General features: G+C 64.2%; 109 protein-coding genes, 3 tRNA genes and 5 pseudogenes (2 of these 117 cut by a window edge). 44 read left to right on the top strand and 73 right to left on the bottom strand.

Going from position 1 to position 115,343, the window contains the following annotated elements; translation table 11 throughout:
• Both E3T41_RS14965 and E3T41_RS14960 read right to left on the bottom strand, forming a co-directional pair.
• Positions 1–805, bottom strand: the 5' portion of a protein-coding gene (locus E3T41_RS14965) for a D-alanyl-D-alanine carboxypeptidase/D-alanyl-D-alanine-endopeptidase (RefSeq protein WP_233195457.1). The gene continues 671 nt to the left of window position 1, outside the view; the window shows 805 of its 1,476 coding nt (coding positions 1–805); it begins with the start codon at positions 803–805; the stop codon falls past the left edge of the window.
• Between the two features lie 33 nt (positions 806–838).
• Entirely contained in the window at positions 839–1,825 is a 987-nt protein-coding gene (locus E3T41_RS14960; protein ID WP_092448958.1) for a Gfo/Idh/MocA family protein, read from the bottom strand.
• A gap of 85 nt (positions 1,826–1,910) precedes the next feature.
• On the opposite strand from E3T41_RS14960, the gene E3T41_RS14955 reads away from it, so the two are divergent.
• Positions 1,911–2,180: a hypothetical protein gene (locus tag E3T41_RS14955; protein ID WP_092448959.1), complete on the top strand. Its 270-nt coding sequence runs from the start codon at positions 1,911–1,913 to the stop codon at positions 2,178–2,180.
• Here E3T41_RS14955 and arsA read toward each other — a convergent pair.
• Together arsA and arsD are read right to left on the bottom strand one after the other, a co-directional pair.
• The gene (gene arsA / locus E3T41_RS14950; RefSeq protein ID WP_104133340.1) at positions 2,177–3,931 is read right to left on the bottom strand and encodes an arsenical pump-driving ATPase; all 1,755 of its coding nucleotides are present in this window, start codon (positions 3,929–3,931) and stop codon (positions 2,177–2,179) included. The two genes, E3T41_RS14955 and arsA, sit on opposite strands and share 4 nt — an antisense overlap.
• 3 nt (positions 3,932–3,934) lie before the next feature.
• On the bottom strand, positions 3,935–4,324 hold the full coding sequence (arsD, locus tag E3T41_RS14945; protein ID WP_104133341.1) for an arsenite efflux transporter metallochaperone ArsD: 390 nt from the start codon (positions 4,322–4,324) through the stop codon (positions 3,935–3,937).
• 90 nt (positions 4,325–4,414) lie between these two features.
• On the opposite strand from arsD, the gene arsM reads away from it, so the two are divergent.
• Entirely contained in the window at positions 4,415–5,167 is a 753-nt protein-coding gene (gene arsM, locus E3T41_RS14940; RefSeq protein WP_092448960.1) for an arsenite methyltransferase, read from the top strand.
• A 3-nt stretch (positions 5,168–5,170) separates the two neighbouring features.
• On the opposite strand, the gene E3T41_RS14935 is transcribed toward arsM, so the two are convergent.
• Entirely contained in the window at positions 5,171–5,533 is a 363-nt protein-coding gene (locus E3T41_RS14935; RefSeq protein WP_104133400.1) for a MerR family transcriptional regulator, read from the bottom strand.
• A gap of 242 nt (positions 5,534–5,775) precedes the next feature.
• Here E3T41_RS14935 and E3T41_RS14930 point away from each other — a divergent pair, with 242 nt between their 5' ends.
• Positions 5,776–7,296, top strand: coding sequence for a SulP family inorganic anion transporter (locus tag E3T41_RS14930; protein WP_092448962.1), 1,521 nt, complete (start codon positions 5,776–5,778; stop codon positions 7,294–7,296).
• A 21-nt stretch (positions 7,297–7,317) separates the two neighbouring features.
• On the opposite strand, the gene E3T41_RS14925 is transcribed toward E3T41_RS14930, so the two are convergent.
• Both E3T41_RS14925 and E3T41_RS14920 read right to left on the bottom strand, forming a co-directional pair.
• Positions 7,318–7,827: an N-acetyltransferase gene (locus E3T41_RS14925; RefSeq protein ID WP_241991195.1), complete on the bottom strand. Its 510-nt coding sequence runs from the start codon at positions 7,825–7,827 to the stop codon at positions 7,318–7,320.
• Positions 7,828–8,130: 303 nt separating this feature from the next.
• Positions 8,131–9,354: pseudogene (locus tag E3T41_RS14920) on the bottom strand (integrase core domain-containing protein).
• Positions 9,355–9,665: 311 nt separating this feature from the next.
• Here E3T41_RS14920 and E3T41_RS14915 point away from each other — a divergent pair.
• Together E3T41_RS14915 and E3T41_RS14910 are read left to right on the top strand one after the other, a co-directional pair.
• Positions 9,666–10,295: an RNA polymerase sigma factor gene (locus E3T41_RS14915; RefSeq protein WP_198416435.1), complete on the top strand. Its 630-nt coding sequence runs from the start codon at positions 9,666–9,668 to the stop codon at positions 10,293–10,295.
• Positions 10,292–11,380 (top strand): CU044_5270 family protein, encoded by a 1,089-nt coding sequence (locus E3T41_RS14910; protein ID WP_134479268.1) that lies wholly within the window; start codon positions 10,292–10,294, stop codon positions 11,378–11,380. Before E3T41_RS14915 ends, E3T41_RS14910 begins: the two co-directional genes overlap by 4 nt.
• Before the next feature lie 239 nt (positions 11,381–11,619).
• Here the strand turns inward: E3T41_RS14910 and E3T41_RS14905 are convergent, their stop codons facing one another.
• The 3 genes and pseudogenes from E3T41_RS14905 to E3T41_RS14895 all read right to left on the bottom strand — a co-directional run.
• Positions 11,620–11,940, bottom strand: coding sequence for a type II toxin-antitoxin system RelE/ParE family toxin (locus E3T41_RS14905; protein WP_134479267.1), 321 nt, complete (start codon positions 11,938–11,940; stop codon positions 11,620–11,622).
• Positions 11,937–12,176 carry an addiction module protein gene (locus E3T41_RS14900; RefSeq protein ID WP_134468324.1) on the bottom strand — a complete coding sequence of 80 codons (240 nt, stop codon included), beginning with the start codon at positions 12,174–12,176 and terminating at the stop codon, positions 11,937–11,939. Before E3T41_RS14900 ends, E3T41_RS14905 begins: the two co-directional genes overlap by 4 nt.
• Before the next feature lie 249 nt (positions 12,177–12,425).
• Positions 12,426–12,737, bottom strand: a pseudogene (locus E3T41_RS14895) (integrase core domain-containing protein); the annotation flags it as partial.
• Between E3T41_RS14895 and E3T41_RS14890 the strand changes: the two are divergent.
• Positions 12,670–13,107 (top strand): integrase core domain-containing protein, encoded by a 438-nt coding sequence (locus E3T41_RS14890; protein WP_134479264.1) that lies wholly within the window; start codon positions 12,670–12,672, stop codon positions 13,105–13,107. The pseudogene E3T41_RS14895 and the gene E3T41_RS14890 sit on opposite strands and share 68 nt — an antisense overlap.
• 1,111 nt (positions 13,108–14,218) lie before the next feature.
• On the opposite strand, the gene E3T41_RS14885 is transcribed toward E3T41_RS14890, so the two are convergent.
• From E3T41_RS14885 to E3T41_RS14875, 3 genes are all read right to left on the bottom strand, one after another.
• Entirely contained in the window at positions 14,219–14,611 is a 393-nt protein-coding gene (locus E3T41_RS14885) for a hypothetical protein (protein ID WP_104082774.1), read from the bottom strand.
• Positions 14,608–16,530, bottom strand: coding sequence for an ATP-binding protein (locus E3T41_RS14880; RefSeq protein WP_158251184.1), 1,923 nt, complete (start codon positions 16,528–16,530; stop codon positions 14,608–14,610). The genes E3T41_RS14885 and E3T41_RS14880 overlap by 4 nt, the downstream gene beginning before the upstream one ends.
• Positions 16,531–17,098: 568 nt before the next feature.
• Positions 17,099–17,302: a hypothetical protein gene (locus E3T41_RS14875; RefSeq protein ID WP_233193068.1), complete on the bottom strand. Its 204-nt coding sequence runs from the start codon at positions 17,300–17,302 to the stop codon at positions 17,099–17,101.
• 616 nt (positions 17,303–17,918) lie between these two features.
• Between E3T41_RS14875 and E3T41_RS14870 the strand changes: the two genes are divergently transcribed.
• From E3T41_RS14870 to E3T41_RS14855, 4 genes are all read left to right on the top strand, one after another.
• Positions 17,919–18,704 carry a S8 family serine peptidase gene (locus E3T41_RS14870; protein ID WP_104082777.1) on the top strand — a complete coding sequence of 262 codons (786 nt, stop codon included), beginning with the start codon at positions 17,919–17,921 and terminating at the stop codon, positions 18,702–18,704.
• Positions 18,701–19,540 carry a hypothetical protein gene (locus E3T41_RS14865; protein WP_104082778.1) on the top strand — a complete coding sequence of 280 codons (840 nt, stop codon included), beginning with the start codon at positions 18,701–18,703 and terminating at the stop codon, positions 19,538–19,540. The genes E3T41_RS14870 and E3T41_RS14865 overlap by 4 nt, the downstream gene beginning before the upstream one ends.
• Positions 19,537–20,172, top strand: coding sequence for a hypothetical protein (locus tag E3T41_RS14860; RefSeq protein WP_134379357.1), 636 nt, complete (start codon positions 19,537–19,539; stop codon positions 20,170–20,172). Before E3T41_RS14865 ends, E3T41_RS14860 begins: the two co-directional genes overlap by 4 nt.
• A 524-nt stretch (positions 20,173–20,696) precedes the next feature.
• Positions 20,697–21,287, top strand: a complete 591-nt coding sequence (locus tag E3T41_RS14855; protein ID WP_134479263.1) for a recombinase family protein — start codon at positions 20,697–20,699, stop codon at positions 21,285–21,287.
• A 200-nt stretch (positions 21,288–21,487) separates the two neighbouring features.
• On the opposite strand, the gene E3T41_RS14850 is transcribed toward E3T41_RS14855, so the two are convergent.
• Complete coding sequence (locus E3T41_RS14850; protein WP_134479262.1) at positions 21,488–21,712, bottom strand: hypothetical protein; 225 nt, start codon at positions 21,710–21,712, stop codon at positions 21,488–21,490.
• A 188-nt stretch (positions 21,713–21,900) separates the two neighbouring features.
• On the opposite strand from E3T41_RS14850, the gene E3T41_RS14845 reads away from it, so the two are divergent.
• Complete coding sequence (locus E3T41_RS14845; protein WP_134479261.1) at positions 21,901–22,920, top strand: alpha/beta fold hydrolase; 1,020 nt, start codon at positions 21,901–21,903, stop codon at positions 22,918–22,920.
• 1,192 nt (positions 22,921–24,112) lie between these two features.
• On the opposite strand, the gene E3T41_RS14840 is transcribed toward E3T41_RS14845, so the two are convergent.
• From E3T41_RS14840 to E3T41_RS14820, 5 genes are all read right to left on the bottom strand, one after another.
• On the bottom strand, positions 24,113–24,727 hold the full coding sequence (locus E3T41_RS14840) for a recombinase family protein (protein ID WP_134479260.1): 615 nt from the start codon (positions 24,725–24,727) through the stop codon (positions 24,113–24,115).
• Positions 24,728–25,248: 521 nt separating this feature from the next.
• Positions 25,249–26,088: a tyrosine-protein phosphatase gene (locus tag E3T41_RS14835; protein ID WP_134479259.1), complete on the bottom strand. Its 840-nt coding sequence runs from the start codon at positions 26,086–26,088 to the stop codon at positions 25,249–25,251.
• Complete coding sequence (gene phnE, locus E3T41_RS14830; protein WP_198416434.1) at positions 26,085–26,942, bottom strand: phosphonate ABC transporter, permease protein PhnE; 858 nt, start codon at positions 26,940–26,942, stop codon at positions 26,085–26,087. The genes E3T41_RS14835 and phnE overlap by 4 nt, the downstream gene beginning before the upstream one ends.
• Positions 26,939–27,763 (bottom strand): phosphonate ABC transporter ATP-binding protein, encoded by an 825-nt coding sequence (gene phnC / locus E3T41_RS14825; RefSeq protein WP_134479258.1) that lies wholly within the window; start codon positions 27,761–27,763, stop codon positions 26,939–26,941. The genes phnE and phnC overlap by 4 nt, the downstream gene beginning before the upstream one ends.
• Complete coding sequence (locus E3T41_RS14820) at positions 27,760–28,641, bottom strand: phosphate/phosphite/phosphonate ABC transporter substrate-binding protein (RefSeq protein ID WP_134479257.1); 882 nt, start codon at positions 28,639–28,641, stop codon at positions 27,760–27,762. Before E3T41_RS14820 ends, phnC begins: the two co-directional genes overlap by 4 nt.
• A 212-nt stretch (positions 28,642–28,853) precedes the next feature.
• Between E3T41_RS14820 and E3T41_RS14815 the strand changes: the two genes are divergently transcribed.
• Positions 28,854–29,615, top strand: coding sequence for a GntR family transcriptional regulator (locus tag E3T41_RS14815; protein WP_134479256.1), 762 nt, complete (start codon positions 28,854–28,856; stop codon positions 29,613–29,615).
• A 404-nt stretch (positions 29,616–30,019) separates the two neighbouring features.
• Here E3T41_RS14815 and E3T41_RS14810 read toward each other — a convergent pair.
• The 13 genes and pseudogenes from E3T41_RS14810 to E3T41_RS14745 all read right to left on the bottom strand — a co-directional run.
• Positions 30,020–30,364, bottom strand: a pseudogene (locus E3T41_RS14810) (recombinase family protein); the annotation flags it as partial.
• A gap of 935 nt (positions 30,365–31,299) precedes the next feature.
• Complete coding sequence (locus tag E3T41_RS14805) at positions 31,300–31,713, bottom strand: type II toxin-antitoxin system death-on-curing family toxin (RefSeq protein ID WP_134479254.1); 414 nt, start codon at positions 31,711–31,713, stop codon at positions 31,300–31,302.
• Positions 31,713–31,949: a hypothetical protein gene (locus E3T41_RS14800; RefSeq protein ID WP_134479253.1), complete on the bottom strand. Its 237-nt coding sequence runs from the start codon at positions 31,947–31,949 to the stop codon at positions 31,713–31,715. The genes E3T41_RS14805 and E3T41_RS14800 overlap by 1 nt, the downstream gene beginning before the upstream one ends.
• A gap of 425 nt (positions 31,950–32,374) precedes the next feature.
• Positions 32,375–32,749 (bottom strand): hypothetical protein, encoded by a 375-nt coding sequence (locus E3T41_RS14795; RefSeq protein WP_134479252.1) that lies wholly within the window; start codon positions 32,747–32,749, stop codon positions 32,375–32,377.
• Between the two features lie 131 nt (positions 32,750–32,880).
• Complete coding sequence (locus tag E3T41_RS14790; RefSeq protein ID WP_134479251.1) at positions 32,881–33,543, bottom strand: hypothetical protein; 663 nt, start codon at positions 33,541–33,543, stop codon at positions 32,881–32,883.
• 416 nt (positions 33,544–33,959) lie between these two features.
• Positions 33,960–34,202 (bottom strand): glutaredoxin family protein, encoded by a 243-nt coding sequence (locus E3T41_RS14785; protein WP_104193227.1) that lies wholly within the window; start codon positions 34,200–34,202, stop codon positions 33,960–33,962.
• 256 nt (positions 34,203–34,458) lie between these two features.
• Positions 34,459–35,529, bottom strand: coding sequence for a hypothetical protein (locus E3T41_RS14780; protein ID WP_241991193.1), 1,071 nt, complete (start codon positions 35,527–35,529; stop codon positions 34,459–34,461).
• Between the two features lie 4 nt (positions 35,530–35,533).
• Positions 35,534–37,006: an ATP/GTP-binding protein gene (locus tag E3T41_RS14775; protein ID WP_134479250.1), complete on the bottom strand. Its 1,473-nt coding sequence runs from the start codon at positions 37,004–37,006 to the stop codon at positions 35,534–35,536.
• Entirely contained in the window at positions 37,003–38,673 is a 1,671-nt protein-coding gene (locus E3T41_RS14770; RefSeq protein WP_134479249.1) for a hypothetical protein, read from the bottom strand. Before E3T41_RS14770 ends, E3T41_RS14775 begins: the two co-directional genes overlap by 4 nt.
• Positions 38,670–40,118 carry a hypothetical protein gene (locus E3T41_RS18010; RefSeq protein ID WP_146066153.1) on the bottom strand — a complete coding sequence of 483 codons (1,449 nt, stop codon included), beginning with the start codon at positions 40,116–40,118 and terminating at the stop codon, positions 38,670–38,672. The genes E3T41_RS14770 and E3T41_RS18010 overlap by 4 nt, the downstream gene beginning before the upstream one ends.
• Positions 40,119–40,129: 11 nt before the next feature.
• Positions 40,130–40,825 carry a hypothetical protein gene (locus tag E3T41_RS14755; protein WP_104193230.1) on the bottom strand — a complete coding sequence of 232 codons (696 nt, stop codon included), beginning with the start codon at positions 40,823–40,825 and terminating at the stop codon, positions 40,130–40,132.
• Between the two features lie 8 nt (positions 40,826–40,833).
• The gene (locus tag E3T41_RS14750; RefSeq protein WP_233193175.1) at positions 40,834–41,163 is read right to left on the bottom strand and encodes a pilin; all 330 of its coding nucleotides are present in this window, start codon (positions 41,161–41,163) and stop codon (positions 40,834–40,836) included.
• 19 nt (positions 41,164–41,182) lie between these two features.
• Positions 41,183–42,310, bottom strand: coding sequence for a hypothetical protein (locus E3T41_RS14745; protein WP_104193231.1), 1,128 nt, complete (start codon positions 42,308–42,310; stop codon positions 41,183–41,185).
• A 674-nt stretch (positions 42,311–42,984) separates the two neighbouring features.
• Between E3T41_RS14745 and E3T41_RS14740 the strand changes: the two genes are divergently transcribed.
• Entirely contained in the window at positions 42,985–43,920 is a 936-nt protein-coding gene (locus tag E3T41_RS14740) for a DNA-processing protein DprA (protein ID WP_104193232.1), read from the top strand.
• Between the two features lie 27 nt (positions 43,921–43,947).
• On the opposite strand, the gene E3T41_RS14735 is transcribed toward E3T41_RS14740, so the two are convergent.
• The 3 genes from E3T41_RS14735 to E3T41_RS18005 all read right to left on the bottom strand — a co-directional run bounded on the left by E3T41_RS14735 (position 43,948) and on the right by E3T41_RS18005 (position 47,039).
• Positions 43,948–45,861, bottom strand: coding sequence for a hypothetical protein (locus E3T41_RS14735; RefSeq protein ID WP_134479246.1), 1,914 nt, complete (start codon positions 45,859–45,861; stop codon positions 43,948–43,950).
• Entirely contained in the window at positions 45,858–46,598 is a 741-nt protein-coding gene (locus E3T41_RS14730; RefSeq protein WP_134479245.1) for a hypothetical protein, read from the bottom strand. The genes E3T41_RS14735 and E3T41_RS14730 overlap by 4 nt, the downstream gene beginning before the upstream one ends.
• 108 nt (positions 46,599–46,706) lie before the next feature.
• Positions 46,707–47,039: a hypothetical protein gene (locus E3T41_RS18005; protein ID WP_166790332.1), complete on the bottom strand. Its 333-nt coding sequence runs from the start codon at positions 47,037–47,039 to the stop codon at positions 46,707–46,709.
• A gap of 400 nt (positions 47,040–47,439) precedes the next feature.
• Here E3T41_RS18005 and E3T41_RS14725 point away from each other — a divergent pair, with 400 nt between their 5' ends.
• Positions 47,440–47,868: a hypothetical protein gene (locus tag E3T41_RS14725; protein ID WP_104193236.1), complete on the top strand. Its 429-nt coding sequence runs from the start codon at positions 47,440–47,442 to the stop codon at positions 47,866–47,868.
• Between the two features lie 110 nt (positions 47,869–47,978).
• Here the strand turns inward: E3T41_RS14725 and E3T41_RS14720 are convergent, their stop codons facing one another.
• The 4 genes from E3T41_RS14720 to E3T41_RS14705 all read right to left on the bottom strand — a co-directional run bounded on the left by E3T41_RS14720 (position 47,979) and on the right by E3T41_RS14705 (position 50,000).
• Positions 47,979–48,341 carry a hypothetical protein gene (locus E3T41_RS14720; RefSeq protein ID WP_104193237.1) on the bottom strand — a complete coding sequence of 121 codons (363 nt, stop codon included), beginning with the start codon at positions 48,339–48,341 and terminating at the stop codon, positions 47,979–47,981.
• A gap of 60 nt (positions 48,342–48,401) precedes the next feature.
• A complete protein-coding gene (locus E3T41_RS14715) occupies positions 48,402–48,764 on the bottom strand; it encodes a single-stranded DNA-binding protein (protein ID WP_104193238.1) in 363 nt (120 codons plus the stop codon).
• A 434-nt stretch (positions 48,765–49,198) separates the two neighbouring features.
• A complete protein-coding gene (locus E3T41_RS14710; RefSeq protein ID WP_166791582.1) occupies positions 49,199–49,528 on the bottom strand; it encodes a hypothetical protein in 330 nt (109 codons plus the stop codon).
• Between the two features lie 262 nt (positions 49,529–49,790).
• Positions 49,791–50,000 (bottom strand): AlpA family transcriptional regulator, encoded by a 210-nt coding sequence (locus tag E3T41_RS14705; protein ID WP_104193240.1) that lies wholly within the window; start codon positions 49,998–50,000, stop codon positions 49,791–49,793.
• 104 nt (positions 50,001–50,104) lie between these two features.
• Between E3T41_RS14705 and E3T41_RS14700 the strand changes: the two genes are divergently transcribed.
• From E3T41_RS14700 to E3T41_RS14685, 5 genes are all read left to right on the top strand, one after another.
• Positions 50,105–50,704, top strand: coding sequence for a helix-turn-helix domain-containing protein (locus E3T41_RS14700; RefSeq protein ID WP_134479243.1), 600 nt, complete (start codon positions 50,105–50,107; stop codon positions 50,702–50,704).
• 78 nt (positions 50,705–50,782) lie between these two features.
• Positions 50,783–51,067, top strand: coding sequence for a helix-turn-helix transcriptional regulator (locus E3T41_RS18000; protein ID WP_166790331.1), 285 nt, complete (start codon positions 50,783–50,785; stop codon positions 51,065–51,067).
• A gap of 1 nt (position 51,068) precedes the next feature.
• Positions 51,069–51,200, top strand: a complete 132-nt coding sequence (locus E3T41_RS18790; protein WP_255455293.1) for a hypothetical protein — start codon at positions 51,069–51,071, stop codon at positions 51,198–51,200.
• The gene (locus tag E3T41_RS14690; RefSeq protein WP_134479241.1) at positions 51,172–51,366 is read left to right on the top strand and encodes a hypothetical protein; all 195 of its coding nucleotides are present in this window, start codon (positions 51,172–51,174) and stop codon (positions 51,364–51,366) included. The genes E3T41_RS18790 and E3T41_RS14690 overlap by 29 nt, the downstream gene beginning before the upstream one ends.
• Positions 51,367–51,467: 101 nt before the next feature.
• A complete protein-coding gene (locus E3T41_RS14685) occupies positions 51,468–52,640 on the top strand; it encodes a tyrosine-type recombinase/integrase (protein WP_134479240.1) in 1,173 nt (390 codons plus the stop codon).
• On the opposite strand, the gene E3T41_RS14680 is transcribed toward E3T41_RS14685, so the two are convergent.
• From E3T41_RS14680 to E3T41_RS14665, 4 genes are all read right to left on the bottom strand, one after another.
• A tRNA-Thr gene (locus E3T41_RS14680) sits at positions 52,641–52,716 on the bottom strand.
• 46 nt (positions 52,717–52,762) lie between these two features.
• Positions 52,763–53,401 (bottom strand): TetR/AcrR family transcriptional regulator, encoded by a 639-nt coding sequence (locus E3T41_RS14675; protein WP_134479239.1) that lies wholly within the window; start codon positions 53,399–53,401, stop codon positions 52,763–52,765.
• A gap of 39 nt (positions 53,402–53,440) precedes the next feature.
• Complete coding sequence (locus tag E3T41_RS14670; RefSeq protein ID WP_134479238.1) at positions 53,441–54,976, bottom strand: alpha/beta hydrolase; 1,536 nt, start codon at positions 54,974–54,976, stop codon at positions 53,441–53,443.
• 142 nt (positions 54,977–55,118) lie between these two features.
• A complete protein-coding gene (locus tag E3T41_RS14665; protein ID WP_134479237.1) occupies positions 55,119–56,294 on the bottom strand; it encodes a DNA polymerase III subunit delta' in 1,176 nt (391 codons plus the stop codon).
• Positions 56,295–56,492: 198 nt separating this feature from the next.
• Here E3T41_RS14665 and E3T41_RS14660 point away from each other — a divergent pair, with 198 nt between their 5' ends.
• The 3 genes from E3T41_RS14660 to E3T41_RS14650 all read left to right on the top strand — a co-directional run bounded on the left by E3T41_RS14660 (position 56,493) and on the right by E3T41_RS14650 (position 58,757).
• Positions 56,493–56,948, top strand: a complete 456-nt coding sequence (locus tag E3T41_RS14660; protein ID WP_134479236.1) for a hypothetical protein — start codon at positions 56,493–56,495, stop codon at positions 56,946–56,948.
• Entirely contained in the window at positions 56,935–58,149 is a 1,215-nt protein-coding gene (locus E3T41_RS14655) for a phosphotransferase family protein (protein ID WP_166791581.1), read from the top strand. Before E3T41_RS14660 ends, E3T41_RS14655 begins: the two co-directional genes overlap by 14 nt.
• A gap of 131 nt (positions 58,150–58,280) precedes the next feature.
• Positions 58,281–58,757 carry a hypothetical protein gene (locus tag E3T41_RS14650; RefSeq protein ID WP_092449758.1) on the top strand — a complete coding sequence of 159 codons (477 nt, stop codon included), beginning with the start codon at positions 58,281–58,283 and terminating at the stop codon, positions 58,755–58,757.
• Positions 58,758–58,839: 82 nt separating this feature from the next.
• On the opposite strand, the gene E3T41_RS14645 is transcribed toward E3T41_RS14650, so the two are convergent.
• From E3T41_RS14645 to topA, 4 genes are all read right to left on the bottom strand, one after another.
• Positions 58,840–59,496 (bottom strand): response regulator transcription factor, encoded by a 657-nt coding sequence (locus E3T41_RS14645; protein WP_092449756.1) that lies wholly within the window; start codon positions 59,494–59,496, stop codon positions 58,840–58,842.
• Positions 59,493–60,968 (bottom strand): cell wall metabolism sensor histidine kinase WalK, encoded by a 1,476-nt coding sequence (locus E3T41_RS14640; RefSeq protein WP_104133358.1) that lies wholly within the window; start codon positions 60,966–60,968, stop codon positions 59,493–59,495. The genes E3T41_RS14645 and E3T41_RS14640 overlap by 4 nt, the downstream gene beginning before the upstream one ends.
• A 104-nt stretch (positions 60,969–61,072) precedes the next feature.
• On the bottom strand, positions 61,073–61,690 hold the full coding sequence (tmk, locus tag E3T41_RS14635) for a dTMP kinase (RefSeq protein WP_104133359.1): 618 nt from the start codon (positions 61,688–61,690) through the stop codon (positions 61,073–61,075).
• Positions 61,687–64,692 carry a type I DNA topoisomerase gene (topA, locus tag E3T41_RS14630; protein ID WP_134479234.1) on the bottom strand — a complete coding sequence of 1,002 codons (3,006 nt, stop codon included), beginning with the start codon at positions 64,690–64,692 and terminating at the stop codon, positions 61,687–61,689. Before topA ends, tmk begins: the two co-directional genes overlap by 4 nt.
• A gap of 207 nt (positions 64,693–64,899) precedes the next feature.
• Here topA and E3T41_RS14625 point away from each other — a divergent pair, with 207 nt between their 5' ends.
• A complete protein-coding gene (locus E3T41_RS14625) occupies positions 64,900–65,133 on the top strand; it encodes a hypothetical protein (protein WP_092449748.1) in 234 nt (77 codons plus the stop codon).
• On the opposite strand, the gene E3T41_RS14620 is transcribed toward E3T41_RS14625, so the two are convergent.
• The 5 genes from E3T41_RS14620 to E3T41_RS14600 form a co-directional block, all read right to left on the bottom strand.
• Complete coding sequence (locus tag E3T41_RS14620) at positions 65,130–65,543, bottom strand: Rv3654c family TadE-like protein (protein WP_092449746.1); 414 nt, start codon at positions 65,541–65,543, stop codon at positions 65,130–65,132. The two genes, E3T41_RS14625 and E3T41_RS14620, sit on opposite strands and share 4 nt — an antisense overlap.
• A complete protein-coding gene (locus tag E3T41_RS14615; protein ID WP_092449744.1) occupies positions 65,540–65,875 on the bottom strand; it encodes a TadE family type IV pilus minor pilin in 336 nt (111 codons plus the stop codon). The genes E3T41_RS14620 and E3T41_RS14615 overlap by 4 nt, the downstream gene beginning before the upstream one ends.
• Positions 65,876–65,957: 82 nt before the next feature.
• Positions 65,958–66,140: a DUF4244 domain-containing protein gene (locus E3T41_RS14610; protein WP_092449807.1), complete on the bottom strand. Its 183-nt coding sequence runs from the start codon at positions 66,138–66,140 to the stop codon at positions 65,958–65,960.
• A 216-nt stretch (positions 66,141–66,356) separates the two neighbouring features.
• A complete protein-coding gene (locus tag E3T41_RS14605) occupies positions 66,357–67,355 on the bottom strand; it encodes a type II secretion system F family protein (protein ID WP_241991192.1) in 999 nt (332 codons plus the stop codon).
• Between the two features lie 69 nt (positions 67,356–67,424).
• On the bottom strand, positions 67,425–68,756 hold the full coding sequence (locus E3T41_RS14600; RefSeq protein WP_369828728.1) for a TadA family conjugal transfer-associated ATPase: 1,332 nt from the start codon (positions 68,754–68,756) through the stop codon (positions 67,425–67,427).
• A 400-nt stretch (positions 68,757–69,156) separates the two neighbouring features.
• Here E3T41_RS14600 and acs point away from each other — a divergent pair, with 400 nt between their 5' ends.
• Positions 69,157–71,130, top strand: a complete 1,974-nt coding sequence (gene acs / locus E3T41_RS14595; RefSeq protein ID WP_134479232.1) for an acetate--CoA ligase — start codon at positions 69,157–69,159, stop codon at positions 71,128–71,130.
• 214 nt (positions 71,131–71,344) lie between these two features.
• Here acs and E3T41_RS14590 read toward each other — a convergent pair whose 3' ends face one another.
• Complete coding sequence (locus E3T41_RS14590) at positions 71,345–71,815, bottom strand: RidA family protein (RefSeq protein ID WP_092449738.1); 471 nt, start codon at positions 71,813–71,815, stop codon at positions 71,345–71,347.
• 2 nt (positions 71,816–71,817) lie between these two features.
• Complete coding sequence (locus E3T41_RS14585; RefSeq protein WP_134441105.1) at positions 71,818–71,985, bottom strand: DUF4177 domain-containing protein; 168 nt, start codon at positions 71,983–71,985, stop codon at positions 71,818–71,820.
• A 71-nt stretch (positions 71,986–72,056) separates the two neighbouring features.
• Here E3T41_RS14585 and E3T41_RS14580 point away from each other — a divergent pair, with 71 nt between their 5' ends.
• The 4 genes from E3T41_RS14580 to E3T41_RS14565 all read left to right on the top strand — a co-directional run bounded on the left by E3T41_RS14580 (position 72,057) and on the right by E3T41_RS14565 (position 77,329).
• A complete protein-coding gene (locus E3T41_RS14580; RefSeq protein ID WP_241991191.1) occupies positions 72,057–74,633 on the top strand; it encodes a transglycosylase domain-containing protein in 2,577 nt (858 codons plus the stop codon).
• On the top strand, positions 74,630–75,622 hold the full coding sequence (locus tag E3T41_RS14575; RefSeq protein ID WP_092449735.1) for a metallophosphoesterase: 993 nt from the start codon (positions 74,630–74,632) through the stop codon (positions 75,620–75,622). The genes E3T41_RS14580 and E3T41_RS14575 overlap by 4 nt, the downstream gene beginning before the upstream one ends.
• Before the next feature lie 77 nt (positions 75,623–75,699).
• Positions 75,700–75,773: transfer RNA gene (locus tag E3T41_RS14570), tRNA-Pro, on the top strand.
• A 71-nt stretch (positions 75,774–75,844) separates the two neighbouring features.
• Positions 75,845–77,329: an MFS transporter gene (locus tag E3T41_RS14565; protein ID WP_233195461.1), complete on the top strand. Its 1,485-nt coding sequence runs from the start codon at positions 75,845–75,847 to the stop codon at positions 77,327–77,329.
• On the opposite strand, the gene E3T41_RS14560 is transcribed toward E3T41_RS14565, so the two are convergent.
• Entirely contained in the window at positions 77,326–77,709 is a 384-nt protein-coding gene (locus E3T41_RS14560) for a hypothetical protein (RefSeq protein ID WP_092449733.1), read from the bottom strand. The two genes, E3T41_RS14565 and E3T41_RS14560, sit on opposite strands and share 4 nt — an antisense overlap.
• Positions 77,710–77,977: 268 nt before the next feature.
• Between E3T41_RS14560 and E3T41_RS14555 the strand changes: the two genes are divergently transcribed.
• The 5 genes and pseudogenes from E3T41_RS14555 to E3T41_RS14540 all read left to right on the top strand — a co-directional run bounded on the left by E3T41_RS14555 (position 77,978) and on the right by E3T41_RS14540 (position 81,080).
• The gene (locus tag E3T41_RS14555) at positions 77,978–78,466 is read left to right on the top strand and encodes a VanZ family protein (RefSeq protein ID WP_092449731.1); all 489 of its coding nucleotides are present in this window, start codon (positions 77,978–77,980) and stop codon (positions 78,464–78,466) included.
• Between the two features lie 51 nt (positions 78,467–78,517).
• Positions 78,518–78,592: pseudogene (locus E3T41_RS19105) on the top strand (twin-arginine translocation signal domain-containing protein); the annotation flags it as partial.
• A gap of 57 nt (positions 78,593–78,649) precedes the next feature.
• Complete coding sequence (locus E3T41_RS14550) at positions 78,650–79,396, top strand: hypothetical protein (protein ID WP_092449729.1); 747 nt, start codon at positions 78,650–78,652, stop codon at positions 79,394–79,396.
• Positions 79,397–79,410: 14 nt separating this feature from the next.
• Complete coding sequence (locus tag E3T41_RS14545) at positions 79,411–80,520, top strand: acyltransferase family protein (RefSeq protein WP_092449727.1); 1,110 nt, start codon at positions 79,411–79,413, stop codon at positions 80,518–80,520.
• Complete coding sequence (locus E3T41_RS14540; protein ID WP_092449725.1) at positions 80,517–81,080, top strand: YdcF family protein; 564 nt, start codon at positions 80,517–80,519, stop codon at positions 81,078–81,080. The genes E3T41_RS14545 and E3T41_RS14540 overlap by 4 nt, the downstream gene beginning before the upstream one ends.
• 31 nt (positions 81,081–81,111) lie before the next feature.
• On the opposite strand, the gene E3T41_RS18850 is transcribed toward E3T41_RS14540, so the two are convergent.
• The gene (locus tag E3T41_RS18850; protein ID WP_277871249.1) at positions 81,112–81,630 is read right to left on the bottom strand and encodes a DapH/DapD/GlmU-related protein; all 519 of its coding nucleotides are present in this window, start codon (positions 81,628–81,630) and stop codon (positions 81,112–81,114) included.
• Between the two features lie 235 nt (positions 81,631–81,865).
• On the opposite strand from E3T41_RS18850, the gene E3T41_RS17990 reads away from it, so the two are divergent.
• The 8 genes from E3T41_RS17990 to E3T41_RS14495 all read left to right on the top strand — a co-directional run bounded on the left by E3T41_RS17990 (position 81,866) and on the right by E3T41_RS14495 (position 95,029).
• Positions 81,866–83,296, top strand: a complete 1,431-nt coding sequence (locus tag E3T41_RS17990) for an O-antigen ligase (RefSeq protein ID WP_166791580.1) — start codon at positions 81,866–81,868, stop codon at positions 83,294–83,296.
• Positions 83,297–83,426: 130 nt separating this feature from the next.
• Positions 83,427–84,425, top strand: coding sequence for a glycosyl transferase (locus E3T41_RS14525; RefSeq protein ID WP_198416433.1), 999 nt, complete (start codon positions 83,427–83,429; stop codon positions 84,423–84,425).
• 8 nt (positions 84,426–84,433) lie between these two features.
• Positions 84,434–87,367, top strand: a complete 2,934-nt coding sequence (locus E3T41_RS14520) for an oligosaccharide flippase family protein (protein ID WP_134479226.1) — start codon at positions 84,434–84,436, stop codon at positions 87,365–87,367.
• A complete protein-coding gene (locus E3T41_RS14515; RefSeq protein WP_092449716.1) occupies positions 87,364–88,626 on the top strand; it encodes a glycosyltransferase in 1,263 nt (420 codons plus the stop codon). The genes E3T41_RS14520 and E3T41_RS14515 overlap by 4 nt, the downstream gene beginning before the upstream one ends.
• Positions 88,623–89,672: a polysaccharide pyruvyl transferase family protein gene (locus E3T41_RS14510; protein WP_134479225.1), complete on the top strand. Its 1,050-nt coding sequence runs from the start codon at positions 88,623–88,625 to the stop codon at positions 89,670–89,672. Before E3T41_RS14515 ends, E3T41_RS14510 begins: the two co-directional genes overlap by 4 nt.
• Entirely contained in the window at positions 89,669–90,673 is a 1,005-nt protein-coding gene (locus tag E3T41_RS14505; RefSeq protein WP_166791579.1) for a glycosyltransferase, read from the top strand. Before E3T41_RS14510 ends, E3T41_RS14505 begins: the two co-directional genes overlap by 4 nt.
• Before the next feature lie 396 nt (positions 90,674–91,069).
• Positions 91,070–92,605: a right-handed parallel beta-helix repeat-containing protein gene (locus tag E3T41_RS14500; protein ID WP_134479223.1), complete on the top strand. Its 1,536-nt coding sequence runs from the start codon at positions 91,070–91,072 to the stop codon at positions 92,603–92,605.
• Between the two features lie 507 nt (positions 92,606–93,112).
• Positions 93,113–95,029, top strand: coding sequence for a right-handed parallel beta-helix repeat-containing protein (locus E3T41_RS14495; RefSeq protein ID WP_134479221.1), 1,917 nt, complete (start codon positions 93,113–93,115; stop codon positions 95,027–95,029).
• Here E3T41_RS14495 and E3T41_RS14490 read toward each other — a convergent pair.
• The 7 genes from E3T41_RS14490 to E3T41_RS14460 all read right to left on the bottom strand — a co-directional run bounded on the left by E3T41_RS14490 (position 94,983) and on the right by E3T41_RS14460 (position 103,016).
• Positions 94,983–96,179, bottom strand: coding sequence for a glycosyltransferase family 4 protein (locus E3T41_RS14490; protein ID WP_092449708.1), 1,197 nt, complete (start codon positions 96,177–96,179; stop codon positions 94,983–94,985). The two genes, E3T41_RS14495 and E3T41_RS14490, sit on opposite strands and share 47 nt — an antisense overlap.
• Positions 96,176–97,294 (bottom strand): polysaccharide pyruvyl transferase family protein, encoded by a 1,119-nt coding sequence (locus E3T41_RS14485; RefSeq protein ID WP_134479219.1) that lies wholly within the window; start codon positions 97,292–97,294, stop codon positions 96,176–96,178. The genes E3T41_RS14490 and E3T41_RS14485 overlap by 4 nt, the downstream gene beginning before the upstream one ends.
• Positions 97,291–98,277 carry a glycosyltransferase gene (locus tag E3T41_RS14480; protein WP_198416432.1) on the bottom strand — a complete coding sequence of 329 codons (987 nt, stop codon included), beginning with the start codon at positions 98,275–98,277 and terminating at the stop codon, positions 97,291–97,293. Before E3T41_RS14480 ends, E3T41_RS14485 begins: the two co-directional genes overlap by 4 nt.
• A gap of 128 nt (positions 98,278–98,405) precedes the next feature.
• Positions 98,406–99,896, bottom strand: a complete 1,491-nt coding sequence (locus E3T41_RS14475; RefSeq protein ID WP_092449704.1) for a polysaccharide biosynthesis tyrosine autokinase — start codon at positions 99,894–99,896, stop codon at positions 98,406–98,408.
• 105 nt (positions 99,897–100,001) lie between these two features.
• The gene (locus tag E3T41_RS14470; RefSeq protein WP_134479215.1) at positions 100,002–100,913 is read right to left on the bottom strand and encodes an alpha/beta hydrolase; all 912 of its coding nucleotides are present in this window, start codon (positions 100,911–100,913) and stop codon (positions 100,002–100,004) included.
• Positions 100,910–101,968, bottom strand: a complete 1,059-nt coding sequence (locus tag E3T41_RS14465) for an acyltransferase family protein (RefSeq protein WP_166791578.1) — start codon at positions 101,966–101,968, stop codon at positions 100,910–100,912. Before E3T41_RS14465 ends, E3T41_RS14470 begins: the two co-directional genes overlap by 4 nt.
• Before the next feature lie 280 nt (positions 101,969–102,248).
• Positions 102,249–103,016: an HAD-IIB family hydrolase gene (locus E3T41_RS14460; RefSeq protein WP_092449698.1), complete on the bottom strand. Its 768-nt coding sequence runs from the start codon at positions 103,014–103,016 to the stop codon at positions 102,249–102,251.
• 78 nt (positions 103,017–103,094) lie between these two features.
• Here E3T41_RS14460 and E3T41_RS14455 point away from each other — a divergent pair, with 78 nt between their 5' ends.
• Positions 103,095–103,718, top strand: coding sequence for a flavin reductase family protein (locus tag E3T41_RS14455; RefSeq protein WP_092449696.1), 624 nt, complete (start codon positions 103,095–103,097; stop codon positions 103,716–103,718).
• A gap of 161 nt (positions 103,719–103,879) precedes the next feature.
• On the opposite strand, the gene E3T41_RS14450 is transcribed toward E3T41_RS14455, so the two are convergent.
• Entirely contained in the window at positions 103,880–106,096 is a 2,217-nt protein-coding gene (locus E3T41_RS14450) for an acyltransferase family protein (protein ID WP_134479211.1), read from the bottom strand.
• Positions 106,097–106,534: 438 nt separating this feature from the next.
• Here E3T41_RS14450 and E3T41_RS14445 point away from each other — a divergent pair.
• A pseudogene (locus E3T41_RS14445) lies at positions 106,535–107,097 on the top strand (DeoR/GlpR family DNA-binding transcription regulator); the annotation flags it as partial.
• Positions 107,098–107,323: 226 nt separating this feature from the next.
• On the opposite strand, the gene E3T41_RS14440 reads toward E3T41_RS14445, so the two are convergent.
• The 7 genes from E3T41_RS14440 to E3T41_RS14410 form a co-directional block, all read right to left on the bottom strand.
• A complete protein-coding gene (locus E3T41_RS14440) occupies positions 107,324–108,373 on the bottom strand; it encodes a YeiH family protein (RefSeq protein ID WP_134479210.1) in 1,050 nt (349 codons plus the stop codon).
• Between the two features lie 281 nt (positions 108,374–108,654).
• Entirely contained in the window at positions 108,655–109,965 is a 1,311-nt protein-coding gene (locus E3T41_RS14435; protein ID WP_104133376.1) for a UDP-glucose/GDP-mannose dehydrogenase family protein, read from the bottom strand.
• A 125-nt stretch (positions 109,966–110,090) separates the two neighbouring features.
• A complete protein-coding gene (locus E3T41_RS14430) occupies positions 110,091–110,291 on the bottom strand; it encodes a hypothetical protein (protein WP_134479208.1) in 201 nt (66 codons plus the stop codon).
• A 133-nt stretch (positions 110,292–110,424) separates the two neighbouring features.
• Positions 110,425–111,312, bottom strand: coding sequence for an aminodeoxychorismate lyase (locus E3T41_RS14425; RefSeq protein ID WP_134479207.1), 888 nt, complete (start codon positions 111,310–111,312; stop codon positions 110,425–110,427).
• A 132-nt stretch (positions 111,313–111,444) separates the two neighbouring features.
• Positions 111,445–112,353: an anti-sigma factor gene (locus E3T41_RS14420; RefSeq protein WP_134479205.1), complete on the bottom strand. Its 909-nt coding sequence runs from the start codon at positions 112,351–112,353 to the stop codon at positions 111,445–111,447.
• Positions 112,350–112,934 (bottom strand): sigma-70 family RNA polymerase sigma factor, encoded by a 585-nt coding sequence (locus E3T41_RS14415; protein WP_241979004.1) that lies wholly within the window; start codon positions 112,932–112,934, stop codon positions 112,350–112,352. The genes E3T41_RS14420 and E3T41_RS14415 overlap by 4 nt, the downstream gene beginning before the upstream one ends.
• A gap of 391 nt (positions 112,935–113,325) precedes the next feature.
• Entirely contained in the window at positions 113,326–113,955 is a 630-nt protein-coding gene (locus tag E3T41_RS14410; RefSeq protein WP_092449680.1) for a DNA-directed RNA polymerase subunit beta, read from the bottom strand.
• Positions 113,956–114,050: 95 nt separating this feature from the next.
• On the opposite strand from E3T41_RS14410, the gene E3T41_RS14405 reads away from it, so the two are divergent.
• A tRNA-Lys gene (locus E3T41_RS14405) sits at positions 114,051–114,123 on the top strand.
• A 51-nt stretch (positions 114,124–114,174) separates the two neighbouring features.
• Here E3T41_RS14405 and xerC read toward each other — a convergent pair.
• Positions 114,175–115,284: a tyrosine recombinase XerC gene (gene xerC, locus E3T41_RS14400; protein WP_166791577.1), complete on the bottom strand. Its 1,110-nt coding sequence runs from the start codon at positions 115,282–115,284 to the stop codon at positions 114,175–114,177.
• A gap of 28 nt (positions 115,285–115,312) precedes the next feature.
• On the bottom strand, positions 115,313–115,343 hold the final stretch of the coding sequence (locus E3T41_RS14395; RefSeq protein WP_134479201.1) for a helix-turn-helix domain-containing protein. The gene runs 929 nt beyond the window's last position; 31 of the gene's 960 nt are visible here — the last part of the coding sequence; its start codon lies off the right edge, out of view — the gene reads right to left on this strand; its stop codon occupies positions 115,313–115,315.

Raw genomic sequence — 115,343 nt, 5'->3', positions numbered from 1 at the left:
TGCGGGCGGACGTGCTGCGGGTGGGGTCGTTCCGGTCGCCGTCGACCATCAGCGCCGTAATTTCGGGCATGTAGCCGAGGCCGAGTTCGGTTCGGGCCCAGCCTTCGTCCCAGTCCGGGCCGGAGAAATAGGAGGAATCGAGCACGAGTGAAGTGATCGGCGGGTTGGCCGGGTCGGCAGCCCAGGAAACCATGGTCTGGGTGGCAAGGTCATCGAGGTGCGCGGCGCCGGTGTAGAACGGTTCCTGGCCGGTCGGCAGCCGCGACAGGGTGAGGTCTCCCCCGCCAACGAGCACGACCTGGCCGGGTTCGGAGCCCCGGACGACGCGGGTCGTGGCGCGGTAGTCGCTGCCGAGAACGTTGAGCGCCGCGGCCGAGGTGAGCACCTTCATGACGCTGGCCGTGCGCGAGGAGGTCGTGCCGCCCCGATCGAACAGCACCTCGCCGGTGTTGGCGTTGACCACCTGCGCCTGAAAATCGGCGAGTCTCGTGTCGGCGGCGAGCCCGGCGACCGAGCAGGTGCGCAGTCGGCTGGCTGCAGTCGCCTCGGCGGGCACCGGCCGCGCCGGGTCGACGGTCGGCGTGGGACTCGGCGTCGCCGTGGGTGTTCCTACAACGGATGCCACCACCGGCTCATTCGCGCCGGTCTGCGTTCCCGCGAACACGGCGCCACTGCCGAGCAGCACGAAGACGAGGGTGCCGGCGGCGATCAGCCAGGCGCGGCGGCGATCAGCGCTGACAGCAGCGATCCCGCCACGCGGGGCGTCAACCGCGGGGGACGCGGGTGTCTGCACTGGTTCTTCCACCTCCGTATGGTAACCGACCCGCCTCCAGGCCAGCTATTCGCCCGGGTAGCGCAGCCCGATCTGGGCCCGAACCGCGTCAAGGGTCGTCATCACGGCGACCGATTCTTCGGCCGGCATGATGTCGCTCGAGATTTTGCCGGCCCGAATCAGCTCCTCAACCTCGACCGCTTCGAACTGCATACCGCGGCCGGTGAACTCGGCCCGGGCGAAGGCCTCGAGCACGGTGCCCCCGTTGTCGAGCACTCGAAAACTGGTCGGCGCGTACCAAACGCCATCGATGTCGATGCGCCCGTGCGTGCCGATGATCGACGCCGTGGTCGGGCCGAGGGTGTCGCTGGACGAAAATGTCGTGGCAATCTGGCCACCGGGGTAGCGAAAAATCGTCGCGACCTGGGCATCCGCTCCCGTCGCCTTAAATGAGGCGCTCGCCAAAATCGTGTCGGGCGACCCGAATACGGCGTGCGCGAAGTTCACCGGATACACCCCGAGGTCGAGCAGCGCGCCACCGCCGAGCTCGAGCGAGTTCAGGCGGTGCGCCGGGTCGTCGGGCAGGTCCTGGGTATGGTCGGCGATCAGGCTGCGCACCTCGCCGAGCGTGCCGGCGGCGAGGATCTCGCGGATGCGCACCAGGTGCGGCAGGAATCGGGTCCACAGGGCCTCCATCACGAGCAGATTCTTGCTCGCGGCGAGGTTGACGATCTGCCGGGCCTCGCCGGCGTTGATCGCGATCGGCTTCTCGATCAACACGTGCTTGCCGGCGTTCAACGCGAGGGCTGCGTGCTCGGCGTGAAACGGATGCGGCGTCGACACGTAGATGACGTCGACTTCGGGGTCATCGACGAGTTCGGCATAGCTGGCATGCGCGGTGGGGATGCCGAATTCGGCAGCAAACGCATCTGCCGAGGCCTGACTGCGCGACCCGACGGCCTGCACCTTGTGGCCGTTCTGCACCAGATCGCTCGTGAACGCGTGGGCGATGCCACCGGTGGCCAAGATTCCCCAGCGAATCGATTCCGTCATGCTTGCAGTTTATCCAGGGCCACCGACACGCGCCGACACGCGCCGACACGCGCCGACACGGCAACATATAGGTCAAACTAGATCAATGATCACCCTGCAGCAGGATGCCGATGGTTTCATCCGCATGAACCGGCACTTTCCCGACAACTCGCTCATCAGCATCAGCTTTACCGAGGGGGCTGCGGAGGAATTCACCGGCGCACAGCTCAACGTCATCTTCGACGATGCCCTGGCCGAGTTTCGCGGGCAGAACCGTCTCGAGGGGGCGAAGGGCTTCTCGCGCGCGCCCGCGAAAACCGTGCATCCGACCAAGAACATCACCTTCGTGAAGGTGCACCCCGGAATGGCCAGCTAAGAGACGGTCGCCAACGCGGTGAGCGCCGCAAGCCGATCGACCCCGATCGGTTCGTCGGCCAGCAGCGGCACGATCGCGACCCGGTCGGCGCGGGCGACCACGATATCGATCTGAGTGGCCTCGCTGGCGGCGCGCGCCTGCAAAAAGGGCGTCTCGGGGTGCGCTGCCGCGATGGAATTGTTGACCACCCAGCCCCAGGGCTGAATTCCGGCGCGCTGCAGATCCTGCTGCAGGCCCTCCGCTTCGAGCACCGGCGTGGTCTCGGCGAGCGTCACCAGCAAAACCTTGGTCAGGGCCGGATCCTGCAGCCGCATCAATGGCGTCACGAACGCCATTCCGTCCCCCATCTGGCGCGCGATTTCGCGATGGTACGACCCGGTGGCATCCAGCAGCAACAGGGTGTGGCCGGTCGGCGCGGTGTCGACGACGACGAATTCGTGCCGTGATTCGTGCACGGCCTGGGAGAACTGCCGAAACACCGCGACCTCGTCAGTGCACGGGGAGAGCAGGTCTTCGGCCAGGGCTGCCCGGCCATCGGCGTCGAGATTCTTGCCCTTGGTCGCCATCACGTGCTCGCGATAATCGCGAATCGCCTCGTCGGGGTCGATGCGGGAGACGCGCAGCCCTGGCAGGCTCCCGTGCAGGGTCTCGACCAGATGAGCTGCCGGGTCGGTCGTGGTCAGGTGAACGGCGTGACCGCGCTCGGCCAGAGCCACGGCCAGAGCCACAGCGATTGTGGTCTTGCCCACGCCGCCCTTGCCCATGCAGAGGATCAGACCGTGCCCGGTCTGCTCCAGCTCGTCGACGAATTGGCCGAGTGGGGCGTCCGGAACGTCGACCACAGCGTGCAATTGCCCGGGGCCGTCGCGGTCGGTGCGAAACAGGGTGCGCAGCGCGTCGATGCCCATCATGTTGCCGGCCTTGAGCTCCAGAATGTCCCTCGGCAGTGCAGCGATGGCCGCCGGAATACCCGTCAGCGCCGCCGATTCGCGATTGCGCACCGCTACGGCGATCGGCTCGGTTCCCGCGCTGGCTGGCAGCACTCCATTAATGACAACGTAGCTGCCGCGAATTCCGATCTGCGCCAACTCAGCGTGCGTGCGCTCGATCTCCGTCAAAGCGGATGCCTGCGCTCGCGCCACGAGCACCAGCCGCGTTCGCTCGGGGTCGGCCAGCGCGGCGACGGCCGCTGCGTACACCGCTTTGTGCTTGTCGAGCCCGGACAGCGGTCCGAGGCAGGACGGATCGCCCTTGCCGGCGTCGAGAAACTCGGTCCAGGAACCGGGAAGCTGCAGAAGCCTAATGGTGTGCCCGGTCGGCGCGGTGTCGAACACGATGTGGTCGTACGTCGTGAGCAGACCGTCATCGGTGAGCAGGTTCGTGAACTCGTCGAACGAGGCGACCTCGGTCGTGCACGATCCGGACAGGCCCTCGGCGATACTCGCGAGCTCGCGCTCCGGCAGGAGCCCCCGAACCGGGGCGATAATGCGTTCGCGATAGGCATCCGCTGCCTGCTCCGGGTCGATTTCGAGTGCGCTCAGGCCGGCAATGGCGCCAATCGGAGTGACCGTATTGCCGATCGTGAGCCCGAACACCTGCCCGATATTGGAGGCCGGATCGGTGCTCACCAGCAGCACCCGGCGACCCCGTTCGGCCAGTTCGATGGCCGAAGCGCAGGCAACGGATGTCTTCCCCACGCCGCCCTTACCGGTGAAAAAGAGAAACCGAGGCGGGTCTGCCAGGAACTTCATGTGTTAGCAGCAGCCGGTGGCGCCGCCGCAGCATCCGCTTGCCGATTTCTCGGTCAGGCCGAGCTGGGGCCGGTCGGTCGGCGCTACGGCAGCGAGGCCGGCGAAGGCGAGTAGCTGGGATTTCGATGGGTAGGCGCCGGTCGCCACGGTGACGCCGTCGACGACGGTGAGCGGCAGGCCGGTAGAGCCGACGACGTGCATGAAGGCGCGCACGGTCTCATCCGTGGTGAAGGCGAGAGGATCGGTGGCCAGGTTATGGCGCTGAATGTCGGCGCCAAGTTCCTGCAGGCTGCGCACGGTGGCGGTCACCTCGACCAGGGACTGATCGACGTCGACACCACAGACTCCGGTGTCGCAGCACAAGGCCGGTTCGTAGATTCGGATGGCAGTCATGTCGATCTCCCTAGTAACGTCTGCAGCTATATCGATAAGTATCAATGTAGCAGTAGGCTGGTGCCGCGACCTACAGGAAAGGATCAACTTATGGACAAGACATCTGAGATCACGGAGCGCGTGCGAGAGCGCTACGCCGCCGCCGCCCTCCAACTGACCGACGTCTCGAGCACGTCGTGCTGTGCCCCCACCGATCTGATAAACGGCGACGTGTTCGGATCCACCCTGTATACCGCCGAAGAAGGTTCGGAGATTCCCGAGGAAGCCTTTCTGGCCAGTCTCGGCTGCGGCAATCCAACCGCGGTCGCCGACCTCCGCCCGGGAGAAATCGTGCTCGACCTCGGATCCGGTGGCGGCATCGACGTGCTGCTCTCCGCGCGCCGCGTCGGGCCGACCGGGTTCGCCTACGGACTCGACATGACCGATGAAATGCTCGAACTCGCCCGCGCCAACGCCGCCAAAGCCGAGGCCACCAATGTGGAGTTCATCAAGGGCCAGATCGAGGCCATCCCCCTGGCCGATGACACCATCGACGTCATCATCTCCAACTGCGTCATCAATCTCTCGGCCGACAAGAACGCGGTCATCGCCGAGATGTTCCGAGTGCTCAAGCCCGGCGGGCGCCTCGGAATCTCCGACGTCGTCGCCGAAAACCAGCTGAGCGCAGAGGACCGCATCCGCCGAGGCAGCTACACCGGCTGCATCGCCGGAGCCCTGTCGCACCAGGAGTACCTCGATGCCCTGCACCAGGCCGGTTTCGCCGACCCGAGCGTTCTCTACACCCACGAGGTCGCCCCCGAAATGCACGGGGCCATCGTGAAGGCGGTCAAACCCGCCCGGTAGCCTCTACTGGACCCGCAGCAGCTCCAGAAACTCGTCAGCCATTCCCAGCTGATCCTGCAGTTTTTGCCGACGCTCGACCGCCTGGGCGATGAAGGTCTCGAGCTCGGCGCGTACCTCCGGAACGTCAGATCCGGTCAGCCCACCCTGCAGCGTGTCGATGACCTTCAGCAGGGCCATCATCTCGTCGAGCGTGAAGCCGAGCGGTTTCATGCGGCGAATGAGCATCAGCCGGGTGAAGTCATCGGGCGAGTAGAGCCGAAAACCACCATCGGTGCGAGCGGATGCCTTCAGCAGGCCGACCTCGTCATAGTGGCGGATCGTGCGCAGCGACAGCCCGGTCTTCTCGGCGAGTTCGCCGATGTGCATCGTGACCGCGGATCCAATCGCGCCTGACGTCACCGGATGCCTTCTTTCCCTGAAATTTACGATCAACCCTTACGTCAGGGTAGTGTTGCAGAAGTCGGCTGACATTCATCTGTGAGCCCACTCTCCCACCATTGTCCTCGATGGCCTTGTCCTCAACGACCGGTGGAGGTGCGCACCGCGGCGCCCACCCAACTCTTCTGCATCCACTTCGGCCGCACCCCGGCCCAGCTTCTGGAGGCCTCATGGCCATTGTTCAAAAATCCGCTTCAGCCAATCGATACCAAGCTGAGCCCTCGGTACTCACCGCGCTCCGCACGCCCCGCCTGCTCACCCGCGAGGTACTCGCCGGCCTGGTCGTGGCCATGGCCCTCATCCCTGAGGCGATCGCCTTCTCGATCATCGCCGGCGTCGACCCGCGCGTCGGCTTGTTCTCCTCCTTCGTCATGGCTGTGACCATCTCCTTCGTCGGTGGGCGCCCGGCCATGATCACCGCCGCCACCGGCGCGATCGCGCTTGTCATCGCCCCGGTCGCGCGGGAATATGGCATGGAGTATTTCATCGCCACCGTCATCCTCGCCGGGGTGCTCCAAATCGTGCTGAGTCTGGTCGGCGTCGCCAAACTCATGCGCTTCATTCCGCGAAGCGTCATGGTCGGCTTCGTCAACGCCCTCGCCATCCTCATTTTCGGTGCCCAACTCCCCCAGCTGCTCGGCGTGCCGTTCATGGTCTACCCGCTCGTCGCCGCCGGATTGATCATCATGATCGTCATGCCGCGCATCACCAAGGTGATCCCGGCACCGCTCGTAGCCATCGTCATGCTCACCGTCGCGACCGTGGTGACCGCCATCGCCGTCCCCACCATCGGCGACCAGGGCGAACTGCCCGAGAGCCTGCCCGAGCTCTTCCTCCCCAACATCCCGCTCAACTGGGACACGTTCACGATCATCGCCCCCTATGCCCTCGGCATGGCCCTGGTCGGAATTCTCGAATCTCTCATGACCGCGAAGTTCGTCGACGAGATCACCGACACCCACTCCAACAAAACCCGCGAGACCTGGGGCCAGGGCGTCGCCAACGTCATGAGCGGCCTGTTCGGCGGCATGGGCGGCTGCGCCATGATTGGCCAGACCATGATCAACGTGAAGGCCTCCGGCGCTCGCACCCGCATCTCCACCTTCCTCGCCGGCGTCTTCCTGCTCGTTCTCGTGCTCGGCCTCGGCGACGTGCTCGCCGTTGTGCCCATGGCTGCCCTGGTCGCGGTGATGATCATCGTGTCCTATCTCACATTCGACTGGCACAGCATCCGCTTGTCTACTCTTAAGCGGATGCCGAAGAGCGAGACCACCGTCATGGTCGCCACGGTCGTCGTCATCGTTCTCACCCACAACCTCGCGATCGGCGTCGTCGTCGGTGTCATCGTCGCAATGGTCGCGTTCGCGCGTCGCGTCGCCCACCTCGCCAGGGTGGAGCGCACCGTCGAGCTCGACCAGCCCGTGCCGACCGCCTACTATACGGTGACCGGGGCGCTGTTCTTTGCCTCGAGCAACGACCTGATGACCCAGTTCGAGTACGCCGACGACCCCGACCGCATCGTCATCGACCTGTCGGCCTCACACATCTGGGACGCCTCCACCGTCGCGACCCTCGACGCCATCTCCTACAAGTATGAGCGGCAGGATAAGTACGTCGTGATTGAGGGGCTCAACGAGGCCAGCCACGAGCTGCACAGCCGCTTGGCCGGGAACCTCGGCGGCGGCCACTAAATTGCGCTCTGCAAGCCTGACCTAGAGCGTCTTCACCGTCTCTAGTTCCTTCTTACTGGGGTCGAGGTTGTACTCGACCGTGTGGCCCGTGGCCACAAACCCCCGCCGTTCATAAGCCGTGCGTGCGCGAATATTGTCTTCGTGCACGTGAAGGGTCAGCTGGGTGCTCTCCGTGCGCGCCCAGCTTTCCACGCTCATCAGCAGCGCATCGGTCAGCCCCACCGTGCTGCCGCGAAAATCCGGTGACACGTACACTCCCACGAGAATCGGACCGGTGTCTGGATCCGGCACGAAGCCGGACATGGTCCCGATCCAGCGTCCAGACTCGGCGGTCGCGGCGATCGCGATGCCGTTTCCACTGGCACCGCGCGCTCCGCGCATACGCCACTCAGCCTCGTCATGGCCCAGCGCGGTCTCGAGCGTCTCGGTATAGGCCGTCGGGGTATCCCGAATCATCTCAAGACGCAGTTCACGGATCTCACGCCAGTCATCATCGACGGTCGATCGTATAAGGAATTCAAGTTCGGTCACGTCGTGAGCCTAGCGACATGAACGGACGTGGATTGCCCCCGTCCGGCGGCAGATCGCGAAGGAACGATCCCAGCCGGATAGCGAATAAGTACGGTGTCCGATTGGGGGAACGGACAAAAAAGGATCGGAACCCGTGGGCCCAGATCCTTATGTTTTATGGAGCCGCCTGTCAGAATCGAACTGACGACCTTCTCATTACGAGTGACCGATGGGTGCCCGGAAACACACCTGAGACCGTCAAAATCGTTGATTTTGCGGGCTTTTTGGGTTCGACGTGATCACCGAAAACAGCATCATTTCAATTCAAATGTTGGCAAATTGTGGGCAAGAAAATGATCCACTCATGACAACAGTTCTGTGATGTGTCAGGACATCTCTGACAGTTACGGGATTGTGCGCGGTCCCCGGGGGCCGCGGGGGCGGCCGCTGCCAACGTATTTGGTTCCCGGGAGGGGTCAGCGGTGTTCAATTAGCAGGGTGCCTTGGGAGTCGAAGACGAGGAGCCGATCGTCTTCTTCGAAGAGATAGGCCAGGGTGCCGGCCAGGGTGCGGCTGACTCGGAATTTGGTGCTGCGGGCGAAGACGGTGCCGTTGTCGCGGATGCGCGTCATCCGCGTGTCATCGTTGACGCCGACGGGTGCGGCGGTGTGCGGGACTGGGCGTGGCGGTTCGACGGTCGGGGTCGCCTCCCACGACTGCTGCGGGGTGATTCGTCCCGGCAGCGCCTGGTGCGGGCACTGCGTGTTGTAGATCACATCGAACGCGTCGACCTGCTCCTGCAGCTGCTCGAGGGTCTCCGCGAGGGGCTGCTTGTCGAGGTACCGGAACAGGGTTCGGTGGAAGCGTTCGTTCTTGCCCTGCGTGGTCGGTTTATACGGTTTCCCCGTGATCGGCTCGACGCCGAGAGAGGTGACAGAGACAACGAGTTGGCCGAGTACTCCCCGCCGGGTCGGGTTCAGCGCGGCCCCGTTATCACTGAGGAGTCTCTGCGGAACCCCGTGCGCGGCGATCCCTTTCTTCACCACGGCGACCGCCGCTTCGGACGTTTCTCCCCACGCGACAGAAGAGGCGACGGCGAGGCAGGAGTGGTCGTCGATGAGTTGGAAGATCACACACTTGCGTCCACCGGTCAGAACGTACTCGGTCCCATCCAGCTGCCAGCAGGCATTCGGCGCCGGGTAGACGAACCGCCGGTAAAATGCCCGCGGCTTCTTCCGCGGCTCCACCCGAGCGCCCCGGCCTGACGGAAGATCCTCGCCAGCGACGCCGTCGACGGCACCGGGGTCATTCCGAGGGAACGCATCTTGTCGTGGACGCTGATCGGACCGAAATCCGTCCCGGACTGCTCAACGCCTTCCGCACCCCGATGGCCTCCTGGGTGATCGTGTCCGTGAGCTTTGACGGGCTCGCTTTCGGGCGTCTCGATCGCGGTTCCAACGCCGCCGTTGGCCCATCCGCTGCGGCACGTTTCCGGATCGCGTAAAACGTCTCCCGCGAGATGTGGTGCCCGGCACAGAACGTGCTCACCGCACCACGCGGAGCGTCGGGAGGCCACTGGACGATGGCAAGACGGACACGGGGATCGACAGGTTCATTCGGCTCATCCCTCAAACATCGACGGAGAACTGTCAGGACCCAACACCACAAAATGGTCAGAGATCTATTGGTTCAGAACTGTCAGTGATGTCCTGACAGATCTCCTTGCGACCATACGCTGGCAGAATCCGCGACAATGGGGGCGTTGTCGTTGTCGACAACGATCCCTCTGCCGCAGGTGTCGGCAGCTCGCCACCCAGAGCGAGGGCGAGACGATTTCACCGCTCAGGACACTCCTCAATATGACCTCGAAATCTGAACCAGCGGACCTGCTCATTTCGATGCCGTCCCCAGCCGATGTCAGTAGCTGCGCCGTTTCTGATCTGGCGCATCTCACCCAGGCTCAGGGCGGTGATCGCAAGGCGTTTGTCGTGCTGTACAACTGCCACGTCCGGGCGGTGTATTGGTTCGCGCTCAAAATGGTTCGGTCTATCGCGGACGCGGAAGACATCACCCAGGACACGTTTGTCATCGCCTGGAGCAAACGGCATGCGATCAGGCCCGTGGACCAGTCCGTTTTGCCGTGGCTTCTCGTGACCGCCCGCTACCTCGGAAACAATCGCATCCGCAGCCGCGCTCGCGACGACCATCACCGCACTGACAGTGATCTCTCGAATTTTCCCGACCCCCAGCACCGTTCGGTCCACGACGAAGTGCAGAGCCGGATGTTGTTGGACGCGATCGACCACGCCGTCAGCCAACTCTCCGAGACGGACCAAACCCTCTACTACCTCTGCATTGACGAAGGCCTGAGCTATGAGCAGGCGGCACGCGCGCTGGGGACGTCCCATGGCGCCGTTCGAAACAGGCTCGCTCGGGTCCGCATCACTCTCCGAGGCAAACTCTCCGCACAGAAAGAAGCGCTCTCATGATCACGACAATTGGTCCATCGGAAACTCAAATCAAGCGGATGCGGGACGACATCGTCAGCAGAATGAGTGAATCGGTGCCGACTCTCGAACACGCAACAGCCCCGCGCCAGTTCATCGGGGCACCAGCACCTGAGCAACTCGTGCGTGCACCTCGAGAATTTCCACACAACGTGCGGCAGCTGCCTAAACGATCCGCCCGAACGCGTCGCGTCTCCGCACTATCGCTCGCCGCGGCAGCCCTGGTCGCCATAGCCATTCTGGGAAATGCCTTCGGATGGGGACCAAACGGGGGTGCATCCGCCGAAGCCTCCAACTTGCTTGAGCAAACGGCCGTCGCAACGATTCAGACGTCGGACCCGGTGGTCGCGCCCGGGCAGTTCCTCCAGATCAGCACTCAGGCGGTCTTCGTTACCTACGCTGTCGGGCCCAACGATGATCCCAAGAATCTGGCCAGCCGATCGGTCTTCTTGAGCCCCTCCGCGAGCACTCTGTACATACCGGCGGATAGATCCGGCCAGTGGGTCTGGGAGCGCACCGCCCTCAAGCCCGACACCTTCTTCAGCGAGAAGGCCAGGGAGTACGCCCTTAACAGCTGGGCGCAGCTCAGCCCCGCCGAGCGCACAGAGATCGCCCGAGCCGCGGGCGGCAATTTCGATGGATCACCCTGGACCGCTGAGGACCTTGCAGCTATGCCCAGCGACCCCGCCGCTTTGCTGTCCTACTTTTATATGACCTCCGCAGGCGGGTCGAACTCACCCGAGGAAGACGCGCTGTCCCGAATCTCCGATGTCCTTCGATCCGGGCTGGCACCGGCCGAATTGCGCGCAGCGCTCTACCGGGCCATCGCAATGATTCCCGACGTCACAATCGTCGAACGCTCCGCCACGCTCAACGGACAGGTTGGCGTAGCCATCGGGCGGCAGGACCCGACGCGTGACTTCAGACAGGACCTCATCATCAACCCCGCCACCGGACTATTGATTGGCGAACGCCAAGTGCAGGTCACAGCCGACGCCAACGTGCCGGCGAACACCGTCATCGGCTGGACCTCGGTCACGACCACCGTCGTCGATTCCACGCCGTAGCCGTTCTAAACGACGCCTATCAGCTACTAGAGAGGCATGGAACATGCACTACGGCGCATCGATGACAGGCCGTAGTGCATTTCTCAAGTTGGATGGTGCCTAACCCGTTGGGGTCAGAGGACTGAGAACCACCGGTCGTAGCTCCATGACCTCAGGGCCTGGATGGCGATTGCCATTGGGGGCACCCGCCTCGACACGACTGGAGACTGCCTTGGGTTCTTCGACAGACCCTCGCCCGGTCATTCGGCGAGTCGCTGCGTCCAGTAACCGGGGCGACGAGACTCGTGAGCATAGGCAAGCACGAATATCCCATCCCCTCCGACGACGCAGACCAGGTTGTACGGAAACTTGCCGAGATGCCATGCGCGCACAATGGGCTCGCGCTGCCGACCCCGAAATGGCGACGCCGCATCCGGCCATTGAAGGATCAATTCAGCAGCGGCCTCTGCTGCATCTGCGAACTCGTCGCCGAGTTTGCCGTGATCGATGGCCGAGTAGCGTTCGTGAGCATCCAGAAACTCGTCACGAGCGTCCGGATGCTCGCGCCAATCGAGAGTCACCGGCGCCGTGAGGCCGATCGTGCCCGCGCGATGGCGATGGTCTCCCGGCCGCTGACCGACTCGACCTTGCCGCTGATGAGTTCGTCAAGTCGGCGGTCGATCACCTCGCCCCAAGCGTCGTCAATCGCAGCCTGGTCTGCCTCATCGACCTGCTGAAGAGCGAGCGCGGCAATCTCGCGCTCGTCAGCATCGAGGGCCTTACCCGCCGCGATGTAAGCCGAAAGCTTCGGTGTCATCTGGCCAGTGAACGACGGCATGCTGACATCAGCCAGTGTCCGAATTTACCGCCCGTGTCGGCGCTGGGCCGCAGCCCGACGCGTCTCGTTAGGAAGAGTGGCGGACTCGTCAGGCAATCACTGGAGTCACTGGACGTTCCAGAGCCGACTCCGCCGCCCAAGTCTCCGACCACGGGATTCACCGAGCACGAGACGTCCGTAAGGGGATGCGCCCGTCAAGTTATTGAGACAATCTGATTGATTTTTCTTCTACGCTGCAGCCGTTTGGCGGGCGTCGCAATGAGCGGCCAACGCGACCGCAGGTTGGAGCCCTCCGTTGCGTGAATGAGGGCGCCGCCGGTTGTACCAAGATTCGATAAATTCCATCACGGCGGTCCTCGCGGCGAGGTGGTTCTCGAACTCGTGCTGGTAATACATTTCGGTCTTCAAATGCGAGAAGAAACTTTCCGCCACCGCGTTGTCCCAACACAGACCGACGGCTCCCATCGACTGCGTGACCTGGTTCGCGGCGCACCACTTTTGGAACAGGCTCGACGTATATTGCGTGCCACGGTCGGAGTTAAGCCGAATTCGGCTTAACTCCGATGCGAGATCACAGTGTACGTCCATCAAATTCACAGAAACCGTCGTTCTTGAGGGACTCGTGGCCTCGATCGGGACGGTCGGTGACGCGTACGATAACGCGGCCGCAGAGACCGTCACGGGGCTCTACAAGAACGAGGCCCTCGCGAAGAACTCCCCCTTCCACACGGGCCCGCTGAAGACCCTCGCCGACGTCGAAGAACTCACCATCGATTGGATCGATTGGTACAACAATCGGCGCCTCCACAGCTCCCTCGGGAACATGCCGCCCGAGGAATATGAAAGCAACTACTACGCTGAAACGAACGGCCCGATAAATATCAAAGCCGCCAACAAAACGGCGGCATGAAAACCGGCACGGTTCAGTTGCAGACACCCTCAATAACCGTGCACTTAAAACAAATGTAGGCAAATTGTGGGCAAATTCGGCAAAACGTACCGTTGAGAGGGTTTTAGAAACAAACTCTGACCAGGAGTTTTAGTGGAGCCGCCTGTCAGAATCGAACTGACGACCTTCTCATTACGAGTGACCGATGGGCGCCCGGAAACATGCGTTGCGGCGTCGAAATCGTTGATTTCACGGGCTTATTGAACTTGATGTGATCACCCTTAGCAGCATCATTTCCGTTCAAATGTGGGCAAGTTGTGGGCAAGAAAATGATCCGCTCACTCTAAGAATCTGTGATGTATCAGCACATCTCCTACGAATTTGTATTAGGTGAATTATCGAGAGCGGGTACCGACCTGCGCACCCGGTCCAGGTTGATGGCGGACGTCGGCAAGAGTTCGTCATCTACCTGGAGTTCCGCAAGCCGGGCCGGACCGACACAGCCCGGCCCGGCGCTACTCTCACCCTCATTACAGATTGTCCTGTCGCCGTTCCAGTCGCTGCCGTGAAACTGTCGGCCCCGCCAATTTGCGACGAATGCGAGCTACCGCAGGAAGAAATCACTCACAGTTTTGCCTACGAGAGGGCGTGCGACCGACAGTTGCGCCAAACGCTTTCACCCCATCTTCGAGGTACTCACCGATCCCCACGTGCTCATCCTCATGAGCCTGCCCGTCTGCTACCGCTGCCATCAGATGACGCGCAACGGCAATATCATGCGTTTCGAGTGTGGAAACCCGGCCTGTAACGAGCTCACCCACCTCCTCAGCGCCAAGTCCGCGCAGGCCAACAAAACTGCTGCCTGTGACGGCTCTCCAGCCGGCGCGCCCCACGCTCGTGCTTTCCGAACCCCGGGCTGACCCGACACTACCGCCCGGGCGAGGTCGCCCTACCTTGTCCGGGTTCCCCTGCTGGAGAGTTAGCTCGTCTGCGCGCCAGAACATCAAATCCGGGCCGATAATGATGATTATGTCAAGTTCTTGATTTCCTCACAGTTGGGTCGAACCTGCCTGGTCGGCCGAGCTCTCCCTCACGGCGAAAGCATCTCTCAGCCCCAAAATCAAGCTGAGATTCACCTGTTGCTTTCTCGTCCTGACAGATACAGCTGGGCCAACGCGATCCAGTCTTCTGGTGTAACTTCAGGCGCCCAGATTGCGAGGTATTCGCGGGGCGTGAGCCCACTCGGCGTCATTTCGATACCGTCACGATAGGTGGCAAAAGGAGAACTGGATCGACTGACGCGGAACAAAACGTCGCGAAACCGATTCTTCCCCAGTGCGAACGTCGGGAATTCCGAGACGCTCGCGCAACGCCAGGCTCGCCAGGCTTTCCCGAACGCAAATTCAAAGTCCATGATCGATGGGTTGAACTCGACAACGCCCTCCGCTGCAAGAGCTCCAAAGAATCCATTGGCTACAAGAAGGAGTTGTTGGTTGCGGGTAGTGGCCGAAGCCCCCGGATTCACGCTGCCACATCCGCCACCGTCGCAACGGCCAAAAGAAGATCTCGCTCGGCACCGAGGGCCAAAAGAGCCTCCGCCACAGACGGGTGCCCGAAACATGGGACTAGTTTCCTCTTCACGTCAGACTCCTTCTCGCTGCGCTTCTTGTCAGAAGCGAGTGACCATTCGACCTCCGAATTGAGAGAGTGAAGCACTCTTGCGACGGTCTCCGGCACGTCGACATATCCCCAGTCGTGGCCTTCGACAGCTTCCCGGAATAGTTTCGGGAACATTGGGTTTGCACCCTTGAAAGCATCTTCGATCGCCTCAATAGTGAGGTAGTTTTCCATCTCTCGCCGGGTCAGAACAAACATGTGTGACGACAGGTGATCGTCGGTGTTGTAGCGCGCTAGGTACTTGGATATCTCGGGTTTCAGAGCCGACCCTTCAACCAAGCGATCGGAATCAAGAAGGTGAACCTCAGGCCTACTAAACGGCGACAGGCGGCTCTCCCAAAGAGCAGCGGCGCCGCAGCCGCCGATAGGTATGAAGCAAAGCTCACCGTCAGTTTCCATTTGGCGAAGATCTGGATATTCAGTGGGACGGGCGGCTTGTAGCGCATCGCTCAGTGCCAGTAGACCGCCGATATCGTTCTTGCCCTCAACGATGAAGAAGCAACGCACATTGTGATCCGCGAAAGTCCCCATCGCCTTGTTCAATTGCTGGAGAACGAACCGCTCGCTGGATGTGTCACTGGAACTCCACACGCGCTTCCCCTGCTGCTCCTCGACGAAACGCACGGCTGCGATCGGTATGTTCCTCACCAAGTTCGAGCTGTGCGTCGTCATCAAAACCTGCCTGTTTGCGAGCCCCGCAACTTCAATTAGAGCGGAAACAGTTTCGCGCTGAAGATCCGGGTGGAGAGCCGTCTCGGGCTCCTCCACTGCGATGATGACGCCCCGTCGCCACTCATCCGTTTCTTCATATCCTCGCTCAACTTCCGCCCGAAAGAAGCTCAAGAGAACCAGTCTGCGTGTCCCGCTGCCACGCTTCGCAAGGGGAACATCGTTCTCGTCGACAAATTGTAGGGACGAGAATGCCTTCTGCCATACGGGGTCTAGGTTGGCCGGAATCAGCTTGGCCGCAAGATTTGGTGCGAATTCCTCCAATTTCCCAACGACTTCCAGGAGAAGTTCTGAAATCTCAGCCTTAACATCGCTCGTAAGCTTCGTGAGTTCAGCCGTATGGCGATCGAGCACGGCCTTGACTATGAGCTTGGCTGGGTCTTGGGCAACCTCATCGGACTCCGCCCCCAGCCGGTCAGCTTGAAAGAGGTGGAACAGGGGAAAGACACTCTCCAGAGCGCTGGCAACGTGCTTCCCGTCCTCTGAGTTCAACGGGATGATCGTCGGTTGCAGCGACGAGAGCCCCTTGGCTTCCCAGGCGCGCCAGATCGCCTGCCTATAGTTCAGGTTCACGCGTCGATCCTCCAGCTCCGCGACAACATCAAGAGTCGAGGCGAGGGATTTGAGTTGCGCGTGCTTCAGGCCGATAAGCGTTGGGCCGCCATCGACGACCGGGTGTAGAGCATGCGCCAAAATCTCGGGGTTGGCTCGCCCCCTGGTCCAGGTCTTGCTAATCACCAAGTGGCCGTTAGCGTCGAGGAGTTTCTCATCCTGGAGGGTCGTCACCGCAGTCTGGTCGATGACCAGCTCAGGGGGAAGGTCAGCGAATGTGCACGTGATGCGAATCGTTCCATGCCCATGAACCGAATAGTCAGAGACGTCCGGCTTTCCCTTGTCCAGGAACAGCCTCATAGCTTCCAGGATGCTGCTCTTTCCAGCGTCATTCTTGCCGGCAAACACAGTCAACGTATCGATCGACACGTAACTCGATGTCAGATATCCGCGAAAACCCTCTAGCTCAATACCCACAATGCGCATTTGTCCCCCTCGACAACAACTTGACATTCAAGTGCCAAGGCTGAGCCTGCCGGATTTGGGCCGACTCCGCAAAAGCGGACTGGTCAAGGCGCAACATGAAGCAGCGCGGCGACCAGCGATGCTAATCACCTCCGAAATAGCACCGACATCAGGCATGAGAGTGAGACACGCGTGGGAGGCAACTCGTGCGTTCCATCGTTCGGATTGTCCTTCCGAATGGAATCTATCGCCTCTACGCACCCGGCATAGCCCTAACCAATCGCCAGCAGGGTCACGCCCACAAGAATGAATGTCAAGGATGTGTCGAGATTAATCTGGGAATTGATTGAGTGTTAGCGCTTAGTGGCGGCGTTCTGTGATCGCTGTTTGGCGCATCGACCCGGTTCTCTGCGTTGCGTCAAAGGGCAGTCAGGGTCTTGTATCTCGTGCGATACGAAACAGGTCAGTTATGAGACACCACAGTCGTGAGAACTGGGGCAGCCTGGTCGACCTGGAACAGGCATTTCTATGTGTGGAAGACTCGAGAGTAGAGGGGATCTCCATGGGTGCGGGCAGCCTTGAGAGCGCATCAGGTCAGTCCCGGTTCGGAGTATTCTTCGTGCGAGATCGCACGGAGGATGCGGATGGTGCCGTCCAGGCTAGTGCCTGCACGGGTGCTGGTCTTGGCAAGTTGGCGAGGGGCTTCCAGCACTGGGAGCGACGTCGTTGTGCTCCGGCTGACCCGGGTTACTCCGCCAGTGCGGGCAGTGAGGTAGCCCTCGGATTCAAGCACTTTGTACGCCTTAGCGACGGTGCCAGGAGCGACATCGAGATCCTCCGCGAGCTGACGAACCAAGGGACGGCGCCCCTCGGCGTGCCCACAAGCGCGCAGTGGAACCTTCTCAGTCGGAGCTGCTCGTCCCCGTCCCTTTGACGATTTGGAGTAGTTGGACCCGCTCGTCGGGCGTCAGGGTTTCGCCCACTGAATGACGAGATGGTCGGATCTGTAGAAGTCGGCATGGCTGTAAATGACAGACTGTCGCGCACGGTCGAGGGACTGATACCGGTAGGTGCTGAACCGCACGATTGAGTGGGTGCTCAAGTCCTCAAATACTCAGTACTCACCGACATCGAAAAAAGAGAGATGCCCATGCTGGGCGAGGACGGAACTCAAATAGCCGCTTAATCGTCGCCCACATGAAAATTCCGTTGACTATTTCCGGATGGAGTTGACGCCGCGAGTTATCTCCGCCAATCTGAGTTTCACACGACATCTGGTTCGTGAGCATCGGGGGGAAAATGATGTTTCGAAAATGGGCGGGTGGATCGTATCGCCTGCGAGACCAGCCATTTAATGAACCGCTGCCCGGGGTAATTGTTCCGCGCGTGAAGTCAACGCAACGCATGTTTTGACCTCTCTCCGAGGGGGTCCCCGCAGACGCCCCGCGTTCCTTTCGACGTCAATCATTGTCGTCACAGCCCTTCTGTTGATAGGTTGCTCATCGGCATCGATCACGCCGGCGGTTCGAGACACAGTCGCGATCGCTCTCGTCGATAGCGGCCTCAACGATGAAAACGTCGACTTTAGCTGTTTTCATGTTTTCGATACTGACGCCGACGACCAAGGGCACGGCACTTTAGTCGCATCGATCGCAGCAGGAATCGATGAGGATAGCTGTCCTGCGTGGGCCCATCGAGTCACTTGGATTAGTTACTCCGTCTTCACTGCAGGAACCGCGTCGGCGGAGGACGTTGCGGACGCTATAGAGCAAGCTATCCGGGACCAGGTGGACGTCATTAACGTCAGCATCGCGATCGGGACGGACACCCGGGCCTTACGTGACTCGGTGAAACGCGCCGTTGAATCGGGAATCGTGGTGGTCGCGGCTGCTGGAAACAACCAAGGGATGGGGGCGGGCTACCCCGCCCGATACCCGGGAGTTATTTCCGTCGGCTCATTAGATGCCGCGGGCCATCCATCAAGCTTCTCGGCTATTGACCATGTGAATTACTTCGCACCCGGTGAAGACATTCCCGCGGTCGACCGCACGGGGGCCCGGCAGCTTGTCACCGGGACGTCAGCGGCTGCAGCAATGACCTCGAATCAAATCTTGAAAAGCTTGCTCGGCGTAGCTAAACCCGATTCCACCCTGTCCGCACTGATCGCTCACCAATCAAAGGAAGACAATCAATGAAAAAGATCGCCATCGGAGTCGTAGCGGCGCTGCTGCTCTCTGGATTCGCTTACTCGCCCGCGTTCGCAGAGACCAGCTCTGCCCCGGTAGAAGCTTCAGGCAGCGGGATGGTTGACGAGGAAAAGCTTGAATCCGCTTTCAACGACGCAGGATTGACACTGGAAGACGTGGACGCCTCGCTCACTAAAATCTCAGTCGAGACGACATCGGATTTGGGATCTGGCGAACCTGTCACGGCGCTGACAACGTTGTCGTTTGAGGACAGTAGCGCTCTTTTTTCTCTAGGGAGCATCGACACCGACTACAACGCCAACTACTCCATCCAGATACAAGAGTTGAACGACGAAGCCACCTCGTTCACCATGACAGACCTGGCCACTGGTGAGACAGAATCATATGCCGATGACGTGGGCTATGCCGCCTTCGTGCCAGTACTGGTTCTGGGAATACCTATCGCTCTAGAGATCTTGAAAACACTCCTGGTGGCATCTGCAGTTGTCATCGTCGCTGGTGTTACGTGGATCGCAGCCACTAACGCAATCGATGCCCTCAATAAAAAGGGATCAAGCTACCAACATTTCCGCGCAATGATTCTAAACGGCAAACTCGTGCTTGCAAATGGTATGTCGCTTTCCGCGGCCATCACATGGGGCCGCGGGGGGAAAGACACGTGGTCTCGCAGCGAGGCCGGCGCGCTCGCAGTTGCGAAAGGAATCAAAAACGGCCTGGCCGTAGTCGGACCTGAGCGCGATTCGGGCGGTCGCGGAAAATTCGCACACTTCCACCCGAGCAACCGCACCCCCGCAATGCACGCCTTTTTCGGACTACCCAATTGATGGACAATCACGAAGCTGACGACCGTTCAGACCTCCTGGCACGGTGGAAGAAGACCAATCCTCAGCGATGGACAACGGACGCCGTTGAAGAACACTTGAAACAGGGTTTTTGTGCATATGAAATCCCGCTCGAGGCCATTACACGCACTGACTATTCGAACGATGGAGAAGTCCGCGAGGACTTGATCTACTCGCTCTACACGATCACTCATCCGGACGTCCTATCCCGCCTGTACAGCGCAGAAGAGAAGGAAATGAAAGATGTTGGTCCTGATACGTACGATGAAAGCTGGCGGGGACTCTTCCTTCAAGAAACTTCGGGCAGTGACACTGACGATCTTGGAACGGCGCCTCTTGGAGACGCGTCTTGGCTGGCATACAACCTTCTAAACACTCAACATTTGGTGGGCCAACGCACCTCCATCGTGCTCGAGCAAGAAGACGGCCTCGTCACTGGTGCCAAGGTTTATGGGATGTCTGACCACCTAACGACGTACATGACCGCGCTGACCGGATACAGAGAGACTGGAACAGAAACTGACCAAAATTACTACTCGATGAAAACTGGCGACGTAAACGACGAAGCCTTCGTCTACTACCTCGACTGCCTCGCGCGACACAGCTTCATCTAGCCCGATACGAACAACACCTGTCAGGCTGCGGATGCTGACCCACGGTGATGCGGCAGAATTATGCTAGCTGCCGCTATCACCCGTTGGTCAGCACCGTAGTCTGACTCGTCAGAGGAACCTGCCAAGAAGTCGCCCTTGATGTGCCTCGCCCGGAGGCCAAAAAGCGGCCTATTCGATCCTGCGATGTCCGCGATCGCATAGTGGCCACCGGCCGCAGCCAGTTAATCGAACACCCCCCTCACGACGGAAATATTTCTCGGCCCATAAGCACACTGTCGTGCCGGCGTAAACGCGACCGTGGCATCAACTGCGGTCGCGACAACTGCCCTGCCCTGGAAAACTCCGCCATTCCACGAAACGGCTGTCTCGAAACCCTAGGGATATAAGACGTCTCACAGTCATGACCTGAGCGTCCTCAAAATCGTCGGAATCTGGAGGCACGGCGAGTCTTATAACTACGTCGCATAACCACCTGCTGTAATTACGGTACACACCATTAGTTATGAGACACCTCAGGAGCAGAATTGACGAAACTGATCGGCTACGCGCGCGTATCCACGCGACAACAATCCACCGACCGGCAGCAAGTCGACATCCTGGCCGCCGGAGTCCGGCGCGACGACCTTTACGTCGACCATGGAATCTCAGGCGCTCGAGCATCACGGCCGTACTTTGATCGCGCGCTCGACGCCCTCGAAGACGGCGACACCCTCGTCATCACGACCCTGGACCGGCTCGGCCGATCGACGCAGAACATGCTCGCTTTCGCCGAGGAGCTCCGCGGCCGCGGTGCCGGTCTCCGTGTGCTGAACCTCGGCGGCGGCGACGTCGATACAGCAACACCGATGGGGTCCATGCTGTTCACGATCATGGCGGCGCTCGGGCAGATGGAACACGACATCAAGCGAGAGCGTGTTGTCGACTCCATCAACAAACGCCGCGCAGCCGGCAAAGACTTAGGCGGCCGCCCGCGGATCATCACCGACAGCCAAATCCGCAACGCCCGCCGACTCATCGACGGCGGAGAGACAGCGACAACGGTTGCCCGCGACCTCGGAATGTCTCGAGCAACGTTCTATCGCCGAGCACGGGCACTGGACCTCACCGCCGAGTAATTTGAGGCGTCCGAACGTGCCCCGTATACCCTCCCTTCACCGGGCATTTTCTCAGGCGGGGCATACGGGACGGTCGCCCTCTCGGCACCGCAGGGAACCGAATAGACGACGGTAATTCGAAGCTGCCCCGGTCACCGTCGTCCAAGTGGGGTTGTTTAGGCAACAAAGTTCAGCCTGCGACTTCGCGTTGCTAGCGGCGGTTATTCGTACCTGGTGGTCGTGATGCCCGTGTTCTTCGCGGTGCTCCTCGAAGTTGTCAGCACCGATAGGGCAGCGAGGATCAAGCTGAGCGCAATGACGACGTAGTAGTAGGATCCGGGCCAGTCGATGGTGTGCGCCCCTTTGGAGAGTCCGGTCACGACTGCCCAGGGGAAGTTGACGCCGAGGGAGAGGTACGCGCCGAAAACGGGTCGCTGTTTGCACAAAAAATCGATGGGTACTCTGTGCAGAAGTCCGATATTGGTTGTCTATAACATGTTGCTAGCCTCGCCTTACATGCCACGTCGATCTCGTTGATGCAACGCAAGGGCTGGCGTCGAATATGGTCTATGCCCTTCCGCCTTGAATGCAACATCACATTCCGCCCAACTTGGCTCAACAGAATGGAATCCACATGGAACACAAGATTTTTGAATTGGGCGATTTTACTCTGCAGAAAGGCTCTGTTTTACCGTCAGCGAAGCTTGGGTACGTCACTCTGGGCGAATTGAACGAAGCGAAGGACAACGTCGTGGTTTGCCCCACATGGTTCACCGCGACGCCGTCTGACACCGCATCATGGCTGACCGGCAAGGGACGGGCATTGGACCCGGAAAAGTACTTCATTGTCGTACCGAACCACTTCGGCGCAGCCGTGTCCTCTTCCCCCAGCAATACCCCAGCGCCGTTCGGGCGAGGTCTGTTTCCTCGCGTTACCGCCTACGACAACGTTGTCGCCCAACACCGCCTGCTTACCGAGGAACTCGGTGTAGAAAAGATCCGCCTAGTAACGAGTTGGTCTCTGGGTGCTTGCCAGACCTACGCCTGGGCTGCTTTGCACCCGGAAATGGTTCGAGCCATAGCGCCAATATCGGGTTCGGCGCGGACAGCAGAATATAACAAAGTGTTTCTACATTCCCTCATTCGCGCGGTCACGTCTGACAGTGATTGGAACGACGGTTTCTACGCTGACAAACCCCCTGTCAAAGGCATGAAGACATTCGCGGCAATCTACGCCGGTTGGGGGTTCTCGGAGCCCTTCTACAGGGAGGAGCTCTACCGAAGCTTCGGGGCAAGCGACACAGAACAATTCATTGACATCTTCTGGGACCCTTTCTTTCTTAAGTGCGACGCCAATGACTTGCTGGCCCAGGTCTGGACGTGGTTACACAACGATCTTGGAGACCACCCCAAGTTCGGCGGAGACTTCGAGGCGGCTCTGCGATCCATCACGGCTCGGACCATTATCCTGAACGCAGAAACGGATCGCTATTTCCCACCCGTGGACAGCGAGTATGAGGCCAAGCAGATCCCTGGCGCTGAGGCAAGGGCCATCCCGACCATCTGGGGCCACCTGGCACCATTCAACCCGGAGGACCAGTCGTTCATCGATAAGGCGCTGACACAGCTACTGGAAGACCCGCTCCGCAGCTGATTTAGTGCTTTGATTTCGACGGTTGTCGGATCCAGTTCTTGCGGCAGCGCTTGGTAAGCTGCCGCGGTTATCTCGGACAATGGGCCGTCTCGAACAGAGGGCACACTGAAAGCAGATATTAGGATGACCGCACCGTGTAGGCGTTTCACCCAAGAGTTCAGGACGAGTTGTGCCGCGAGGTGTTCAATACCTCGAATCCGATCAAGGACGTCGCCACGGCGTTCCCCCAACGGAACTGAGTACGCGCCGCCGATGTCTCCAACCAGCACCGCAAATTACAAACGCTAGGAGGGACATCGGGATAAGTCCGCGCCGCTCAGCAGCAGCTCGACCGTCTTGTATCCCATGGCTTGTGAGGCACATCAGCGATTTCAAGCGGTGGAAGCCACAGGGGCTATTTTCTTCTTCGAGAAGAGGCCGCTGAGCAGGTCGGTCGGGATCTCGCGGCGCGGCGATTCTCAAAACTACGTCTCGCAGCCAAATTCTTGCGTGACGGTACTCTTCGTCAGGTGCGAGACCTGTCCGGAAAACGAAAGGCCTATACCTCGAATTCTCGGAAGGGCTTCTACTTCTTAACGAGAAACCTCACACCGCCAGGCCTTAGCTCCCCGTCGGTTGCGCCTCTTTCTGCCCCATCGGGGCTATGGCCAAGCGAATCTTGGCCGATCATGTTTGGCCGGTCATCTTGAACGGGCACCCACCGGTCCTGCGGTAGCTCGTACAGGCAGCCCAGACGAGTGACTTTTGGCGCTCTTTGGCGGCATACTGTGACCGCTAGGTAGCGCATCGACCACCATCGGCGGGGAAGTCGCCGACTTACCTAAGTCCAAAAAGACCGTGGTCCTCTGGCGCACGCTTCTGCACCTAGTCTTTTCGAACATTTCCCGGAGAGTGCAGGAATTTAAACGCGAGCCCTATGACAAGACCATATGTAACAAAGATGGCCCCGTTGATCCATATGCCCAGAGCACTCGCAAACAGGACAATCCCCAGGACCACCGTGAGTACTGCTGCGACCCACCAGAAAAATCTATCTGCCACGATGCCCCTAATCGAATGATCTAATGCAAGCGAAACGCCCGCTACACCAGCAATAGTACGTGCGTCCTTTGTCGCGATGAGAGCACCAGTAACACTCCCCTCACGTGCGACACCGGCTCCGCTAGAAATGACGCGAAGGTTCATCACTTCGCTATTTCTTAGAGAAGAGCTTTTCACCGTCAGCGCGCAGCTCCCCCCTCGGTGAAACATGGCGGTACAGCGTCTGCCGGGTGATGCCGAGCTCTTTGCAGAGGTCGCCCACTATTGTCTCTTTCTGACCCATCGCCGCCATAGCCAGGCGGATTTTGGCTGGCGTCATCTTGAACGGCCGCCCTCCGGTACGTCCACGTGCACGAGCCGCGGCAAGCCCTGCGACAGTGCGTTCAGAAATCAGCGCCCGTTCAAACTCCGCAAGGGCAGCGAAGATCCCGAAGACAAGCTTCCCGGATGCGGTCGTGGTGTCGATCGCGGCGCCCTCGCCGGTGAGTACCTTGAGACCGATGCCGCGGTCGGTGAGGTCATGGACAGTGTTGACCAAGTGGCGCAGATCACGACCCAGCCGGTCGAGTTTCCACACCAAGAGAGTGTCCCCCGTGCGGAGCGCCTTCAGACATGCCGCCAAATGAGGGCGGTCGTCCTTCTTCCCGGACGCCTGGTCCTCATAGAGGTTGTCCAGGTCAACACCGGCAACCAAGAGCGCATCTCGTTGGAGATCAGTGCTCTGCGACCCGTCGGTTTTTGAAACCCGCATGTATCCGACGAGCATGCTCAACTCCTGTCATTTATACGTTCGATTACGTGACAGAGCAATCTGTAACCTCGGGCTATACAGAATTTGTCACATATCCGGTTATTTATTCTACGTAGTGCAAAGGTTACCTCTTCGATGTTTCGTGATGGAAGTCGGAGAGATGTTCAACCCTATGAACGCGTTCGCCGTGTCGCGAATATTTTCGGCATCATTTCGCCTATACGTTGCCAGGTTGAAGAGGTTGCGTGCGCCTGCACAACCCGAAAACACCAGGGTCGGAGTGCAGACGACTTCGGAAAATGACATCTGGGACAGTGAGACACCACGAATGGCGAGGCGACTTTCCGAGACAAAATCGAAGTCCGCGATTCCGCGCATTGCTGCACCTTTTCCACGACTCGATTTGGGCAGGTCTCCTGTCTCGTAAAGCTTCAGTTTCTTGAGACGCTCTCCGCCTCGAAGTTGTGCGAGTGTGGACTTTTAGGCTGGAGTTTTCCAGTTGCACCGAATGCTCGAGCTCTCACGGGTGCGAGCGTTCAGACGAGAAGGCGCGTTCGCAGGGCAATGAGGGTTCGCTCGGTGCCGCCGTGTGCAAAAAACCACATTTCTGCACCTGGTATCTGCGCGTCTTGCGTCTCGCTGATAGGCCTGGCAGGGTAAGCGTCGAGCGTTTCGAGGAATTGCAGCATTGCGGCCGGCGGGGCCAGCAGGACATCGCGAGGCATACCGGTAACGGAGATCTGATGGCCGCCGGTCATCAACGCTGTTCCGGCAGTGGCTTGGTCGACTGTATGCAGCATCCGGGCTAGGACCGCGGGCATCGCTGCCGAAGTCAGGGCGTAGTCGGCGACTATTGCTTCGCGATCGACACCAAGCAGCGCGAGAGTGACGGCGATCGTTACCCCTGTCCGGTCCTTGCCCGCTGTGCAATGTACCAGGACCGAGTTTTCGGCGGCGGCGATCTCGGTGACGGCCTGCGCTAGCAGCCGACCTTGACTGCCGACGAGTGTGCCGACATAGAGGGCCCCGAGGCCATTGGCCAACAGGGCCGGATCGTGGCCGGCGCCTTGTAGTAGTGGAAGGTCGATAACACGGCTTTCCGTGAACGGATGCCGCTCGCGTTTCTCGGCGTCGTCGCGAAGGTCGATAACCGTGGGGGGGGGCCATGCTGCGGCCGCATGTGGTTCTGTCAGGTCGGGGTTGCTATCTCCGGTCAGCGGCGCATCACTGCGGAAGAGCACGCCTCGACGCAGCAGAGGACTCGCCGCCCCCGCATCCCGCAGGTTCACCAGCTCGGCACGGGTGGATTCCTGGTCCCGGGAGGCTCTTGCCTCTGGTTCCGCCCCGGCCGCGTCGAGAACTCGTATCCCGCTCATACAAGCCGCTTCCGGACGTAGGACGAAACCTGGTCGAGCGCTATGACGACCACAAGGACCACCAGGACGATGGTCAGTACTTGGCCGTATTCGAATAGGCGCAGCTTCTGATTTAGTTCCATGCCGATGCCGCCGGCGCCGACTAGTCCCAGCAGCGATGCGGCGCGCACGTTTGAGTCCAGGATCAGCAGCGTGTAGCTGGTCATCGTGGGCAGCTGCTGCGGCAGTAACACCCAAGCGATGCGCTGGGATTTGCGTGTGCCCGTGGCGGCAGCCGCCTGCCAGGCGCGCATGTCGGCGGCCTCGAAGATATCCGAGAACAAGCGCCCTACACCGGCGGCGGTGCCGACGATGATTGCCAGTGTCCCCGCGAGCGGGCCGAGGCCGACGGCGGAGACGAACAGCAGCGCCCACATCAACTCGGGCACGGCACGTACGACGTTGATGAATATGCGCGTCGTTTGACGAACCCACGGGTTCGGATACACGGTCCGCGATGCCCAGAGCGCCAGCGGTACCGCGATGAGGACCCCGAAGAATGTGCCTGTCACTGCGATGCCGAGTGTCTCAACCATCAGGGAGATGGCCAACGGCAGCTCAGAGAAGTCCGGCGGGAACATCCGTCCGACGAAGTCGGCGATGTTCGGCAGGCCCTGAGCGATGGCTTGGAACGACAGCTCGCTGGATTGCGTCGACAGGGCTACGACCCCAATGGCGGCGACTGCGCCGATGATCGTCAGCGGATGCGGGCGCCGGATCCTCGCGAGTCGCATCAGCTCTTCGGGACCGGGGTTGGCAGAGGGTTCGGGCCGTCGGTCCCGAGCTGGTTTGGGTGCGGTGCTCGTGCTGCTCACAGTGTGACCTCCAGGGCCTCGATCAGGGTCGGGAGCGTGGTTCCCGGTGTGTTCGACGGGCGCGCGGATGGCCCCGTGTCGCCGCCGTAGAGTTGGCTCAGCAGGACGTCGGTGACTTGGTCGGTTGGCAGGTCGAAAAGCACTCGGCCGGCCTGCATGCCAACGATGCGCTTGGCGACTCGGCGGGCCAGCGTCACGTCGTGGAGGTTGAGCATGGCGGTCAGACCCTGCTCGCTTACCATGCGAACGATGTCGTCGACCACCGCTGCGGCGAGGACCGGGTCGAGGTTGGCGACGGGCTCGTCGGCCAGGAGCACGGTCGGCTCCTGGGCCAACGCGCGGGCCAGTGCCACTCGCTGGCGCTGGCCGCCGGAGAGGGCGTCGGCTCGTTTCCGCAATTGCGGCGCCAGGCCGACCTTCGCGATCAGGGTGACGGCTGCCTCTCGGTCGGAGCGGCTCATCCAGTGCAGCAGGCTGGTGGCGGGGTTGGCGTTGGCCAGCCTGCCGATCAGGACATTGGAGAGGACGCTGGCCTGTCCGACTAGATGGAATTCCTGGAAGACCAACCCGATGCGGGACAGGGTCTTGCGCCGCGCCTTGCCGCGCAGGGATGCCAGATTTGTCCCGTCGAGGCGGATCGTTCCGGCGGTGGGCGAGTCGATTCCGGCCAGGCAGCGGAACAGTGTGGATTTGCCGGCACCTGACGGGCCGAGGACGGCGACGATCTCGCCCTTGTCGATAGTCAGCGATACGTCGTGCAGGGCGGCGGTGCCGTCGGGGTAGCGGTACGAGAGGCGGTCGACGGTAATGTCGGCGCTCATCCCTTGACGTCGTCGATGTCGATGCCCAGCTCGGCGGCGGCGTCGTTGAACATGGACCAATCTGCGTCCTCGGCCGCCACGTACTCCTTGGCGCTGGTCACGGCGAGGATGTCGGCATCCGTGTTGCCGACGAATGCGTCGGTGATCGCCGCGCTGATTTCCGCGGACAGTCCGTCGCGGGCGATGATGACGGTCGAGATTGGCAGGGGTTCGGATTCGGCGACGATCTCGAAGTCGTCCTCGCTGATGGCACCTGCTTCGACCATGGTCGGCAGGACCAGAGAGGCGACCGCTGCGCAGTCGGTGCTGCCCTGTTTGACCGACAGGGCTGCGACGTCGTGGCCTCCGGCGAAAGTTGAGTCCAGTGCGTCGAGGTCGACGCCCGCACGCTGCATCATCAGGCGGGGAATGTAGTTCCCGCTGGTGGAGCCCGCGTCGACGAATGCCATCGACAGGTCTTGGATGTTGGCCAGATCAGTGACGCCGGCTTCCGGATTGCAGATTATGAGTGTCGTATAGGGAGCTCCAAGGGCTGCGACGAGAGGTTTCACATTGGCGACATCCTCGGCGATAACGGCAGGCATGGGGCTGAAGATTGCGACGTCCAGCAATTTGGAGCGCATGGCTTCGACGATGGCGAGGTAGTCGCTCGTCTGGGTGACCTCGACGGGGAGGCCCGTAGCCTCTTCGACCAGGTCGGCCATGGGCTGCATCTTGTCGAGGAACTCGGGGTCTGCCTCTCCCGGCGGCACGCCCAGGCGCAGCATGACGGGGTTGGCGTTGTTGTCGGACGCTGCAGGGGAACAACCGGAGAGCAGTGTTGTGAGTCCGACCGCGCCGATGACGAGGGCGGATACGAGACGGGTACGAGAAGGCATTCAGGGCGTCCTTTGTCGGGTGGTTAGTCAAATCGAACGGGTGCCGGGGATCGGCAGGTGCGCCATGTGACCTCGACGCATAACCCATAGTCATCTAGATGACTTAATGGGAATGAGACAGGACCTGAATCGTAGATGAACAATGGAAAGGGCGGGCAATACAGGCGGGCCCGCCCACCTAAGCAACCAAAAAATACATCTAGATTAGAAGGATGGCAATTAGCAAGAATGCGGCGCTCCCTCTGCACGTACAACTGGAGAATGAGCTGCGGGGGTTGATTGAGAGCGGGGAGTACGTCGCCGGCCAGCGACTGGCACCCGAGCCCGAGCTGGCTGCGAGCTTCGGTGTCAATCGCCTGACAGTGCGACAGGCGCTGGCCGAACTCGCGCGCGCCGGCCTGATCGTGGCCCGCCAAGGGGTAGGCACATTCGTCGCGCGTCGGCCGCAGCCGTTCACGGTGGCATTGTCGGCCACCGACTGGGCAGTCGAGCACGAACGCGTCACCAGGGCCGCGCAGCTCGGGGGTCGACTGATGACCGAAGAGCTGCTGGACGTGGAACGCGTCGAAGCTAGCGCCGCCGCAGCCGAGTACCTAGGTCGAGGCAGCATGTTCTGGATCGAGGCGGTGCATCGGGTCGACGGGGACCCGATCCTGCGCACCCAGTATTGGACGCGATCCTCACTATCGCCCGCCGAGATCCGGGAAATCGCGGCGGGAGGGCTGACAGCGGCGCTGTGGAAGCAAATCGTGGGCGCCGACATGTACTACACGTGGCGGTCCTTCGACGCAATTGCGGCTGACCGGCGGAATGCTGCAGTGCTGGACGTGCCCGTGGGGTCGCCGCTGCTACAGCGCTGCGGCTTGAACTCCGACGTGACAGGGCGTCCTTTGCTTTACCTGCAGAGGGATGCGCCCAGTGGGCGCATGCGGACCGTTGTGCCCAGTCATCCGCCTCAAGACCGCGGGCGATAATTTCCTGCACGGTCGTACCGCCTCGTGAGCACTCCCTGACACTCACCCGTACCCGAAGACCTAGCTGGCTCGAAGTCGCAGGGCGTTCAGGACCGAGCACTCAGGTCGAGATGCGACTGCCCGCAAGACTGTCGATCAGCGTGCGTTTCGTCGCGAATCAGCGACCCCCGCATCGGTTGCCCCGATGGTCGTTTACCTCGCCTGGTGAGCCTGTCAAGTGTTTTGTGCAAGTGTTGGGAATTTGGTTAGGGGTGGGGGTGAACCGTCCCGGGTTTCATGCCGCCGTTTTGCTGGCGGCTTCGATATTTATCGGGCGGTTTGTTCCAACGAAATAGTTGAGGTCATATTCAACCGGCGCCATATTCCCCAGAGCGCTATGTAGCCGCCGATTGTTGTACCAGTCAAAACTCAGCAAACGCTCCCATAACGTTCAAAAGCAGGTTCGTCATCGCGTTGTCATCGCCCGTGAAAGAGAGCTGCTCTTTCACGAACTCAACCCGAATCTTCTTCGCCGTGAGCCTGCGCACGATCACGCGAAGGTTACCCAAGTTGCGGGCGAGGCGATCCATGGGATGCACGAGAACAGTATTGCCATCTCGGACAAAATTGATCATCTCCTCGAGCTCGGGCCGGTTCCGGTCCTTTCCCGACGCCTTATCTTCGAACACCCGGTCGACGCCATCAAGCTGACGAACGGTCTTCTGATCGAGGGTACTCACCCGCACATATTCAGCTCGTTGACCTGCCATAAAGCTCCCCCACCTGTTTGGTCAGGTGGAGGCCTAAGACCCCATCGCGAGGGGTGTCTACCAATCGAATAGTGACCCTATCCTGACAACATTAAATACGGGCGCCTGACGCCTAGTTGAGGTACACGCCAAATTGACAGTTCGTTGCTTGCTTCGACGCTTTCAGCCTCCCCCTTGACGCTTCTAAATGTCTCGCAACCGTCCTTGCCTACAAAAATGGTGACGCCAGTAAAAACACACGTTTCGAGATACACCGACTCATCCGTCGCCCTCGGACGATGACGCCCCGATCCCGGTCACTGGACGGAATGCGTTCTGCCGCGCTCTCCACAATCGTGCATGGTCGATCTGTCTCGTCAATGTGTCTCGCAGCCCACCGGTTGTGACACATGACCGCGAGCAAAACTATAGCTCGGCACACATTCACCGCGTCGCTTCCTTGATTATGGAGGATAGATCTAAGCTGCAGTTGCAAAATTGCAGGCAACATGGGCAGAGCTTTTGATAATCGGTCGAGATTTCATCGGTCACGTTGTCGATACGCGTGTACGGTTCGGTATCGCCAAAGATAGCAAGCTCAGCGTCACCGCTGCGCGGCTCGCATGTTGGATCCTAGACTGAGATCAGACCATGGCAGGCTCCGGGCCCTCACGACATCGTCAGTCGTCATCTCAACCTGATGGCAGCACGGAATCGATTCTTAGACGTTACAGAAGGACTTAGGCGCCAGGAAAGGTGCCGAGTCTGCCATCTCGAGCGCCACCCGCAAAAAGGGGCGGATACGCTCAAGATGAAGCTAGCGATCAAGATCGCCGGCTTTAACCGCTTGCAAAGTTCACGTCGCTTGGCAAAGTCCGACCCTTACGTAGGCATCCAGCCCGTTCCCCGGGCGAAACGCCCTGACCGGAGAGGACGTTGGCATCCGCGTATTCTTACTATCTATTAGGTGAGGGAATGTTGCTAGAAACGGGCGACGAATTCAGTTCTAGCCACCGTGCCACGTCGTCGATGGCGATTTTATTCGCGGCGACGCCGAGCAAAAAAGGCTCCGCATCGTCAGCGGATATGTTTCCCCACACCCTCCCGTTGGCAGAGAGGAATACTGTCGCAGACAAAAATGCCGTCCTCTTATTGCCATCCGAAAAGTACTGCGTGGTGGCAAAGCCGTGGAGCAGGGCAGCCGCCTTGTCAAAGACAGTCGGAAAAAGGATAGTTTCCATGTACTGACTCTTCGGGCGATCTACGATTCCACGAACGCCGTTGAGATCTCGTATGCCTGCACCTTCGCCGCAGAACGACATATTAATTATCTCAACAGTCTCAAAATCGAGATAATACGTGTCAGGCACTAGGCCAAGCGGCGCATCAGATCGGTGTTGTCACTGGCGATCCGATGGGCGAAACGCAGTGCGTCTTCTCGGCGAATGTACTTGACACCTGAAGAGAGCGAGCGGTCTGCATTCTCTTTTGCGTTTACTCGACCTGTGGCGTGCATCTTTTTCCGCGCGCCACTCCGCTCACGGTCGAATTCGCTTGGACTTGTCATGTGACAACGGTAACGCACGAAGATACGAATTTGCTCCATGCAAACCGCCGATTCTGAGCTTGCTCCCAACGCAGTCGATTGCTGGCGCGATGTCCTGTCGTCGGACAACGGTCCACAACAATCCTTCGGAACTTTAACGTTTTGTCGGAGCTGGCCCGAGCAGAGATTTGATGCGAGGATCCATGCCAACGCTCGGCGCTGTCACCGCCGCTTGAACCTTCGACAGGTTGTATCCGAGCCAGTCACAGCTGCTTAGCAAGAGCCAAAAAATTGGCGCTGTAACTACCGATGCCCATAGACGGCGACGGACGACGTCGCTCGAGGAACATTCGCGGATTTCGAGGTTGGTATGAGGTCAGGCTTCGACGGACTTCACCAAGGAGATCGCAGCGCCAGGTCTTCGCTCGCGCCCGTGAGGATGACCACTATTGTCTGATATTCGATGGATTCAAAATCACCCCGTCCTACGGCCAAATCGCCCTGACCGACGGTGCCTCTGCCAGGATTTCTGCGAGCTGGATGTCATCGCCCAAGCCCTTCTTGCTGCCGTCGAGGAGCAGGGGTATGAATCGAGTCAGGACGGCGAAGCCACCTGCCTGGTCCGGATACACACCGAGCGACACCAGGTGTGTGCTCCCGTTCGAGGTGGTCAGCTCTACGCAGGGATAGTGCTCTTCCGGCGCGATTCCCTCGCGCACGGCGTCCGCGAAGGTGTTGCTGTCGAGCTGTTCCTCGATCGAAACGACCTGGTCGAGGTTGATCCAGACGTCGTCGGCGCCGATGATCGGCCGGGAGCGGTCGTGTCCGTAAGTGGTGACGGCAAGTTTGATAAAACGCATGAGGGTCCTTTCACGACGGGTAGGCCTTGACGCTAATGCGCGGAAACCGGAGGCCGCCGGCGATCCGGGCGATCTGTGGATAACATCGCACGGCGGGGGTGTGTGAGGGGGACGTTCCCCCTCACCCGGCGTTAGCGGCTGAACTTGTCCAGAGCGGCGAGGGCTATTTCCAGTGCGCGGTCGTAGCTGATTCCTGCGGGTCGAACCGAGCCGGGCACGAATCGCTGCGATTTGGGCAGTCGAAGCGTTCCGGAATATCCTTCGGGAGCGTCCTGCCGGGGCCCATAGCCGGGCTGTAGGAGCAACCACTGACTGAAGGGCTGGTCGGCGTCGTGGAGGACGGCGGCTCGAAACTTGCCGGTCGGGTTCAGGCACAGGGCCCAGAAGCGGTCGGCTTGGCCTCGGGCCGTGAGGCGTTCACTCACCGGGCAGGGCGTCACCCCGGGGGTCGGCAAGCGCTTCATGGTCACGGTATGCACGTACGGGCGGAGCTGGGAATCGTCGCGAGTGGGAATGTCGTTGAGCGCTGCTTGGGCGGCGCGTTCAGCTCGTCCTGCGGCGCGGTGCGCGACGGTGTCGTCGGCGTGGGTTCGGGACCACTCGGTGGCTTCGATGACGCAGCAAATTAGGTTCCAGTCGTAGCTGTAGAACCGGAGGAGGGCGTCTCGGGCGCGCTGAGTTCTGGGGCTGTCGGTGGTCGTATATCGGGCGAAGAATGCGTTTGCTGCTTTGCGGTCGGCTGCTATGTCGTTGCTGGTGCGTTCGGGACGGGTGGTGATGGGGAACTGGTGCATGATTCTCTCCGCTCAACTGATTTTTTTGCCTGGCTGGCAAGAGAATCGATAGAGAGCGGGAGTGCCGAAGTGCACGGCTGGTCGGGGGAAATAAGGGAGCTTGCGACCGCGTCCGACCAGGTGGGCACGTAGGCACGGAAGCGAACTATGATGACCGGCCAGACAGACGAAAAAAGATACAAGACGTCCGCGCAGCGGTCCAAGGACCCCCGCAGGGGCTCCCCCGTGGGTTGCGTCTGGTGTAAGGCAGACTCCCTGCGGCGCTGCCACCGGGGCACGGGGTTGAGCACGCCGCGGTTTACGAGTTCCCGCGCCGAGCGGTGATCGCCACGCTGGTCGGTCTCCCCGCGCGCTCGGTTGTTTCCTTGTCGGATGTGCTGCCCTGCTGCCGCGGGCCTTGTCCATCGGCCCGGTGGTTAGTGGCCGATTTTGGCGACGAGGTCGGGACGGAAGCCAGCCCAGTGGTTGTGGTCGTCGATGACGACGATGGGAGCGCTGCTGTATCCGAGTTCGTCTTGCACGTAGGTGAGGGCGGCGGGTGTTTCGGTGAGGTCGACGACGGTGTAGCTGATGCCCTGCTTGTCGAGGGCGAGCTTGGTCATCCGGCACGGCTGGCAGTTCGGTTTCGTGTAGACGATGACGCCGACTGTTTCGTTCATAGCGGGGCTCCTTTCACTCACACTGTCGGGGTGGTGCTGTTCGGTAGCGGAGATTCGCTGCGCCTGGGAGGAAGCGACCATAAGTGCGGGACCGATCCGTGGGGCCAGCGGGTGAGGAAATAAGCGACCGGAGGGAACGCCGAGCCCAGTTGTCCCACCGGTCGGCACACCGTGCGCACGTTGGTCAGCGCCAACCCGGGCCAGCATGCTCCTCGAACGAACAGACACCACCCCTGATATGGGTGGGGCTCCGCGGTTAGCCAAGGGTCATCGGATCAGCGGTGAACGCGACGTCCAGGTGCAGGTGATTGCAGGTGTCGTCAAACTGGGCGAAGTGCACCAGCGCCAAGTTGATGCCCGCCTCCCGCCGGCAGTCTGCCTGCCCGATCCGTGCCCCGGGCGGCATGATTGGGTCGAGGAGTCCGATTAGGCGGAGGGACTGGCCGTCGGCGCCGGTGAGGCTGCGGCCGCCGAGGGAGTAGAAGTCGACGGCTCCGCCGCCACCGTTGATCCAGTGCGACGACTGAGTGCCGGCGCCGAGGAGTTGCCCGGTGCATTTGCGGTTGATGTCGCTGACGCCGACCTGGTGAAACTGGTTGATGGCCAGGACCATCACCTGCAGGATGCGGGTGTCGATCCCGCAGTCCGGGACAGTTTGCCCGGTGGCGATCCACCGGATCTCCTTCAGGTGGTCCGGGACGAGGCCGCGCAGCTGCCCGTTGTCGGCGGCGGTGACGAGCTGCTGCGCCAGCCCGACAGCATCCCCTCCACCGACACCACAGGCGCCGCCGGCACTGGCGGTGAGCGCGGTGACGACGTCGGTCGCCGGCGCGAAGAACGGTGCGTAGTGTTCCGGGTCGGCGTTGATTTGCACGGCGGATGCTGCCGCCGACGGCGTCATTGTCTCCCACCCCGATAGCGCCACTAGGCGTTGGAAGAACAGCCGTGCCGCGGTGGCGGGGTCCATCCGCTCCGCGAGGGATCCCCAGGTGGCCCGTTGTTGGAACAGGCCGCGGCTGTCGGGGCCGGCGGTGTCGCCGTGGTCGAGGTTGGTCAGGCTCGACTCCCCCATCGCTGTCATCACTCCGAGGGTTTGCGACTGGGTGGTGAGCCCGAGCTGGGCGCCGGCGTTGATGATGTCGGCGGCGTTGGCGAGCTGGTCGCCGCTATACCCGGAGACAGCCGGGTGCTCGGCGGCGTCCGCTCGGCTGACCGCGGTCAGGCCGCAGGTGGTGCCGGTGCCGGAGCCGGAGGAGAGGGCGACGGTGCCGCCGACGGTCAGGAGCAGGCCGGTGAGGCTGGCGGCGAGCAGTTTGACCAGGCCCATGATGTTAGAAGATGGTGCCGACGGACAGGCCCTCGTCGGTGTTGGTCAGCTGCCGCTCCCACTCGGAGCGGATGTGCTCCACGTGCGCTTCCGGGTGCGACCCGAACTTGAAAATGTAATGCCCATCCGCCAGCGTCTCGATGGTGCGCGCCGTCTCCGGAGCGAACCCAAACGTTTGCTGGCACCAGAGGGCGTCTTCGGGGCGGGACTGCCGGTAGACGATGACGGTTTGGGCTTCCTGGATGATGGCCATGCCGGGTGAGTCCTTGGGAATGTCGGTGCCTTTGTGCATGACGAACACGTTCGAGATGCCCAGGCCGCGGGAGAGTTTCTGGTTGGCTTTGATCAGCTGCGCCGACGGCCCGCCGATCATGTGCCAGCCCTCCTCATAGACGACGGTGGTCGCGGAGTCTCGTTCGCTGCGCAGCCGGCCGAGCATCCACATGTTCCCGATCGCCATGACGACCGGCACTGCCGGGCCGTCATCGGGCAGCTGGGAGATATCAAACGACGTGAGCTTGCCGCTGAGGTCGACAGTGGATGATGTTTCGCCCTCGAGGAGGCCGGCGTATTCGTCGAGCAGCCCGTTCAATGTCCACTTCACCGACAGGCCGGCCTTGTGCAGGTCGTCGCGGGCGGTGATCGACAGGGTGCGGTAGTCGTCATCGTCGACGACGAGGCCGAGGTTCGGCAGCACGTCGGCGAGCACCGGCGCCCGCCCGTGGGCCTGGCCGACGGTGCGGCGCAGCGCCGCACGGAGGGCCTCCTCTTCCCATTCACTGAGGGGCTGATCGCCGCGGGCGATGCGAGTGACGATGTTCAGCAGCCGTGTTTGCCCTTTGACGCCGGTGCCGCGGGCGATCATCGGATCGAGCAGGTTCAAGGTGGTGCCGGTGCCATCGGCGGTGAACCGGATCGGTTCAAACCCGTAGTGCCGCACGACGTTGGAGTATTCGCCCTCCCCGTTCTGATCCTTCTTGTCGAACACGACCCCGCGGCGGCCTTGGAGCAGCAGCGGGCGGACGACGTAGTTGCATTTAGTGTGCGCGCTCTTGCCCGCGCCGACGTCGCCCATCACGATCACGTTCGGACTCGACACCTCGCGCGGCTCCGAGTTGTAGGCGGTGACGGGGTCGTGGGAGATCGTCGTCCGCGACAACACGTCCCGCCCGTTGACGACACCACGGGTGCCGGTCGGCGGGCCGATCAGCGCGGTGTTCAGGATCTCGGCCTGCCGCGTCGTCGTCGGCGCACCGGCCAGGGCGGGCGCATAGAAGCCGCGGCGCGCCGCCGCCGCTTGCGTGCGCAGCGGCGTGCCCGGCAGCGCCCACGGCACAATCTCCACTGAACCCCGACTACCGGCTGCGTCGATCCCGCCGGCTTCGTCGGCGGGCACCTCGACGGGCGGCGCGAAGCGGCGCAGCACGGGCAGCGCCCACAACTTTGAGCGCGAGCTGAGGGGGTCGGGTGTGGTCATGTGAGAGCTTCCTTGTCGGATTTGCCGGCTAGGCGGCTGTAGACGCGGGCGGAGAACGACGGCGCGGACGCGACCAAGCCGCGGCCGATCGGCCACGTCGTACCCGACGCAGCCGCCTGATACGAATCGAGCCAGTCCAAGCTCTCAATGCCGAGACCGGTGGAGCAGGTCTCCTCGAGCTGCCGGGACGCCCGCGCCAGCTCTTCCCGGGAGCGGACAGAGATGGTCACAAAGCCGATCCAGAGAGCACCGTGGTGCTGCGACCCCGACACGAGATCTTGCCGGCGACGACGGGCGGCCGTCATGTGCACGTCGGTATCGTCCGTGTCAAGCTGCCCGGCCTCCCTGCGGGAGAGGGCTTCGGCGGTGTCGCGGACCAGGTCTTGCCGGGCGGCGACTTTCGCCTCCGATGCCGGCACCAGGTGAAGGTGAAAGCTGACCGAGCGGATGAACTGGATGTCCTTCCCGATGAGCAGATCCAACACCCACAGCTGAGTGCGAGCGGCGGTCGCGAGCGCTTCGGCGCGGATCGCGGCGGTACGATGCCACCACCGAACCGGCAGCCCGGTGAGCGGGTCGATGCTGTCGACGATGTGCGCTGAGAACTCTTCCTCTGCGGGTTCGCCGACCCGGTTCGGGTGCACGTCAGCGACGAAGTCGATCGGCCGGGACGGGTTTTGTTGATGACGCACCACCGCCGCCACCTGCCGCGCCGTCAGCACCTCCACCCGGCCGATCTTCGACTCCGTTAAACCACGTTTGGTGGAGTCGATCTCCTGCCGCATCAACGCCCGCCATCCGTCTCGGCCGTCGCCATACTTGGCAGCGGCGTCAAAAAATGACGGTGTGAGGGGCCAGTTGACGGTGACGAAGTGGCGTTGCACCATCGCGTCGTTCCCGGTCAGCCGCAACACCTCCTCGTAGGAGGCGACCGCGTCGACCGGCGCTGCCGGGTCGAGGTTGTTGAGCACCCAGAATTCCTGCAACGCGGTATCGGCCGGCAGCACGCGGGTAGTGATCTGCACGTCTTGGACGAGGACGGAGGAGACGGCGCGGGCGGCGAGGAACGCTCCCCAGCCATGGGCGGCGCGCGCCATGACGCTGGCCGATTCAATCCCGCGCAGCTGTCCGCTGACAGTGAAGGCCACCGACAGGTAGCTTTGCTCCCCGACCGGGGCATGCCAGGCGATGCCGGGCTCGCCCCTGCCGTATTGCAGCCAGCCGAGTCCGTCCGACCCGTCCGGGTTCGCCCGCATCGCCACCACGGCCCGGCCCGCCTCCGCAGCCGCCTCCCGGGCTGCCGGGCCTTTCGCTGCACGGGCGTCGGTGAGGGCTTGCTGGAGCTGGTCCCACGCGCCGACTTCGTAGGGCTCAAACCTGGTCGTGCCCGCCCGGGTGCGTTTCTTCCAGCGGGCTCGTTTACGCCGCCGGTCGACGATTGACCCGCGGTGTGTTTTCGCCGTGACCAAGAAGGTCACGCCGCAACTGACCGCAGCAGCTGCGAGGGCGGGCCAACCGATCAGTGGGGTGAACACCATCCCGAACACGAGAGAGCAGGCCAGGAAAATGATCCGAGCGCGAGAGTGCGTGCCGCCGAAGAACGAGCGGTGCCCGCTCTCCCCGCCCAAATAACGAATAACCGTGCGGTTACGCAGATCTGTCGTCATGGGTGATCTCCTCCCAGGGTTGGGGTGTCATCCATTGACTCCGTCGCCTGCTCTCCGGCGGTCTGGACCATGTCCATGCCTTTCCCGACGGCCTCGATGCTCTTGTGCGCGGCGGCGATCCCCGCCGCCGCGATCAGCGTCGGGACGCCGACGACCGCGCCCGCGCCGGTCGCTGATTCCGCCGTCCCAGCGGCGGCGAGCCCGGTCTCAGCCGCGGTAGCCGCTCCGCCAGCGGCCGCACTTGCCCCGGCAGCTCCCGCGGTGGCCGTCGCTGCCCGGCCGGCGCCGATCGGCGCGCCGTCACCGGCGGCGCCGGTGCCCACTGCGGCAGCAGCAACGCGGTTGCCGATGACCTCCGACAGGCTCCCCGGAGCTGTCGAGGACTCTGAGACGCGCTCGGTCGTGGAGTCCGTGGACTCTTTCGTCGTTGTCGAGGAGGTCCGATCCTGGCTGGAGGGGTGGCCGTAGCGTTCGGTGGCTTCGGTCATGTTCTGCGCCCCGATGTGTTTCCCGACGTCCACGGATGGACCGGTGGTACCGCCGAAGGCCATCGGAATGATCGGGGCGAACTTCATCAGCAGCAATGGCGAGAGCGCGGCCATCAGCAGCCCGATGATCGCGACCATAAGGGACACCATCGATTGCAGGCCGAAGTTGTTGCCGAACGCGCTGATCTGGTTCGCCGTCATCGAAAAAGCCAAACCCAGCAGCAAGAACAGCAGCGGGTGGGCTGCCAGAATCCCAATCCACAACGCGGCGATCTTCAAGCCGAAGGACCGCTTGTTTTTATCGATGATCCACACCAGTCCAAGCGGCAGCAACACGCCGGTGAAGTAGAGGGTCACCAGCTGCACGAGCAACATGAGCAGCACCAGGAAGAGTGCAAGGATCATGCAGATCATCAGGATGACGCCCATGACGATTCCGCCGGTGATGCCGACTGGGTCGGCCTGCTCAATCATGGTGGTGAACTGCCCAGTGACGGTATTCGCTGTGCCGGTCAGGCCGGCTGCGACGAAGACGTCCGTGAGGGAGTGGAAGAAGTTGATCAGCATGATCCCGAACATTGGGCCGAACATGGCCCCGAGAAGGAAGGTTCCAAAGTAGAGTCCGACGGACTCGACCAGATCGCGGCCGGCCTGGGCGCCGCGCGCCGTTCGCACAGCTTGCGGGATCAGCAACAGCACGGCGACGAAGATCGCCGTAGCAAAGCTAATCTTGTAGGCGCTGATGAACCAGTCCGCCGTCAAATCCGGAAGCGTCGCACTGGTCAGCGCCGGCATGATGTCACGACTCATCCCCTGCGCCGTGTCGCGGAGCATCTTGAATGTGTTTCCCCACGGGTCGGACCAGTACGACACCACCCCCGCCGCACCATTGATGGCGTTACCGATACCGCCGATGATTCCGATGATTCCGCCTTGCCCATCGTCTGCAGGCTCCATCCACAGCATGGTCAGCACCCACTCGTGAAGGGAGCGCCGATCGAGAAGAGGTCCTCGGTGGTGCGAGTCCCGTCGGACTTCACAAATTTCCACCCGTCGTTCTCCCAGTGGACGGTCACGGTTAGGGATCCCTTTAGCTGCGGGCTCAACGCTCCTTGTTCGACGAGACCCGTGCCGATCGTCGCGACGACTTCGTCGTTCGAAGCTGACTCAATGTGCCAGACGCCGGGAATGGTCGACAGGTAGTACTCCGTCGAGTCGGGGACGAGTCCCCCCGAAAGGTTGGGACTTGTTACAAAGAACTCGCTGAGATTTTTCGTGGGCGCGTCTGCTGCCAGCCCGGTGGCAGCAACCTTGTCTGCGTCAGCCGCGGATGGGTACGGGAATTGGATTAGCCAGCGCACGAAAGCGGCGGCAACCTCGACTCCCCCCGTACTTGTGTGCGGTGCTGCCTGTTGTGCAGCAAGGACCATGGCTGCGTCTCGCGTTTCGCCGCCGAGGCATCCGGTCGGCTCCGCGTCGACCGGTGTGGTGCTCGGCGACGGCGTGCTGCTCGCTATCGGCATTGTCGGCTCGGCAGTAGGTGCGGCGGTGTCGGCTTGGCTGCCGAAGTAGACGGCGCCAGCGATGATGAGTGCGCCGATGAGGATGGCGGCGCCGACGATCACGGGCCAGGTGCGGCGGGTGGGTGATGCGGTCGCGTGCACGAGTGCTCCTATCCGAAGACGGCGAGGATGGCGCCGACGATCACGGCGAGGGCGGCGAGCACCCCGAGGGATATCCCGGCCCACATGGCTTGGTTGCGGGCGGTTTTATATTCGTTGGGGTTGCCGCCGCTGGAGGCGCTGGCCATTTTAATGATCCCGATGATTAGGAACACGATCGCCAGGATGATGCCGATCCCCCATACCCCGGCGAGGAGCTTCTGCCAGAGCAGGGTGAATTCCGCCCCGAAGATGGTGAAGTCCGGCAGGATGCCGTCGAGCGGGTTGTCGATCGTGCGCACGATGGTGCCCACGAGGGTCTGCAGGGATTCTGTGAGCATGACGGTTCGCCTTTCGCGGCTATCGGACGGTGGCTTGCAGGGTGCGCACGACGCCCGCGACCGCTGCGGCAAACGCCCGCCGCGTCTGTGGGGCGAGGTGATCGAGGGTAATCTGCCCGCGCTCGGCGATGTGCGGGTCATACGGGATGGTGAACACCTGCTCGACGCCAGCGTCGGCGATGATCTGGTCGACGCGGTCGACGACCTGCCTGTTCTCCGGCCGGCCGTCGGTCAGCCGCAGGATCGTGGCATGGTCGGCCAAGCTCGCCGCCTTGCCGCCGGCCGACCGGAGTACATCGAGCAGCGCGACCGCTTCCAACACCGCGTCCCCGGCGTTGAACACCGGGATAACCAACGCATCGGCGGTATGGACGGCGCCCTGAAATGCGGACGAGGAGGGCTGGTTGCCGCTGTCCATAATGCGGATGCCGTAGTACTGGTCGACGACCGCCGCAACGGCCACCACATCGTCATGGGTGAGGCGCGGCCGGCGACGGACGGTACCGATCACGGACGCGAACGAGGTTTGCGGGGCTGTGTAGCCGGCGAGCTGCCCGGCGCTACTGATCGTGTCGACGTCGCGGACGAGTTCTCCCATGCCGCGGGCCGGGTTCCCTTCCGCCCGGAACGACAGCGCGCCGGGGTCGTCGGATACCTCGAGGATGCACACCGATCCGCCGCGCGCTGCGGCGAGGACTCCGCCGGCGATGATCGCCGACGGCGTCTTCCCGACGCCGCCCTTCTGATTCGCGACCAACACGCTCACCGCACGGGTCCATGTTGCCTGCCGGATCGTTTCCTCATCGCGGCGCAACGCTTCGGTCTGTTCGCGCTCGGCCAACTCCGCCGGTCCGGGCGTCATCGAGAACCCAAGGCGCGACAGCACGCCGCGCAGGCCGCGCTGCGCACCCTGCGCCTGCGGGGCTGTGGAGAGCAGTCCGAGGTCGTGATCGGAACCGCCAAACAGATCGGCCAGAGCCGGCTCAGACGGGATTCCTGCTGGCCGCTGCGGTGTCGCGCTGGACGGTGCAACAGTCTCGTCGACGGCTTGGCGTTCCGGAAGCGGGGCGACGGGGCGTTCGGGGGTGGGGGCATCCGCTTCGATGTAGCCCTGGGCACGTGACGCACCGCGAAACGCGGTACTCACAGGCGGGTCAGTGTGCTGGTTCGTGGTCGGTGTTGTTGCCTGATTCTGACTGGACACAAGCAAATTTCCCTCTCTAGGACCCCATACGGTGCTCGTCAATCACCACAACGACACAGCGATTGGAATCAGTAACGGGGCTGGCCGGGCGTCGGCGGATTGTGGCAACAGCCGGGCATATTCCTGCCAGCCATGCTGTCGTATCCGTTCGAGCGGATCGGGAGTGCACCGTCATGATTCCCTTTCTGTGCGGCGTCGTTGCCGTCTACGTCGAGAGTAATGCTCACCTCTGACATTGGTGGTGACACACCCCCAGAAGACAAAAAATACCTTCAAAAATCTCGGCCACAACGACCGCCCAGTGCGCTTGGTTGTTCAACCTCGCTGCCGGCGGGCGGTAATCGCCGGACCGCGCAAGGACCTATTTGGAAGCGGCTGGCGCCGCTGCGAACCTCATATTTTGAGCCGCATCCGCGGCCTGTTTTTCACGGGCTTGTTTGACCTTTCCGGCCGGTCATCGTAGCTCGCTTCGCGCTTGCGTTCCCAGATTCTCAGACGCGGTCGCAGGCTCCCTTATTTCGCCTGAGATTCTGGGCACTACAGCTCTCCCGCTCGCTATCGATTTCTCTCGCCGGAAGGCAAACAAAATATTCGGTCCAGGAGAGGGAGCCACCATCATGACCATCGCTGCGGTTATCGAGACCATCAGCACCGACACCACCGTGAGCAGTCCCATCAGCCACGACACCATCGCACGCACCGCCTGGGCCACCATCGCCGAACCCGGCGACCCCCACGTCGGCGCACTCATCGCACGGTATGGGGCCGAAGCAGCCCTGAACGCCCTCCTCAACCTCAACGGCGATACTGCGGCCAGCCAAGACGGGACCCTCGCGCAGCTGCGAGCATCAGTCTTGCCTCGGTACTCGGTTGGCCGGGTCGTCGACACGATCCGCCTCACCGTCGCAGGCGGGTACGAGTTGCTCACGCCATCACACCCGAACTGGCCGGCGTCCGTTGCCAATCTCGGAGAGACAGGACCTTTTGCTCTCTGGGTGCGCGGGGACGCTGCACTTCTGAGCGCGCCGAGCGTGGCGTTGACGGGCACGCAGTTTGCGACCCCGTACGGCAGGCACGTATGTGTGGACCTGGCCTCCGGCCTGATCGAGCGCGGCTGGGCAATTGCCTCCGGCGCCGCTCGCGGCATCGACGCTGCCGTCCTCTCCACCGGTCGGGCATTCGCGGGCCGCAACGTGGTTGTTCTCCCCATGGGCATGGACGACACTTGCCCTGCGGAAAACGTGGAGCTGGTCGACGGGGTCGCGACGCGCGGTGTTGTCGTGAGTGAAATTCCACCGGGACAAATGTCCTCGGCGTGGCGGTTCCAACGTGGCAACCGACTCCTCGCGGCGCTCACAACCAAGACCATCATTGTCGAAGCGGAGCACGAGTCCGGGCACCTCCACACCGCGGAGACCGCCATCGCACTCGGCCGACCGTGCGGCGCCGTGCCCGGGAGGACTTCGACCGTGTCTAACGCGGGATGCGACCGGCTCATCCGTCAGTTCGGCGCCCAACTTGTCGCCACCATTGACGACGCCGACCGACTCTGACCCTGGCGGGAGCGCCGCCCGCATCGGTCAGGCGGCGCTCCCGGATTCATCCATTTCGACGACGTCGAGCCGCACGACCTCCTCGTCACGACCACGCTCGACATCAGCCGGCACCAACACCGGCGTGAGCGGCGCGGATGCTGGTGTCTGCAGTTGCCGGTTGGGCAGTGCTCGGAACGGAGCGATCGCGCCGCCCTGCACGATCCAGAACGCTCCGTCCGCGGCTTCCCGCACGTCTTGCGGAGGGATGACGTAGGTGTGTTGGGCGCGGGCGCTGCCGAGCTCTTCGCCGGTGGCGCGGCCGGCGGATTCCATCCGCATCACCGTCCCGGCATATTTCACCACCTCTTCCGGGTCTTTGGACCGGCCAAAGATCAGCGCCGCGCCACTCGTGAGTGCACGGCGCCGGCGGACCTCATCGTTAGACAGACCGGCCGGGCTCTGCGTCGCGAGGACTAGGCCGACGCCGGCGCTGCGCGCCGTCTCAAACAAACTCCCCGCGGTATCGCCCGGGTCCTGCGCACCCGTCACCAGCTGGGGGAACTCGTCAACGATGACGACCACCGGGGACTTGTCGCGCCGCTCCAACCGGGAGGCGAGAAAGTTCCGCAAGTCCAGCAGGAGCAGATCACCCAGCCGCGCCTGAGCATCGTCAACCGGCGACAGCGGAATGACCGTCACGTCAGCTTTCGGCGCGTTGTAAGACCAGCCGTCCTGGCCGATCCAGCGTTGCATCGGCCGCAGCGCCACAAGCAGGCTCTGCAACGCCCGTGCTCCCGCGGTCGACCCGTCTCGCTCCACACGCTTGTTGATCAGCGGCAGGTCGTCTGTGTCGTCAACGAACCGGGCTGGATACGTCAGCCGCTCGCGCAGGTCGGCGATGCTGCGCAGCGGAGACCTGCCTTGCACCATTTGCAGCACCCCACGAATCTCATCGAGATAATGCTGGTTGGCACCATCAGGGACAGGCATCAGTCGCATCAGCTTCGCCGTGATCTGGTCGCCGGTGCCGTTGAACAGGTTCCACGTACCGCCGGTTGTCGCCGTCCGGCCGTAAGTCTGCGCCACGGCGACCAGATTCTCGGCGTCAGCCGGGTCACCTTTCGCGTCTATAACGAACACGGGCCACCCGTATTCCAATGCACACAGCACGAGTCCGTTGATCAGGACGGTTTTGCCGCTGCCGGACTCAGCGATGATCAGTGCCCGCACCGACGATGCCGTCGGCGGCAGCACCAGATATTTGCCGGTGGCATCGACCCAGTCGCGCACGCGGCGCATGTCATAGAAGCGGTCAGCAAGGGTCCGAACTGTCACCCGGCTCGTCACCCCGAACGCCTGCCGCTGATCTCCCACAGCCAGCGGTACGGTGACCGCTTGGCGAGTGGTGCCGACGATGCGGCCTGTCTCGGCTTCGAGGCGCACGCCGATGCGGCGGGCCACGCTGCTGTCGGCGGCACGTTTGCGTGCGGTCTCAATCTTCTCCTGCCGCACCACGTTCGATACTCGCCGGGACCGCACCTGCTCGGCGATCTTCCGCCGCCGCAACGACCACGCTGCCGGCAGCAACAGCACACCGGCAAAGAAATTCGCCACCACCCAAAGACCAAACATCGGCCAAAGCTGCGCCCACCACTCAGCGTCGTCAAAGAACTCGGTCGCGGCCCCCGAACGGATCCAGTCCGCCAGCAGGATTGCCTCCCACGTGAGGAGCGCGGCTACGAGGAGGATGCCGACGGTGTTGACTGTCCACTGCCACCGCCACACCACCCAGAACCGGGTCTTCGTCGCGATAACGTCGCCGGCAATCCGGCTCACCACGACCGGCACGACCAGCGGCAACGCAATCAAGACCATGACGACCGCGAACGCGGCGCCGAGCAGCCGCGCGATCGTGTCGCTGGTGGCGTCCGTCTCTATCGGAGCGGCCGTGTCGCTCATGCGTGGACCTGCGTGGATTCGCCCCACTCGCTGGTGCTCTCGAGCTCGACCAAAAGGGTGGCTCTTCCGTGTGCAGTCGCGTGGGCGCCGGCGCCCAGCTCGTCGCCGGTCCAGTACCCGCGTGCGTCGAGGGAGTGTTGGGAAACGAAACGGGGACGGTCGGTGCGGACCAGGTGCTTGTCAGCCTCCCGCGTCACCGCCCGATCAGCGTCCGCCGTGCAGAAATACGCGATCCGATCAATCCCCTCATGCGCCAAGCGATACGCGTGGCTCTGACAAATCGACTGATACCACTGCCACGTCTTCGGCGTCAACTCCACCTCCACCAACTCGACAACCCCGTCACGCTCGGCCACCCCATCGGCCTGATGCTCGCGCACGCTGTTCGGTTTGCGATCCCGCCGCCACGTGAACCCCTGCGCCAGATAGCGCGCCGACACTGTCGCGACCGCTACCTCATGCCGGGTCGTCTGCCGAAACAGATTCGGCGCCGGCTTCCCAATCGCCAGATACGTGGCCCACACTATCGACCCGTCCCGATACGCCACCCGGCCCCGGTCCAGCAATCCAGTCCCGATCATCCGCGCCGCCCACTGCTGCGCCCGGCGCAATGACACCGGTTCACCAGCACCCGACAGGGCGCCCAACGCCCACCGCACGGCGTCCATATCGGCGAGCCGAACAACGTCCAACCACGCCAAAAGTGCCTCGTCGCGCTCCGTCACCTGCACCATCACTCAGCCTCCGAACTGACAACGTTTCAGCTTTCCAACACGATTCTGCACCCAGCCACCGACACAGCCCCGCATGCCACACCGCACATCGTCCACTTCAACTCATCGACCTCACCGCTTCTGCTCGTCGTTTTTCTTACCCAATTGCTTCCTACTTCCTGCCGTCGGCTCCCACATTTTCTGCCGGCTTTCCCTAGCTTTTCTCGTCACTTTTTTCACTTCTTCTCTGTCTTCTCTTCTTGTTCTCCCTCTTTTTTTCTTTTCAGTTTTCTTCTTTTGTGTTTTGTACCTCTGTTTTTTTCTTCTACTCTTTTCTTCTCTTTCCCTGTCCCACCACCACCCCTTTACTTCCCAACCTCCTACACACTGAGGAACGATGGGTGTGGGAGGTTGGGAAGTAAGCGCAGCGAGGGGGCGGCGGTGGGGCAGGGAAAGAGACCCCATACCTATTCGTTTACCTATTCGCTGCCAGTGAATAGGCAAACGAATACCTGCCAGCCACTATTAGGTTTGACTCCGTACGGTCTCAACGCCGTCCACCAAGTGCCTCATGAACGTCGCTACCTCGACTCGGCTCACTCCGCCTGGATCAACGGCAGACGTTACGGCCCGAGGGTTGACGTCATTGACTGGCGTATACGCTCATCCTGTGGACCTAGATCTTTCAATAGCCCTACTTGCCGGAGGATTCGCCTTGGCTGGCGGTGTCGGTGGCGCCCTCCTCACTGGCTTGCTCGGCCGCGGAGCAGAAAGGCGGAGGTTGACCGCCGAAGATGAAAGACGGTGGCTGGCGGATCGACGAACTGCGTACGCAAAATTTCTTGCAATGTCAGAATCTCTGCACATGGAGATCGACACGATTGGGATATTTCTGCCCACTGAATCGAGGCCGATCAGCGCAGATGACGAGTTGATCCTCGCCGACTTATACGAGTACACGAGGATGTGGGAGACCTCCTTGCAGCCGCTGCTCGGTGAAGTCGAACTACTTGCCTCGCCCGAAGTAGTGGATCTCGCGGATCGTGTCTCTGGTGCACTCCTCGCCGTGACCGCACCGATCGAGTTGAGACTGAACTTCGATGACTATTACCCCGTATGGTTTCAGACACGCGACCTCATTCACGTTCTTCGAGATGCCATGCGCACGGAACTCGGCCTCCCCAAAATCCTCAAGGTCTTAGCGCCCTTCCCACGTGAAGACGACTGGCCTTGGCTCGATTCACGCCCGCCTGTTGACTCCTACATCCAAGGGAAACGTCCCAAGGCGCAATAGTCGGGGAACCTACTTTGGCCTACGCGACCAAGCTATCGGTGTGCACACCCTCTCAGGGGCAAGGTCGGTGATCCGATACGGAAACCCTTCCTCGACGCCATGACATCCGACTAAACGCCGTCGAACCAGCGGACGACGCTGTTGGCGTTGTGAGCTTGCAGGAGGGCGTCCTCGACGATGCCGGCGAATTGAGCGGCGTCGCGGAGGCCGAGTTCCGCACGGGCGACTCCGGGTGCGCAGCCGGCGCCGCAGCCGTCTTCACCGTTGCACTGGACGCCGTCGATGACGTTGCCGTGCCAGTTGGCGAGCTGGTCGTAGACCTGGCCCAGCGAGCGCTGCGTGGCGGTCAGGCATCCGAGCAGCAGGTACGAGTCGTAGGGCCGGTCGATCGCCCGAGTCGCGTGCGCCAAGCTGCGTGCGATGTCGGCGAGCTCGTTCGCCCGGCTGATCAATTCGCTGTCGTGGTCGTTCATGGTGGTGCTCCTTTCACGAGGTTGTGTGGGTGGGCCGCGCGTGCGGCCCACCCGGGATGGCTATTCGGTGTCAGGCTTGGAGTTACGGCGAACGGTGGCGACGGCCCGGTTGAGGTCGGGGCCGACGTTGTCGGCGTCAATGACGCGGCCGTATTGGCGTGCTTGCTCGTCGCCCCAGCTGTCGGTGTGCTCGCGGCCAACGACGATCACGGGGTCGCCCTTGTGCAGGGTGGCGGCGACGTTCTGGCCGAGCTCGAACTTGGCTTCCACGAAATGTGTTGTGGCGGCGTCGTGGGCGAGCCATTTGCCGCCCCGGTATTCGCCGGTGTTTTCGATGACGCGCAGCTTGGTGATCTGGATGCTGCCGGCAGTGACGACTTCGGGGTCGAGAGCCAGGTTGCCGATGATGGTGCGTGTGGTCATGAGTGCTTCTCCTTCGATGAGTGCTGCGTTGACGTGCGGTGGGTGTCGTTGGCCTTGGGTTCTTCGACCAACTGTTTCTGGTGCCTTCCGGCGAGAAAATTCGATAGCGAGCGGGAGCTCCGCGAGTGCACAGAATCTCAGACGAAGTGAGGGAGCCTGCGACCGCGTCTGAGAATCTGGAAACGGTAGGCGCACAGCGATCTATTGTGGTCGGTCGGACAGGTCACAAATTGTGTTCACGCGGTGGCGATGCGCGCCGATTGTGGCCGCGATCGGGCGGCATTCGGCGGCCGTTTTGGCAAGTTATCCACAGGCGTTTTTCGCGCGCGCGTACTGTTAATGTTTTGTTTGTCCTGTTAGTACTGTTAGGGGGGCCGATCACCGGCCCCCTATAGGGCCAGATCTGGCCCCCTATCGGTACGCTAAACGGCCCCCTACGGGGGCCGTTCACCGGCCCCCAAACCTCCGCGCCGAAGCATCGGAATGACGTTGGTTTCGTATCGTCGGTGACCGCCCGGTTTCGCGCTGTCGACGAGCAGATTGAACTCGGCATTGTGGCCTCGACTGCCGGAGCTGACTCTCTCGATCGCGCCGCTGGCGACGAGTTCTGCAATCGCCCGCTTGACCGAATGATGTGCCGATTCTGATCCGTTGTCAGGAGCCAGATAGCCCAGGGCGATCGCCGATGATTCGCGGGATGCGAAGTATCGGCGCGGCGGTTGATTGCCGGGGTTGTCGGTGTCGTCCCAGCTTTCCAGTGCCATGTGCAGCAGCAACCGGGTCGCCGCGTGCCCGAGACCCAAACGCGCAGCCACAAGAACGGCGCCCTTGGCCGCGTATAGGCCCACGCTGCTCTCACCCACCGGGTCGGGTGCGAGGCGTTGCGAGATGGCAGAATTTTAGTATTCTGGTCATAGATCAGATCCTTTGAGGGTGTTCGATCTTTGCCCCGGGGTGCAACCCGGGGCTTTTTCTTTGGCCTGCCGCCGGCCCGCCGTTTCGGCGCTGGCAGCAGGAGGAGCGGCCTCACCGTGTCACGAGGGCGGGTTCGCCGGTTTGCACTTGGGCGCTCGCCTCGATCCAGGCGATGATTTCGGACCTCTTGTAAAGAACCTTCTTCGGGGTTGGCTTGTAGAACCGGGGCCCGCGTCCGTTATAACGCAGCTGAGCCAGACCGCCGACTGTTAGGCCCGTCAGTTCCGCCGCGACAATCGGGAGAACGAATTCTTCACTCATCACTACTTCCCTTCGTTGACACGAGACACTCGTTATCTCGTGTTGCGATCACAATAAAACGTTTTTGACTGTTTGACAAGTGTCAATCCCTGTACGGTGTCGACATGACAAGTTTTGTGAGGCAGTCCGGAATTGGCGAGCGGATCCAGGCCATCCGGAAACGGCACGGCATCCGCTCCGCCAAGGACCTCGCCGACCTCATGCCCGGCGGCAACGTCACCGAGGCGATCCTGCAAAACCTCGAAGCCGGCCGCAAACAGGACCTCTCGGTCAGCCAACTCCTGAACATCTCCCACGCACTTCGCGTTCCACCGGTTTTTCTCCTGGCACCAATCGGGCGCCCGCATGACCCGCTCGACCTGGTCAACCTCAGCGATACCTTCAAGGGAATGACCGTCGCTGAATTCGATGCCTGGATCTCCGGGGAAACGAATGGCACCTACCGGTGGCGCGACCTCACCGAACGCACGGAACGCTCGCAGCTCGAGGCCACGCGCCAGCTCATTGCCAGCCTGAGCGAACGCCGCCGTCTCACCACCAACTTGGCCATCGAGGCAGAACTTACGCCGCCGGGTGAGGTCAGCACGGACCCCGCGATCTGGGATACCACGCAGGAACGACTTGCCGAGGCAAACCGGCGCATCGAACAACTCAGCAGCTATCTCACCGACGCGGGCTGGGACCTCGAAGGATGGGCCAAGTAGACCGCTGAGCCCGGGCCGAATAACTGTCGTCCGCGTGTGAGCCGTCGAGGTGTCGGCCTCGAGTTGTACTCTGTGCGCGTGACGAACTATCTGGCGCAGGTTGGGATCGGCGAACGCATTCAAGCGATTCGCAAGCAGCATGGCATCCGTTGGGCGAGAGCTCTGGCAGAACTCATCCCGGGTAACAATGTCACCGAATCGATCGTGCAGAATATCGAAGCCGGCCGCAAAAGACGACCTTCTCGTCAGCCAACTGCTCACCATCGCCCAGGCCTTCCGCGTTACGCCGATTTTCCTGCTCGCCCCGATCGCCACATCATCGGTCCGGCTCGACATCGCCAACGTCAGCTCGAGCTTCGATGACATGACTGTGGTCCAGTTCGATGCCTGGATCTCGGGTGAGCCCAACGGCGCCTACGACTGGAACACCCTCGCCGACCGCGCCGAACGCACCCAGCTGCACGACCATGCGCGAACTCCACGAACAGATCCGTGAACGCGGGCGTCTGGCAGCTAAACTCAATGCTGCGATTGACTCAAGCGGAGGCGACCACGCCGGGGACACGACCAAGGATCGCCTCGAGGGTGCCGTCCAGCGCATCGCCCAGCTCACGTCCTACCTTGCCTCGGCCGGCTGGGACCTTGAAGGCTGGGCGGACTAGCCGCCGCAACGGAGTGTCGGTGGCTGGATGCAACATTGGATCAGCAACGATAAGTTCCGACCAGTCGGGCGCAGTCTCGGCGGAGAATCCGAGGTGAACTCATGGCAACAATTTCCGCGTACCAGTCGGCGAACGGACGTCGATATCGGGTGCGGTATCGAACGCCGGACCGTCGACAGACGGACAAGCGTGGCTTCACCAGCAAGCGTGAAGCTGAGCGGTATCTGGCTAGTGTTTCCGTCGCGAAGGACAAAGGCGAATGGATCGATCCAACCTTGGCGCGCATCTCCGTCAACGCCTGGTCGCAGGTCTGGCTGAGCGCCCACTCAAATCTCAAGCCGACTACTCGCGGCGCGTATGCGTGGATTCTCAAGAAGCACATTCTTCCCCGATGGGGCCGGGTCGCCCTCATCGATGTGACCCACACCGCAGTGCAGGCTTGGGTCACCGAGCTCAGCGATTCCCTGGCCCCCTCGAGCGTGCGCAAGATTCACGTCGTGCTGTCCGGCGTCATGAAATACGCCGTCCGGGATCGCCGCATCCCACGCAATCCGTGTGACGGAGTGCGCCTCCCCCGCGTCGCTGAAGGCGACCGGGGCTATCTGACACCCGAACAAGTCGATGAGCTGGCCGCGCTCTGCGCGCCCTCTTCGACAGTGATCTACCTGCTGGCTTATACGGGCCTCCGATGGGGCGAGATGGCGGCCTTGAAGATCAAAAGGCTCGACTTGGGACGCCGACGCCTGGACGTAGCTGAAGCCGTTACAGAGCCAACGGGAGCCATCCTCTGGGGCACCCCGAAGAACCACGAGCGACGGTCAGTACCGTTTCCGGCGTTCTTGACCGAAATGCTCCAGGTCCAGTGCGCAGGCAAGTCTCGGGAAGAACTGGTGTTCACCTCCCCGGATGGCGACGTACTCCGAAGTGGCAACTTTCGGCGTCGTACCTTCACTGCGGCCGTCACCGAGCTCAGGCGTCGTCATCCAAACCTGCCCGCGATCACCCCGCACTCGCTGCGGCATACCGCGGCGTCGTTGGCAATTTCGTCAGGCGCGAGCGTTTTGTCGGTGCAGCGAATGCTCGGACATGCCTCAGCAGCGATGACTTTGGATGTCTACAGCGACCTCTTCGAAGACGATTTAGACGCCGTTGCAGACGCCCTCAATAACCGCGCACTTAAAACAAATGTGGGCAAATTGTGGGCAAATCCAGCAAATTCGGCGAAACATACCGCTGAGCTGGTTTCAGAAACCCTATCTGACCAGCATATTTAGTGGAGCCGCCTGTCAGAATCGAACTGACGACCTTCTCATTACGAGTGAGATGCTCTACCAACTGAGCTAAGGCGGCGTTACCAGATCACCTCGAAAAGCAGTCGGTGACACAGCAGCCAAGCCTAGTCGTTTCTACGAGTGATTCTGTACACCTCGGCGAATGAGGCGTTCACGCACTCCGAAAGCGGGGCCACATCGTCGCCTTCCGCCCAGACCCGCCAGGCATGACGGATCGCCGCGACGGCTACGAGCGTGAACAACAGGGCCCGCTGATTCAGCTCGGCCGGGTCCTCGGCTCGCTCCGGGGCATCCGCTCTGAAACGGCGCTCGATAATCTGCTGCAGCTGGTCCTCGAAGTCGCGCAGGGTCGCCATGCGCATACCGAACAGGTAGGCGTTCTCCTTCATAATCGTGCGGCGCAGTTGGTGAATCTCCCGGTCGGCCTCGGTGCGCTGCAGACTCTTGGCGAGCAGCAGGGCCAGATCGGCGAGCACGTCGCTGCTCGGGCCAGCCGCGACAAAGATTTCTATATCTTCAGCGGATGCCATTCCGGGCGCGTCCCCAATTAGGGCGGCGTCTTTCGAAGGGAAATAGTTGAAAAAGGTGCGCGGCGAGATATTGGCGAGGCGGCTGATGTCCTCGACCGTGACGTGCTCAATGCCGCGCTCGCGGGACAGGGTCAGCACGGCGTGTTGGATGGCTCGCCGAGTGGTGAGGCGCTTGCGCTCACGCAGGCCCGGCTGTTCCGTTTCGATCGACATGCCCCAATTGTTCCACAGCGCTCGAACGCCCTTGAGTGGTTAGCACTGCGGGTCGGCGGCCGGCACGATTCCGTCGACGAGATAGGAGTCGACCGCATCATTCACGCAGGAATTCGACTTGTTGTAGGCGGTGTGACCTTCACCGGTGTAGGTCACCAGGGTGCCGCTGTCGAGCTGCTCGGCCAGCTGCTGCGCCCAAACGTAAGGGGTCGCCGGGTCATTGGTGGTGCCGACGACCAGAATCGGCGCCGCGCCCGCCGCGTGGATCTCGTCGCGTTCGCCGGTGAACGTGTATGGCCAGTTGGCGCACCCGATGTCGCCGAAGCTCATGTACGGGCCGATCACCGGGGCAGCTTCGGCGAGTTCGGCGGCCTGGGCGCGCATCGACGCCGGGTCGGCGTTGTAGGCGTAGTCGATGCAGTTGATGGCCATGAATGACTCGGTCGAGTTGTCGGAATAGTTACCGTCGGCATCCCGGCCGTTGTAGGCGTCGGCGAACTGAAAGGCGCCGTCGGCGCTGCCGTGCATGACGGAGTCGAACATGACGCTGAGCTGCGGCCACGCCGTGGCCTGATAAAGCGGATAGATGATCGCCGTGAGCAGCGCGCTCGCGCCGAGCTGACGGCCATCCGTTGCCGTGATCGGGCTCGCGTCAACCGACGCCATGAGCGCCCCGATTGTCGTCAGAGCGTTGTCAACACTGCCCCGGAACGGGCAGTCCTCCCCCGTCACACAGTCGGCGAGGTAGGCGCGCAGCGCATTTTCAAAGCCCACCGCCTGGCTCTTGGTGACCTCGAAGTTGCTCGTCGACGGGTCGACGGCCCCGTCGAGCACGAAGCGCCCGACCTTCTCGGGAAAGAGCTCGGCATAGGTGGCGCCGAGAAAGGTGCCGTAGGAGTAGCCGAGAAAATTAAGCTCAGTATCGCCGAGGGCGGCGCGCAGCAGATCGAGGTCACGGGCGGCGCTCTGCGTGTCGACGGTGCCGAGGAGCGGACCGGTCTCGTCGGCGCAGGCCGCTGCGAAGGCGTCGGACGAAGCTGCAAGCTGCGCGATCCAGGCATCCGTGCCGCGTTTCGCCTCGGTCAGCCCATACAGGTACTCGTCCATCTCGGCGGAGTCGTAGCAGGACACCGCCGAAGAACGGCCCACCCCGCGCGGGTCGAATCCGACGATATCGAAGCTCGCCTGCAGTTTTTTGTCGGTGGCGTAGTCGAGGGAATCCGCGACAAAATCGTAGCCGGAACCGCCGGGTCCGCCGGGGTTCACCAGCAGGGAACCAATGCGATCGTTCCCGGTGGCCACGTGGCGCACGAGGGCGAGCGAGATCTCCCCGGCGGCCGGATCGCCATAGGAGAGCGGGGCGGACGCCTCCGCACACTGCAGGCCGTCGCCGCAGCCGTCCCACTGCAGCACCTGGCTGTAGAACGGGGCGAGGTCGCTGTCAACCTGTTCGCCGGTAGGCGTGGACTCGGCCGGGCCAGCATCCGTCGCAAACCAGGCGGAGCATCCGCTCAAAATAAGCGTGAGCGCCAGTGCGGCGGCCGTGGCGCTCAGTGCGCGGATACTACGGTTCAACGGATTTCCTCTTTCCTGAAGCGGATGCTGCGGCTCACGCTACCGAAAGCGGCTGGGAGTCCCTGTGGGGGACGCCGCTGTGTCACTGGTTTCGACGTCACTGGTTTCGACGTCACTGGTTTCGACGTCACTGGTTTCGACGTCACTTGGGGCGGCGGATCGCCGACACCAGCATCGCCTCGAGCGCGAGCGCGGGCGCGACGTTGCCCTGGATACGCTGGCGGGCCACGGCGATCGCGTCCATGGTGGCGACGGTGGCCGCCGGAGCGCTGGCCGCACTCGCGGTGCGCAGTTCGGCGAGCAGCTCGAGATTGATCACCGCTTGGTCCCGGCCCAGCTGCACCATCATCACGTCACGGTAGAGCGAGGCGAGGTCGACCAGGATGCGGTCGATGCCGTCGCGCAGGCTGCGCACGGCCCGACGCTTCTGGTCGTCTTCGAGGGCCTTGATCTGGCTGCGCAGCCCCGGCGGTACCGACTGGCCAGCCTCGACCCCGAGAGAGCGCAGCATGCCGTCGCGCTCGGCGGCATCCAGCTCGAGGGTGATGGCCTTGGCGTCGTCGCCGGCGATGGCAAGCAGCCGCGCGGCAGCGTTGACGGCCGATGACACCGAACGGATGCCGAGGGCCGTGCGCAGGGTTTCCTCGCGTCTGGCCCGGGCGTCGGCATTGGTGGCGAGCCGCTTGGCCATGCCGATGTGGCTCTGGGCGAGGCGGGCGCTGAGTTCGGCGATGACCGGGTCGACACCGTTGCGGCGCACCAGCAGGTCGGCCACGTCGGCGACGCTTGGCATGCGCAGGCGCACGGTGCGTACGCGTGAGCGGATGGTGGGGAGCAGGTCGGCCTCGCTGGGCGCGCACAGAATCCACACGGTGCGTTCGGGCGGCTCTTCGAGGGCTTTCAGCAGCACGTTGGAGGTGCGCTCGACCATGCGGTCGGCGTCTTCGACCACGACGACGCGGTAGCGGCCGACCGAGGGCGAGTACTGCGAGCGGGCGACGGCTTCCTTGACGGATTCCATTTTGATGATGACACCCTCGGTGGCGAGCACGCTGAGGTCTGGATGGGTGCGGGCCGCGACCTGGCGGGCCGCGGCGAGGTCTTCGGCGGGGGTGCCCGGGCTGAGCAGGGCTGCGGCGAAGGCGAATGCGAGGTTCGAGCGGCCGGACCCGGGTGGCCCGGTGATGAGCCAGGCGTGCGTCATCGAGTTGGACTCGGCGGAGCTGCTGCTGTCACTGGCGGAGGGCACCCGCTGCGCCGCCGCCCTGAAGATGGCGATTGCGTCGGCCTGTCCCGTTAGGTTGTCCCACACTGCCATGAGTCAAGGGTAACCCGCCCCACCGACACCGCCCGCGCCCGCGTGCGCGCGCTCGGGCCCGGGCCCGGGCCCGGAAGTTGGGCGACTGGTAGATCCTGGGCCCGGTTGCGGAAGCCACGAGGTCACGACCGACTCAAGATGAGAACCCTCTCATGCTGCTCTGCGTGAGAACCTTCGTCGAGGCCCCAGACTAGAACAATGCAGACTTTCTGGAAGGTGGCGCTCGGTGCCGCGATTGTGGCCGCCCTCGGCGCCGGATCGGCGGGTGCCGTCGCGATGACGTCCGCTCTCACTATCACCGACCAGCCCGGGCTGGTTCAGCGAATCGATCCCGTGGGAACCGACTCTGACTCGAGCACGACCGATGCGGATACCACGCCCAAAATCGCATCGACGCCCACGCCCACTTCGACCGCCACCGCTGATGTTCCGGTCGCCCCGCCCGTCGCTGTTCCCCCGGCCGGATCACAGACCATCGACGACGACGTTGACGTTGACGAAATTGACGTCGTAGACGTCGTAGACAACGTGGACGACGTAGACAACGCAGACAACGTTGACGACGACGTTGACGACGACGACGACGACGACGTTGACGTTGACGTTGACGTTGACGTTGACGTTGACGTTGACGTTGACGTTGACGACGACTGAACCCGGCGGGTCGCGTCCGCTGGAACAGGCGCCGGAGATTCTCGAGGCCGTCGCAGAGTCGCTCGGAATGACCCTGGTACGGCTGCACCGGTTCAGCATCGAAACGACCGCTCGCGGCTTCACTGCCGGGTACACGATCGAGCTGGATCCCGGCACCCAGACGACCGAGTCCCACACCGTCTACCTCGAATCGAATCCGACCAAACGTGACCGGCCCGGCGTGCTCGCCTTCCGTGACGAGCAAACCGGCGATACCGTGGCCGCTTGGCTGTACCCGAACGATCCCGAGCTGCCGGCCCTGGCCGCGGCGGTCTACCCGGACGCCGCACAGGTTCTGCTCGCCCGGCTCGGCCTGCACGCGAGCAGCCTCGTCGTCACCATCGCGGCCTATCGGCCAGGAAAACGCGCCGTTGTGCGTATGGTCGCTCCCGAGTTCACGGTGTATTTCAAAGTCGTTCGCCCGGCCGCCGCAGGGCCGCTTCATGCTCGCCACGTGTTCTGGGGAGCCGCCGGCGTTCCGGTACCGCGCAGCCGCGGCTGGAGCGCCGACGGATTCATCGCCCTGGAGTCCGTTCACGGTGTCGAAGCGAGCCAGGTGGTCGCGCAATTCTCGCCCGAACCTTTCCTCGACGAGCTCGATCGGATCACAACAGAAATCGGCCTGATCGAGAGTTCCGGCCCAGCACGAGTGTCGCTGTCAGCACGCCTGCCCTGGTACGTGCAGCGGACCGGTTCTCTGCTGCCGGCCGAATCGCCCAGGATCACCGCCCTCGGCGCTGCCATAGAACGGATGCGCGCGGCCGCGATTCCCGCCGCCCCCGTCACCGTGCACGGCGACCTGCACCTGGGGCAGATCTTTCTGGACCCCGACACTCTCGACTCCCCACGCATCTCCGGCGTGCTCGACATCGACACGGCCGGGCTCGGCGACCCGGCCGACGATGCCGCTGCGCTCTACGCGCACCTGGTCGTGAGCGCCCTGCACCACGACGACCACTCCAATCCCGAATCCGCCGAAGGCTGCCGCGTCCTGGCTGCCCGCGCCCGCAGCCGGTGGCCTCGCCGCGGCGAGCAGTTTCTCAACCGGGCGCGGTACATCGCGGCAACCCACCTGCTTGGGCACGTGTTGACCCCGGGTGCACACAGCGCGACATTGCTCGGCGCGGCCACCGAACTCGTCGTCGACCCCGCCTCAGCCTGAGACCAGCGGATGCCTTCGACCAAGATGAGAGTCCTCTCACGCCGGACTCCGAGGCTTCTCATACTGGGGCAGGAATCTTGAAGTAACAGCAGACGAGCACAGGCTCGACCCGCCAACGACAAGGAGACACCATGAACCCCAAGATGACAGCCAAGAAGCGTTGGATTGCTATGGGCGCCGGATCCGCACTCGGTATCGGATTGCTCGCCGGCGGTGCCGTGACCGCAGCGAACGCCTTCGAGATTGAGGACAGTTCGGGAAGCTCGATCGGTGTGCAGCCGGTGAGCTCCATCTCGACGAGCACGGCGATTCCATTCAGCACGGCGAGTGTCTCGACATTCGACGACTCGGTGTCCCTCTCGAGCGATGACTCCTCCAACACCTCGTCCAACTCATCCGACAACTCAAGCAACGACACAAGCAACGACTCGTCGAGCGGCTCGAGCACCGTGAGTGTCGTGTCGGCGGTCTCAGCCGTTTCGGTGGTTTCAGTCGTCTCGGTCGTGACCCCGGTGTCCGCACCGTCCGTCGCGAGCCCGGTGTCTGCCGCCTCGGTTGCCTCGCCGGCCAGCCCGGCATCGGTGCAGAGCCCCGCGTCCGTCGACTAAGCAGAGCGTCGCGGCTCAGATCGAACAACGAGCAGCAGAAAGCCCGGGCCCGCGCTCGGGCTTTCTGCTTCCCCGAGCGGGATTACTTGAGCCGATATCCCATGCCGCGCACCGTCTCAATGCGTTCCGGCCCGAACTTCGCCCGAAGATATCGCACGTACACGTCAACGACGTTGGAACCTGGATCGAAGTCGTAACCCCATACCCGGCTCAACAGCTGCTCACGGCTGAGTACCTGGTCGGGGTGCCGCAGAAACTCTTCAGCGAGGGCAAACTCCCGGGCCGACAGTTCCACGGTGCGCTCCCCCACCGTTGCACGGCGGGTGCGCAGGTCGAGGGCGAGCTCCCCATAGGCCAGCCTCGTCGGCGAGCTCTGTTCGGCATCTCGCAGTCTTAAGCGGATGCGCGCCAGCAGCTCATCAAATTTGAACGGTTTCGCGAGATAGTCATCGGCACCACCATCGAGGCCGGCGACCATGTCGCTGGTCGTCGACCGAGCGGTCAACATGATGATCGGCAGCGGCAGCCGTTCGGCCCTGATCCGTTTCATCACCTCGAAGCCATCTATGCTCGGCAGTCCGACGTCAAGCAGTAGCAGGTCGAAGGTGCCGGACTGGGCATAGCTCACGGCGTCGAGCCCGTCATCGACCACGGTCGAGGAATAGCCGGCGGCCCTCAGGCCCTTGCTCACGAACAGAGCGATTCGAGCCTCGTCCTCCGCGATGAGGATGCTGGTCATGTCGCGGCCACCACATCAACGGCGCGGCGCGGCACCAGGATGCCGAACCGGGATCCGTCGGGCGACGTCACCAGGTCGACATAGCCGCCGTGCGCCCGCGCGATAGCGTCGACGATCGGCAGCCCGAGGCCGGAACCTTCGACACCACGCCCGGAATCGACACGGCCGAACCGTTCAAAAATGCGGGCCTTGGCCTCCGTCGGAATGCCGGGGCCGCTGTCGCGGATCCAGAATTCCACCGCTTCCGCGTGTTCGGTGCTGCCTATCTCGATGGTCGTGCCGGAAGCTGAGTGTTTGGCGGCATTGTTCGCCAGCTGCAGGAACGCCTGAGTGAGCCGGGCCGGATCGACCGGCACGACAACGTGCGCGCGCTCGGCCAGAATCCAGACGTGGTCGGGCAGCGCACTAACCTTGAGGAAGAACTGCTCGGTGAGGTCGCCGGCATCCGTTGGCACCCGCTGCAGATTGCCGCGCTGGGCGTTGGCGAGCGACTCGATGTCGTCGATGAGTCCGGTCATCCGGTCGAGTTCGTCAAGGGCAATTTCCCGAGCGGATGCGACATCGTCGGGATTGCGCGGATCCAGCAGCTCAAGATGGCCGCGCACGATGGTGATCGGAGTCTTGAGCTCGTGGCGCACATCCTCGAGCAGCTGTCGCTGCGCGGTCAGCGACTCGTCAAGACGCTCGAGCATGTCATTGACCGTTCCGGTGAGCTCAGAGATGTCGTCATGGCCGATCACCGGGATGCGCTCGTGCAGGTCGGTTGCGGTGATCCGCGACGCGGCGGCCTGCAGCTGGCGCACCGGTCGCAGCAGGCGGCCGGCGACGAACCATCCGACCAGCCCGACCGCCACGAGCGCCGCAGCCGCGACGGCCGCATAGATGCGAAAAGCGCTCGTCAACTCTCCGAGCTCGGCGTCCAAATCAAAAGCGGTGACGAAAATTCCCGCTTCCCCGCTAGCCTCCACCGTCACCGGCGCGGCGATATACCGCAGGTTGCCGAGTTCGGAGACGGCAGTGCCGCGCACGACATTGACACCGGCCACTTCATCGAGAATGCGCAGGATGAACCCGGCATCATCCTCCAGGTGGAAGGACAACTCGGTGCCGGGGATCAGTGCCGGGACGCCATCGATGATTCCGAGGGTGCTCTCGTTGGGGCTCGGAACGAGTCGGGCCATGACCGCTTGCAATGCCTCCCGGGTAGACGGGTAGCTCGCGCCGGACGCCTCCGGCAATGCCTCGACCTCGTTGAGGTTGGTAGTCGGCACGCCGGTGACGATGAAGCGCACGCTCTCGACGCTCGTCGCGAGGCGAGCGTCGATGTCGCGCAGGGCGCGGTCGCGTTGCACGAGATAGGCCGTGCCGCCCGCGACGGCCAGGCCGAGGCCGGCTACGACGAGAATGGCGGCGAGGATGCGCACCCGCACCGACCAGCCGGATCGCACAGCGGACGAGGCAGTCGAGGTCATAGCTTCAGTATCCCTTAGAGAGTTGCCACCCCGCCCACGTTTGGGGCCCGGGCGCCGACCGTGGGCCCAGTTATAAACCGGGCCCGGGTTCCGGGCCCGGAACGCTAGAGGAGGGTGGAAACTCGAGCTCGGATGATGGCGGCGACCTCGGCGGCGGGGGCCGCAGCATCCACTACCAGAAACCGGGCGGGCTCGGCAGCGGCCAGCTCGAGAAAAGCGGCGCGCACGCGGGCGTGAAAGTCGTTCTTCTCGGCCTCGAGCCGGTCGAAGACCTTGTCGTCGGCTTCGAGGCGGGCCCGGGCGGCGCGCGAGTCGAGGTCGAGCAGCACGGTCAGATCGGGCAGAAGCCCCTCGGCGGCCCAAAGCGACAGGTCCCGCACCTCGGTGGCGCCGAGCACCCGGCCCGCTCCCTGGTAGGCGACCGAGGAGTCGAGGTAGCGGTCCTGCACGATGACATCGCCGCGGGCGAGCGCCGGCCGCAGCTTCGTACCGACGTGCTGGGCCCGGTCTGCGGCGTAGAGCAGGGCTTCGGCGCGCGGATCCACCTCGCCGCGGTGGTGCAGTACGATCTCGCGAATCGCGACCCCGACATCCGTTCCGCCGGGCTCGCGGGTGCGCACGACGGTGCGCCCCCGCTCCTCAAGCCAGTTGGTGAGCAGGAGCGCCTGCGTGGTCTTGCCTGATCCATCGCCGCCTTCCAGGGTGATGAAGAGGCCGGTCACGGCGCAATCGTGGTGGTCGAGACCGCGTCAGCGGCAGAGCTGGCCGACTTCTTCACTGGCGCTTTCCTGGCGGCGGGCTTCTTGACCGCGGCCTTCTTGACCGGAGCCACTGGTGTGCCGGCCAACGCTGCTTTGGCCGCCGCGTTCGCGGCACGGGTCGCAGCAGCCTTCTTGGCGGTGGCAGCCTTCGCTGCTGCCGTCGGCGCCTTCTTCACGGCCGGCTTCTTGACGGCGGCCTTCTTGGCCGGCGCCTTCTTGCGAGGAGCCGCCGGCCCCTTGGCCCGCTTGTCAGCGAGCAGCTGCACGGCCCGCTCGAAGTCGATCTCCTCGATGTCCTCCGACTTGGGAATCGTCGCGTTGGTGACCCCGTCGGTCACATACGCGCCGAACCGCCCGTCCTTGATCTTGATCGCCTTGCCACTTTCGGGGTCGGGCGCTTCGAATTCCTTCAGGGCGCTCGAGGCACGGCGGGCGCCATACTTCGGCTGGGCGTACAGCTCGATCGCACCGGGCAGGTCGATGTCGAAGATCTGGTCTTCGCTCGTGAGCGACCGGGTGTCGATGCCCTTCTTCAGGTACGGCCCGAACTTGCCGTTCTGGGCCAGAATCTCGGTGCCGGTCTCCGGGTCGAGCCCCACCATGCGCGGCAGGGCGAGCAGGCGCAGCGCGGTTTCCAGGTCGACGGTGGCCAGATCCATCGATTTGAAAATGGATGCTGTGCGCGGCTTGTCAGCAGCGGCCACCTTCTTGACGGCCGGCTTGCGCTTCGGCTTAGTCACCGTGACCTCGCCGGTTGCGGGGTCGATCGTTTCCACGGGAACAGCCACGACGACCGGAACAACCGGCTCGTCCGGAGCTGGCGCGAGCTCGGTGACATACGGGCCGAAGCGGCCATCCTTGGCGACGATCTCCTTGCCGTTCTCCGGGTTGAGTCCGATCACACGGTCGGTGACGACCGGGGCGTCGATGAGTTCGCGGGCCTTCGCCGCGGTCAACTCGTCGGGAGCGAGTTCCTGCGGAATGTTCACCCGGCGGGGCGGGGCATCCGCTTCAGCATCGGGGTCGATGACCTCGAGGTAGGGGCCGTACTTGCCGATGCGCAGGGTGATGTCATCGCTGATGGTGACCGAGTTGATCACCCGCGGGTCGATCTCACCGAGGTTGTCGATGACCTGGCGCAGGCCGCGATGCTTATCGCTGCCGAAGTAGAAGCTGTTGAGCCAGTCCAGACGGTTGGCTTCGCCGCCGGCGATGCGGTCGAGGTCGTCCTCCATCTCGGCGGTGAAGTCGTATTCGACCAAGTCTCCGAAGAATTCTTCGAGAAGGCGCACGACCGAGAAGGCGATCCAGTTCGGAACTAGCGACTGACCGCGCGGCGTGACGTAGCCACGCTCCGTAATGGTCGAGATGATGGACGCGAAAGTCGAGGGGCGGCCAATGCCGAGCTCTTCGAGCTTCTTGACCAGGCTGGCCTCGGTGTAGCGGGCGGCCGGGGTGGTCTCGTGGCCCTTGGCCTCGAGGTCGAGCAGCGCCAAGGTCTGGCCCTCTTCGAGTGGCGGCAGCTTGGAATCGGTCGCATCCGTCGACGCGTTGCGCTCTTCGTCCTTGGACTCTTCGTAGGCGAGCATGAAGCCGCGGAAGGTGATGACGGTTCCGCTGGCCGAGAACTCGGCGAGCGCGCCCGAGGCTGCGGGGTGCTCCGACGTGCCGGTCGGGCCGGCGGCGATGGTCACCGAGGCGGTCAAACCGGTGGCGTCCTTCATCTGCGAGGCGACGGTGCGCTTCCAGATGAGGTCATAGAGCTTGAAGTCGTTGCCACGCAGGCTCGACGCGAGCGAGGTCGGGGTGCGGAAGGTGTCGCCGGAGGGGCGAATTGCCTCGTGCGCTTCCTGCGCATTCTTGCTCTTGCCCTTGTAGGCGCGCGGGGCATCCGGAACCGTTTCAGCGCCGTAGAGCGCGGCCGCCTGGGTGCGGGCAGCGGTGAGAGCCTGCTGCCCGAGCGACGGCGAGTCGGTACGCATATAGGTGATGTACCCGTTTTCGTACAGCGACTGCGCGACGCTCATGGTCTGCCGGGCGGTGAAGCGCAGCTTTCGCGCAGCTTCCTGCTGCAGGGTCGAGGTCGTGAATGGTGCGGCGGGGCTGCGACGGTACGGCTTGGAAGTGACCTTGGTGACCTCGAGCTTGACGTCCGGGCTCTTCAGAGCGATCGTCAGTGCCTGAGCAGCGGACGCGTCGAGGGTGATGGCCTTCACGGTCGGCTTGAGCGCACCCGAATCGTCGAAATCGCCACCGGTGGCGATGCGCTCACCGTTCAGACGCACGAGCTTCGCGTCAAAGGCTTGGTCTGTTTCTGAAGCGGATGCCGCCAGTCGCGCCAGCAGATCCCAGTAGCCGGCGGAGACGAACGCGAGGCGCTCCTTCTCCCGGTCGACGACGAGGCGGGTCGCGGCGCTCTGCACGCGGCCAGCGGAGAGGCCCGGGCCGACCTTGCGCCAGAGCACCGGGGAGATCTCGTAGCCGTAGATGCGGTCGAGGATGCGCCGGGTTTCCTGCGCGTCGACGAGGGCGGTATCGAGGTCGCGAGTATTGTCCTTGGCAGCGAGGATGGCGTCCTTGGTGATCTCGTGGAACACCATGCGCTTGACCGGAACCTTGGGCTGCAGCACCTGCAGCAGGTGCCAGGCGATGGCCTCGCCTTCGCGGTCCTCATCAGTTGCGAGCAAGAGTTCGTTCGCATTCTTGAGGGCACGCTTGAGTTCGCTGACGGTCTTCTTCTTGGCGTCGGAGACCACGTAGTACGGTTCGAAACCGTTTTCCACATCGACCGAGAATCGGCCGAGCGCACCCTTCTTAAGTTCCGGCGGCAGGTTTTTCGGCTCGATCAAGTCGCGAATATGACCGACCGAAGACAAAACTTCATAGCCGTCGCCGAGATACGCGGCGATCGACTTCATCTTGGTCGGTGATTCAACAATGACCAGCTTCTTAGTGCCTGGCACCAGACTCCTCTTTATAGGTAGTGGCCAAATGATGGGCCAAGGCACACCATACACACTGGAATGGAGTGCCCGCCTAATCGACGGGTGCCGGTCGGCGCGTCCCGCTGGCATACACGCCACTCCCAGCGACCATCCAGTTCGCTCTGGGCGTGCCGCGTGTCGGCTCGATCCCCTTGCCGTTTGTAAACCAGAGTGCAGAATAGACCCATGGGTACAATGACGGCCACATACACCGCGATGTTGACGGATGGCCCCCTCCAGGGCAAGACAATCACGACGACCTTTCTCGATTCGGGCGATCCGCAACCGCGCATTGAGATTCCGGCCGACGCTGGCAAACGATATCTCTATGCGCGTGGTGCCGGCCGGGAGTTCGAGGGCTCCGACTCCGGTCGTCCTACGGCGGTCGAGTACCGGTACCTCGAGGTTCTGCTCTCTTAGGTGGTGTCGCCTTCGGGGGGCTGAGTTTCAGGCGGTGCAGCCTCCGGCAGTGCAGACTCCGGCGGCGGCCCGGCCCGGGCGCTCGCCGAGAGCTCGATGCCCAGAACCGTGCGACTCACCGAAACGGATGCGAGCAGCCCGGTCACCGCGCAGCGGGTTACGGCCACCTCGTTGAGTGCCGCGACGGCATCCGCCGCTGGGCAGGGGTAGCCCGCGATTGCCCCGGATGCGGTGTCGGCCGCAGCGAGCGCGGCCGCGTCAGCGGCATTCGCGACGGACCGGCCGACCGCGAGCAGCGCGAGGGTGGACACAACGAGGGTCGTCAGCAGCACGGTGGCACCGAGCACCGCGATCGCGAGGATCGAGCCTGCCCCCCGCTCGGCCCCGTCCCGCCGCCCGCCCGCGCTCACTGGCCACCGGCGAGGGCGCAGGAACGCGCTTCGAGGGTGAGCTCCGCGAACAGACCAGAGCCGGTCGCGGTGACTCGGGCGCAGACGAATTCGCCGCGTCGTTCCGCCGCCAGGCCGGCTCCCGACACTGCACCGGCGACGAGCGCCGCTGCGCGGGCCACACTGTCGCCGCGGGACAGGACCCGCGCCGCGGTGGCGGCGGCATCTGTCAGCCGCACCTGCACCCCGACGACCTGCACTGCGCCCAGGCAGCAGGCCAGCACGAGCACAACGGCCGGCAGCGCGGTGGCGAACTCGGCCGTGATACTGCCCCGATTCGCCTGACCGCTCATCCTTGACCGGCTGGCCCAATTTTCCCGACTCGCCCGGCTGGGCCTGCTCGGCCAGGCCTGCCTCCGATGCGCGCGCCCTCGACTACCCGATGCTGAGTGCACGGCGCACCAGGTCGGTGAGCATCCCACGCACCTCGTCGCTGCGCAGAATGACGATGAGCAATCCGGCGAAGCCAACCGCGGCCATCGTGGCGACCACGTATTCGGCGGTGGCAGCTCCGGCCTCGTCGGTCAGCCGTCGCAGGGCACTTCGTGCAGGCAGCACAGTGTTAGCCGCTGATTCCTCCGGCACGGTTTCGGCCAGCACCACGTCGGCAGACACCACCGCGACAGGCACCGCTTTTTCCACTAACCCGATCTTTGTATACACAGGCTCGTCTCCTTCTGGCGTCTGTCGACGCGGGTTGGGCGGCACGAGCACATTCACTCTGCTCCGATCTGGAAGTGGCGGCCGCACGCATCCCCTGATCTGTGCATAGCCTCAGAACGTGGCGAGGGTGGAGGAGAGCACGCTGACCAGCAGTGGCACGACGCCGACGAGCATGAAGGCGGGCAGAACGCACAGGCCGAGCGGCAGCATGAGCGTCACCGAGAGGGTCCCGGCTCGACGCTGTCCCGCACTTCGGGCATCCCGTCGCACTTGTTCGGCTTCGCTGCGCAACAATTCCGCTGCCGGAACCCCCGCCCGGGTCGACAGGTCAATCACCCGCTCGATTGGATCATCCCCCGACTCCGTTCCAGACCCGATCGCATAGCGCTCAGCCGCAGCGTGCACGAACGCCCGGGAACGATCGATCGACCCGCCCCCAGACATGGCAATGGCCATGAGTTCGAGTCGCAAACCGGGAGTCAGCTCGGTCGGCGCCGCTCGGTGTACCAGCGCGCGGCTCCAACCCGCAGCGGCGGCCATGAGCACACCGCCGCCGGCCAAGCAGAGCAGCCCGGGCACGGTCGCGAACAGCGTGTGCACCGAGTCGAAGCCCATCAGGCTGCCAAAGAGGATGCCGATCACCGGCAGCACCATGACCAATCGTGCCGTCGCGCGCGGGGCGGCCAGCGCGACCTCGAGGTCGCGCTGCACCTGCGCCAGGTCACGCAGTGATGCGGCGAGTTCCCGCAGGCAACCGGCCAGTGGTGCCCCGGCCTGGGTGGCGACCTGCCAGGCCGCAGCGAGTCCCCGCCAGGCGGATTCGGTCTCGCCGCATGCCTGCCCGGCGATCGCATCGGCCACGCTGTCGCCACGGGCCGCAGCCCGAGCGGCAGCCCGCAGAATGCCCGTGGTCGCGATTTCCGCGCCGCCCGCCGCGGGCGATCCGGCGCGTCGCACGGTACGACTCGTTGCCGCCGGCAGGCCATCCGAAGTTGGTAACAAGTAGCCCCATGCCGAGACCGGAGAAACGCCAGCCGAGAGCAGCACGGCCAGCCGTTGAGTGACCGCCGCGACCTCCTCGATCGGCGGTACCGATTCACCGTGCCGCAAGAGCGGATCCTCCCCTCGCGACCGTGTGCAGAGGCACATCGCACCACGCGATCGCTACCCTTGGCCGCATCACAGGGCCTCGATCGCCAGGCGGTCTCGACCATTGAGCGTGAACCGGCCGACCGCCTCCAGCCGCCGCACCCCCTCGGTACGTTCCAGGTGCAGCACAAGCCCGATCGCGCTCACCGTTTGGCGGGCTACGGCCGCCGCACTCATTCCGGCGAGCGCCCCAAGGGCTTCCAGACGGGCCGGTACGTCGTCGAGGGAATTCGCGTGCAGGGTGCCAGCTCCCCCATCGTGCCCGGTGTTCAGCGCCGCGAGCAGCTCGCGAATCTCGGATCCGCGGCACTCGCCCAGAACGAGCCGATCCGGCCGCATGCGCAGAGCTTCACGCAGCAGGGCCTCGAGGCCGATGCGTCCGGCGCCCTCCAGGTTGGCTTGCCTGGCCTCGAGCGCGACCACGTGCGGATGCAGGATGCGCAGCTCGGCCACGTCTTCGATCGCCACGATGCGCTCGTCGGCCGGTGCCTCGCCGAGCAGCGCGGCCAGCAGGGTGGTCTTTCCGCTGCCGGCCGCGCCGGTGATGAGCAGGTTCTGCCGACCGCGCACCGCCGCACGCAGTCGGTTCAGCCGGGCAGCGGATGCCTCTCCCACGCCGAACAAACCGGCGTCCGCGAGCGCACCGAGGCTGCGATGCGCGGCGTGCGGAAGCCGAATCGACAGGAGTGTTCCCGTGCTGGATACCGGAGGCAGTACCGCGTGCACCCGAATGCCGTCGGCCAGCCGAACGTCAACGCAGGGACTGGCCTCGTCGATGTGTCGCCCGCCGAGGGCGATCAGCCGCACGGCCAGAGCACGTACCTCCGCCTCACCGAGCTGCCAGGCCGGTGCGAAGGCGAGGCCGTGGCCGGCATCAATCCACAGCCCGGATTCCCCGTTGACGAACAGGTCGGTGGTCTCAGGGTCTTCGGCGTAGCCGGCCAGCGGGCCGAGCGCCCGAAGGTCGGAACGGTTGGTCTCGGGGCGAGTCGGGCTGTAAGCCGGTTCGGCGCCGATCCTGCCGGGGATCCCGCCAGCGGCGACCGCCGGCTGAACGGCGCTGTCCTGCGGCACGGTACCTACGGCATCCGTGGGCACCGTGCGATGCCGGGGAGTCGGCGCTCGCTGCGGCGCAGCGAGCGGTCGAGTGCCCGACGCGGTGCTCGGATTCGCAGGCGACGCCGCAACCGCGCCGGCGCAAGACGAACCGGCGACACCCGGAACGGCGTAAGACGGAACGGCGACGAAGGGCTGGACCATGCTCCGACCGTAGAGCGGGTCCGGGCGCGCCGCCGGGCCGCCGCCGGGATCGGTAAGAAACGGCTGCTGGTCGCGCTTGGGGAGGATCGGCACCAGCCCCACGCAGCGCGCCTGGCAAGCCCGACCTGCCCTGAAATGAGCTGCCACGCAAGCAACCCGCGCCAGACGACCTGCGCATTTAAACAGAAGGGGCGGCACCTATTGGGGGGAACAGGTGCCGCCTAGCAACACGCAGATTGGGGGGAACCATACGTCTTGCTGGTCAGAACTTTCGTCCAGACGTGGTTCAGTTTACGCGGCCCGAGACAAATTGCAAGTCCAATGTCCTCCAAAGGGAGGACACTCGCTTGGGGGCGTACAGAATTGCCATTTCGAATCTATTTTCTGGGTTCCTGTTGCTCAAAAAGTCCCTCTGTATACAGAGATCGGCCCGGAACCGGTAGGGTTCAGTTGAGCTGGCAATGTCCTGCATGCACGTACCGCAAAGGAGCGAATTACAAATATGACGGTCAACATCGATACCCTCCTCCACGAATCGCGCCGATTCCCACCCACTCCGGAATTTGCAGCGGAGACCGCAGCTACATCGGAACTGTACACCGAAGCGCAGAAGGACCCGGCCGCATTTTGGGCCGATCAGGCACGCAATCTGCTGCACTGGCACAAGCCGTTCACCAAGTCCCTAGACTGGTCCAACCCGCCGTTTGCCAAGTGGTTTGAAGACGGTGAACTCAACGTCGCGTACAACTGCCTGGACCGTCACGTTCTCGCCGGTAACGGCGACCGCGTCGCCCTCTACTTCGAGGGCGAGCCCGGCGATTCCCGCAGCTACACCTACGCCGAGCTCACCATCGAGGTCAAAAAAGCCGCCAACGTGCTGCTCGGCCTCGGCGTCAAGGCCGGCGAACGCGTGGCCATCTACCTCCCGATGATTCCGGAGGCGGTGATTTCGATGCTTGCCGTGGCCTGCATCGGCGCCGTGCACTCGGTCATCTTCGGTGGTTTCAGTGCCGAAAGCCTGCGCTCGCGCATCGACGATGCCAACGCCGTGCTCGTCATCACGGCCGACGGCGGCTACCGCAAGGGCAAGATCAGCGCCCTGAAGCCGGCCGTCGACGCTGCCCTCCAGACCAACGACTCCTCGGTGAAGAACGTTCTCGTGGTCAAGCGCACCGGCCAGGACGTGCAGTGGAACGACCGCGACATCTGGTGGTCCGATGCCATGGAGACCGCCTCTCCCGAGCATGAGGCTGAGGCCTTCCCGGCCGAGAACCCGCTGTTCATTCTGTATACATCGGGTACGACCGGCGCCCCCAAGGGCATCCTGCACACCAGCGGCGGCTACCTCACGCAGAACGCGTTCACCCACCAGAATGTGTTCGATCTCAAGCCCGAAACGGATGTTTACTGGTGCACCGCCGACGTCGGCTGGATCACCGGACACAGCTACGTCGTCTACGGCCCCCTCGCCAACGGCGCCACCCAGGTGCTGTACGAAGGCACCCCCGATTCTCCGCACACCGGTCGCTGGTGGGAAATTATCGAGAAGTACAAGGTCTCGATTCTGTATACAGCGCCCACGGCCATCCGTACCTTCATGAAGCTCGGCCGCCAGATTCCGCAGAAGTTCGACCTGTCGAGCCTGCGTGTGCTCGGCTCGGTCGGTGAGCCAATCAACCCCGAAGCCTGGATGTGGTACCGCGAGGTCATCGGCAGCAACATCACGCCCATCGTTGACACCTGGTGGCAGACCGAGACCGGATCGATCATGGTCTCGGCCCTCGCTGGTCTCACCGAGACGAAGCCGGGCGCGGCCCAGGTTCCGGTTCCGGGCATCACCATCGACGTGCTCGACGATGACGGCCTGCACGTTGGCCACGGCAACGGCGGACTCCTCGTGGTCACCCAGCCCTGGCCCGCCATGCTCCGCGGCATCTGGGGCGACCCGGAGCGTTTCAAGGAGACCTACTGGGACAAGTTCGAGGGAACCACCGGCGCGAAGGACGGCCCGCTGTACTTTGCCGGCGATGGTGCCCGCCTCGACCACGACGGTGACATCTGGCTGCTCGGGCGCGTCGACGACGTGATGAACGTCTCGGGGCACCGCCTGTCGACCGCCGAGATCGAGTCCTCGCTCGTGGCGCACTCGCTCACCGCTGAAGCGGCCGTGGTCGGCGCCGCCGACGAAACGACCGGTCAGGCCGTCGTCGCGTTCGTGGTGATCAAGTTCAGTCAGGCCGAAATCGCCTCGCACGAAGACATCGTGGGCATTCTGCGCAAGCACGTCGCCCAGCAAATCGGTGCGATCGCCCGCCCGCGCGACATCTACATCGTCGACGAGTTGCCGAAAACCCGCTCCGGCAAAATCATGCGCCGTCTGCTGCGCGACGCGGCCGAGGGGCGCGACGTCGGTGATGTCACGACCCTCGCCGACACGATGGTGATGAACACCATAACCTCGCAGATGAAGAAGTAGCCGCGCCAAACTCGCGTTTAACCACTGAGGCCGCCCCACCAGGGAGCGGCATCAGTTCTTTGCGGTGGCTAATTCAGGAAAACCGGGTCAGCCGTGTGCCAGCACCCCGCGATTGCGGGCCGCGATGGACGCCGCCGTCGCATTTTTCCTGAATTCGCCACCGCGGGACGGGCATCCGTTTCGAAAGCGGATGCCCGGCGCGCCGGACACGGACTTATGCGAAGGCGACGACGAACTCGATCTCGACCGGAGCATCGAGCGGCAGCACCGCAACACCCACGGCGGAGCGGGCGTGACGCCCGATGTCGCCGAAGATCTCGACCAGAACGTTCGAGGCACCGTTGACCACGGCCGGTTGGCCGGTGAATGCGGGATCGGAGGCGACGAAGCCGGTGACCTTGACCACCTGGGTAATGCGGTCAAGTGAACCGATCACGCTCTTGATGGCGGCGAGGCCGTTGAGTGCGCAGGTGCGGGCATACTCCTGAGCATCAGCCGCTGGGATCAGGCCGTGGCCGTCGCCGACCTTGCCGGCAGCGGGCAGCGCGCCAGAAACCATCGGCAGCTGGCCGGCGGTGTAGACGAAACCGTTGCTGATCACGGCGGGTACGTAGGCGGCGACCGGCGGCACGACGCTGGGCAGTTCAAGGCCCAGTTCGGCCAGGCGTGCTTCGATCTTCGACACGACTATGCCCCTTCCTTGGCGGCGAGGGGGCGTTTCAGGTAGGCAACGAGGCCACCTTCTGGACCGGGTACGACCTGCACGAGTTCCCACCCGTCAGAGCCCCAGTTGTTCAGAATGGCGGCCGTGTTGTGGATCATCAACGGCGTTGTGAGGTACTCCCAGGCGGGCATGTGACTCCTATTGAGGCGGGCTTTCAGATTTGTCGCTTACGCTCAAGTCTATGTCTGCCAAAAATCGAACCGTGAGCGGGGCTCTGGGGGGTCTCCTGGGTCTCGTCGGGATGAGTGCCGTCGCCGGCATTCTCGTGACCGCCGCCGTCGCCCCAGCCGTTGCCCTGTCCGGCATGGCCGCCACGAACACCATCAACGTGTTCGACAGCCTGCCCGAGTACCTCTCCATAGATCGGCTCTCCCAGAAGAGCAACATCTACGCGTCGACCGACGCCGCGGACCCGGTGGGTAGCCGCGTACTCCTCGCCTCGTTCTACGAGCAGAACCGAGTCGATGTGGCCTCCGACGCGATCAGCCAGTTCGCCAAGGATGCCGCCATCGCCGGTGAAGACCCGCGCTTCATGGAGCACGGCGGCGTCGACATTCAGTCCAGCTTCAACGGTGCCGTGCAGACCTTCGCCGGCGGTGAAACCCGCGGTGGCTCGTCGATCACGCAGCAGTACGTGAAGAACGTGCTCATTCAAAAGTGCGAGGTGATGACCGACGCCGACGAGGCCGACGCCTGCTATTCCGATGCCACCAAGCCGACCGCTGACCGCAAGCTGCGCGAAATGCGTTTGGCCATCGGCATCGAGAAGAAGTACGAAAAAGAAGACATTCTTCGCGGCTATCTCAACATTGCCGGGTATGGCGGATCGGTCTACGGCATCGAAGCCGCTGCCAACTACTATTTCAACACCACCGCGGCCCTGCTCACCCTTCCGCAGGCGGCCAGTCTGGTGGCGATCGTGAACAACCCGGTCAAGTTTCAGCTCGACCGCCCCGACAGCGAAACCAACGGGGTGGCAAACGGCTACGCCGACAATAAGTTTCGTCGCGACTACATCCTGGGCGAGATGCTCAAATACGACAAGATCGCCCAGGCCGACTACGACGCCGCTGTGGCAGCACCGGTCGAGCCTGTCATCACCGTTCCGAGCACCGGATGCCAGACGGCCGGAGGCAGCGCCTACTTCTGTGATTACGTCACCAAGATTCTGAAGTCCGATCCCACCTTCGGAGCGGATGCTGAAACGCGCCTCGAGAACTTCAAGCGCGGCGGATTCGACGTGTACACCACGCTCGACCTCGAACTGCAGGTTACCGCCGAAAATTCGCTAAATAAGTACGTCCCCAAGTCGTATCCCGGCTGGGACGTTGGCGGGGTCGTTTCGAGCGTCAGGGTTGGTACCGGTGAGGTGCTCGCCATGGCGCAAAACAAGGACTACAGCCAGGCTGAGCAGCCTGCCGGCAGCAACTTCACCAGCATCAACTACAACACGGACTACGCCACGGGCGGTTCCGGAGGCTTTCAGCCCGGTTCAACCTACAAGGTCTTCACGCTGGCCGAGTGGCTGAAGGAGGGGCACGCCCTCACCGAACGGGTTGACTCACGAGTCAAGTCGGACTGGGGCACGTTCCAGGACAGCTGCCTCGGCCCGCAGAGTTACGGCACGAAGTTCAGCCCGCGCAATGACGGTGGCGAGGGTGGCCCGAATGAATCGGCGCTGCACTCGACCACCCGGTCGATCAACACCGGCTTCATCGGTATGGCCAAGGAGCTGGACCTGTGCGGCATCAAGAACACGGCTGAGGCTTTCGACGTGCACGCAGCCGACGGCGGCCTTCTCGGTCAGAACGCGTCTTCGGTGATCGGCACGAACTACGTCGCCCCGCTCACGATGGCTGTCGCGTTCGCTGGCATTGCCAACAACGGCATGACCTGCACCCCGATCGTCATCTCCAAGATGGTCAGCTCCGACGGTACCGAGCTGCCGATCCCCCAGACGAAGTGCACGCAGTCCGTTGAACCCGCGGTCGCTGCTGGAATGCAATACGCCATGGCGACCACGACAATCGGCGGAGGAACAGCGGCCGCCTCTGGATCGCGCACGTCACCCCGGGTTCCGATCATCGGTAAGACCGGAACCACCGACTCCGCCAAGGACACCTGGATGAGCGGTGCCAGCAGTAAGGTTGCCACCGTCGTCGGGGTGGTCAACGTGAGCGGCGATTACAAGAATCAGCGCTTTACCACGCTCAACGGCCTCAGTGCGCAATATATCCGCCACTACGTATGGCCCGAAGTCATGAGTGTCGCCAACGCCAGGTACGGCGGAGATGCCTTTCCGGAGGCCTCGTCCAGCGTGATCAACGCGGTGTCTGTTCCGGTACCCGACGTGCGCGGCAAGTCGATGTCCGACGCCAAATCCGCCATCGAAGCCTCCGGCTTCCTGTTCGTCGACGGCGGCGTGACCAGCTCCGAGATGCCGGCCGGCACCGTGGCCAACACCGACCCGGCCGGCGGGTCCTCCTCGAGTCGAGGTTCCAGCATCACGGCTTACTCGAGTGATGGCACCGGCGTCACCATTCCGTCCGTCATCGGCAAGAGTGAAGCGGATGCCCGCAGCACGCTCACCGCCGCTCCCTACGGTTTCACGGTGGCCGAGCTCGAACAGGCCACGACGGACAAGGCCCAGGACGGCAAGGTTGTCGCCGTGCAGCCCGGCGAAGGAACGGCCAGTCGCCCCGGCGACGCCGTGACGATTGTCATCGGAAAATACACGGCCCCTAAAGCGGACGCCAGCACCGACAAGAAGAACGAATGACCGCGGCTCGTGGCCTCGGCGGTGGTGGCCGTCTCGTCGGCACTTCCCTCGTCGCTGCTGGCGCGGTCGGCCTCGCCGCCTTCGCCTGGGGGGCATTGGTCGAGCGCACCCGGTTCACGCTGCGTGAGGTGAGCGTTCCGGTGCTCGCACCGGGGTCAGCGCCCATTCGGGTGCTGCATCTCTCCGACCTGCACATGGCCCCGTGGCAGAAAAACAAGCAGGAGTGGGTGCGCAGCCTCGCCACACTAAAGCCTGATCTTGTCGTCGACACCGGCGACAACCTCGGGCATGAAAACGGTGTCACCGGCATCGAATATGCCCTGGCACCGTTCCGAGGCATCCCCGGCGTGTTCGTCAACGGTTCCAACGACTATGTCGGGCCACAGCTGAAAAACCCGTTCACCTATTTCGGCGGCCCCTCCAGCCGCCGCACCGTGCGGCGCGAGGAACTCGACACCGATGCCCTACGCCGAGTGTTTGCCGATCTCGGCTGGACCGACATCAACAATGCCGCCGAATCGCTCGACCTGAACGGCACGCACGTAGAGTTCTTCGGCGTCGACGACCCGCACATCGGGCGCGACCGGCTCGACCTGATCACCCGTGCGATCGATGACCTGCGGGCCAACGATCCCCTCGGTGACGACGTCTGGCCCGATCCGGAGGAAGCCGCGGCTCCGCGCTCCACGCTGACCATCGGCGTCGCCCACGCGCCGTACCAGCGGGTGTTGAACTCGTTCGTGAATCACGGCGCCCAGCTGATTCTGGCCGGGCACACCCACGGCGGGCAGGTCTGCGTGCCCGGTTTCGGCGCGCTGGTAACCAACTGTGACATTCCCCGCCGCCAGGTGAAGGGCCTGAGCACCTGGAACCACGGACTGCGCACCGCCTTTCTGAATGTCTCGGCCGGCCTCGGCACCTCGATCTACGCTCCAGTTCGATTCGCTTGCCCGCCCGAGGCAACCCTGCTGACCCTTTGCGCTGGATAAGGCCTACCGCCCACCTGCTCGCTCAATTCGTCAGGACGGCCTCGGAGCGCCTATACTGATCTAGGCTCAAGGGCCATCGGGGTATGGCGCAGCTTGGTAGCGCGCGTCGTTCGGGACGACGAGGTCGCAGGTTCAAATCCTGTTACCCCGACAGTAGTAAAGCACAACGACGCAACAGAACCCCCACTCCAGGCGAGTGGGGGTTCTGTTGTAGGGTCTTCTGTGACGTCTACGCCCGCTCCCCCCACAGCTCCGATCGTTTCCCGCCGGGCCTGGCAATCCCTGATCGTGCTGCTGGCGGGCATGTTCATGGCGCTGCTCGACACGACCATAGTGAACGTGGCGCTGCCGAGCATTCGCACGAGCCTCGATGCGTCGGAAGCGACGCTGTCGTGGATAATCTCCGGCTACGCCCTCGCCTTCGGCCTCGCGCTCATCCCGGCCGGTCGCGTCGGCGACCGTTACGGCCACAAATGGGTGTTCTTCAGCGGACTCGCGCTGTTCACGGTCGCGAGCCTCGCCTGCGGCCTCGCCCAGAATGACCTGCAGCTGATCATCGCCCGCGTGATTCAGGGACTGGCCGGCGGTATGTTCGTGCCGGCCGTGACCGCCGTCATCCAGCTGATGTTCCCGGCCAGCGCGCGCGGCAAGGCCTACGCCATCATGGGATCGGTCATTGGCGTCTCCACCGCGCTCGGCCCGATCGTCGGCGGTATCATCATCGAGGCCTTCGGCGTAGAGAACGGTTGGCGCCTGGTGTTCTGGGTGAATCTGCCGATCGGTATTCTCGCGCTCGGAGCCACCGTGTTTTTGCTGCCCGGCGGTGCAGCGCTGCCCAAGGCCGCACCGACGTTGCGGGCCGGTATCGATTGGCTCGGCCTTGTGCTCGTCTCGGCGGGCCTCGTTGCCCTGCTGGTGCCGTTGATCGAGGGCGAAGATCAGGGTTGGCCGCTCTGGACCTTTGGCACCCTCGCGGTCGGGGTGCTGCTCGTCGTCGCGTTCGGCGTCTGGGAAGTCGTCGTCGCCAAGCGAAACGGCAGCCCGCTCGTGCCGCCGCACCTGTTCTCCCACCCGGCATTCACCGGCGGTGTCATTCTCGCGCTCGTTTATTTCGCAGCTTTCACGAGCATCTTCTTCACCATCTCGATTCTGTGGCAGGCCGGCCTCGGGCACAGCGCGCTCGAGTCAGGGCTCGTCTCCATTCCGTTCGCGATCGGAACCATTCTGGGGGCGTCGCAGAGTGACCGCCTGGCCAAGCGTCTCGGGCGTACCGTGCTCGTGGTGGGCGTCGCCTTCGTCACGATCGGCCTGATCTGGATCTGGCTGGTCATGCTCGTGGTGACACCGGGCGAGCTGACCAACTGGCACCTGCTGCCGCCCCTGTTCATCGCGGGCCTCGGCAGCGGATTCTTCATCGCCCCGAATGTGTCCTTCATCGTCGCAACCGTCGACCGTTCCGAAGCCGGCGGCGCGAGCGGTGTGGTCGGCGTCATGCAGCGCGTCGGAAGCGCGGTCGGTATCGCCGTCATCGGCAGCGTGTTCTTCGGCACCCTCACCGTGACCGGCCCGGGAGCGGATGCCGTGGCCAGCGCCTTCACGCACAGCGCCACCATGGCGATGGCGGTCAGTGCCGGGTTCGCCATTCTCGCGCTCGTGCTCGTCTTCGCGCTGCCGAAACGCCTGGCCGCTGGTGCTCCGGCCAGCTAGCCGATGCGGGTGAGTGCGGTGAACGTCATGGTGGCACTCGAACCGTTCCGACAGGTCTGATAAAGCAGGTCGAACCCGCGCGGCACGTTGTCGGCGGTGTCGGTAGCGACATTCAGCACGGCGGTGACCGGCCCGACGCGAAAGGCGCCGCTGGCCGCCCCGGTCAGGGTGATCGTGCTGCCCTCCCTCGGAAACTGTGACCCTCCACACGACCAGTGCTCGGCAATCACCGGCACGCCGTAGTGCGCGCTGATGTCGACGGCACCCTGGCAGGCGTCGATCTCGTTCTGCCAGCCGGCGTCGGCATCCGTGCGGTTGGCGACGACACTGCCAGGGCTCGCGGCGAGCCGCCGGCGAGAAGGTCGGGTATTGTCGCGCACCCGGTGAGGCTCACGGCGAGCGTGATGAGCACCAGTCGGTGCAGCGGAACACGCCTGGCTTTAACCACAACAGTCCTCTTCGGGAGGGTCGGCTTGCGGAACGGGGCAGCAGCGCAACGGGAGGTGCGCGGTGGGGTGCCATTCAACATCCACTTCGCCGACTTCCACAGGCCCCAGCCGGACTAGACCGGGCGTTCACGGCCTGAAATGTAGGGCATAGTGACTAGTCGGCGTGCCGGCTCAAACGGGCCGGCAACTTGGAGGTGTCATGACCGCAAACCGACGACGTCGGCACACCATGTTGCGCCGCGCCGCGGGATGGCTGGCACTCGCCTACCTCGCTGCACTGGCCTTGATCGCGTTCTGGCCGACCCCGGTGGACCGCGGCTTGCACGGGTCGATTTCATCGGTCGTGCTGTGGCTTCGCGCGCACGGGGTACCGGCCTGGCTCGACTACCAGAGCATTGAATTCAGCGCCAATATCGCTTTGTTCGTTCCGGTCGGCCTGCTCGTCGTGCTGCTCGCCGGTACCAGGCGCTACTGGATCGGAACACTTATCGGCACGCTGATCGGCACGCTGATCAGCTGCACTATCGAGCTCGGCCAGCTCGTCTTTCTGCCGGAACGATTTGCCACCGTCAACGACGTGATCGCCAACAGTCTCGGCGCCCTGCTTGGAACCCTGATCGCTGCCGTCGTGCTGCGGGTGGCTCTCGGCCCGGCCCATCCGCCGGCCGCGGTGGCACAAACAACTTGATCCCGAAATTTGAGGTGGACCTCAGAGAGTCTCTCTGCTAGCTTCGGCAGAATGGATCGTCGAGAGTTTCTCACATTATCGTCCGCTGGCGCTGCAACGCTGGGTTTCAGTGCGCTGGGCGCACCCGGAGCCTTAGCCGCGACCGCCCCGATACTGCCAGGGGAGGTATCCCGCCTCTCCAATGTGCTCACCCAAAAGGGAAAAAAGCTCTACGACAATATTGAAGTGGACATCGGCGGCGACCGCGCCCGCCTGTTCATTCCCCAGACCGTGTCGCGCAATTCGACGGCCTCGATCGGAGCCGTCTGGTTCTACCACGCAGCCTCGAGTTCGCACAACGCGCTGAACGGCGGCTTCAAGTACCCCGGCGAACTCGTGGTCGACCAGAACGCCATCGCCATCTGCATCAATGCCGGCGGTACCCAGTACACCAACTCCGTTGCCACCAACGCGCAGAAGAATGCGTGGACCTACCTGAACGCGCTGTACACCGTGCGCCGCAACTTCTTACGCGCGACCTCGTTTGGCGGATCCCTGGCCTGCTACACCTACGGCAAGAAGCTCATTCCGTACATTCGCGGCCTGTACATGGTCAACGGACTCTACGACAACGAATGGCTGTACGCCTACGACACCAAGAACCAGGCCCACGTCGGCGATGCGTACAACAACGACCTCACCCTGATCAAGGGCACCAACCCGGCCCGGATCAGCGCCACCCCGTGGACAAACAGCCGGGTCAAGGTGCTGGTCTCCGACGACGCTCACCCCGACAATGTCGTCATTCCGAGCAGGAACGGCCTCGCCCTAATCAATAAAATCGCGCCCGTCGCCACTGCCGCCGAGGTGATGTACCACACGCTCGCGCACGACACCCCCGGGTTCGCCCACACGGACATGATCAAAACATTCGCGCAGTGGTCGATCTAGCAGGGAGGTAGTTCGTGGCGGAACGCACGCGGGTCGACTGGGTTGACGGGGCCAAGGGCATCGCGATTCTGCTTGTGGCCCTCGCGCACGCGGTGCAGTGGACGGTACTCTCCGGCCTCGCGCCGGAGTTTTGGAACAAGATCAACCTGGTCTTCATCGTGTTTCGCATGCCGTTGTTTTTTCTCGCCTCCGGCCTGTTTGCCGCCTCGATCATCAAACGCAGCTGGCCAACGCTGTGGCGAACCCGGCTGAGCCTGCTGGTCTGGGCCCTTCTCCTGTGGACCCTCATTCGTTTCGGCTATTTCTCGCTCCTGACCAACCCGGCCGGCTTCGACGAGACCAACCCGTTCGATCTGCTGCTCGCGCCGGTGCGCCCGAGCAACGGCCTGTGGTTTCTCTACGCCCTCGCCCTGTTTTTCATGGCCGCCAAACTCATGCGCAACCGCATCGACTGGCGGGTGCAGCTCGGCGGCGCCGTCGTGCTGTCGGTGCTGTTCTTCGCCCGCGCGGACACCGGCAACATCGCCTGGAACGGCATCGGCCGCTACTTCGTGTTCTTTCTGCTCGGCTGTCACCTGCGCGAGTGGATCCTCGCCTTCGTCAACCGCCCCAGCCGCCTCGGCGCGCTCGGTCTCGGCCTCGGCTTCGCCGCTGCCTTTCTGGTGTTGGCCGGGCTCATTCTCACCGTGGATTCACGCCTGCCGTTCATCACAGGAACGCTCGTCGTGGTGAGCCTGTTCGCCCTCGGCGCTGGCCTGCTCGTCGCCCGATTCCTGGTCGGCTTTCGCGCCATGGCCTGGCTCGCCTATGTCGGCCGCAATACTCTGCCGATCTACGTCGTGCATGTACTCCTGGTGTCGCTGATCACGAGCCTGCTGCTGCTCTACCGCGTCCAGGCCTGGCTCGATCGCCTCGGCCCGGCACTCCCCCCGCTGGTCGCTGGCCTCGCGGTCGCCGCGTCGCTGTTGCTCTGGCGACTGGTGCGCGACCTGCCGGTGCTGCGCTACGCGTTTGCGGTACCGATCTGGTTTGCCGGACGGGCACCGGCGGCGGGTGAAGCAGCGGCATCCCCTTCAGGAGAAACAGCAGACCCGGCAGAGCGGATGCTGCCGCGCAGCGAGTGAGATCGCCGCACCAGCGCGCCCTCGTACTCCTCACCGGGCTCGTCCTGCTGACCGTTGGCCTGGTAGCCGTCACCACGCGAACGGTCATGTTTCCGCGTGAAGACGCTCCGAGCAGCGCCGACGCCATCGTCGTGCTCGGCGGGCTCGGGAGTGCGGCCGTCGTGCAGAAGGCCCTCGATCTGGCCAGGGCCGGGTACAGCGATCATGTGCTCATTTCGGATGCCTTCGGCGGGGACACCCGCCCGGCCAACCTGTGCGGGCGCGACCCGGCCGTGCCGGGCACGGCGATCGAGGTGGAGTGTTTCGACCCGCACCCCACGAGCACGCGCGGGGAGGCCGAAGCCATCGCCGCCTTCACGAGCGCTCAGGGCTGGAACCGCGTGATCGTGGTCACCTCGAGCTATCACGTGAGTCGGGCCCGCCTGCAGATCTCCCGCTGTTACCCAGGGGTACTCGCGGTGATCGGCGCCGCGCAGCCGATGGATCCGCCCAAATGGGTGTACCAGTTCGGGTACCAGAGCGCGGGATTCATCAAGGCCTGGCTGACGCCGGCCTGTTGAACGCGCCGACTCAACGCGCCGGCTGAAGCCGTCAACGCCGGGCCATCAGCCCCTCGGCGATCGAATCGACCCGCTCCCGGTAGCTCTGGCCCACCATGTCGGACTCGGCCGGCCACCCGCGCAGCGCCGCGTGAAACTCGGGCCAGGCCTTGATCGGGCGGGCCGGAACGCCGGCCACGATGGTGCCGTCCGGCACCGATGCCGTCACGACCGACCCAGCACCCACCACGCAACGATCGCCGATGCTCACTCCGGGCAGCACTGTCACGCCGGCGCCGATAAAGACATCCGAGCCCACCCGAATCGGCGCGAAGCGATAGCGGCGGCCACGCTCATCGCGGTAGAGCCAGCCCGATCCGTCGTGGGTGATGAAGGTTACCCCGGAGCTGATCGTCACGCGGTCACCGACCGAGATGAGCCACGGCTCGGTGGTGGCGATATCAGAGAGGATGCGACATCCACTGCCGATCTGCACACCCAGCGCCCGAATCGCGTAGACCCTCCCGCGGGCACGCCGCAGAATCTTGTAGGTCAGTCGGGATAATTTCACCGTAAGACTCCATTTCGTCGGCTGTGCGGTGCTGGAGCAGCTGGAATTTTGCGGCCTGTGCAGCCCAACCCGCCTAAAGTATCGGTTTTCCGGCCGTCTTACTGGCGCTGAGGAAAATTCACGTGTTATCGTTGCGCCTAATCGCATCAACAGCGCTGCGGCTCTATCCCGTCCATTCCCTGCGCGATCAACAGTTTCTGCGCCACCACTCTGCGCTACCACCCGAAGGCGGCCGATGTTCGATTTCACCATGTTGCGATTGCGCCGCACGCCGATCATTATCAGCGCGCTCGCCGCCCTGTTCGTCATTGTGGCGAGCCTGGTGCTGCCGCCCTTCGTGGCCAGTCTCGGCTTTATCGTGATTTTGCTGGCCCTGCTCGCCTTCGTCGCCATGGTGACCCTGTTCCTGCTGCCCGTGCACGTTCTGCCGGCCGTGGCACTGGTCACCTTTGCGCTCATTCCGGCCCGCGTGCTGCCCCAGGACGGCCCGATCGGTGCCTTACCGCTGACCACCATGATCATCGTCGTCTGGGCGCTGCGCCGGCTGATCACCACCACGGCGAACGTTCCGCTCACGACGGCACCGGCCCCGTTCAAGTCGGCTACCCGCTTCTTCGCGGTGCTCTTTCTGGTCTGGTCACTGTTCACGCTGCTGCGCAGCCCCGACCTGCAGGCGAGCCTCGGCTGGACTATCAGTTTCAGCGCCGGCGCGTTGCTTCCGCTTTTCATCGGCACGGCGAGCCGGGAGTCCTTCTGGATTCGGCGGGCCTGGCTTCTGCTCGGCGCCTGGCTCGGAGCGTACGCCCTGATCGAGGGGGCGCTGCGCGCCAATCCGATATGGGGCACGCTGTACACGGTGCTCGGCCTGAGCGACAGCCAGCACTGGTCGGTGTATCGCGCGACCGCATCGTTTGGGCATCCGCTGTTCGCCGGCCTATTTTTTGCCGTCGCGTGCGCCCTGGGGATCGGTGTCTGGCTGCGCGAGGACTCGAAACCGGCCCTCGTCACCGCGATCCTGAGCGGCCTCGGCCTCGTCGCCACAGTCTCGCGCGGTGCCATCCTGTCGGCGGCGATCGCCATCGGTTTCGCCTACTTCGTGTCGCTGGTGCTGCGCGGCGAAAAACACTGGGGCAAATTCGCGCTGCTCGCGGTGCTCGTGGCTGCGGGCATCGTCGCACTCTTCCAGTTCGATGCCTTTACCGCCCGCAATAACTCGGTCGAGGCCGAACTGTCGTCGCAGGCCCGCGACCTCGGCGTCTGGGTGTCCCTGCAGGCCGCGAATCTGACCGGTTGGATCGGGTCGGGGCCTGGCACTTCCGGCATCACCGGGCGCCTGTTCAACGAGGTCACGATCGAGAATTCGCTGCTGCAGCTACTGATCAGCATCGGCCTGCCCGGAGTGCTCCTGTTTCTGCTCGTGATCGGCTCGGGCGTGGCGCACGCGCTGTCCCAACGTGCCGTCGGCGCCGCGGCCGCTCTCGTCGCCTACACCGTCTGTATCGCCGGATTCAACGCGATCGACGCACTGCGCCCGATGCACCTGTTGCTTGGTTGTCTGTTGATTCTCACGCTGAATCCGGGCAAAACGGATGCCGCCGCCGGGCTTGTCACGGCGCCGGCACGACGATCACTCGCTCGCCCCAAAGGGGGGTATGCGCGCATCTAACGTGCCGCCGGCTGGCACGCTACTCTAAACCGACAGATTCTCAGTTACCGCCGGCATTCCCTGCCGGCCCGTAAGGGGTATGGGCGTGACGACGATAGGTTCGACAGGCACGGGCTCGACAAGAATCACCGTGTTGCAATCGCTGAGTGCACCCGATGGCACCACGCGCTACGTCAACCAGGTCGTCGAGGGCGCTCCGGACGCCGTGACCATGCGGTTCTTCACCTGGCGCACCGCGCTACTGGGCCGGTACGACGTGTTGCACGTGCACTGGCCGGAGCTGCTCATTCGCGCTCCCCGGCCGCTCAAGGCGAAGCTTCGTCGCGCCGCTCTCTACGCACTGCTGCTGCGCGCGCGGCTGCAGCGCATTCCGATCGTGCGCACCATGCACAACCTCACCCCGCACGAGGCCGGACAGAACGCGGAAACCCGCGCCCTCGAGGCACTCGATGCCCGTACGGCGCTCGTTATTCGACTGAATCCAACCACCCCGGTCGAACCGGAGTCCAAGGCCGTCACCATTCTGCACGGCCACTATCGGGACCGCTTCGCCGGCATGCCGATGTCGGACTCCTTGCCCGGGCGCATCCTCTATTTTGGACTGATTCGACCCTATAAGGGGGTCGAAACCCTGCTGCAGGTGTTTCGCGCGGTGCCGGGCGCGGATCTGACGCTGCGCATCGTCGGCCGTCCGTCCAGCGGCCTCGGTGCGGTCATAACCGCCGAACAGGCCGAGGACGAACGCATCAGCTCGGTGCTGCGTTTCGTCTCCGACGAGGAACTCGTGGTGGAGGTCGGCGAAGCTGAACTGGTTGTGTTGCCCTACCGCGAAATGCACAATTCGGGCGTTCTGCTCGTCACCCTCTCCCTGGATCGGCCGGTGCTCGTGCCATCGACACCGTCCAATCTGGCTCTGGCCGAGGAGGTCGGCCCCGGCTGGATCTATCTGTACGAGGGCGAGCTCACGCCGTTGATCCTGCGCCACACCCTGGAGCGGATGCGCGCCGCCGGCTCCCGGCCGCGCCCCCACCTTGACGGGCGCGACTGGAAAACCCTGGGTCTGCAGAGTTATGGCACCTACCTGCGGGCCTTGCAGTTAACCGGTCGGCCCCGCCGGAGCATCCGTTGACCGCGACGATGCCACCATCGACCCCCTCAGCCCCGCTTCCCCGTTCCACCGCCGGACTCGGGCACACAGCGGGCCGGGGCGCATCGACGACCCTGGTCGGCCAGCTCATTCGCATCGGCGTGCAGCTCGGCGGCATCGTCGTGCTGGGCCGGCTGCTCGACCCGAGCGATTACGGGCTCGTCGCCTCGGTCGCCGCCATCATCGGTGTCGGCGAGGTGCTGCGCAACTTCGGGCTGTCGTCGGCGGCGATTCAGGTGCGCGAGCTCAGCCGGCAGCAGAAGGACAATCTGTTCTGGATCAACAGCCTGATCGGGCTCGCCCTCATGCTGCTGGCTGTGCTGTTCAGCCCCTTGATCGCGACACTGTACGGCGACGACCGGCTCGTGCTGCTCACCCAGGTACTCGCCGGCACGTTTCTGCTGAACGGCCTCGCCACCCAGTTTCGGGCCGATCTCAACCGCAACTTTCATTTCAAGGCACTGGCCGGCTCAGAGATCGGCGCGCAGGTCGGCGGGCTGGCCATTGGCATCGTCATGGCGCTCAATGGTTTCGGCTATTGGGCCCTCGCCGGGCAGCAGATCAGCCAGGGCATTCTCACCATCATCATTCTCGTTCCCATCACCAACTGGTTTCCGGGCTGGTTTCACCGCAAGACGCCGATGCGACACCTGATCGCGTTCGGCTCCAACCTGGCCGGCACCCAGCTGCTCGGCTACGCCAGTCGCAACACCGACACCATCGTGATCGGCGCAACCCTCGGCGCGGGCCCGCTCGGCCTGTACAACCGCGCTTTTCAGCTGCTGCTGCTGCCGCTCAACCAGATCAACGGCCCGTCCACCCGGGTGGCGCTGCCGGTACTGGCGCGGCTGCAGGACGACCCCCCCAAATACGACCGGTTCATTCTGCTCGGGCAAACCATCATGCTGCACGCCGTCACCATCGTGCTCGCGTTATCCTGCGCTCAGGCGCTGCCGATCATCAGCATCGCGCTCGGCAGCAATTGGCTCGGCTCCGCGCCAATCTTTCAGATTCTGGCCATCGCCGGGTTCTTCGAGGCTGCGGCCTACGCGACCTACTGGGTGTTTCTGTCGAAGGGCGTCACCAAGCAGAACCTGTACTTCGCCCTCTGCACCCGGCCGCTACTGGTCGCGTTCGTGCTGCTCGGCTCCTTCTGGGGCGTCTACGGCGTCGCCGCCGGATATTCACTCGGCGTCGCCCTGATCTGGCCGATCGGCCTGTGGTGGATCAGCCGGGTAACCGATGCCCCGGCGCGCGCCATGTTTTTCGCCGGCGTTCGCGCCATCCTCGGATACGGCTTCGCCACCGGGGCGTCCTGGGCTGCCGTGCAGTGGATTCCGATCGAACTGCCCCTCGCCCGGGTGGCGCTCGGCGGTGTTGCGCTGCTCGTCGCGATTGGCATCGTCATGCTGGTCTGGCCCCGGTTTCGGCGCGATGTTCGCTCGATCGCGCAGGCCCGCAGCTTTCTGCGGTCGGCAAAGGTCTCACCCGCTGTTGCCGGTGGGTCCGCGACGGCGACCGATCAGCTCACTCCGGCGCCCCCCGCCGCCGCGCGCAGCACCCGCCGCGGTGGGCGCACCCGGCTGCGCATCGTGCGCAAACTGGACCGGATTTTGCACGGCCTGGCCGCGGCATCCGCTCTGCCGTATCTGTGTGATCGGGCCGCACTGCACCGGGCGATCGGGCAACTGGGGCCGGCCCCGGCGGGCACCGAGCGCTGGCACGTGCTCGTCGCGCCTCCCGGCGAGGGAAACATTGGCGATCAGGCCATGATCGAGGCGTACCTCGAGAACGTCACAGGGCCGGTGCGGGTACTCGTGCGGGGCCCCAATGATGTGCGCATTCCGGCGGAATATTCCGCCCGGGCACGGCTCGAGCCGATCGCGCACCTGATCTATGGCAACGACCGCGCCCACCGACAGTCCATGGTGCAGCTCGCGGCCGTGCTGCGCGGGGCCCTGTCACTGACCGTGGTCGGCGCCGACATCATGGACGGCGCTTACAGCGTGCGTGCCTCGTCACGGCGAGCGGATGTCGCGAGCCTGGCCCGCAGCGTCGGGGTTGAAGCGCGCATTCTCGGCTTCAGCTGGAACGGCCACGCCAATCTGGGGGTACGCCGTTCACTCGGCCGCGCCGGTCGGTTGGGAACCCGGCTGCAGCTGCGCGACCCGGTCTCATCCGCGCGAGCTCGCGCCGACCGATTCAAGAACGTGATCGACGTCGCCGACGCCGTGTTCGCGGTGCGCACGAGCTCGCCCACCGCCGCCACGGAATACCTCGGCACCGCGCCGACGCCCTACGCCGTGGTGAACGCGAGCGCGCTGGTCGGGCGCAGCTTCGACCAGATCTCGGAGTACGCCGTGATCATCACCACCCTGCTCGAGGCCGGGCTGCTAGTGGTGCTGCTGCCGCATGTCGTGCGGCACAGCGGCGACGATGCCGCCGCCTGCCGCGCGGTGTTCGACCGGTTCGCCCAGGGGGCCGGCGCTGAAGATCGGGTTGTTCTGGTGAACCGGCTGCTCACGCCGGCCGAGGTGCGCGGACTCTGTGCTGGGGCGTCAATCGTGCTGACCGGTCGCATGCACCTCGCCGTGCAGGCGCTGTATCACCGGGTTCCCGCCGTCGCGCTGTCCACCCAGGGCAAGGTCGCGGGCATGATGAGCCTGTTCGGCACGCAGGACCTGTGCGTAGAACCGGGCGTCGGCCTGGCCGAGCGTATGGTTCCCGTCGTGCGCGCGGTCCTCGCCCAGCGAGGCGAGTACCGCGCCCGCCTGGCCGCCCAGCTGCCCGAGGTACAGCGCCTCGCCGCCCTCAATTTTGCCGGGCTTGCGAGCGGCGCCCGAGCCGATCCACCCCGATCTAACCAGCCCCGATCCCGCCCCACATTCTCGCGACCACGCGACGACAGAGAAGGCCGAGCATGACCCAGCCCACATCGCCCGACACCACCCATCCCCCGATGAACCCGAAGCCGACGCACCCACTGCTGCGCCGCATCCTCTTTGTCATTCCGTCGCTGCACGGCGGGGGCGCGGAATTCGTCGCGCGCACCTGGATGGGCTGGCTCGCCGACCAGGGCTACGAGGTACGTGTTGTGCTCACCGCCGGCGATGTGGAGCCGGGATACCTTCCCGAGGGGGTCGAGGGGCGATCTCTCGCCGGACAGCACGGGCATGTCGCCAAGGCCGCGGCCCTGCGGCGCAGCCTGATCGACTGGCAGCCCGATGTCGCCGTGGCCCTGCAGGTGTATCCCAACCTCGTGCTGCTGACCGCGGCCCGGCTGCTGCCGGCGCGCGTGCGACCCCGGGTACTCGTGAGCGAACGGAATCTGGTCTCGCTCGGCCTGCCCGGATCGAATCTCGCCCACCGGATCAAGATCGGCATCGCCAAGCGGATATATCGGTGGGCTGACCATGTCATCGCCATCTCGCATCCGGTCGCCGCTGAGCTGGTCTCGGCGTTCGGCGTGCGCGGAGACCGCATCACCGTCGTCGCCAACCCGGCCACTGCGAAGCTGCGCGGAACACCGCGCGGGCCGGGCCGGACGAGTGTGCACGCCCGCGTTGCCGGCGTCGGAGCCGGAGCCGTGACCGAGAGCGGAGCCGACCAGACCGGTACCGCTACGATCGTGGCGCCCGGGGCTCGGCGGCCCGGGACGGCCAACGGAATTCAGATCGTGCTGGCCTGCCGGCTGGTCGAACAGAAGCGACCGCTGCTGGCCATTGCGGCGGCGGCCGAACTGGCCAGGCGGGGCGTCGCTGTCGAGGTCGTGTCGTTCGGCGGTGGTCCGCTGCTTGGCGATGTGCAGGCCGCAGCCCGACAGGCCGACGTGATCTTTCACCACCGCGGCTGGGTCGAGACCTGGTTCGACGAGTTCGGCGACAACGCCGTGGCCCTGCTCACCTCGAGCCGGGAGGGCTTCGGCAATGTACTGGTCGAGGCCGCCGCGGCCGGGTATCCCTCGGTGGCCGTATCGGGGGCGCTCGGCGTAGCGGATGCAATTGTGCCCGGTATCACGGGCGAGCTCGCGTTGTCTGCGCGGCCCGCGGACCTCGCAGACGCCATTCTGCGCGCAGCCGAGCTCCCGCTCGACCACATCGGGCCGTGGCTGGCCCGCTTCTCCGAGCAATCGAGCGGCGCCGACCTGGAGCGAGTGCTCATTTCGACGCTGGAGCGCGCATGAGAATCTTTGCCTCGGCCATGGGCCAGATCGACAATGTCGGCGACACCGTGCTGCGCCGGGCCTTCCTCGACGCCCTGCGGGAGGCCGGCGAGCTGCAGGTGTTCGTCGGATCCCGAGCTGACTCCTACCTGAGCGGACTCGGTCTGCACGACGCCGATCGGCTGTTTCGCACGAGCACCGACTGGCGACGCGAGATTTCAAGGTCGACGCTGCGGGAAGCATCCGTTTATGCCTTCAATGCCGGGGAAATGGAGCTGCAACGCGCCTACGCGCTGCGCTATCTGCGCCTTGCGCCGCACCTCGCGCTCAATCGGCTGCGCGGCGGGCACGCCGTGCACACCGGGTTCGGCGTGCGGCAGAACACGAAGTGGCGCATTCCGGTGGCCGCGACCCTGCGCCTCTGCGACCTCGTGGCCTGGCGCGACGACTATAGCCTGGCAGCGATGGGGCTCGGCCGCATCGCTCCCGACTGGGCATTTGCCACCGGGGCAGCGGATGTCGACCTGCTCGCGTCGACGCCCGACCGGCCACTGCTCGCCGTGTCGGTGCGCTACAACGGGCGGCGCCCGGACTCCGCGTGGATTCAGGCCATGCGCGGCCTCGCCGGCGCCTTCGGGCTGCAGATCGTCGCGGTCTCCCAGATCGAACGCGACGGACCACTGGCCGAGGAACTCGCCGTCAAGCTCGGCGGAACCGCGCTGGTTTGGGATGGACCGGACCATGCCGAGCAGGAAGTGAAGCTGCGGGCGGTCTACCAGCGGTCGCTGCTCGTGGTGACCGACCGGCTGCACGCGGCGGTGATCGGACTGACCGAGGGCGCCCTGCCGCTCGTGATCGCCGAGGGCGGACACTCCAAGGCGGCGCGCACGCTCGATGCGGTCGGCATCAAGGGCGCCACGATCGGCTGGACCCTGCCAGACGCCGCGGCGCTCGAGCGTCGCGCCCGCGATGTGATCAGCCGTCGGGAACCGATTCTGCGGCACGTGGTCGAGGCCCGGGCTTCGCTTTCGGAGTTGACCCGCGCGATTCGGAAGCTGACCGAGTGAGCGAGGCCGACGCGACCGAGTGGCCGGTCGTGAGCGTCATCGTTCCGGCCTACAACGCCGCCGAGTTTCTGGAAGGTGCCATCGACCGGCTGCTCCACCAGACTCTGTCCAACATCGAGATCATCGTGGTCGACGACGGCTCAACGGATGCGACGGCCGCGATCGGTGCGCGGGTGGCCGGCGCGCACGCATCCGTTCATTTCTTTCAGCAGGAACGCAATGGTGGAGTCGCGCTCGCCCGGAGCCGGGCGGTCGCCGAAAGCCGGGGTGAGTTTCTCTGGTTCGTCGATTGTGACGATGATTGGGCCGAGTCCGCGCTGGACAAGCTCGTGACTGCGGCCCGGTCGACCGGCGCCGACGTGGTGATCTGCGGCGCGGAGTACGTCTATCCCGGCCAGCGGCGCGGCCTGGCCGCGCCCGCCCTGCCGCAGCCGATCACCGGTGCGGCGGCATTTGGGCTGCTGCTCGACGGCGACATCACCGGGCATCTCTGGAACAAGCTGTTCCGACGTGCTCTCGCCAGCGAGATCGAGTTCACGCCGGCCCGGGTGCACTCCGATCTGGCCATGGTCGCGCAGCTGATCGTCGCGTCCGATCGGGTCGCCGCGATCAGCGACACGCTCTACTCCTATGTCGTGCGCGACGGGTCGATCATCCGCTCCGGGTCGCGCCGGGCTGAATCGCTGCTGTTGGTCGAGCAGGCCGTCACCACTGCCGCGATCACCCTCGACACCCGCATCATCGGCTCCAACTCGTACGGCTACTTTCGACTGCGCTACGTGCTGCTGTCCGGGCTGAAAGACGCCCTGAGCGGTCCATACGACGCCGAGGAGCGCGACGAGATCGTCGCCGAACTGCGCTCGCGGCTGACCTGGCGGCTCGTGCTGCTCGCCGCGCGCCGCCGCGATTGGAAGCGCCTCGCGCTGGCCGCCACCGCCAAGGTGAGCGTTGGGCTGCACCGTCGTGTGCTGCGCCTCGCGGCCGAGCAGGGCGCCGCCTGAGTTGCCTCCGCCCGCCGGGATATTTCGTCACGCGAGACAGCGGCATTCGTGGCACTTTCACAGGAAAGTGAAACGGACTCGACTTTGATGATCGATAGGCTCGGACCCATAGTTCAATCCGAGTAGTCCCTACACTGTCGGTCATCGAACGCCGAATACGCACCCTGCACCCACCGGGCCAGCATCCGCCACCAGGCACCTGTCAGAACGACACGCTGCTTCAGATAACGCGGAATCACGACACTCCTGCCCGGATCGCCAAGGTCGACGAACCGACCCTCGCCCGCGCAGCCGGTGCGACCGCTGCATCAGCTCGTTCGAACCGTACCTAGCGCTTCGAACGCGTACAGCACCCGCTGTCCATTCGTGAACCCGATTTTCCGGAGGACGTCCACCGTGCCCCTTTTTCGCCAGCCCACTGACAGTAAACCGCACGCTCACCGGCCCACGACGTCCGCCCGCCACGCCGTGATCGCTGTCGCCACCTTCTTCGCTGTCACGATTGCGGCGCTCGCTCCCCTCACCATTCCTGTTCCAGGCGGTGAAGTGGCGGCCGCCGCGACCGTACGCACCGTGATCGACAGCAAGTCGTCAAAGATCAACTATTCCGGAACCTGGCGCACCACCCGCAATGCCGCCGACCGCGGCGGATCGGTGCGGTTTCAGTTCAGCCCGGGCAGCGCCTCGATGACCTTTGAGGGATCCAGTGTCGCCTACGTGACACGCACCACCACGAGCTCCGGAAAAAGCACGGTTTCCATCGACGGCAAGGTCGTCGCAACCGTCAACGGTTACTCCGCGACCACCCAACACAAGCAGACCGCGTTCAGCACGACGGGCCTCGGCAGCGGCAGCCACACCATCACAATCACCCGCACCGGTAAGAAGGACCCCCGCTCCACCGGTACCAACAGCATTATTGACGCGTTCGTCGTCAATCCCCAAGCCGCTTCCGCTCCAGCACCGGCGCCGATCGCCGCCCCAGCTCTCCCGTTCATGCAGACGCCGTCCGGCGTGCACCGCTACGCCGACTGCCCGTCCGCGACCGAGGCGGTGAGCAACGCCGACGAGCTCATATCCGCCGTCGACCGTGCCCGACCCGGGACCGTCATCCACCTGACGCCCGGCATCTCCCGGGACCAGATCAACATGCACGCGAACGGCACGAAAGCCGACCCGATCTGGGTCTGCGGCCCGCGTGACGCCGTCATCGATGTCGGCAGCGTTCAGGACAACCACGGCATCCAGATCAAGAATTCCTCGAACCTCGTGATCGCCGGTATGACCGTCACCAACAGCCTCAAGGGCATCAGCGTGGTTCACAGCACCAACGTCACGATTGCCGACACGCGCGTCGAGAACATCGGCTACGAGGGCATCCACTTGCGTGATTTCACGACCGACAGCACCGTCGTCGGCAACACGATTTCACGCACCGGCCAGCGCGATGCGCAGTTCGGCGAGGGCATTTACATCGGTACCTCGGAGAACAACTGGTGCGCGCAGACCGACTGCAGGCCGGATCGTACCGATCGCATCCGGGTGCTGGGCAACACGATCAGCAGCACGAGCGCCCAGCCGATCGAGGTGAAAGAAGGCACGTCAAACGGCGTCATTCGCGACAACGTCATCGACGGCGCCAACGGCATGCGGGACGCTCAGGAATGGGTCAAGGTCAAGGGCAACGACTGGACCATCGTCGGAAACACGGGCAGCAACAGCCCCCTGCACGGCTTCACGGTCAACGGCAGTGTCGCGGGCTGGGGCCTGCGCAATACCTTCACCGACAACTCCGGTGCGGTCAATGCCGAGGGATACGCCTTCTTCATCCACGAGAAGGGCCGCAAGGGCTCGAGCGACACCGAGGTCTCGTGCTCGAACTCGGTCACCCGCGCGGCCAAGGGCTTCTCTAACCTCCCCTGCACCGGGTAGCGGCTGCGGCGCGCGGCCGAACGCTGCACGCGCTGAGCTGAGTTGCTCGCGCCAGCAGCAAACCCGCGCGGCCGAGCAGTGCGACAGAAGTCCGGGAGACAGAAACTCAAGGGTTCAAAAACCACTCTAGGCACTTTCACAGGAATGACGGGTGCCGCACGTCGGACAGCCCGCTGCCTCTTTCCCGTCGAGTCGGTGACTTAGCCCACAATGGGCATTAGCACTGATCAGGGCCAAATCAAGAGGCTCGCTCAGTTTCGCAGCGGCCGACCGCCGAGACGGGCGCTGAAGCGCACGCGCACGCCCGCGCGAGGAGAGGCGTTCGCATCCGCTTATTTCGTGCCCACAAACCCATTTGCACACGGGTAACGTGCAGCAGTTCAGACGCTAATTGTCGGAGTGAGCACGGCGATCACCGCCGAGCATCACGAAGATCATATGCGTCGAAAACCCCCGGGTTCACGGACGTAACCACCAAGTCCATGAACATCCGGAAGGTCCACTACGTTGTTCCCCCGCTTCACCCGACGTGCCACCATCGCCGCCGTCGCCATCGCCGCGCTGGTTCCGCTCAGCGCCATGATCCCCGCCGCAGCGGCCTCCGCCGCGACAGCACCCGTCGGCACCACGGTGATCGACAGCGCCTCCGCACAGGTCAAGTACGCCGGCACCTGGCGCACCACGGGCTCACCCTCCGACAGCGGAGGATCGGTGCAGTTCGCCTCCACAACGGCAACGAGCGCCTCACTGACCTTCACGGGCTCGACCGTGGCCTTCATCACCCGAATGACCAGCAGCTCCGGCAAGAGCGATATCTCGATCGACGGCAAGGTCGTCGCCACGGTCAACGGCTACTCCGCCACGACGAAGTACCAGCAGAGCCTGTTCAGCACCACGAACCTCTCCAGCGGGACCCACACCATCAAGGTCAGCCGCACCGGCCAGAAGGATTCCCGATCCACCGGAACCAGCAGCATCGTCGACGCGTTCCTCACCAAGTCCCCCGCAACCGCAACCGCGCCAGCGCCAGCACCCAACCCGATCGCCACCGCGGTCCCGGTGACCACGACGGCCACGATGGATGCCCCGGTCGGCTCGACCACCGTCGACAGCGAATCGGCGCAGGTCAAGTACGCCGGCACCTGGCGCACCTCCGGCTCCAGCAGCGACTCCGGCGGATCGGTCAGGTTCTCGACCACCTCGGGTAACGCTTCCTTCACCTTCCAGGGCACCAGCGTCGCGTTCATCACCCGTCTGACCAGCGCCTCCGGCACGAGCGACATCGCCATCGACGGCCAGGTCGTCGCTACGGTCAACGGCTACTCCGCGAGCACGGCCTATAAGCAGGTTGCTTACAGCACGACGAGCCTCTCCGCCGGTACCCACACCATCACGGTATCCCGCACCGGCCAGAAGGATGCCCGCTCCACCGGCACCAGCAGCATCGTCGACGCATTCGTCGTGTCGGCCGTACCGAGCACCGCGCCCACCCCTGCACCGATCAGCACCCACCGCTACGCCGACTGCCCGGCCGCAACCGTCACGGTGACGACCGCCAAAGAGCTCATGACCGCTGCAGCCCAGGCACAGCCCGGCACCGTCATCAAGATGGCCCCCGGCACCTACAACGCCCAGATCAACATGACCGTCAACGGAACAGCCACCAACCCGATCTGGGTCTGTGGACCGCGCACCGCCGTGGTCAACGTCGGCAGCATCCAGAACAACCACGGTATCCAGATCTCCAACTCCTCGAACCTCGTAGTCGCCGGAATGACCGTCACCAACAGCCTCAAGGGCATCAGCGTGATCCGCAGCAAGAACGTCACCATCGCCGACACCCTGGTTGACAACATCGGCTATGAAGGCATCCACCTGCGGGCTTTCACCACCGACAGCAAAGTCGTCGGCAACACCATTCGCAATACCGGCAAGCGCGACCCGTTCTACGGTGAGGGCATCTACATCGGAACCTCAGACGCCAACTGGTGCGCCCAGACCGACTGCCTGCCCGACCGCACCGACCGCACCCTCCTGATGGGCAACACCATCAGCCTGACCGGCGCCCAGCCGATCGAGGTCAAGGAAGGCACCTCGTACGGCATCATCCGCGACAACGTCATTGACGGCACCAACGCCATGCCGCGCGCCGAGGAATGGGTCAAGGTCAAGGGTAACGACTGGCAGATCTACCAAAACAAGGGTACCAACAGCACCATGCACGGCTTCGCGGTCAACGGAAGCGTTGCAGGCTGGGGCCTGCGCAACGTGTTCTTCGATAACACCGTTCCGGTCAACGCCGCGGGCTTCGGCTTCTTCATCCACGAACAGGGCAGCAAGGGTGCCAGCGGCACCAAGGTCTACTGCTCCAACACCGTCACGGCTGCTGGGTCCGGTTTCTCGAACCTGGCCTGTACCTCTTAGCCACCCGGTCGCTTCGTCGTTCGAGTGCAGTGGTCCAGCTGCGCTCGATACGCGGAAAGACCGCGGCAGCCGAATAGGTAGTCTCAAAGGCGGATCTGGCCAGATCCGCCTTTTTGGCGCGCCAGGGGGCATCCGTCATCGCCCGGTGCAGGGCCGCCTCGAGGGCGTCGACGTCGCCGGGCTCCATGAGCATGCCGACCCCACCGGCCAGGACGGCCGGCACCCCACCGACGCTGGTCGCCACGACACAATTGGTGCGCGCCATCGCCTCGAGAATGAACATAGGCATCGCCTCGTCGCGGGAGGGCAACACCGCGATCGCGGAGCGCTCGAGCATCTCCATTAGGGCAGCATGGCTGAGCGGGCCGACAAATTCCGCCCCAGTCAGCGGCTGCGCAGGCTGGTCGCCGATCGGCCCGGCAATGACCAATTTCCAGAGCGGATGCTGCGGCGCGAGCCGTTCCCACGCCGCCACGAGTACGTCGACGCCCTTGCGCTTGCTGACCGCACCGCCGAACACGACGAGGTTCTCGATCTGCCGCACGGCACCAGCGGCGACGGCGTTCGGCACGAGTACGACCCGCTCCCCCGGCACGAACTCCGCCGCAGCAGCGTGCGATTCAACCGACAGGGTCAGCACCACGTCGGCGGAGCGCAGCACGCTCCCCACCAGACCGGGGCGCTTGCGGGCGAAGTCGGCAAACGAACTACCGTGCAGCTGTGCCACGGTCGCGAAACCACGCGCGTGGGCCAGGGCGAGCAGCGCGCCTTCCCGCGCGAAGGATCCGCCCTGGGACAGGTGCGCAACGACGACGGTGCGCTCCGGGTTGGCCAGCCGCAGCAGCTTCCAGAAAGCGGATGCTGCAACCCCGGCCGCGCGCAGCCCGCCGCTGCCGTCCCGCGAGGACACCATACGCAGCTCGAAGTCGACAAAGGAATGCGCCAAATAGCCATTGACCACCTGACTCATGCCGCCGGCGACCTCACCACTGCGTCCAACGTGCACGGCAATGAAACGTTCGGCCGTGCGCCGGGATACGTGCCGCTGGGCGGCGACCGGGGTGGTATTGAGCGGGTCAGCGTTTTGCGGGTTGATCGTGAGCGCCGCTATGTTGATCGGCTCGGTATTGGCCGCCTCGCCGATGCTCACCGCACACTTTCGATGCTCAGCACCTGGTCGAGCAGGCGACGCACGGTCTGTAATTCGGCCTGCGCTTCGGCCAGGCCGGCCAAAATGGGCTCGCGCCGGCCGAGCAGGTTCTGCAGCCGATCCCGGATTTGGGCGCTACTGAGTCCTGCGCTGTCAATGCTCACGTCGTGCAGGCCGGCCGCGGCAAAATGCCGGGCGATCTTGTCCGCCCGACCACCTTTGGGCTGTCCGCTGACCAGGAGCGCGGCCGGAACTGCTCCCTCGGTGAGCGCGCCGACGAGCACGTGCAGCCGGTCGCTCACGGCGAGCGCCGCCAGTCGGTAGAGGTCGCGCAGGCGCTGCTCCTGCTCGTCGTGGCCGGTGCCGTTCCAGCGCAGGGCATGCCCGTCCAGGTCGGCGGCGAGTTGGCCGCATTTGTCGTCGTCGCGCAGAACCTGGGTCACGCACCAGATCGTGAGGCCATTGTCGGCCGCCACGGCTCGCACCCCGGCGAGCCACTCATCGCTCGGATAGTCCAGATCGGAGCGCATGGATACGACCAGCACGTCGCGAACCTCGTCGGCCAGATCACGCTTTTCTGCCCGACCGTCGCTCGCAAAGGCGAGGTCGGGCATGATGCGGCCTTGCCCGAGATATCCGGCGGTGGCGGCATCGCGCCAGAGCGACAGATTGGACAGTGCAATGGACGGGCCCATCAGGGCGCGCGGCAGCGGTGCAAAATTGCGGCTGCCCACGCCCACCCGGGCCACCCGGCCATGTCGAGCGCGCACGAGCGCGAGCACCGGCAGCATAGCGAGGTGCTCCTTCATGCCGATCAGGGTCAGCTGAATTTCTCCCGGCTTGAACACGTACGATGCCCGGCCGCGGGCGGCGCTGCGTAGTGCCGCCGCGTACCAGGCACGAAACGACCGGTACTGCACATCGTCCGGCGCCAGGCCGAGTCCTTCCGCGTAGCCATCGGGGGCTTCGCCGACATAGATGTGCAGCGGGCCGTTGGGCCGCAACCAGTCGAGCAGCTGCCGGCGAAGCAGAATGTCACCAATGTTGTCGTACTGTCCGCGGGCCGGCACGAAAATTTCGCGCAGCATCCGCTCGCTTGGTGCGGTGGCGCTCATCGGTCGGTGGTCAGCGAAACGCTGACGCCGGTGTCGATCACGCGGCCGGCAGCGAAGCGGATAACCTCAGCCGTCAGGTCGGGCGCATCAACGGCCCGAGCGACTCCGAGGCATTCGGCGAGCTCGGCGATCTGCATCTGGTGGTCGTCGACGTGTTCGCCGCGGTGCTTGCGGCGGGTCACGATCACCGGAAAGACCCCCAGCTCAAGCAGGCCCATGAAGGTGCCAACGCCGGCGTGGGTGATCACGACGTCGGCCGTGAGGGCAGCATCGACGAACATCGCGGTCGGCATCATCTGGTGTACCTGACCGGGCAGGTCGGTCCGGTCGGTGGTGAAACCGAGCTGCCAGACGGTGCGTTCGTCGGCGAGGCCGCTCGCCAGCACGGCATCGACGAGGGAGTCGAACCGGTACCCCTCGATGGTGCCGAGGGTGACGAACAGGCTGGGGCGGTCCGGCGCGTGTTTGACCAGCGCATGGTACGTGGAGAGCACACTCGGGTATGTTCTCCACCGCCCCGTCGCCCAGGCCAGGTGCTGGGTGCGCACGCTGACCAGCCGGCTGGCGGCGAGCACCCGCCCGCTGAGTGAGGGGCCTTCCACTCGCGAGACGCTCTCGATGTACAGGCTGGGCACGCCGCTGATCGCAGCCTGGGGCAGCGCGGCCACGGCCAGGCCGGCCCCCGTGCTCACAGCACCGTCGAAGGATTCGTGCTTGAGCACCCGCCGGACGATTCCGGCCGCGCGCATCATGCCGAGGTAGTCGCGCGGGCGTACATAGGGCACGTGGATGCGGCGCTGACCGGCCAGCAGGGATCGGCTTTGCATGGAGTCAAAGGTGACCCAGAGCGAGCTCGGCGAGGCGCCAAGTCCGGGGGCGAGGCGAACGAGCTGAGCGAGATGGCCGCCGGTTGAGGCGACGAGCAGAAGCTTCCGTTGCGTGGGCGGCAGCGGATCGAGCGGGTAGGACGAGTGTACGGACACTGAGGCTCCCTTCGGGTAAAGCCTGGGTGGGACGGTTTCGAACGTGCGTCATCGAACGTGCGCTATTCGGGCGGTGGAGTTGTCGATCGGCGAAGCTGAACTGGTACGGCTGAGCAGGTGTCGCTGAATTACCAGGTGACGCGGGTGTGGGTCGGGTTGTCTGTCGAGGAAGTGTCGCTATCGACCGGCGTTGGGCCGCGATCGATCGCGGCCGCGGCGGTGGATCGACTCGGCCGCAGGGACGGGCGCAGGGGCGGACGAGGCGAGACCGCGAATCCGCCGTCACGCACGAGCGCGTCGGGGCCGCGGGTGGGGACCATGGCAAGCACGACGCCGAGCGGCGTCGTGCCGACGGCTTCGAGGGCGTCGAACGCGGCGAGCAACTCGGCCTCACTCACCCGGTTGGCGCCAACCACCAAAACCGTGCCACCGGTCCAGCGGCTGAGCACAGCAGCGTCGGTGACCGCGAGTACCGGCGGGGCGTCGATGAGCACGTAGTCGTAGCTGCTGCTGAGCACATCGAGCACGGTGCCCATGGCCGTCGAACCGAGCAGTTCGCTCGGGTTAGTGGGGATCTTGCCGGAGGAGAGCACGGTGAGCGGATGCAGCGTGCCCCACGATTGCAAGGAATCCTTGAGCGGCACATCCCCGACCAGCACGTCGGTCAGGCCGCGGTCTGGGTCAAGGCCGAGGTAGTCGGCCAGCCGGGGCGTGCGCAGATCGGCGTCGATCACGGCGACGGTCGCGCCGCTCTCGGCGAGTACGATGGCAAGGTTGACCAGAGTGGTGGTCTTGCCCTCACCCGTGACGGACGACGTCACGACCAGGCTGCGCCGGCTGGTATCGGCGTCGGCGAACTCGAGGTTCGTGCGCAGCACCCGGAATGCCTCGGCGCGTGCGGTGGCCGGACCGTCGGGGGTGATGATCGGGTTGGCGTGCGCTTCAAGGGGGATGCCGCCGAGCACTGGAACCACCGTGAGGCGCTCGATGTCGTCACGGTTGTAGATGCGACGATCGAGCAGTCCGATCAGGAACGCGGTCACCAGGCCGACCAACAGTCCAATGAGCAGGCCGACAGCGAGGTTGAGATAGAGCTGGGGCAGCGCCGGGTTGTCCGGCACCACCGCGGGGTCGAGGACACCAACCGTGACCGGGCTGGCTCCGCCGTCCGCTGGGGTTTCCAGCTGGTTGATGACCACGTCGGTGAAGCTTTCCGACACGGCCTCGGCGAGCTGCTGCGCGGCATCCGCTGTCGAAGCGAGGGCGGTGATTTCGATGACGGCCGAACCGGGCTGGGTGGTGGCGGTGACCCGCTCGGCCAGGTTGGCGGCGGTCTCGTTGAGGCCCAGGCTCGTGATCACCGGGTCGAGCACGCGGGGGCTGGTCGCCACGTCGAGGTAGTAGGGCAGCTTCTGCACGACAAAGTTGTTGCCCTGCACCAGGTCACCGGGGGTGGATCCGATCTGAATCTGCGCGGCTACGAAGACCCGGGTCGAGGCCTGGTATTGCACGGGGGTGAGCAACGCGGCTGCGGCCCCACCGACGACGCCCAACAAGGTGAAAGCCACGATGAGAATCCATCGCTTTCGTAGAATTCGAGCCAGACGCTTCAGTTCCATGCGCGCTTCTCTCCGAGTGATTAATGCGTCGTACTTCGGGTGTACGACGACAGAAACCAATGTTGGCATAAAAATCCTCACTTTTGGACCGTCAGTATTGAAGATTTAATCCGTCCGTGTTGAGGAGTTCACGAGATTGTCGATCAGAAACTGACGAATATTCGCTCGGGTTGCCTCGTCGAGCAGCTCCAAAGCGTGTCGTTCACCGGGTTTCACGTCGAGGGTGACGGGAACGCCGACGGCCGTAAGTGCGTCCGCCATCGCCTCGGCTTGCTGCACCGGAACAAATTCATTTTTCGAGATGGCGACGTAAAACGGTGGATCGGTCTTATCGACGGCGTACAGCGGCGAGGCTGTACGCGAGTTGGGACAATCGGTGAAGTCGTCGCAACCGAGGTATTGCAGGATCGACCCGACGGCCAGCCTCGAGGGACGACCACGCCTGAGGCCCGTCTCGGTGAGGTCAACCGCCGGCGACAGCGCTACGACCGCGGCAACCCGGTCGCCCTCGGTGAGGCTGCCGGAGCCGTTGGTGCCGATCGACGAGGCGATGATCGCCCCGGCCGAGCTGCCGAGCAGTCCGATGCGCTCGGGGTCGATGTTGAATTCCCTGACCTGCTGCGGATCGCGCAGCCACTCGAGCGCGTCGGTGACATCGTTCACCTGCGCCGGAAAGGCGAATTTCGGGGCGAGCCGGTAATCCACCGCGAACGCCGCCACGCCGCTGCCGGCCAGCTCCTCACACAGGGCGGTCATGCCGCCGAAATCTTTGCTGCCGCTGTCGAATCCGCCGCCGTGGATGAGAATAACGGCCGGGGTGCGCTGAGTCTTCTCCTCGGGCAGACAGGCGTTCAGCATCAGGTCCTGCCCCTTGGACGTGCCGTACTGCAGGTCGTGCTCCACCACGACCGGGCCGGGCGGCGCAGACCGGTCGGGCGTGGTCGGCGTGGCGGAGCATCCGCTCAAGAGCAGACCAACGGCCAGCAGGCCAACAGATGCCGCGCGGGCGGGCTTCACAGCGGGTCTCCGTTCAACCGTGCGCGATGCGAGACCGATTTGGCCTGCCGCTTGCGGAACGGGCTGACCCAGAGGAAGGAGAACCGGCGCAGGAGCTTGGCGAGGTAGACCGAGCCGACGAGCGCGATTGCGGCGAGCAGAAACGGCAGGGCGTTGGCCGCGCGTTCCAGCCAGGCTGCCTCGGCGATCGGGGCGAGCAGGGCAAGGGCTGTGGCCACGAGAAACAGGTGCAGCAAGTAGATCTGAAAGCTGTACTGGCCGAGCGTGTTCATGAAGTTCAGCCATTTCACGCGCACCAGCAGGGTGGCCAGAGCGATACCCATAGCCACGGCGACGGCGCTTTCGAGCAGGATCAGGCCGGGCAGACGGGAGAGGTGGAACGGCACGAGGAGCACGGCCAGGCCCAAGTAGGCGACTACCAACACGATGGCGTGCCAGACCTGCACCCGCGCGGCCAGCCGATACACGGTGTGCGGAAAATAGACCGCGACGATGAAGAAGATGAAGTTGGCGGCGACTCGGTCCCAGCCGACATTGTCGAGGTCGAGCAGGTTCGGTGTCGTGGACGCTGCGGCGACCAGTGCGGCGAGGGTGATCTGCACGCTGATCGGCAATTTGCGTAGCAGCCAGGCGAGCAGGGTGAAAACGGCGAGGGCCCAGATGAACCAGTAGCTGCTGGTCGGCCAGACCGGCAGGAGAATGATATTGAGCAGGTCGGTGGGGGAACGTTCCGTTCCCCGCAGGTGCGGCACGACGAGGTAGAACAGCACGCGAATAACCGACCAGAGCAGGTACAGGTAGACCAAGGTGAGCAGCCGACGCCGCCACAGGTCGTGCAGGTTCCAGGTGAGCATGCGCCGGGCAGTGAGACCCGCGATGAAAAAGAACACCGGCATGGGAAAGTAGCTGAGCACCAGGCGCAGCCGCGGGGTACTGCCGGCCAGTCCGAGATCATTGAGAAACAGCGATGAATGGTAGAGCACGACGAGGATGATCGCCGCTCCCTTGGCGAAGTTGATCCACTCACGGTTCTCGGGGGCCTGTATCTCTTTCACAGACGAAATGTACACGAGAAAAACTCAGGATGGAATCTTGGGCCGGGTTGCAGGGGTGGTCAGGGGCTGCCAAAACGAGCCGCTGCAGCAAAAGAGGCCGTGAACTGGAGGTCAAGCTACTGCACTGCAGACGTCGTGACCGCGGTCGATGAGTTGCCCCCGTGGCTAAATCAGGAGATCTGCCGGGACCGAGGTGGCGCCCCGCGTATTTCTGCATCTGCCTGCAGCAGGCTTCCGGAATTAGCGGCGGCGCGCCGGCGTACTGGGGGCTGCCGGGCAGTCAGACGGCGACGTAGCGCGGAATCAGATCTTCGAGCAGGGCGACGGTGTCGGGCCAGCCTTCGACGGCGATGCACTCGACGCCGAGAACCTTGACCGGGTAGTCATTGCCATTCTCGTCGAGGCGATCGCCGACGAACAGCATGTCGTCGAGGTCGACCCCGGTAAGGGTGGCCAGCCGCTTCATGCCATAGGCCTTGTCGATGCCCTGCCGGGTGATATCAACGGATGTCGACCCCCCCGAACGCACTTCAAGGTCGGGCAGCAGTGCCTGCACGGCCTCCCGCAGAGTGTTCTTCTTCTCCCCGGTCGGGTCCCAGGCGATCTTGGCGGCGACCGGGGCGGCCTGGCCGAGTGCGGAGAAGGTGATCTGCGAGCCGCGGTCTTCGAGGATGGGGCCCCAGGTGTCGTTCTCCCAGTAGCCGAGGCTGCGCGCGGTCTGCTCGACGGCATCGAGAGCCCGGGTCTTTTGCTCGTCGCTCAAGTTTTCGGCGTAGACCTGCGTCCAGCCCTGGGCTTCGCTGCGGTAGTACTGGGTACCGCAGGTGGGCAGGAGGTGCAGCCGGGCAAGCAGATCGGGGGGAATCGAGGGCAGGTTGTCGATGATCTGCGCCTGGAACTGGCCGAACTGACCTCCGGAGATGACGCAAACCTCGGTGACGCCGAGCAGCTGCACCAGCAGGTCGATCATGGTCGGGTCGAGCGCGGACTTGGACGGCGCGAGCGTATCGTCAAGGTCGAAGGCCACCAGGCGGGGAAGGATAGGCATCAGACCACTCTATCGATCGTGGCAGGCCGGCCGGGGTGAGCGGCGCCGGGGATGGGGGCGAGTTGTTAGCCTGAGCGAGTGCGTACTGACTTCGATCCCCGAGACCTTGCCCGCCGCGACTTCTACCGCCTGCTGAACTCCCTCGTGGTTCCGCGGCCGATTGCCTGGGTGACCAGCCGCTCGGCGGCCGGGGTCGACAACCTGGCGCCGCATTCATTCTTCACCGTGGCATCCGTTTCGCCGCCGATCGTGCAATTCACCTCGGTGGGTGTCAAGGACACCGTGCGCAATATCCTTGAGACCGGGGACTTCGTGGTGAATTTCACGCCGGAATCGCTGTTCGAGGAAGTGAATGCCACCGGGACCGACTTCGGGCCGGAGGAGAGCGAGTTTGACCGCGCCGGGCTCACCCGCGAACCGAGCCTGACCGTTTCATCGATGCGGGTGGCCGAGTCCCCCGCGGCGATCGAGTGCCGCCTGCACTCCACGCTCGAACTGGGCGATTGCACGCTAGTGTTCGGCGAGGTGACGCACGTCGCGGTGTCGTCTGCGGTGTTGGACGGCGGGCATCCACTCATTGAGAAGTTGCGACCGTTGTCGCGGCTCGGCCTCGACGAGTGGGGAACCACCGGCGTGGTCAAGGAGATCAAGCGCATTCGCGCGAGCGATTGGCCGCGCGAGTTTCGGCCGCGCGAACACTGAGGCGAGTCTGCAGCGAGCGGATGCCCGCGCCCCATTTGGGTGCGCGCTACGGCGATTACCGTAGCGGCTGCCGAAATCGGGGGCGGTCGCGCGCCACGAGACCACGGCGAGCGGATGCGGCGGCCAGGCCGGCAGCATCCACTCGCGAGCGCCTTGGGCGGCTACGCGGCCGGCGGGAACAGAGCCTCGGCGAGCAGCGGGCCGAGCTGGGTGCTCGCCTCACGCACGAAGTGCTGGCCGTCGAAGAACACCGGGGTGTTGTCGATGAAGGCCGGGCAGCGCTCGTCAACGCAGAGCCACGGCACGACGTTCACATACTGGGCGAAATCGCCCAGCTGCTCAACCGCGGCCTGCTCGGCCGTCACCACCTTCTGGTACAGGTTCGACGGGCTGTAGATGCAGTCCGTCGGCACGCTCGTGAGGGTCTTGCACTCGGCGAACGGGGTGCTGGCCGGCGGCGGTGAGAGCACAGCGACGTGGTCGGTGGACTCCTGCAGCGCGGTAATCGTGGCGGCCGTGGCGGTCTGCCACTCCGTGAGGGCATCGGCACCCCCGTTGCCGCTGGCGAGGCGCACGATGGATCCGGCCAGGCTCGACATGAGCACGAGGTCGGGCGACAGGCGAGCGACCTCGTCGTAGACCCAGGCGTGGTGGGCGTCGCACTTGGCGGCGGACGCATCGGTGGCGCTCTTGGCCGCGACCGAAATGTTGACGGCCGGGCAGGAGAACATGGTGAGCGAACGCACGTTGTAGCCAAGCGGTTCGAGCGCGGCGCGGATGGCCGGCATGTAGCTGATCGCCATGGAATCGCCGAGCAGAACCGCGGTCTTGGCCGCGGCCGGGTCGCCATAGACACAGCCGGCGGCGTTCTTCTCGCTCACCGAGAGACAGTTGTCGTCGACCCATTCCGGTGCGCCCGAGTTGTCGCTGAGGGCGTCGAACGCCGGCGTCGCCTCGGGCCAGGCCGTGTTCGCCAGGGCCGCGGTAATGGCGGCCTGCCGGGTGGCCAGCAGGGTGGCGGGTTCGGCGGGAGCTTCCACACCCAGGTTGGCCTCGGCACCGATCGGCGCGGCATCGGCAGACGGGTCCGACGACGTGCGGGACTTCAGCGCAACAAGGGAGACCGAGACGATGACCAGGGTGACGACGACAAGGGCGCCGATCCAGGCCTTGGCCGGGGTGAGGCCGGAGCGGTGCTGGGTGGCGGGGCGGCGCATCCGTTCTCGCTGACGGGTTTGCGAACTTTCGAGCCAGAGCGAGTGCCGAATGGGATCTTCGACGAAGTGGAAGGAGAACATCGAGAGGGCGACCATGAGGACGAGGGCAAGCGGCAGGTAGAGCGGCGAGTTGGTCGCGAAGACGGTGGCGAGCAGGATGACCACCGGAAAGTGCCAGAGGTAGAGGGAGTACGAGATCTTGCCGATGTAGCGGCTGAGCGGGTTGGTGAGGGGAAAGAGCAGGCGCTGTTCGGAGGATCCGATGCCGGCGGCGATGACGAGGGCGCTTCCGGCTACCGGCAGCAGGCCCCACGGGGCGGGGAACGGCGAGTCTCGGCTGATCAATACGAGGCTGGCCACGATCAGGACGAGGCCAAGCCAAGCCAGCACCGGACGGAGGGCCGCCGGCAGGTTGGCGATGCCGGGGGCGGAGGCGGCGAGGAGGGCGCCGATGCCGAGTTCCCAGGCGCGAGCGCCGGTGGAGAAGTAGGCGATGGCGCTGCTTGTGGAGGTTTCGAAGACGCTCCAGGCCAGAAAGCCGAGGGTGATAACACCGGTGCTGACGGCGACGGTCGTGATCAGGGCGCGGGCGCTCAGTGTGCGGCGGCCGGCCAGGGCGAAGATGACGATGAGCAGAAACGGCCAGACGAAGTAGAACTGTTCCTCAACGGCGAGCGACCAGTAGTGCTGCAGCGGAGAGATGGCGTTGGTCGCCTGCAGGTAATCGGTTCCGACGAGGGCAAAGTGCCAGTTGGCCACGAACAGTGCCGAATAGACACCGTCCCAGAGGGTGCTGAGGGCGCGGGCACTCGGCAGGAGCAGGTAGCCGATCGCCGCGGTGACGACGAGCACGAGCAGTGATACCGGCAGGATGCGGCGGATGCGTCGGCGGTAGAAGTCGACGAGCGAGATGCGGCCGGTGTGGGCGTGTTCCTTGAGGAGCAGGCTCGTGATGAGAAAGCCCGAGATGACAAAGAAGATGTCGACGCCGATGAATCCGCCGGACGGCCAGCCGAGCAGGTGATCGAAAATGACGACGATCACGGCGATCGCGCGTAGGCCCTCGATGTCGCCGCGAAAGGTGCGCGTGGCGGACTTGCCGCCCGTGCCGGTGGCTCCGGGCGCGGGTTGTCGCCGTTCCAGGGTGGACTGAACGGACATGTAGCCTCCGACTCGGATTGCGGAACTGGCACCTGTTTTCACCCGGCGACTTTTACCCGTCGACCGGACACGTGCTGCGATTATGACGTAATCTCAACTACCGAGGCAAACCCGACCGAATTATTTACCTGCCGGATACGACCTCACCCGTGCGCGTGAGACCGACGTATATACAGGAACGCCACATCGAGCCGCCCCACCCTGCCGACGAGCCTCCCACCTCCTCCGCGCAACTACAGTGATTGAGAAGCCTAGTTTTCGATCAGTATCAATCAGTTTCGACCCCTTTATGACCCCTCTGCTTGGGGCGGCGCTGCGGGCGCGCGGGGTGCTGGCGGCGTCTGCGCCGGTCGCAGCATTCGCGCCTGCGGCGACCGCGCACTGTGCTGGCGCCCGCATGTCTCTTGAGGATCCGGCCCCCCACGAAAGCGAGTGACCATGAACCGTGCCGAACGGCTCGCCGATTCGGGGCAAGTCGAGGTCGATGACATCATCACCAAGCTCGGAGTGTCGGCCGCGACCGCGCGCCAGGACCTCGACACCCTCGCCGAACAGCAGCTGCTCACCCGCACGCGCGGCGGTGCGATCGGGCAATCCGTCGCCTACGACCTGCCGGCACGCTACAAGCAGGAGCGTCACGCGCCCGAAAACTGCAGATCGCCCGGGCGGCGAGCGCACTCGTGACCCGCGGCGACGTTGTCGGCCTCTGCGGCGGCACGACCAGCACGGCGATTGCCGGTGTGCTCAGTGCCCGCGCGGATATTGCGCAGGCCAGCTCGCACGCCGACCTCACGGTCGTGACGAACGCGATCAATATTGCCGCGCAACTCACGATGCGACCGCAGATCAAGACCGTGGTGACCGGCGGAGTCGTGCACGCGCGCTCCTACGAGCTGGTCGGCGCCTACGCTGAGTCGGTGCTCACCCAGGTGCGGCTTGATCTGGCGTTCATCGGGGTAAACGGCATCGACCCGGTCGTCGGTGCCACGGTGAACGACGAGCGGGTTCGCCCGGAAGGACGCCGCGAGGGCCGCATAGACCGGCAAGGGCGTGGACCCGGTCGCGAGCCCCCGCACAGGATCGGCCTTCGACTCGATCAGCCGGCGAATTTCTGTGGCTACCAGCTCCCCCGCGGCCTGCTTGCTCCGGGCCACGACGATCTCAGCCACGCGCACGCACCTAAGTGATTGCTTCTGACTCAGGAGTAGCAAATTCAATCATGATTGGTCAGGAAAGCTGCACGGCACCCAAGGCCAGTACAGCGATCAGGGTCCAGGAGAGCAGCCCGACGGCGAGTGCGCGGCCGCCCGTGCGCAGAAGCGTGCCGAGATTGACGGCCGCGCCGAGGGCAAACAGCGCCATGGCCAGCAGTGCGGTTTGCAGCAGGTCGGCGGTCTCGAGCGCCTCGACGGGTAGCGGAACCAGCGTACGCACCAGCATCGCGACGATGAACCCCGCGACGAACAGCGGAACGATCGGTGGCCGCGTCGACCGGATGCTCCGGGTGGCTGGGCCGGGCACCCAAGTGTCACCGGCAGCGGGGGCGACCGAAGTGGCGGCATCCGCTTCGATCACGCCGAGACGGCGGCGCCGGGCGATGGACGCGACGGCCACGATCGGGGCGAGCATGAGCACGCGGGTGAGTTTGACGACGAGGGCGACAGCGAGGGCGGCCGAGCCGGCGATTTGTGCGGTCGCGACGACCTGGCCGACGTCGTGCACGCCGGCGCCGATCCAGTGTCCGAATTGCAGCGCACTGAGCCCAAGCGGATGCCACAACAGCGGCAATACGGCGATTGCAAGAGTTCCGCACAGGGTGACCAGCGCGATCGGGGTGGCGGTCTCCTCGTCTTTCGCCCTGACGACGCCGCTCATGGCCCCGATTGCGGAGGCGCCGCAGATGCTGAATCCGGTGGCGATGAGCAGGGGCTGATGACCGGGCAGGCCGAACCAGCGGCCAAGTCCGAGCGTGCCAGCGAAGGTGATGAGCACAATCGCGACGGTGGTGGCGATGGTCACCCAGCCGAGCGCCATGATGTCGACGAGGCTGAGCTTAAGGCCGAGGAGCACGATTCCGAGCTGCATGAACGGCTTGGTAGCGACCGCGAGGCCGGGTGCGAGGACTCCAGCCAGCAGGGGACGTGCGGCCGGGATCTGGCCGACGATGATTCCGAGCACAACGGCCACGGTGAGCAGCGGGAAGGCGGGCACGGCGGCGTGCACGCCCCAGGCCGAGACGGCGGCGAGGGCCGCCACGAGTACTCCCCGAAGCCACATTCAGTCGAGTTTACGCTCGCGCCCACGGGGTGTCCTGCACGGGGGCCCGGCCCGGGCCCGGCCCGGGCCCAGGTTCTAACCTGGGCCCACGTTCACGGGGTGGGCCCGGCCTGCGGGACGGCGTTCGAACGGCCCGGCCCAGGTTACGGAGCTGGGCCCATGATCAATCATGGGCCCAGTTTCTGGGCCCGGGCCGGGTCAGAAGAAGGGGCCCAGGCTATGACCATGGGCCCAGTTTCTAAGCTGGGCCCATGGACGGGGCCCGGGCCCCGTCCGAAGTACTACGGCCGACCGAGCCCGTGATAGGTCCACCCGGCGGCACGCCAGACGGCGGGGTCGAGCGCGTTGCGGCCGTCGATCACGGTTTTCGTTTTCACGAGCGAACCCGCCCAGACAGGGTCGAGGTGTCGAAACTCGGGCCACTCGGTGACGAGCACGACAGCATCCGCTCCCCGCAGTGTGTCTTCGAGGGACTCCTCGTAAGTAAGCTGCGGATGCCGCGCCCGCGAGTTCTCGATGGCCTCCGGGTCGGTCGCCACCACCTCGGCACCCAGACCGCGCAGCTGCACGGCCACGTCGAGTGCCGGCGAGTCGCGCACGTCGTCGGAGTGCGGCTTGAAGCTCAGTCCGAGCACCGCGACCTTGGCGTTGTAGACCGTGTTGCCGAGGGCCTCGGTGGTCAGGTCGACGACGCGCTGGCGGCGACGCAGGTTGATTTTGTCGATCTCCTTGAGAAAAGCCACGGACTCGCCGCGACCCAGCTCTTCGGCGCGGGCGGTGAAGGCACGAATGTCCTTGGGCAGGCAGCCGCCGCCAAATCCAACGCCGGCACCGAGAAAACGGCGACCGATGCGGCCGTCGTAGCCGATGGCATCCGCCAGCTGGGTGACATCGGCACCGGTGACCTCGGCGATCTCGGCCATGGCATTGATGAAGCTGATCTTGGTCGCGAGAAACGCGTTCGCGGCGACCTTGACGAGCTCAGCCGTGGCGTAGTCGGTGATGACCAGGGGGGTGTCGGCGGCGAGCGCCGTGGCGTAGATCTCGTTGAGCAGCTCGACCGCGTGCTCGCCGGGCGCGCCCGGGGCGACGCCGTAGACCAGGCGGTCGGGGCCAATGGTGTCCTGCACGGCGAATCCCTCGCGCAGAAACTCCGGGTTCCAGGCCAGCGACGCGCCACTACCGGCGGCGATGAGCTCGGCCAGGCGGGCCGCGGTTCCCACCGGAACGGTGCTCTTGCCCACGACGAGATCGCCGTCGGCTAGATGCGGAATGAGCGACTCGATCGACGCATCGACATAACGCAGGTCGGCGCTGTAGCTGCCGGGCTTCTGCGGTGTGCCGACGGCGATGAAGTGCACCTGCGAGCCGGCGGCATCCGCTATATCGGTACTGAATCGCAGACGACCACTGTTCATGGCCGAGGTGAGAACCTCGGGAAGTCCAGGTTCAAAGAACGGGGGTTTGCCGATGGCAAGTTGCGCGATCTTGGCGGCGTCGACATCGATTCCGACGACATCGTGCCCCAATTCGGCCATAGCTGACGCGTGTACGGCGCCCAGGTAGCCACATCCAATGACAGAAATTCTCATTTGATCCCTCTCGGTCCACCCAGAGCATAGCGGCAGTGGCAGATTGCCCCAATTCGCGGTCTCTTTCAGAGCGGATGTCCACGCGGCCCGGCCCGCGCGTCGGTCTACGGGTTCCCGAGACCGGCTTACGCCGTCCCGCCGGCGAGCAGAATGGGCGCACCGAAGGCGTCGGCCAGGCGGAACAGTTCGTGCGCGAGCCCGTCGGCCTCGGCGGTCGAACTGGGAATCTGGGAGCCGAACAGTACCCAGAGACTGGTCAGCCAGAGAGAGCCGACAGTGCGGGGCGTGCGCAGGGCGCGCAATCCAGGCAGCAGGCTGGACAGCATCGTGCCCCCCTCCGCTCAGGGGCAACGCATTTCTTCGTACATAATGTAGTCCCGCCCGGTTGGTTTGCCCAGCGGCACCGGCGAGGTCGCCGCCCGCCGCCATTCTGCTGACAAGCGGATGCCCCGGCTGGCCCTACGCGGTCCGCGCCAGCAGGTACGAGTTCAGGGCGTCGGTCACCGGCTGGTCGGCCGGGAACGGCTCACCGTCCAGGGCGACCACTGATACGGCGAGGCGCACGCTGGAGACAAGCCAGGCGGCATCCGCTTGACGAAGTTCATCGAGCGTGACGTCGCGGTATTCGACGGAAGCACCCTGCCCGCTCAGATACTCGAACATGCTCTGCTGCGTGGTTCCGTGCAGAATCGCGCCGCTCGGGGCGGGCGTGACGTATGCACCGTTGCTGCGCAGCACGACGCTCGAGGTCGGGCCTTCCATGACGAAGCCGTCGGTGGTGAGAAAGATGGTGTCGTCGGCGCCGCGGCGGTGGGCCTCGCGAATAGCGGCCATGTTCACCGCGTAGCTGAGGGTTTTGGCGCCCATCAGCAGCCAGGGGGCCTTCTCGGCGACCCCACGCGGGTAGCCGCGGTCGAGGGTCACGACGCGCACGCCGGTCGCGCGCACGGCACTGAAGTCCGCCGCGGCGACCGCGTGCAGCCAGGCGGTCGGTGCCGGGCCGTGCTCGACACCGCGGCTGAGCACGAACTTGAGCGCGATCTCACCGCGCTGCGGAACGCGGGCGACAGCGTAGGCGATCGCGGCGCGCCACTGCTCGGCATTCGGAACCGGGAGATCGCAGATGAGGGCTGAGTTGCGCAGCCGACTGATGTGCGGCTCAACCTCCTGCGGGTGACCGTCGACGACAGCGAGGGTCTCGAAGATTCCGTCGCCACGCTGCGTGCTCAGTTCGCCGACCCGCAGGGCCGGGGCGCTGGATTCCCTCTCGTGGAACGTGTCGTCGAAATTCTTCTGCAGTGAATCGGCGGGGACGGGGTCGATCAGTAGCGTGAAGGGCAGTCTCATGCCCCGAGCCTACTTCGCGCGCATCAGGGCGCGTGCGGCGCGTCTCCGGCCGCTGCCCGATGAGGGGCCGTGTGGAAGCCAGAATTAGGACATTCTGCGACCCTTCACCGACGAGCGGCCGCGGCGAGACCGCTAACTCTGGAACGCGACGATCGGGGTGCTCGTGGGCTGGTCGGACCCACCGTTGGGTTCGACGGTGATCCCGACCTGATCGCCGGCGTGCATGGTGCCGTCGAGCACGCGCCAGGCGGTGCCGTTGCCGGTCGAGTCGAAGGTTCCGGCCGAGGCCGGGCCGTCACCGTTGATGTACCAGAGTTGATAGTCCTGATCGCTGGGCAGCGCGGGCAGGTCGTCAACGAGCACGGCGGAGATTCCGAGGGTGTTCGACCAGACCAGCGTCGCTTCCTGCCCCTCGGCCGTGGTCGTCGCGGCACGCTGGGAGTCATCGGCCGCGTTGATCTGGGCGAGCCCGGCGGCCTGCTGCGACTCAAATTGGTAGTTGTTGAGGGTCTGGCCGAACAAGGATCCGCCGACGAACAGGGCTCCCGCCGCAGCAGCGGCCAGCAGATACCGCGCCGGCCGCTTGAACCAGCGCGCCTCGGCACGCTCGGTCGCCGACGAAAGGTGTGGGCGGGGCGCATCACCGGGTGCGCTGCCGGAGGACGGCGGCGTAGCGGGCGAGTCCGGAGTCGTCCCGGACGGTGCCGTCCCGGACGCGACCGGGGGAACGACGGGAGTCGTCTCGGAAGCGGAGGCGGCAGCATCCGTTGTGGCGGGGCCAGCGGCGCGCGGCAGTGGCGCGAGTTGCGGGGTCGACGCGAGCATCGACATGAGGTTGGCCTTGAGCGCGCTCGAGGGCTGGACCGGTGCCACGGCAAGGCCGAGGGCCACCGCGGTGTCGTTCAACTCGGCCGACTCAATGCGGGCCCGCTCGGATTCGGCCAGGTGCGCTTCGAACGCGGCCGTGTCGTCGGCGTCGAGGGCGTGCAGGGCGTAGGCGCCGGCGAGGTCGGCCGGGTGCTGCTCGTTGCGGCCGGTCATGATGCCACGCCCAATTCGTCGCGGAGGCGGATCAGTCCGTCGCGGAGCCGTGTTTTCACGGTACCCAACGGGATGTGGAGCATGTCGGCGACCTCGCTGTGACTGAACCCGCCGTAATACGCGAGGCTCACTGCCTGACGCTGCAACTGAGTCAATCGAGTCATCGCCTTCTCCACCCTCTCATGTTCGATTCGTACTTCAACGGTTTCGGCCACGTGATCGTAGGCAACGGCCAGGTCACGGATTCCGATTTTGGTATCGCGGTCACGGCCGGCCTGCGACGACCGAATTCGGTCGACCGCTCGCCGGTGTGCCATGGTGAGGATCCAGGTACTCGCCCCGCCACGCGTGGGTTCGTACCGCGTGGCCGACTGCCAGATCTCCAGAAAAATCTCCTGGGTCACTTCCTCCGACTGCGCGTGGTCGATGAGCAGACGCTTGACCAGGCCAAGCACCCGCGGGGCGATCTGGTCATACAGCTCTCCGAAGGCCGATTGGTCGCCGAGCGCTACTCGAGCGAGCAGCTCCTCCTTGGTGGCAGGGGCTGCCGATGCAAGATCTCCGGCGGAATCAGCTGTCATGAGATCTAGCATGTCAGGTCTCGTCCCGTTCCATGACTAGGGTTCGGTGCGAAGTCGCTAATAGATTGGTCAAGACGCGAAATAAGCTTCGAAACGGATGCCGGCGGCCGGTCTCATCGCGCCCACCGCGGGAATGCAGAAGGCCGGGCCGCAGAGCACCTCTCGGCGCGAGGCCGCTCGAAGCGGCGAATAATGGAACCCGGGATTACTGCGGCCCGACCAGACTCCAGTGTATTCGAGCCGGGCGGCCGGCGTCGAATGTTCGCCGTCGGCGCACAGGGGATTTTCGGGTTGCGGGGTGCGGGCCTCCGGGCCCACCCTACGGAAGCGGGCCCACGATAGATCATGGGCCCACATTCCGGCCCGGGCCTGTCAAAAACAAGGGCGGGGACTACTCCAGGGAGTCGCGGCGCCAGAGGCGCGCGCAGGCCGCGAACTCGGCGGCGGTCGTGGAGAACCGCAGTGCTCGGGTCGTCAATTCCGAGGAGCGGTGCGGCTCGGTCAGCTCGAGGTCGTCGGCGATGCTCGTGGCGCCGAGTGCGGTGACCCGGCAATACGCCGCGCCGCGATCGAGCGCCACAGCGAAATCTCCCGTGAACAGGCCGCGCAGAATCTCATCGGCGAGCACGATGATCTCGGCCGGACCCGTCGGCACCGCGGCACCCGCGACGAGCGGATCGATCGTGGCGGCAGCATCCGTTCCCCGCTGGTACAGGTACGCACAGCCCTCAGGGTCCTGCCGAATCAGCATGCGGACGAGGTAGATGCGCCAGAGTGCGCCGGGCAGACTACGGGGAGTGGCCCGCGACCACAGCTCGGCGACTGCGTCGATGCCGTTTTCGTCGGTGTAGGCGACGAGGCGCTCGACCGTCGCCGGGTCGGGGTTGCTGCGCACCCGGTTGAGCAGGGCCTGCGCGGTCTCGTGCGCGACGCGGCTGATGTTCGCCGGGTCATCGCCGCCCTGGAATGCCTCGAATTTGTTCCCGGAGAACAGGGTGGGCTTGTGAAAGTTGTCGGCCACGGCGGGTTCTCCTTCGGGTTTAGATGGCTGGTTTTTGCTGCCCTCAACGCTACCCAGAAAAGCTGAGCGCGAATCCACGGTAGATTAGAACCTACGGGCCTCTAGCTCAGTTGGTAGAGCAAAGGACTTTTAATCCTTGGGTCGTCGGTTCGAGCCCGACGGGGCCCACAATACCCGCGTAAAGACGCGGAAGTCGGGGCATGAATCGAGTTAGATGGTTCATGACCCCGAACTTACCCCGAACATTGCCGAGAGCGCCGCCGCCGCTTTCACGCTCTGAGTGTTGCGTGCCATGTAGACATCTTGAGTCATCGACGGATGCTTGTGGCCGAGGTAGTCGGCAATGTCGCGTGCCGACAATCCTGCCGCATCGAGGGCCGTGGCGACAGTCTTACGGAAGCCGTGAGACGTGAAACCCGGGTAGCCGAGTCGCTCCCGATTGTCGCGCCAATCCGACTCGGTGTTCGACGTGTCGCGCAGCTTGCCAAGCATCGACGGAAACACAAGGTCTAGATCGTTCCCGGGCTGCACCGCGTACCGGGCCCGCAACATGACCACGACTTCAGCCGGCACAACGATTGTGCGCTCCGACGTCGCCGTCTTGCCAGCCTCCCGCAAGATCAGCCCCTGGCCCTTCACCCGCGACACGCTCGCGCCGAGTGTCACCGTGGCCGTGTCGAGGTTCACAAAGTCACGGCGCAGCGCCAACGCCTCACCAATACGGCATCCGGTCCGCGCCATGAACTCCCAGAGCTCGACCAGATCAAGGCGCTGCATCTCGGCATCACTCCGAACGGTCGCCAAGAATCGCGGGACCTGATCGAGTGGCAGTGCAGTCGCCGCCCGGGAAGCCTTGCGCTCGATCCCTGCAATGCCGACGACGGGGTTAGTCAATATCGCGTCGTTACGCACGGCAAGCGCGAGCATCCCCGACAACACCGACCGGCAGCCCTTTGCCGAGCCGTGGCCGTGCTTGATCGACGTGTCGGTTATAAACCTCTGAAGGCGCATCGTCGTCGCCTCACCGACCGTGAGCTGACCTATCCCCGGCTTGATTATCGTGTCGGCATTGTGCCGGTAAGTCGATATCGTGCGCGGGGCCCGTCCTGTTTCTTCCTTCAGCAATAGATAGGCGTCTGCCAGATCGGCAAGCTTGGTCCGCTTGGTAATCGCAAGGTGGGAAGGTGTCTCGATTGTCGTTAGCGCCACCTTCAGGGCGTGCTTGGCCCTAGGTTCGGACTCAGCGAATCGCTCGACCTGCCGCCGCTTGCCGTCCTGGAACCGGTACAGCGTCCGCGCGCGCCACTTGCCGGGCGTCGTCTCCTGCACGTTGACAACGCCGTGAGTGCCGACGGGGTTACGCGGGCGCGACATCTTCGTCGCTACCG

This window comes from Cryobacterium sp. Hh38 (genome assembly GCF_004403235.1).
Classification (GTDB): Bacteria; Actinomycetota; Actinomycetes; order Actinomycetales; family Microbacteriaceae; genus Cryobacterium; species Cryobacterium levicorallinum.
Note: the sequence above shows the minus strand (reverse complement) of the source record. Positions and strands in the feature narration are given on the sequence as shown.

Bases quoted from the DNA above. Each gene is read 5' to 3' on its own strand.
- E3T41_RS14960 (WP_092448958.1), bottom strand. From the start codon at position 1,825: ATGACGGAATCGATTCGCTGGGGAATCTTGGCCACCGGTGGCATCGCC.
- E3T41_RS14955 (WP_092448959.1), top strand. From the start codon at position 1,911: ATGATCACCCTGCAGCAGGATGCCGATGGTTTCATCCGCATGAACCGG.
- arsA (WP_104133340.1), bottom strand. From the start codon at position 3,931: ATGAAGTTCCTGGCAGACCCGCCTCGGTTTCTCTTTTTCACCGGTAAG.
- arsD (WP_104133341.1), bottom strand. From the start codon at position 4,324: ATGACTGCCATCCGAATCTACGAACCGGCCTTGTGCTGCGACACCGGA.
- arsM (WP_092448960.1), top strand. From the start codon at position 4,415: ATGGACAAGACATCTGAGATCACGGAGCGCGTGCGAGAGCGCTACGCC.
- E3T41_RS14935 (WP_104133400.1), bottom strand. From the start codon at position 5,533: ATGCACATCGGCGAACTCGCCGAGAAGACCGGGCTGTCGCTGCGCACG.
- E3T41_RS14930 (WP_092448962.1), top strand. From the start codon at position 5,776: ATGGCCATTGTTCAAAAATCCGCTTCAGCCAATCGATACCAAGCTGAG.
- E3T41_RS14915 (WP_198416435.1), top strand. From the start codon at position 9,666: ATGACCTCGAAATCTGAACCAGCGGACCTGCTCATTTCGATGCCGTCC.
- E3T41_RS14910 (WP_134479268.1), top strand. From the start codon at position 10,292: ATGATCACGACAATTGGTCCATCGGAAACTCAAATCAAGCGGATGCGG.
- E3T41_RS14900 (WP_134468324.1), bottom strand. From the start codon at position 12,176: ATGACACCGAAGCTTTCGGCTTACATCGCGGCGGGTAAGGCCCTCGAT.
- E3T41_RS14880 (WP_158251184.1), bottom strand. From the start codon at position 16,530: ATGCGCATTGTGGGTATTGAGCTAGAGGGTTTTCGCGGATATCTGACA.
- E3T41_RS14865 (WP_104082778.1), top strand. From the start codon at position 18,701: ATGAAAAAGATCGCCATCGGAGTCGTAGCGGCGCTGCTGCTCTCTGGA.
- E3T41_RS14845 (WP_134479261.1), top strand. From the start codon at position 21,901: ATGGAACACAAGATTTTTGAATTGGGCGATTTTACTCTGCAGAAAGGC.
- E3T41_RS14840 (WP_134479260.1), bottom strand. From the start codon at position 24,727: ATGCTCGTCGGATACATGCGGGTTTCAAAAACCGACGGGTCGCAGAGC.
- E3T41_RS14835 (WP_134479259.1), bottom strand. From the start codon at position 26,088: ATGAGCGGGATACGAGTTCTCGACGCGGCCGGGGCGGAACCAGAGGCA.
- phnC (WP_134479258.1), bottom strand. From the start codon at position 27,763: ATGAGCGCCGACATTACCGTCGACCGCCTCTCGTACCGCTACCCCGAC.
- E3T41_RS14820 (WP_134479257.1), bottom strand. From the start codon at position 28,641: ATGCCTTCTCGTACCCGTCTCGTATCCGCCCTCGTCATCGGCGCGGTC.
- E3T41_RS14815 (WP_134479256.1), top strand. From the start codon at position 28,854: ATGGCAATTAGCAAGAATGCGGCGCTCCCTCTGCACGTACAACTGGAG.
- E3T41_RS14800 (WP_134479253.1), bottom strand. From the start codon at position 31,949: ATGGAGCAAATTCGTATCTTCGTGCGTTACCGTTGTCACATGACAAGT.
- E3T41_RS14795 (WP_134479252.1), bottom strand. From the start codon at position 32,749: ATGCGTTTTATCAAACTTGCCGTCACCACTTACGGACACGACCGCTCC.
- E3T41_RS14790 (WP_134479251.1), bottom strand. From the start codon at position 33,543: ATGCACCAGTTCCCCATCACCACCCGTCCCGAACGCACCAGCAACGAC.
- E3T41_RS14785 (WP_104193227.1), bottom strand. From the start codon at position 34,202: ATGAACGAAACAGTCGGCGTCATCGTCTACACGAAACCGAACTGCCAG.
- E3T41_RS14780 (WP_241991193.1), bottom strand. From the start codon at position 35,529: ATGGGCCTGGTCAAACTGCTCGCCGCCAGCCTCACCGGCCTGCTCCTG.
- E3T41_RS14775 (WP_134479250.1), bottom strand. From the start codon at position 37,006: ATGACCACACCCGACCCCCTCAGCTCGCGCTCAAAGTTGTGGGCGCTG.
- E3T41_RS14770 (WP_134479249.1), bottom strand. From the start codon at position 38,673: ATGACGACAGATCTGCGTAACCGCACGGTTATTCGTTATTTGGGCGGG.
- E3T41_RS18010 (WP_146066153.1), bottom strand. From the start codon at position 40,118: ATGGAGCCTGCAGACGATGGGCAAGGCGGAATCATCGGAATCATCGGC.
- E3T41_RS14750 (WP_233193175.1), bottom strand. From the start codon at position 41,163: ATGCTCACAGAATCCCTGCAGACCCTCGTGGGCACCATCGTGCGCACG.
- E3T41_RS14740 (WP_104193232.1), top strand. From the start codon at position 42,985: ATGACCATCGCTGCGGTTATCGAGACCATCAGCACCGACACCACCGTG.
- E3T41_RS14735 (WP_134479246.1), bottom strand. From the start codon at position 45,861: ATGAGCGACACGGCCGCTCCGATAGAGACGGACGCCACCAGCGACACG.
- E3T41_RS18005 (WP_166790332.1), bottom strand. From the start codon at position 47,039: ATGGGGTCTCTTTCCCTGCCCCACCGCCGCCCCCTCGCTGCGCTTACT.
- E3T41_RS14725 (WP_104193236.1), top strand. From the start codon at position 47,440: ATGGAGATCGACACGATTGGGATATTTCTGCCCACTGAATCGAGGCCG.
- E3T41_RS14720 (WP_104193237.1), bottom strand. From the start codon at position 48,341: ATGAACGACCACGACAGCGAATTGATCAGCCGGGCGAACGAGCTCGCC.
- E3T41_RS14715 (WP_104193238.1), bottom strand. From the start codon at position 48,764: ATGACCACACGCACCATCATCGGCAACCTGGCTCTCGACCCCGAAGTC.
- E3T41_RS14710 (WP_166791582.1), bottom strand. From the start codon at position 49,528: ATGGCACTGGAAAGCTGGGACGACACCGACAACCCCGGCAATCAACCG.
- E3T41_RS14705 (WP_104193240.1), bottom strand. From the start codon at position 50,000: ATGAGTGAAGAATTCGTTCTCCCGATTGTCGCGGCGGAACTGACGGGC.
- E3T41_RS14700 (WP_134479243.1), top strand. From the start codon at position 50,105: ATGACAAGTTTTGTGAGGCAGTCCGGAATTGGCGAGCGGATCCAGGCC.
- E3T41_RS18790 (WP_255455293.1), top strand. From the start codon at position 51,069: ATGACTGTGGTCCAGTTCGATGCCTGGATCTCGGGTGAGCCCAACGGC.
- E3T41_RS14690 (WP_134479241.1), top strand. From the start codon at position 51,172: ATGCGCGAACTCCACGAACAGATCCGTGAACGCGGGCGTCTGGCAGCT.
- E3T41_RS14685 (WP_134479240.1), top strand. From the start codon at position 51,468: ATGGCAACAATTTCCGCGTACCAGTCGGCGAACGGACGTCGATATCGG.
- E3T41_RS14675 (WP_134479239.1), bottom strand. From the start codon at position 53,401: ATGTCGATCGAAACGGAACAGCCGGGCCTGCGTGAGCGCAAGCGCCTC.
- E3T41_RS14665 (WP_134479237.1), bottom strand. From the start codon at position 56,294: ATGGCAGTGTGGGACAACCTAACGGGACAGGCCGACGCAATCGCCATC.
- E3T41_RS14660 (WP_134479236.1), top strand. From the start codon at position 56,493: ATGCAGACTTTCTGGAAGGTGGCGCTCGGTGCCGCGATTGTGGCCGCC.
- E3T41_RS14650 (WP_092449758.1), top strand. From the start codon at position 58,281: ATGAACCCCAAGATGACAGCCAAGAAGCGTTGGATTGCTATGGGCGCC.
- E3T41_RS14645 (WP_092449756.1), bottom strand. From the start codon at position 59,496: ATGACCAGCATCCTCATCGCGGAGGACGAGGCTCGAATCGCTCTGTTC.
- E3T41_RS14640 (WP_104133358.1), bottom strand. From the start codon at position 60,968: ATGACCTCGACTGCCTCGTCCGCTGTGCGATCCGGCTGGTCGGTGCGG.
- E3T41_RS14625 (WP_092449748.1), top strand. From the start codon at position 64,900: ATGGGTACAATGACGGCCACATACACCGCGATGTTGACGGATGGCCCC.
- E3T41_RS14615 (WP_092449744.1), bottom strand. From the start codon at position 65,875: ATGAGCGGTCAGGCGAATCGGGGCAGTATCACGGCCGAGTTCGCCACC.
- acs (WP_134479232.1), top strand. From the start codon at position 69,157: ATGACGGTCAACATCGATACCCTCCTCCACGAATCGCGCCGATTCCCA.
- E3T41_RS14585 (WP_134441105.1), bottom strand. From the start codon at position 71,985: ATGCCCGCCTGGGAGTACCTCACAACGCCGTTGATGATCCACAACACG.
- E3T41_RS14575 (WP_092449735.1), top strand. From the start codon at position 74,630: ATGACCGCGGCTCGTGGCCTCGGCGGTGGTGGCCGTCTCGTCGGCACT.
- E3T41_RS14555 (WP_092449731.1), top strand. From the start codon at position 77,978: ATGACCGCAAACCGACGACGTCGGCACACCATGTTGCGCCGCGCCGCG.
- E3T41_RS17990 (WP_166791580.1), top strand. From the start codon at position 81,866: ATGTTCGATTTCACCATGTTGCGATTGCGCCGCACGCCGATCATTATC.
- E3T41_RS14520 (WP_134479226.1), top strand. From the start codon at position 84,434: ATGCCACCATCGACCCCCTCAGCCCCGCTTCCCCGTTCCACCGCCGGA.
- E3T41_RS14515 (WP_092449716.1), top strand. From the start codon at position 87,364: ATGACCCAGCCCACATCGCCCGACACCACCCATCCCCCGATGAACCCG.
- E3T41_RS14510 (WP_134479225.1), top strand. From the start codon at position 88,623: ATGAGAATCTTTGCCTCGGCCATGGGCCAGATCGACAATGTCGGCGAC.
- E3T41_RS14485 (WP_134479219.1), bottom strand. From the start codon at position 97,294: ATGAGCGCCACCGCACCAAGCGAGCGGATGCTGCGCGAAATTTTCGTG.
- E3T41_RS14475 (WP_092449704.1), bottom strand. From the start codon at position 99,896: ATGGAACTGAAGCGTCTGGCTCGAATTCTACGAAAGCGATGGATTCTC.
- E3T41_RS14460 (WP_092449698.1), bottom strand. From the start codon at position 103,016: ATGCCTATCCTTCCCCGCCTGGTGGCCTTCGACCTTGACGATACGCTC.
- E3T41_RS14450 (WP_134479211.1), bottom strand. From the start codon at position 106,096: ATGTCCGTTCAGTCCACCCTGGAACGGCGACAACCCGCGCCCGGAGCC.
- E3T41_RS14440 (WP_134479210.1), bottom strand. From the start codon at position 108,373: ATGTGGCTTCGGGGAGTACTCGTGGCGGCCCTCGCCGCCGTCTCGGCC.
- E3T41_RS14435 (WP_104133376.1), bottom strand. From the start codon at position 109,965: ATGAGAATTTCTGTCATTGGATGTGGCTACCTGGGCGCCGTACACGCG.
- E3T41_RS14430 (WP_134479208.1), bottom strand. From the start codon at position 110,291: ATGCTGTCCAGCCTGCTGCCTGGATTGCGCGCCCTGCGCACGCCCCGC.
- E3T41_RS14425 (WP_134479207.1), bottom strand. From the start codon at position 111,312: ATGAGACTGCCCTTCACGCTACTGATCGACCCCGTCCCCGCCGATTCA.
- E3T41_RS14420 (WP_134479205.1), bottom strand. From the start codon at position 112,353: ATGACCGGCCGCAACGAGCAGCACCCGGCCGACCTCGCCGGCGCCTAC.
- E3T41_RS14415 (WP_241979004.1), bottom strand. From the start codon at position 112,934: ATGACAGCTGATTCCGCCGGAGATCTTGCATCGGCAGCCCCTGCCACC.